The 115,343-nt window shown below is 53.4% G+C and carries 107 protein-coding genes (2 of these 107 cut by a window edge); 65 read left to right on the top strand and 42 right to left on the bottom strand.

The window, feature by feature from the left end; translation table 11 throughout:
• The 4 genes from QCD60_RS25145 to QCD60_RS25130 all read right to left on the bottom strand — a co-directional run.
• Positions 1-119, bottom strand: partial view of a phosphatase PAP2 family protein gene (locus QCD60_RS25145; RefSeq protein WP_279789591.1) — the start only. Its footprint begins 742 nt before the window's first position; 119 of the gene's 861 nt are visible here — the first part of the coding sequence; its start codon is at positions 117-119; the stop codon falls past the left edge of the window.
• Positions 120-133: 14 nt separating this feature from the next.
• Positions 134-1,726 (bottom strand): glycosyltransferase family 39 protein, encoded by a 1,593-nt coding sequence (locus tag QCD60_RS25140; protein ID WP_279789589.1) that lies wholly within the window; start codon positions 1,724-1,726, stop codon positions 134-136.
• 1 nt (position 1,727) lies between these two features.
• Positions 1,728-2,792: a glycosyltransferase family 2 protein gene (locus QCD60_RS25135; protein ID WP_279789586.1), complete on the bottom strand. Its 1,065-nt coding sequence runs from the start codon at positions 2,790-2,792 to the stop codon at positions 1,728-1,730.
• Positions 2,793-2,865: 73 nt separating this feature from the next.
• Positions 2,866-3,795, bottom strand: a complete 930-nt coding sequence (locus tag QCD60_RS25130) for a lysylphosphatidylglycerol synthase transmembrane domain-containing protein (RefSeq protein ID WP_279789584.1) — start codon at positions 3,793-3,795, stop codon at positions 2,866-2,868.
• 548 nt (positions 3,796-4,343) lie between these two features.
• On the opposite strand from QCD60_RS25130, the gene QCD60_RS25125 reads away from it, so the two are divergent.
• The 4 genes from QCD60_RS25125 (at position 4,344) to QCD60_RS25110 (ending at position 8,127) form a co-directional block, all read left to right on the top strand.
• Positions 4,344-4,634, top strand: coding sequence for a hypothetical protein (locus QCD60_RS25125; RefSeq protein WP_279789582.1), 291 nt, complete (start codon positions 4,344-4,346; stop codon positions 4,632-4,634).
• Between the two features lie 636 nt (positions 4,635-5,270).
• Positions 5,271-6,281: a DctP family TRAP transporter solute-binding subunit gene (locus QCD60_RS25120; RefSeq protein WP_279789580.1), complete on the top strand. Its 1,011-nt coding sequence runs from the start codon at positions 5,271-5,273 to the stop codon at positions 6,279-6,281.
• 63 nt (positions 6,282-6,344) lie between these two features.
• Positions 6,345-6,833 carry a TRAP transporter small permease gene (locus QCD60_RS25115; protein ID WP_279789578.1) on the top strand — a complete coding sequence of 163 codons (489 nt, stop codon included), beginning with the start codon at positions 6,345-6,347 and terminating at the stop codon, positions 6,831-6,833.
• Positions 6,823-8,127: a TRAP transporter large permease gene (locus tag QCD60_RS25110; RefSeq protein ID WP_279791066.1), complete on the top strand. Its 1,305-nt coding sequence runs from the start codon at positions 6,823-6,825 to the stop codon at positions 8,125-8,127. Before QCD60_RS25115 ends, QCD60_RS25110 begins: the two co-directional genes overlap by 11 nt.
• Before the next feature lie 79 nt (positions 8,128-8,206).
• On the opposite strand, the gene sstT is transcribed toward QCD60_RS25110, so the two are convergent.
• Positions 8,207-9,421, bottom strand: a complete 1,215-nt coding sequence (sstT, locus tag QCD60_RS25105; protein ID WP_279789575.1) for a serine/threonine transporter SstT — start codon at positions 9,419-9,421, stop codon at positions 8,207-8,209.
• Between the two features lie 352 nt (positions 9,422-9,773).
• Positions 9,774-10,649: a DMT family transporter gene (locus QCD60_RS25100; protein WP_279789573.1), complete on the bottom strand. Its 876-nt coding sequence runs from the start codon at positions 10,647-10,649 to the stop codon at positions 9,774-9,776.
• Positions 10,650-10,782: 133 nt separating this feature from the next.
• Here QCD60_RS25100 and gcvA point away from each other — a divergent pair, with 133 nt between their 5' ends.
• Positions 10,783-11,715: a transcriptional regulator GcvA gene (gene gcvA / locus QCD60_RS25095; protein ID WP_279789571.1), complete on the top strand. Its 933-nt coding sequence runs from the start codon at positions 10,783-10,785 to the stop codon at positions 11,713-11,715.
• Positions 11,716-11,743: 28 nt separating this feature from the next.
• Here gcvA and QCD60_RS25090 read toward each other — a convergent pair whose 3' ends face one another.
• Positions 11,744-12,754, bottom strand: coding sequence for a LacI family DNA-binding transcriptional regulator (locus QCD60_RS25090; protein ID WP_279789568.1), 1,011 nt, complete (start codon positions 12,752-12,754; stop codon positions 11,744-11,746).
• Between the two features lie 560 nt (positions 12,755-13,314).
• Between QCD60_RS25090 and ptsP the strand changes: the two genes are divergently transcribed.
• From ptsP to QCD60_RS25075, 3 genes are read left to right on the top strand one after another with little or no spacing between them, the layout of a single operon-like run.
• A complete protein-coding gene (gene ptsP / locus QCD60_RS25085) occupies positions 13,315-16,230 on the top strand; it encodes a phosphoenolpyruvate--protein phosphotransferase (protein ID WP_279789566.1) in 2,916 nt (971 codons plus the stop codon).
• Positions 16,223-17,173 carry a 1-phosphofructokinase gene (gene pfkB, locus QCD60_RS25080; RefSeq protein ID WP_279789565.1) on the top strand — a complete coding sequence of 317 codons (951 nt, stop codon included), beginning with the start codon at positions 16,223-16,225 and terminating at the stop codon, positions 17,171-17,173. The genes ptsP and pfkB overlap by 8 nt, the downstream gene beginning before the upstream one ends.
• Before the next feature lie 9 nt (positions 17,174-17,182).
• Complete coding sequence (locus tag QCD60_RS25075; protein ID WP_279789563.1) at positions 17,183-18,958, top strand: PTS fructose-like transporter subunit IIB; 1,776 nt, start codon at positions 17,183-17,185, stop codon at positions 18,956-18,958.
• 88 nt (positions 18,959-19,046) lie between these two features.
• On the opposite strand, the gene QCD60_RS25070 is transcribed toward QCD60_RS25075, so the two are convergent.
• Entirely contained in the window at positions 19,047-19,769 is a 723-nt protein-coding gene (locus QCD60_RS25070; RefSeq protein ID WP_279789561.1) for a DUF5610 domain-containing protein, read from the bottom strand.
• 227 nt (positions 19,770-19,996) lie between these two features.
• Here QCD60_RS25070 and QCD60_RS25065 point away from each other — a divergent pair, with 227 nt between their 5' ends.
• Positions 19,997-20,407, top strand: a complete 411-nt coding sequence (locus tag QCD60_RS25065) for a DUF2946 domain-containing protein (protein WP_279789559.1) — start codon at positions 19,997-19,999, stop codon at positions 20,405-20,407.
• Positions 20,408-20,637: 230 nt separating this feature from the next.
• Positions 20,638-22,026 (top strand): PepSY-associated TM helix domain-containing protein, encoded by a 1,389-nt coding sequence (locus tag QCD60_RS25060; RefSeq protein WP_279789557.1) that lies wholly within the window; start codon positions 20,638-20,640, stop codon positions 22,024-22,026.
• 111 nt (positions 22,027-22,137) lie between these two features.
• Here QCD60_RS25060 and dapA read toward each other — a convergent pair whose 3' ends face one another.
• Positions 22,138-23,010: a 4-hydroxy-tetrahydrodipicolinate synthase gene (gene dapA, locus QCD60_RS25055; protein ID WP_104154084.1), complete on the bottom strand. Its 873-nt coding sequence runs from the start codon at positions 23,008-23,010 to the stop codon at positions 22,138-22,140.
• A gap of 320 nt (positions 23,011-23,330) precedes the next feature.
• On the bottom strand, positions 23,331-24,161 hold the full coding sequence (locus QCD60_RS25050) for a class III extradiol ring-cleavage dioxygenase (RefSeq protein WP_279789554.1): 831 nt from the start codon (positions 24,159-24,161) through the stop codon (positions 23,331-23,333).
• A gap of 285 nt (positions 24,162-24,446) precedes the next feature.
• On the opposite strand from QCD60_RS25050, the gene QCD60_RS25045 reads away from it, so the two are divergent.
• The 7 genes from QCD60_RS25045 to QCD60_RS25015 all read left to right on the top strand — a co-directional run bounded on the left by QCD60_RS25045 (position 24,447) and on the right by QCD60_RS25015 (position 32,765).
• Complete coding sequence (locus QCD60_RS25045; protein WP_279789552.1) at positions 24,447-25,406, top strand: 2-hydroxyacid dehydrogenase; 960 nt, start codon at positions 24,447-24,449, stop codon at positions 25,404-25,406.
• Positions 25,407-25,439: 33 nt separating this feature from the next.
• Entirely contained in the window at positions 25,440-26,570 is a 1,131-nt protein-coding gene (locus QCD60_RS25040; protein ID WP_279789549.1) for a diacylglycerol kinase family protein, read from the top strand.
• A 1-nt stretch (position 26,571) separates the two neighbouring features.
• A complete protein-coding gene (locus tag QCD60_RS25035) occupies positions 26,572-27,432 on the top strand; it encodes a metallophosphoesterase (protein WP_279789547.1) in 861 nt (286 codons plus the stop codon).
• Positions 27,433-27,584: 152 nt separating this feature from the next.
• Positions 27,585-28,184 carry a MarC family protein gene (locus QCD60_RS25030; protein WP_279789545.1) on the top strand — a complete coding sequence of 200 codons (600 nt, stop codon included), beginning with the start codon at positions 27,585-27,587 and terminating at the stop codon, positions 28,182-28,184.
• 175 nt (positions 28,185-28,359) lie between these two features.
• Positions 28,360-28,569: a hypothetical protein gene (locus QCD60_RS25025; RefSeq protein ID WP_279789543.1), complete on the top strand. Its 210-nt coding sequence runs from the start codon at positions 28,360-28,362 to the stop codon at positions 28,567-28,569.
• A gap of 304 nt (positions 28,570-28,873) precedes the next feature.
• Positions 28,874-30,046 (top strand): nitric oxide-sensing protein NosP, encoded by a 1,173-nt coding sequence (nosP, locus tag QCD60_RS25020; protein WP_279789541.1) that lies wholly within the window; start codon positions 28,874-28,876, stop codon positions 30,044-30,046.
• Entirely contained in the window at positions 30,036-32,765 is a 2,730-nt protein-coding gene (locus QCD60_RS25015) for a NahK/ErcS family hybrid sensor histidine kinase/response regulator (RefSeq protein WP_347950258.1), read from the top strand. The genes nosP and QCD60_RS25015 overlap by 11 nt, the downstream gene beginning before the upstream one ends.
• Here the strand turns inward: QCD60_RS25015 and QCD60_RS25010 are convergent.
• Entirely contained in the window at positions 32,757-33,077 is a 321-nt protein-coding gene (locus QCD60_RS25010) for a BON domain-containing protein (RefSeq protein WP_279789539.1), read from the bottom strand. The two genes, QCD60_RS25015 and QCD60_RS25010, sit on opposite strands and share 9 nt — an antisense overlap.
• Positions 33,078-33,419: 342 nt before the next feature.
• A complete protein-coding gene (locus tag QCD60_RS25005; protein WP_279789537.1) occupies positions 33,420-34,079 on the bottom strand; it encodes a response regulator transcription factor in 660 nt (219 codons plus the stop codon).
• A 292-nt stretch (positions 34,080-34,371) separates the two neighbouring features.
• On the opposite strand from QCD60_RS25005, the gene QCD60_RS25000 reads away from it, so the two are divergent.
• Positions 34,372-35,892 (top strand): aldehyde dehydrogenase, encoded by a 1,521-nt coding sequence (locus tag QCD60_RS25000; protein WP_279789535.1) that lies wholly within the window; start codon positions 34,372-34,374, stop codon positions 35,890-35,892.
• 289 nt (positions 35,893-36,181) lie between these two features.
• Here the strand turns inward: QCD60_RS25000 and QCD60_RS24995 are convergent, their stop codons facing one another.
• On the bottom strand, positions 36,182-37,342 hold the full coding sequence (locus tag QCD60_RS24995) for a benzoate/H(+) symporter BenE family transporter (RefSeq protein WP_279789533.1): 1,161 nt from the start codon (positions 37,340-37,342) through the stop codon (positions 36,182-36,184).
• A gap of 174 nt (positions 37,343-37,516) precedes the next feature.
• Between QCD60_RS24995 and QCD60_RS24990 the strand changes: the two genes are divergently transcribed.
• The 6 genes from QCD60_RS24990 (at position 37,517) to QCD60_RS24965 (ending at position 42,042) form a co-directional block, all read left to right on the top strand.
• Entirely contained in the window at positions 37,517-38,143 is a 627-nt protein-coding gene (locus QCD60_RS24990; RefSeq protein WP_279789531.1) for an XRE family transcriptional regulator, read from the top strand.
• Positions 38,144-38,347: 204 nt separating this feature from the next.
• Positions 38,348-38,608 carry a hypothetical protein gene (locus tag QCD60_RS24985; RefSeq protein WP_279789529.1) on the top strand — a complete coding sequence of 87 codons (261 nt, stop codon included), beginning with the start codon at positions 38,348-38,350 and terminating at the stop codon, positions 38,606-38,608.
• Positions 38,609-38,796: 188 nt separating this feature from the next.
• On the top strand, positions 38,797-39,207 hold the full coding sequence (locus QCD60_RS24980) for a DoxX-like family protein (protein ID WP_279789527.1): 411 nt from the start codon (positions 38,797-38,799) through the stop codon (positions 39,205-39,207).
• A gap of 20 nt (positions 39,208-39,227) precedes the next feature.
• Complete coding sequence (locus tag QCD60_RS24975) at positions 39,228-39,929, top strand: class I SAM-dependent methyltransferase (protein ID WP_279789525.1); 702 nt, start codon at positions 39,228-39,230, stop codon at positions 39,927-39,929.
• A 195-nt stretch (positions 39,930-40,124) separates the two neighbouring features.
• Entirely contained in the window at positions 40,125-41,330 is a 1,206-nt protein-coding gene (locus tag QCD60_RS24970) for a diguanylate cyclase (RefSeq protein WP_279789522.1), read from the top strand.
• A 58-nt stretch (positions 41,331-41,388) separates the two neighbouring features.
• The gene (locus tag QCD60_RS24965; RefSeq protein ID WP_279789520.1) at positions 41,389-42,042 is read left to right on the top strand and encodes a pyridoxamine 5'-phosphate oxidase family protein; all 654 of its coding nucleotides are present in this window, start codon (positions 41,389-41,391) and stop codon (positions 42,040-42,042) included.
• 38 nt (positions 42,043-42,080) lie between these two features.
• Here QCD60_RS24965 and QCD60_RS24960 read toward each other — a convergent pair whose 3' ends face one another.
• The 5 genes from QCD60_RS24960 to QCD60_RS24940 all read right to left on the bottom strand — a co-directional run bounded on the left by QCD60_RS24960 (position 42,081) and on the right by QCD60_RS24940 (position 45,842).
• Positions 42,081-43,190, bottom strand: a complete 1,110-nt coding sequence (locus QCD60_RS24960; RefSeq protein WP_279789518.1) for an adenosylhomocysteinase — start codon at positions 43,188-43,190, stop codon at positions 42,081-42,083.
• Positions 43,191-43,452: 262 nt separating this feature from the next.
• Positions 43,453-43,947: an acyl-CoA thioesterase gene (locus QCD60_RS24955; protein ID WP_104154069.1), complete on the bottom strand. Its 495-nt coding sequence runs from the start codon at positions 43,945-43,947 to the stop codon at positions 43,453-43,455.
• 63 nt (positions 43,948-44,010) lie between these two features.
• Entirely contained in the window at positions 44,011-44,640 is a 630-nt protein-coding gene (locus QCD60_RS24950; protein ID WP_279789515.1) for a flavin reductase family protein, read from the bottom strand.
• Between the two features lie 52 nt (positions 44,641-44,692).
• Positions 44,693-45,019, bottom strand: a complete 327-nt coding sequence (yciH, locus tag QCD60_RS24945) for a stress response translation initiation inhibitor YciH (RefSeq protein ID WP_104154067.1) — start codon at positions 45,017-45,019, stop codon at positions 44,693-44,695.
• Positions 45,020-45,101: 82 nt separating this feature from the next.
• Positions 45,102-45,842 carry a TIGR01621 family pseudouridine synthase gene (locus QCD60_RS24940; protein WP_279789513.1) on the bottom strand — a complete coding sequence of 247 codons (741 nt, stop codon included), beginning with the start codon at positions 45,840-45,842 and terminating at the stop codon, positions 45,102-45,104.
• A gap of 164 nt (positions 45,843-46,006) precedes the next feature.
• On the opposite strand from QCD60_RS24940, the gene QCD60_RS24935 reads away from it, so the two are divergent.
• The gene (locus tag QCD60_RS24935; protein ID WP_279789511.1) at positions 46,007-47,218 is read left to right on the top strand and encodes an HDOD domain-containing protein; all 1,212 of its coding nucleotides are present in this window, start codon (positions 46,007-46,009) and stop codon (positions 47,216-47,218) included.
• Positions 47,219-47,295: 77 nt separating this feature from the next.
• Here the strand turns inward: QCD60_RS24935 and QCD60_RS24930 are convergent, their stop codons facing one another.
• Together QCD60_RS24930 and QCD60_RS24925 are read right to left on the bottom strand one after the other, a co-directional pair.
• Positions 47,296-47,592 (bottom strand): ribbon-helix-helix domain-containing protein, encoded by a 297-nt coding sequence (locus QCD60_RS24930; RefSeq protein ID WP_279789509.1) that lies wholly within the window; start codon positions 47,590-47,592, stop codon positions 47,296-47,298.
• Between the two features lie 164 nt (positions 47,593-47,756).
• The gene (locus QCD60_RS24925; RefSeq protein ID WP_279789507.1) at positions 47,757-48,329 is read right to left on the bottom strand and encodes a DJ-1/PfpI family protein; all 573 of its coding nucleotides are present in this window, start codon (positions 48,327-48,329) and stop codon (positions 47,757-47,759) included.
• A gap of 258 nt (positions 48,330-48,587) precedes the next feature.
• Here QCD60_RS24925 and QCD60_RS24920 point away from each other — a divergent pair, with 258 nt between their 5' ends.
• From QCD60_RS24920 to mtgA, 3 genes are all read left to right on the top strand, one after another.
• Positions 48,588-48,899 (top strand): MTH1187 family thiamine-binding protein, encoded by a 312-nt coding sequence (locus QCD60_RS24920; protein ID WP_104154063.1) that lies wholly within the window; start codon positions 48,588-48,590, stop codon positions 48,897-48,899.
• Between the two features lie 41 nt (positions 48,900-48,940).
• Positions 48,941-49,534: a DNA endonuclease SmrA gene (gene smrA, locus QCD60_RS24915; protein WP_279789504.1), complete on the top strand. Its 594-nt coding sequence runs from the start codon at positions 48,941-48,943 to the stop codon at positions 49,532-49,534.
• Positions 49,535-49,608: 74 nt separating this feature from the next.
• Positions 49,609-50,319 carry a monofunctional biosynthetic peptidoglycan transglycosylase gene (gene mtgA / locus QCD60_RS24910; RefSeq protein WP_279789502.1) on the top strand — a complete coding sequence of 237 codons (711 nt, stop codon included), beginning with the start codon at positions 49,609-49,611 and terminating at the stop codon, positions 50,317-50,319.
• Between the two features lie 127 nt (positions 50,320-50,446).
• Here mtgA and QCD60_RS24905 read toward each other — a convergent pair whose 3' ends face one another.
• The 3 genes from QCD60_RS24905 to ubiG form a co-directional block, all read right to left on the bottom strand.
• On the bottom strand, positions 50,447-51,208 hold the full coding sequence (locus QCD60_RS24905) for a YciK family oxidoreductase (RefSeq protein ID WP_279789500.1): 762 nt from the start codon (positions 51,206-51,208) through the stop codon (positions 50,447-50,449).
• Positions 51,209-51,341: 133 nt separating this feature from the next.
• The gene (locus tag QCD60_RS24900; protein ID WP_279789498.1) at positions 51,342-52,028 is read right to left on the bottom strand and encodes an HAD-IA family hydrolase; all 687 of its coding nucleotides are present in this window, start codon (positions 52,026-52,028) and stop codon (positions 51,342-51,344) included.
• A gap of 57 nt (positions 52,029-52,085) precedes the next feature.
• Positions 52,086-52,835, bottom strand: coding sequence for a bifunctional 2-polyprenyl-6-hydroxyphenol methylase/3-demethylubiquinol 3-O-methyltransferase UbiG (gene ubiG, locus QCD60_RS24895; protein WP_279789496.1), 750 nt, complete (start codon positions 52,833-52,835; stop codon positions 52,086-52,088).
• A gap of 313 nt (positions 52,836-53,148) precedes the next feature.
• Here ubiG and gyrA point away from each other — a divergent pair, with 313 nt between their 5' ends.
• From gyrA to pyrF, 10 genes are all read left to right on the top strand, one after another.
• A complete protein-coding gene (gene gyrA, locus QCD60_RS24890) occupies positions 53,149-55,755 on the top strand; it encodes a DNA gyrase subunit A (protein WP_279789495.1) in 2,607 nt (868 codons plus the stop codon).
• Positions 55,756-55,933: 178 nt separating this feature from the next.
• Positions 55,934-57,025 carry a 3-phosphoserine/phosphohydroxythreonine transaminase gene (serC, locus tag QCD60_RS24885; protein ID WP_279789493.1) on the top strand — a complete coding sequence of 364 codons (1,092 nt, stop codon included), beginning with the start codon at positions 55,934-55,936 and terminating at the stop codon, positions 57,023-57,025.
• An 81-nt stretch (positions 57,026-57,106) separates the two neighbouring features.
• On the top strand, positions 57,107-58,213 hold the full coding sequence (gene pheA / locus QCD60_RS24880; protein ID WP_104154056.1) for a prephenate dehydratase: 1,107 nt from the start codon (positions 57,107-57,109) through the stop codon (positions 58,211-58,213).
• The gene (locus tag QCD60_RS24875) at positions 58,213-60,444 is read left to right on the top strand and encodes a prephenate dehydrogenase/arogenate dehydrogenase family protein (protein WP_279789491.1); all 2,232 of its coding nucleotides are present in this window, start codon (positions 58,213-58,215) and stop codon (positions 60,442-60,444) included. Before pheA ends, QCD60_RS24875 begins: the two co-directional genes overlap by 1 nt.
• A 3-nt stretch (positions 60,445-60,447) precedes the next feature.
• Complete coding sequence (gene cmk, locus QCD60_RS24870) at positions 60,448-61,137, top strand: (d)CMP kinase (protein WP_279789488.1); 690 nt, start codon at positions 60,448-60,450, stop codon at positions 61,135-61,137.
• A gap of 138 nt (positions 61,138-61,275) precedes the next feature.
• A complete protein-coding gene (rpsA, locus tag QCD60_RS24865; protein ID WP_279789485.1) occupies positions 61,276-62,955 on the top strand; it encodes a 30S ribosomal protein S1 in 1,680 nt (559 codons plus the stop codon).
• A gap of 112 nt (positions 62,956-63,067) precedes the next feature.
• Positions 63,068-63,460, top strand: a complete 393-nt coding sequence (gene ihfB, locus QCD60_RS24860) for an integration host factor subunit beta (protein WP_347950301.1) — start codon at positions 63,068-63,070, stop codon at positions 63,458-63,460.
• Between the two features lie 155 nt (positions 63,461-63,615).
• A complete protein-coding gene (locus QCD60_RS24855; protein ID WP_279789483.1) occupies positions 63,616-63,915 on the top strand; it encodes a LapA family protein in 300 nt (99 codons plus the stop codon).
• Positions 63,916-63,924: 9 nt separating this feature from the next.
• On the top strand, positions 63,925-65,109 hold the full coding sequence (gene lapB, locus QCD60_RS24850; RefSeq protein ID WP_279789481.1) for a lipopolysaccharide assembly protein LapB: 1,185 nt from the start codon (positions 63,925-63,927) through the stop codon (positions 65,107-65,109).
• A 48-nt stretch (positions 65,110-65,157) separates the two neighbouring features.
• On the top strand, positions 65,158-65,868 hold the full coding sequence (gene pyrF, locus QCD60_RS24845) for an orotidine-5'-phosphate decarboxylase (protein WP_279789479.1): 711 nt from the start codon (positions 65,158-65,160) through the stop codon (positions 65,866-65,868).
• An 88-nt stretch (positions 65,869-65,956) separates the two neighbouring features.
• Here pyrF and QCD60_RS24840 read toward each other — a convergent pair whose 3' ends face one another.
• The 3 genes from QCD60_RS24840 to QCD60_RS24830 all read right to left on the bottom strand — a co-directional run bounded on the left by QCD60_RS24840 (position 65,957) and on the right by QCD60_RS24830 (position 68,396).
• Positions 65,957-66,793 (bottom strand): putative RNA methyltransferase, encoded by an 837-nt coding sequence (locus tag QCD60_RS24840; RefSeq protein ID WP_279789477.1) that lies wholly within the window; start codon positions 66,791-66,793, stop codon positions 65,957-65,959.
• Positions 66,794-66,882: 89 nt separating this feature from the next.
• Positions 66,883-67,686: a PA2778 family cysteine peptidase gene (locus QCD60_RS24835; RefSeq protein WP_279789475.1), complete on the bottom strand. Its 804-nt coding sequence runs from the start codon at positions 67,684-67,686 to the stop codon at positions 66,883-66,885.
• Between the two features lie 179 nt (positions 67,687-67,865).
• Positions 67,866-68,396 (bottom strand): PA2779 family protein, encoded by a 531-nt coding sequence (locus QCD60_RS24830; protein WP_279789473.1) that lies wholly within the window; start codon positions 68,394-68,396, stop codon positions 67,866-67,868.
• A 223-nt stretch (positions 68,397-68,619) separates the two neighbouring features.
• Between QCD60_RS24830 and QCD60_RS24825 the strand changes: the two genes are divergently transcribed.
• A complete protein-coding gene (locus tag QCD60_RS24825; protein ID WP_104154046.1) occupies positions 68,620-68,916 on the top strand; it encodes an HlyU family transcriptional regulator in 297 nt (98 codons plus the stop codon).
• 63 nt (positions 68,917-68,979) lie between these two features.
• On the opposite strand, the gene QCD60_RS24820 is transcribed toward QCD60_RS24825, so the two are convergent.
• On the bottom strand, positions 68,980-70,743 hold the full coding sequence (locus QCD60_RS24820) for an ABC transporter ATP-binding protein/permease (protein WP_279789470.1): 1,764 nt from the start codon (positions 70,741-70,743) through the stop codon (positions 68,980-68,982).
• Positions 70,744-70,916: 173 nt separating this feature from the next.
• Between QCD60_RS24820 and QCD60_RS24815 the strand changes: the two genes are divergently transcribed.
• Complete coding sequence (locus QCD60_RS24815; RefSeq protein WP_279789467.1) at positions 70,917-71,741, top strand: YiiX/YebB-like N1pC/P60 family cysteine hydrolase; 825 nt, start codon at positions 70,917-70,919, stop codon at positions 71,739-71,741.
• A 19-nt stretch (positions 71,742-71,760) separates the two neighbouring features.
• Here the strand turns inward: QCD60_RS24815 and QCD60_RS24810 are convergent, their stop codons facing one another.
• Complete coding sequence (locus QCD60_RS24810) at positions 71,761-72,660, bottom strand: EamA family transporter (protein WP_279789465.1); 900 nt, start codon at positions 72,658-72,660, stop codon at positions 71,761-71,763.
• 73 nt (positions 72,661-72,733) lie between these two features.
• On the opposite strand from QCD60_RS24810, the gene QCD60_RS24805 reads away from it, so the two are divergent.
• The 6 genes from QCD60_RS24805 to QCD60_RS24780 all read left to right on the top strand — a co-directional run bounded on the left by QCD60_RS24805 (position 72,734) and on the right by QCD60_RS24780 (position 77,036).
• A complete protein-coding gene (locus QCD60_RS24805; protein ID WP_279789463.1) occupies positions 72,734-73,258 on the top strand; it encodes a MarR family transcriptional regulator in 525 nt (174 codons plus the stop codon).
• A gap of 26 nt (positions 73,259-73,284) precedes the next feature.
• Positions 73,285-73,716, top strand: coding sequence for a GNAT family N-acetyltransferase (locus tag QCD60_RS24800; RefSeq protein ID WP_279789461.1), 432 nt, complete (start codon positions 73,285-73,287; stop codon positions 73,714-73,716).
• A 200-nt stretch (positions 73,717-73,916) separates the two neighbouring features.
• On the top strand, positions 73,917-74,939 hold the full coding sequence (gene ltaE, locus QCD60_RS24795) for a low-specificity L-threonine aldolase (protein ID WP_279789459.1): 1,023 nt from the start codon (positions 73,917-73,919) through the stop codon (positions 74,937-74,939).
• Positions 74,940-74,979: 40 nt separating this feature from the next.
• Entirely contained in the window at positions 74,980-75,252 is a 273-nt protein-coding gene (locus QCD60_RS24790) for a GIY-YIG nuclease family protein (RefSeq protein WP_279789457.1), read from the top strand.
• A gap of 90 nt (positions 75,253-75,342) precedes the next feature.
• On the top strand, positions 75,343-76,557 hold the full coding sequence (locus QCD60_RS24785) for a cysteine desulfurase (RefSeq protein ID WP_279789455.1): 1,215 nt from the start codon (positions 75,343-75,345) through the stop codon (positions 76,555-76,557).
• A gap of 2 nt (positions 76,558-76,559) precedes the next feature.
• Positions 76,560-77,036, top strand: coding sequence for a SufE family protein (locus QCD60_RS24780; RefSeq protein WP_279789453.1), 477 nt, complete (start codon positions 76,560-76,562; stop codon positions 77,034-77,036).
• 7 nt (positions 77,037-77,043) lie between these two features.
• Here the strand turns inward: QCD60_RS24780 and tcdA are convergent, their stop codons facing one another.
• Positions 77,044-77,853 (bottom strand): tRNA cyclic N6-threonylcarbamoyladenosine(37) synthase TcdA, encoded by an 810-nt coding sequence (gene tcdA / locus QCD60_RS24775; protein WP_279789451.1) that lies wholly within the window; start codon positions 77,851-77,853, stop codon positions 77,044-77,046.
• Positions 77,854-78,108: 255 nt separating this feature from the next.
• Here tcdA and QCD60_RS24770 point away from each other — a divergent pair, with 255 nt between their 5' ends.
• The 9 genes from QCD60_RS24770 (at position 78,109) to choV (ending at position 88,945) form a co-directional block, all read left to right on the top strand.
• Positions 78,109-79,020 (top strand): DMT family transporter, encoded by a 912-nt coding sequence (locus QCD60_RS24770; protein ID WP_279789449.1) that lies wholly within the window; start codon positions 78,109-78,111, stop codon positions 79,018-79,020.
• Positions 79,021-79,329: 309 nt separating this feature from the next.
• A complete protein-coding gene (locus QCD60_RS24765; RefSeq protein WP_279789447.1) occupies positions 79,330-80,538 on the top strand; it encodes an ammonium transporter in 1,209 nt (402 codons plus the stop codon).
• Between the two features lie 228 nt (positions 80,539-80,766).
• Complete coding sequence (locus QCD60_RS24760; RefSeq protein WP_279789445.1) at positions 80,767-81,531, top strand: 3-hydroxybutyrate dehydrogenase; 765 nt, start codon at positions 80,767-80,769, stop codon at positions 81,529-81,531.
• Between the two features lie 200 nt (positions 81,532-81,731).
• The gene (gene betI / locus QCD60_RS24755; protein WP_279789443.1) at positions 81,732-82,352 is read left to right on the top strand and encodes a transcriptional regulator BetI; all 621 of its coding nucleotides are present in this window, start codon (positions 81,732-81,734) and stop codon (positions 82,350-82,352) included.
• A gap of 40 nt (positions 82,353-82,392) precedes the next feature.
• Positions 82,393-83,877 carry a betaine-aldehyde dehydrogenase gene (gene betB, locus QCD60_RS24750; protein ID WP_279789442.1) on the top strand — a complete coding sequence of 495 codons (1,485 nt, stop codon included), beginning with the start codon at positions 82,393-82,395 and terminating at the stop codon, positions 83,875-83,877.
• 51 nt (positions 83,878-83,928) lie between these two features.
• Positions 83,929-85,593 (top strand): choline dehydrogenase, encoded by a 1,665-nt coding sequence (gene betA, locus QCD60_RS24745; RefSeq protein ID WP_279789439.1) that lies wholly within the window; start codon positions 83,929-83,931, stop codon positions 85,591-85,593.
• Positions 85,594-85,969: 376 nt separating this feature from the next.
• Positions 85,970-86,908: a choline ABC transporter substrate-binding protein gene (locus QCD60_RS24740; RefSeq protein ID WP_104154029.1), complete on the top strand. Its 939-nt coding sequence runs from the start codon at positions 85,970-85,972 to the stop codon at positions 86,906-86,908.
• 25 nt (positions 86,909-86,933) lie between these two features.
• Entirely contained in the window at positions 86,934-87,776 is an 843-nt protein-coding gene (choW, locus tag QCD60_RS24735; RefSeq protein WP_104154028.1) for a choline ABC transporter permease subunit, read from the top strand.
• 2 nt (positions 87,777-87,778) lie between these two features.
• Positions 87,779-88,945, top strand: a complete 1,167-nt coding sequence (gene choV / locus QCD60_RS24730) for a choline ABC transporter ATP-binding protein (protein ID WP_279789436.1) — start codon at positions 87,779-87,781, stop codon at positions 88,943-88,945.
• Positions 88,946-89,050: 105 nt separating this feature from the next.
• On the opposite strand, the gene QCD60_RS24725 is transcribed toward choV, so the two are convergent.
• Entirely contained in the window at positions 89,051-89,662 is a 612-nt protein-coding gene (locus tag QCD60_RS24725; RefSeq protein WP_279789434.1) for a riboflavin synthase subunit alpha, read from the bottom strand.
• 126 nt (positions 89,663-89,788) lie between these two features.
• On the bottom strand, positions 89,789-90,385 hold the full coding sequence (locus tag QCD60_RS24720; protein WP_279789432.1) for a glutathione S-transferase family protein: 597 nt from the start codon (positions 90,383-90,385) through the stop codon (positions 89,789-89,791).
• 159 nt (positions 90,386-90,544) lie between these two features.
• Here QCD60_RS24720 and QCD60_RS24715 point away from each other — a divergent pair, with 159 nt between their 5' ends.
• On the top strand, positions 90,545-91,546 hold the full coding sequence (locus QCD60_RS24715) for a tRNA-dihydrouridine synthase family protein (RefSeq protein WP_279789430.1): 1,002 nt from the start codon (positions 90,545-90,547) through the stop codon (positions 91,544-91,546).
• Positions 91,547-91,608: 62 nt separating this feature from the next.
• On the opposite strand, the gene QCD60_RS24710 is transcribed toward QCD60_RS24715, so the two are convergent.
• Positions 91,609-93,534, bottom strand: coding sequence for a BatD family protein (locus tag QCD60_RS24710; protein ID WP_279789428.1), 1,926 nt, complete (start codon positions 93,532-93,534; stop codon positions 91,609-91,611).
• Between the two features lie 232 nt (positions 93,535-93,766).
• Between QCD60_RS24710 and QCD60_RS24705 the strand changes: the two genes are divergently transcribed.
• Complete coding sequence (locus QCD60_RS24705) at positions 93,767-94,792, top strand: quinone-dependent dihydroorotate dehydrogenase (protein WP_279789426.1); 1,026 nt, start codon at positions 93,767-93,769, stop codon at positions 94,790-94,792.
• A gap of 103 nt (positions 94,793-94,895) precedes the next feature.
• On the opposite strand, the gene purB is transcribed toward QCD60_RS24705, so the two are convergent.
• The 6 genes from purB to QCD60_RS24675 form a co-directional block, all read right to left on the bottom strand.
• Entirely contained in the window at positions 94,896-96,263 is a 1,368-nt protein-coding gene (gene purB, locus QCD60_RS24700; RefSeq protein WP_279789423.1) for an adenylosuccinate lyase, read from the bottom strand.
• 132 nt (positions 96,264-96,395) lie between these two features.
• A complete protein-coding gene (gene ltrA / locus QCD60_RS24695; protein ID WP_279789421.1) occupies positions 96,396-98,084 on the bottom strand; it encodes a group II intron reverse transcriptase/maturase in 1,689 nt (562 codons plus the stop codon).
• Between the two features lie 1,485 nt (positions 98,085-99,569).
• The gene (gene hflD / locus QCD60_RS24690; RefSeq protein WP_279789419.1) at positions 99,570-100,235 is read right to left on the bottom strand and encodes a high frequency lysogenization protein HflD; all 666 of its coding nucleotides are present in this window, start codon (positions 100,233-100,235) and stop codon (positions 99,570-99,572) included.
• 3 nt (positions 100,236-100,238) lie between these two features.
• Positions 100,239-101,363, bottom strand: coding sequence for a tRNA 2-thiouridine(34) synthase MnmA (mnmA, locus tag QCD60_RS24685; protein ID WP_279791060.1), 1,125 nt, complete (start codon positions 101,361-101,363; stop codon positions 100,239-100,241).
• 61 nt (positions 101,364-101,424) lie between these two features.
• The gene (locus QCD60_RS24680) at positions 101,425-101,913 is read right to left on the bottom strand and encodes an NUDIX hydrolase (protein WP_279789417.1); all 489 of its coding nucleotides are present in this window, start codon (positions 101,911-101,913) and stop codon (positions 101,425-101,427) included.
• Positions 101,864-102,535 (bottom strand): pseudouridine synthase, encoded by a 672-nt coding sequence (locus QCD60_RS24675; protein WP_279789415.1) that lies wholly within the window; start codon positions 102,533-102,535, stop codon positions 101,864-101,866. Before QCD60_RS24675 ends, QCD60_RS24680 begins: the two co-directional genes overlap by 50 nt.
• A 260-nt stretch (positions 102,536-102,795) precedes the next feature.
• On the opposite strand from QCD60_RS24675, the gene icd reads away from it, so the two are divergent.
• A complete protein-coding gene (gene icd, locus QCD60_RS24670; RefSeq protein WP_279789413.1) occupies positions 102,796-104,052 on the top strand; it encodes an NADP-dependent isocitrate dehydrogenase in 1,257 nt (418 codons plus the stop codon).
• 276 nt (positions 104,053-104,328) lie between these two features.
• Here the strand turns inward: icd and QCD60_RS24665 are convergent, their stop codons facing one another.
• Complete coding sequence (locus QCD60_RS24665) at positions 104,329-104,565, bottom strand: cold shock domain-containing protein (protein WP_104154015.1); 237 nt, start codon at positions 104,563-104,565, stop codon at positions 104,329-104,331.
• Positions 104,566-104,811: 246 nt separating this feature from the next.
• On the opposite strand from QCD60_RS24665, the gene clpS reads away from it, so the two are divergent.
• Together clpS and clpA are read left to right on the top strand one after the other, a co-directional pair.
• A complete protein-coding gene (gene clpS / locus QCD60_RS24660) occupies positions 104,812-105,147 on the top strand; it encodes an ATP-dependent Clp protease adapter ClpS (RefSeq protein ID WP_110186355.1) in 336 nt (111 codons plus the stop codon).
• A 20-nt stretch (positions 105,148-105,167) separates the two neighbouring features.
• Positions 105,168-107,423, top strand: a complete 2,256-nt coding sequence (clpA, locus tag QCD60_RS24655) for an ATP-dependent Clp protease ATP-binding subunit ClpA (RefSeq protein ID WP_279789410.1) — start codon at positions 105,168-105,170, stop codon at positions 107,421-107,423.
• 31 nt (positions 107,424-107,454) lie between these two features.
• Here clpA and infA read toward each other — a convergent pair whose 3' ends face one another.
• From infA to aat, 3 genes are all read right to left on the bottom strand, one after another.
• Entirely contained in the window at positions 107,455-107,673 is a 219-nt protein-coding gene (gene infA, locus QCD60_RS24650) for a translation initiation factor IF-1 (RefSeq protein WP_027313218.1), read from the bottom strand.
• A 238-nt stretch (positions 107,674-107,911) separates the two neighbouring features.
• Positions 107,912-108,613: an arginyltransferase gene (locus QCD60_RS24645; RefSeq protein ID WP_279789406.1), complete on the bottom strand. Its 702-nt coding sequence runs from the start codon at positions 108,611-108,613 to the stop codon at positions 107,912-107,914.
• Entirely contained in the window at positions 108,603-109,334 is a 732-nt protein-coding gene (gene aat / locus QCD60_RS24640) for a leucyl/phenylalanyl-tRNA--protein transferase (RefSeq protein WP_279789403.1), read from the bottom strand. The genes QCD60_RS24645 and aat overlap by 11 nt, the downstream gene beginning before the upstream one ends.
• Positions 109,335-109,417: 83 nt before the next feature.
• Here aat and QCD60_RS24635 point away from each other — a divergent pair, with 83 nt between their 5' ends.
• The 5 genes in view from QCD60_RS24635 to serS are tightly spaced (at most 15 nt apart) and all read left to right on the top strand, a layout consistent with a single transcriptional unit that may run on beyond the window.
• Positions 109,418-112,237 (top strand): DNA translocase FtsK, encoded by a 2,820-nt coding sequence (locus QCD60_RS24635; protein ID WP_279791059.1) that lies wholly within the window; start codon positions 109,418-109,420, stop codon positions 112,235-112,237.
• Entirely contained in the window at positions 112,237-112,869 is a 633-nt protein-coding gene (gene lolA, locus QCD60_RS24630; protein WP_104154010.1) for an outer membrane lipoprotein chaperone LolA, read from the top strand. Before QCD60_RS24635 ends, lolA begins: the two co-directional genes overlap by 1 nt.
• Positions 112,869-114,221, top strand: coding sequence for a replication-associated recombination protein A (locus QCD60_RS24625; protein WP_279789399.1), 1,353 nt, complete (start codon positions 112,869-112,871; stop codon positions 114,219-114,221). Before lolA ends, QCD60_RS24625 begins: the two co-directional genes overlap by 1 nt.
• Before the next feature lie 6 nt (positions 114,222-114,227).
• Positions 114,228-114,614, top strand: coding sequence for a fluoride efflux transporter CrcB (crcB, locus tag QCD60_RS24620; protein WP_279789396.1), 387 nt, complete (start codon positions 114,228-114,230; stop codon positions 114,612-114,614).
• 15 nt (positions 114,615-114,629) lie between these two features.
• Positions 114,630-115,343: the 5' portion of a serine--tRNA ligase gene (serS, locus tag QCD60_RS24615; RefSeq protein WP_279789394.1), read on the top strand. The gene runs 561 nt beyond the window's last position; the window shows 714 of its 1,275 coding nt (coding positions 1-714); its start codon is at positions 114,630-114,632; its stop codon lies off the right edge, out of view.

The following is a 115,343-nucleotide window of genomic DNA, read 5'->3' as shown; positions in this document are numbered from 1 at the left end:
AGCAAGGCGACGATGAGCAGTACCGGAGGTATGCGATACAGGTAGCCGTCGGTGTGACGGTTTGCAGGAGACAGGCGTGAAGTATCAACGGGATGTGTGTTCAGCAGGTTCATCAACATGGCGAAGTCTTCCTTCACTGACGCTGAGAGAGAGTGGCAGGGGAGGCGGGCATGCGTGCCAGCACAATGCCACCCTGGTGATAAAGAATGGTTGCCTCTGCCGCTGGAAAACGCTCCAGCAGTTCGGGCAGATGATCCGCTTTGGTCAGTACCACATCACCAGCCTGCGGATCGCCTGACGGTGTGGGAGCACCGCGGTAGAGGCTGAAGCTCGGCATATGGATCTTGTAGGCCACCACGGTTGAGGTTTGTAGCTGCCGGGCTTGCAGAGCGGCTTGCTTGACGGGAGTTTGCTGCAGATGGCCAATCGCTGGCAGAAGCAGCTGGCTGGCGAACAGCGTCTGTAATAAGCCGGCTGTGGTAAGACGCTGCCAGGGGGCAAGTCTCCTCAAGGCGGAAGGTGGCCAGAACAGCAGGGCTGTCAGTCCGGTCAGCAGCGCCGCCATCAGCAGATAACCCTGATTCAGTACTTCAGGAGCCTGAGACAGCATCTGTCGCTGATAGGCATTGTGCTGACTGCTGCCAAGGTGAGGTGCATAGAGCACCAGACCAATCTGCAAGGCAAAGAAGAGGATCGGGAGCAGCAGCTGCCAGCGCCGAATGATGACCTGCCGATACTTGGCCATGAGCACAATCAAAGGAGTCACCCCATAGAGGATGTAGTGGGGCAGCTGTGTTTGTGACAGGGAGAAAAGCACCATGACCACGGCAAACCAGATAATCAGCAGGCGCTCCAGAGGCCGTTTCCACAGTGAGCAGCCATGGCGTAAAAGTGTCAGCAGGGCACCGGTGTAAGGCAGCATAATCAGCGGCAGTACCAGCAGGTAGTAATACCAGTGGCCGCCGTGTCCTTCCATGGTGCTGGTCAGACGGTTGAGGTTGTGCCCGATCAGGAAGCCCCTGAAGAAGCCCATACCCTGTTGCTGCCATACCAGAATCAACCAGGGCACCAGCACTACGGCGAGAATGAGCCAGCCAGTAGGATTGAGCACCGCCTTTGACCAGTCTCGCAGACGACCATAGCTGGTGAACCAGATCAGACTGGCTACAAAGGGGATTGCCGCGGCAACAGGACCTTTGGTCAGCATGCCCAGGCTCAGCCAGAGCCAGGTACGGTAAAGTAGCGTTTTTTTGCCGGATGACTGGTAGCGATAAAGGTCAAAGAAACTCAGGGCGATGAACAGATTCAGCAGTGCATCGGCTGTTGCGGCTCTGCCAATCAGCATGATCCAGAGGGTTGAGCTGAAAATCAGTACAGCCACCATGGCACTGCGCCGGTTGATGAACTCTTTGCTGAAGTAATAGATGCTGGCTGCCCATCCGATGGCGCTGAGGGCAGAGTGCAGGCGCAAAGTGGTCTCATTCAGGCCAAACAGCAGGACGTTCGCTGCCTGAAACCAGTAAGTAAGAATGGGTTTATCATAACGCGGCACCCCATCCAGATAGGTCGCCGACCAGATGCCAGAGTGGATCATTTCGCGTGTCGCTTCGGAAAAGGCGCCTTCATCAACGTCAAACAGAGGTACGTTGCCTAATCCCAGGCTGAATGCAGCGAGGACATAAAGCGTCATTAATGCCAGCGGCCACCATGGGTGTTGTGTTCTCACCTTAACTTTCCTCTTCAGCGCAGCGTGACTGCGCGGCGACAGGGGAAGAGGGAGGGGCAGACGTCGGAACGTTTGGCTGCCATCCCTGTGCGAACTGTGCAGTACTGGTCTGGCGGACAACAAAGTGGCGGCCATCCGCCGCCTGATAGAAGGTCCTGCTGAGCATCTCGGCGAGAATACCTGAGGTCAGGAACTGCAATGACATCAGAATCAGCAGAACCGCGACGATCAGTAGTGGACGATGGCCAATGTCTTCACCCAGGACGAATTTCACCATCAGGAGCCAGGTCATCATCAGACCTCCGAGGGTGCCAACGGCCAGGCCAATGGAGCCGAAGAAGTGCCCGGGTCTGGCACGAAAGCGCAGAAAAAAGAACACGGACAGCAGATCAATGATGACTCTGAAGGTGCGGCTGAGACCGTACTTTGACTGACCGAACTGGCGAGCATGATGGCGTACCACCGTTTCGCCGATGCGATGAGGCGCAGTAACACCTGCCACCCATACCGGGATGAAGCGATGCATTTCACCGTAGAGACGAATCTGTTTGAGAATGTGGGCGCGATACACCTTCAGGCTGCAACCATAGTCATGCAGCTGTACGCCGGTAATGCGGGCAATCAGGGCATTGGCCAGACGGGAAGGGAGTTTGCGCTTGAGGGCGGCATCCTGTCTGTCCTTCCGCCAGCCTTGCAGCAGGTCGAGATCACGTTCCAGTAACTCATCGACCATGCGCGGAATGTCAGCGGCATCGTTCTGTAGATCCCCGTCCATAGTGACAATCAGCTCGCCCCGCGCCTGATCAATACCTGCCTGCATGGCTGCCGTCTGGCCAAAATTGCGTTGCAGCTCAACAATGCAGACATGCTTACCGTATTGCGTCTGAGCTTCGTGCAGAGCGCTGGCAGTGCCATCAGGGCTGCCATCATCCACACATATGACTTCCCATTGTCCGCGGTAGCCTTCCATGGCTGATGACACCATCGCCAGCATGGCGGTGATGTTGAGTGCCTCTTTATAGAGGGGAATGACAATCGACAGAGAAGGGCGTGAAGCGAGCGTCATGGCGACAGGTATCTTCCAACAGCAAATGATGTGCTGACAGATACCAAGCCAACATTAAATGAACATTACGTATTTATGGATGAATCTTGACAGTGCCCCTGGCGGTGGGGGTGATCAGCAGCGCTATAGGCACGGTCAGGAGGATGACACTGAGCATATAGATGTGCACATTGACGGCCGCCAGCAGGGTCGTCGAAGTCGCGACCCCGAAGGGTGCCAGAGCAAATACCATAGCGGCCTCAAAGGTGCCGCTTCCACCCAGCCCGTGAATGGGTAATACGCTGCTGATATCAGCAGAGATAACGGCAAGCAGGCACTGCAGCGGAGCGATCGGCACAAAACTCAGCATCAGCAGGGTCAGCACGGCGAGTTTCAGGCTCCAGAGCCCGGCTGTCATCAGATAGAGTCGGGTAAGCTGAGCATTGGAAGGAACCGGGTAGCTCAGCAGGCGCACAACCAGTCGCCGCAAAGATGAACCCGGCAGATCGCTGCTAATAAGCTGATTACGGTGCAGGTGCAGCAGGTGCAGCGCCAGCACAGGGGTCATCAGTAAGGCCACGGGTAGCAGGGTAAATATCCAGCCAAAACTGATACAAAGCATCAGGGACAACAGCAGCAATAACCAGTGCAGATCCATCAGGCGTAACCACAACAGCCCGACGGCGGACTGACTGTAGGGCATGGCAAACGTACGCTTCATCAGGACCGGAAAGGAGGCCTCGCCCAGACGCATGGGGATCAGAATGTTAAGGGCGTTGTGCAGAAAGTTGATACGGATATAGGAAGGGAAAGGGTGTCCGGCTGTCCGGCCCAGCAAGTAGAAAACACGATAGGCGCGCAGCAGGTAACTGAGTAAGGTGAGGCAGACAAAAACGCCGACCTGCGCCGGTGGTAACAACTGCCATGCAGCCAGCACTCGGTTCCAGCCAAGATCGTATTGAACCCAGAGAATCAGGCCCAGACAAAGGGCAATCGCCAGGCACCACTGCATGATTTGCTTCATTGCGTTGATCTTTACTGCCAGTAAACTGCCTGCGGTTTTCCGCTGTGAGACAGTCGTGGGGTGGGCGGGACAGGTTATATCAGCATCTCATCGTCTTCCTGTTTCTCAACAGCGGCGATCGTTGCAACTTTCTCTGATCGTAAATACCTTGTCAGATCGTTGATACGCTCCTGAGGCTGTTTAGCCTAGGTTGCCATGATGACGGATTGGCGACATAGTGTCAGCTGCTGTCGTGATGTGCATTAATGCAGCTATTGTTTTTGGTTAATTATCATAATGAAAAAATACGTTGACGTTACAGGTTGAAAACGACTTTAATAAGTCGGTCTTCTAAAGACATAAAGAGACAATTCGTATGACCATGACTATCCGATCCCAAGCATCAGTGTATTGCGTCGCCCACCGACGTAATTGCAATACTGATCGCCCGTTCGCCGGATAGTCATCATCCAATCGGCCGCGGGAAATGCACGTGGCCGTCAGAAATACCCCCTTCTTTTTGATCAGGCTAAGTGTATTTCTCGCGCTATTTAAAGCGGAGAGAAGAAATGAATATTGTTGGCCTGATTCTGGTTGCCTACACCAAGCTAAAAAACAAAGCGAATAACGACCTGACATTTCAGCAGGTAAAACATTTGCCACCACACTTGCTCAAAGATATTGGCCTGTACCGCGACGGCGGCGCAGTTCGGCCTCTCTCGGGCGTCAGTGAGCAGCACGAGCAGAAGCTGACTGCAGCCACTGCAACCGAGGCAAAGCGCAGTGCTATTGAGGCGAAAGGTTCTTCTGGCGAGGTGCTGTTGCAGTGTCAGAGTAGATTGAAAAGTGCTGGTGATTAGTCTCGCCGCGGCTGCAGGATGTAGTCGCGGCAATTTCGTTGATCGAATCACTGCAGGATAAGATGGGATTCGGGAAAAGAGCAGGCTGCCTGAGGCACTGCTCTTTTTTATTTGTTCATTATTTAATACAGCTCAACAGGGAAATAGGCTTATCTCCCATTGAGGGTATTAGCCTTACGTCTTATTTGTCCGGATTATTGCTACCCATTTATTGCTGGGCACTATAGTATTTTTCGACTGTGAAATTTGCTCTCGCATCCAGCCAGCAACAGACCCAAAAGGTCCTGTTGAGAGAACGAATTAGTATGCCGGGCAACCCCCGACGTTCTCCTTGAACCGATGAGTGATCTGCAGAGTTCCCCACTTTTGATGGCAGCAATGGATAGCTGACATGACCGTCATATGTGTCATGTCGCGGTACATCATGCCTTCAGATGCTGGTGATGCTGATCTTCAGGTGTTCTCAATCTGGTCAATTTGGCTTATCCAGCCTGCATGATGCATTGCCAGCACTTGTCCCATGATATTCGGTTGAAATCATAGGGAAGATGACGGGCAATCACTGATCCTGAAAAATTGGGTACACAGGCGTAGTCAAGCGCCGACCCTGACAACCATAAAAACGAAGGAAACATCATGTCCATCTCACGTCGTACCCTTCTGGCCATTGCTACCTGTGCTGTACTGTCACCTCTTGCACACGCTGACTATAAAGCTGAATACACCGTATCCACTGTGCTGCCCAGTGCATTTCCCTGGGGACAGGCTGCGGACAAATGGGTTGAGCTGGTAAAAGAGCGCTCCGGCGGCCGTATCAACATGAAGATTTACTCCAATTCCCAACTGGTTTCTGGCGATCAGACCAAAGAGTTTTCAGCGATGCGCTCTGGCCTGATCGACATGGCGGTCGGCTCAACCATCAACTGGTCACCCCAGGTGCCTGAGCTGAACCTGTTCTCGCTGCCATTCCTGATGCCTGACAACAATGCCATTGATGCCATCACTCAGGGCGAGGCGGGAAAAATGGTATTTTCTGCCATCGAAAAGCGCGGTGTGACGCCTCTGGCCTGGGGTGAGAATGGCTTCCGCGAGCTGTCCAACTCCAAGCATGCGATCAGTCAGCCGGAAGATCTGAAAGGGCTGAAAATCCGCGTTGTTGGTTCGCCATTGTTCCAGGACACCTTTACCGCACTGGGTGCCAACCCGACCCAGATGAGCTGGGCTGATGCCAAACCCGCACTGACCACTGGTGCGGTGGACGGACAGGAAAACCCACTGTCGGTATTCGATGTGGCGCGTATTGATCAGGTCGGCCAGAAGTACCTGACACAGTGGCATTACATGGCTGATCCGCTGGTATTTGCCGTCAGCACGCGCGTGTGGCGTGAGTTCAGCCCTGAAGATCAGCAGTTACTGAAGCAGGCCGCTGAGGATGCCGGTAAATGGGAAATTGAAAAGTCTCGCGCAGAAGTCGCAGATACGCTGGCAAAAATTCGTGAGCGTGGTGTTGAAGTGACCGACCTGAATGCCGAACAGCATGATGCCTTTGTTAAAGCGACCGGGTCTGTCTATCAGAAGTGGACACCTCAGGTTGGCGAAGCACTGTTGAAGGCTGCTCAGGACGCCATCGCCAAGCGTCCGCAATAACCCCCTGCTAATGTAGAAGTCGGATCGCCGGGTCACCGGCGGTCCAGTAATTGGAGTTATTCCATGTCAGAGCGACGACCTGGAGCCCGCCTCGAAGCCATTCTGGCTGCCCTGGCTCTATCCATCATCTGTCTTATCAGTCTCGCCAACGTAGTGGTTCGTTACGCTACTGATGCTTCTTTTGCATTTACTGAAGAATTCTCGGTTTTCCTGCTGGTGGTCATGACCTTTGCTGGCGCAGCTGTCGCCGCACGGCAAAACGCTCATATTCGCATTGAGCTGATCGAGCACCTGTTACCACGCAACTGGCTGCCGCTGGTGTACGTGCTGCAATGGCTGGCCGGGGTAACCGTGCTGGCAATCGTGATCTGGTATGGCAGCACCTTTGCGTTAGAAGAGTATCAGTGGGATTCCCTTTCCCCCGGGCTGGGTTTGCCAAACTGGATCTACGTCATCTGGCTGCCTGTCCTGGCGCTGGCCATCCTGTTGCGAATGACCTTGAGTCTGCGTGATCGTTTGAGCGCACATCGGGGAGGTCATGATGAGTCCTGATCTGCTGATGATTCTGGCGTTCATGCTGGCGCTGTTTTTAGGTGTGCCGGTAGCCTTCGCGCTCGGACTGGGCGGTGTCGTTGGCATTCTCAGTGGTCTGAGTACCGACATGCTGGCTACCCTGGGGACAAACACTTACAATAGTGTGGCCAAGTACCCGCTGATAGCCATTCCCCTGTTTATCCTGACCGGAGCGATTTTTGAGCGGGCGGGGGTGGCGGCCAGTCTGGTACGCTTCGCCCAGGCGATTATTGGCCCACGTCACGGTGGTCTTGCCGTTGTTGCCATTCTTGTGTGCCTGATCATGGGTGGCATGAGTGGCTCTGGCCCGGCTGATGCGGCGGCGGTGGCCATGGTCATGCTGCCCAGCATGAAGCGCGCCGGTTATCCGCAAGCCTTCTCGGCCTCACTTATCGCCGCCTCATCATCGACGGCGATACTGATTCCTCCTTCAATCGCCCTGATTCTCTATTCCATCGTGGTCCCCGGTGTTGACCTGCGAGCCCTGTTTGCTGCCGGATTATTCCCGGGCATTCTGGCAGGTCTGTCTTTGCTGTTACCAGCCTGGTGGCTGGCCAAGCGCAATGGCTGGGAGTCACCCGAGGCATCTGAGCGACCACCACTTGGCAAGAGTTTTCGCGAAGCGATCCCCGCCTTGCTGGCGCCAGTCATCATTCTCGGTGGCTTGCGTTCGGGACTGTTTACGCCGACGGAAGCCGCGGTTGTGGCCGTGGCGTATGGTGTCATAGTCGGTGTAGTGATCTATCGTAGCCTGAGCCTGCGCGGTATGTGGGAGCTGCTGGAAGAGTCGGCAGTGACCTCAGGCGTGGTGATGCTGATCATTGCGCTGGCAGGAATCTTTGCCTGGGCAGGCACTACACTGGGCACATTCCAGCATCTGGCGCAGGCACTGTTGTCCCTGTCAGAGAATGGCTGGACCTTACTGGTGCTGGTGATGGTTCTGGTGTTACTGGCGGGGATGCTGCTGGATGCGGTATCCATTTATCTCATCCTGATCCCCATCGTTTTGCCGCTGATGCAGCATTTTGGCTGGAATCCGGTCTGGTTCGGCATTCTGCTGGCGATGAACATCGCTATTGGTCAGTTCACTCCACCGGTAGCGGTAAACCTGATGGTCACGACCCGGATTGCCGGTATTCGCCTGGAGCAGACCGTCGGCTGGACGCTGATCTTTATCCTCGCCATGCTGCTCAGTCTGGTACTGGTGATGCTGGTCCCCGGCATTGCTTTGTGGTTGCCCGACAAGCTTGGCTATGTCGTCGGTAACTGGTAACTCATAAAAGCGTTGTTAATCTGAAACAAACAAACCGCCAGCTGGCGGTTTGTTTGTTTAGTGCAGTGGGAAATGGCTATTAGATATTTTCCACCTTACAAGCAGCAGCGGTGAACAGTACATCAGTAGAGCTGTTCAGAGCGGTTTCGGCTGAGTCTTGTAGCACGCCGATGATAAAGCCGATGGCAACGACCTGCATGGCAACATCGTTGGAGATACCAAACAGGCTGCAGGCCAGCGGGATCAGCAGCAGTGAGCCACCCGCTACGCCGGACGCGCCACAGGCGGCAATCGAGGCGACCACGCTCAGCAGCAGGGCTGTCAGCAGGTCTACCTGAATGCCCAGCGTATGAGCTGCGGCCAGAGACAGTACGGTAATGGTGATGGCTGCGCCTGCCATGTTGATGGTGGCACCCAGTGGAATGGAGACAGAGTAGGTGTCTTCATGCAGATCCAGTCGTTTGCACAGGTCCAGGTTGACCGGGATGTTGGCGGCAGAGCTGCGGGTGAAAAAGGCGGTCACGCCACTTTCACGCAGGCATTTCAGTACCAGCGGATAGGGGTTGCGGCGCAGTTTGAAGAATACGATCAGCGGGTTCACCACCAGCGCAATCAGCAGCATGGAACCGATCAGAACAATCAGAAGATGGCTGTAACCCTGCAGGGCGGCAAAGCCGGTTTCAGCAAAAGTGCTGGTAACCAGACCGAAGATGCCGATGGGAGCAAAGCGAATCACCAGCCTGACGATGGCCGATACGCCGTCCGCAACATCCTTCAACACCTTGCGTGTGCTTTCGCTACCCTGACGCAGGGTAATACCCAGACCGACAGCCCAGGCCAGAATGCCGATAAAATTACCGGTCATCAGGGCATTGATGGGGTTATCAACGACGCGGAACAGCAACGTATGCAGCACTTCGCCAATACCCTGGGGGGCGGTGGCTTCAGCTCCCTTGCTGACCAGTTCCAGGGTGGTAGGGAAGAGGAAACTCATGGCCACGGCTACCAGTGCGGCGCTGAACGTACCGAACAGATAAAGATAGAGAATGGGGCGAATATGGGTTTCGCTGCCCTGACGATGATTGGCAATGGACGAGGCCACCAGTACGAAGACCAGAATGGGAGCGACCGCTTTTAGGGCGCTGACGAACAGGGAGCCAAGCAGGCCAACCGAGGTCGCAGTGGGCGGGGAGATTTGCGCCAGACCTATTCCCAGAATGATCCCGATCAGAATCTGAACGACCAAACCGGGTGCTCGACGAGAAGAGACAGAGGCAGATTGTAAATGGCTCATAGTTTTCCTTCTTGTAATAGATCCTTCTACGCATGTTGACAGCCTAGAGTGCAACGCCGGGTTGCTTCCTCAGGCGGCGCCACTTTATAGCAGAACTTCTGGTGAAGACAGGAATAAACTCGGTCCATTGATGAAAATCACTAATCAAATACCCACAGTGATGAAAATATGTAGTGAAAAGTGACGTTAGTTGATTTTTGTTCGGTTATGGCGTGGCGAAATAAAAAACGCCATGAACAAGGTGGCCATGGCGTGGGGGAGGGGGACGATGCCCCCAAGGAAGAGACGTGTATAAATCTGATCTGTAAGTGCAACCGGTGAGCATGATGCTGAGCGATGATCTCACCTCATATCAGGTAGCCAGTTGCCGCTGACGCCACAGGCGAGTCATCGCAAGACCAATGGAGGCGGCGATAATAAGCCCCCCTCCGAGAAGTGCGTAGCCGCCGAGGGCTTCGCCGAGAAATGACACACCCAGAATGATGGTCACCACCGGCTCAAGGGTCGACAAAATAGCTGCCAGAGTAGGCCCAACCAGTTTAAGGCCGGCGACGAAGGTCATGATGCCGAGAATGGAACCGAACAGAGCAATCAGGCTGACCGATACCCAGCCGCCCATACTGTGGGGCAGATGTATGCCTTTGGTCAGTGCCATCAGCAGATAGATGCTGCCCGCAGACAGTAATACAGTGCTGGTGGCTGCCAGAGGGTGAGTATCGCTGCCCAGACGGCTGCCGAGCAGGATATAGCCGGAATACAGCACCGCAGCCCCCAGCGCCAGGACAACCCCGGGCAGGGTAGCCTGCACCCCGGTTCCCAGCAGCAGTACCATGCCAACAAAGATACCGGTCAGCGCAATCCACTCCGCCGGACCAAAGCGGTCCAGGCCCAAGATCGCTGAGGCAATGGTGACCATGATCGGGAAGGTATAAAGCAGCAGGGCGACGGTGGCCGAGCTGGCATAGTTAAGCGCCTGAAAATAGCCGAAGGATGTTGCTGCATAGATACAGCCCATCACGATATAGCCACGCAATTCTTTACCTGTCGGCATAGGGATGCCCTTGATACGCACCCAGACAGTCAGAACGATGGCTGCCAGTATAAAGCGGATAGCCAGCAGACTGGCGGTATCGACGCCGTCGGCATAGGCGGTATGGGCGAAGATGGCCATACTGCCAAAACCGGCTGCAGAAACGAGAATAAGCGCTGAACCCATTAGGTGTTTCATGATGGCTGCTCACACTTAGCGAAGACTGGTGTATCACTCCCGTGCCAGTCAGGTAATTGATATGGCAAGCAGTTTCGCTGAGTCTATACTTCTCGACAAATCAATAATTTCAGAAGTCAGGCCTAAAATAATTATGTCTTACGGTCAGTCACTGCCGCCGTTGAACGCACTGCGTGCCTTTGATGCCGCAGCTCGTCACGAAAGCTTCCAGCGTGCAGCTGAAGAGTTGTTTATTACTGCTGGTGCTGTGGCCCATCAGATAAAACAGCTGGAAGCTGCAACTGGGTTGCAGCTGTTCCTGCGCCACCCGAGAGGCATCAGCCTCACGCCGCTGGGGCGGCGTTATGCTGAAACCGTGCACTATGTGCTGGATACCCTGAGTGCGGCTACCCAGCAATTACAGAGTGAAAGTGGGCGGGAAAATGTGGTGACCATCAGTTCCATTTCATCCTTTGTGACCCGCTGGCTGATGCCGCGTCTGTCCGGCTTCACCCGCCGTCATCCTGAGTTTGAGGTGCGGTTGCAGGGAGTAATCAAACCAGCCGACCTGTTTCGTGAACCAGTCGATGTCAGCATCCGTCTGGGGACTGGCCCGTATCCTGATCTCAAGGTCGATGAACTGTTTGCCGAGCACTTTGTCGCGGTGGCCAGCCCACGTTTTCTCGAGGAGCATCCGATCAGCGTTCCCGCTGATTTATTGCAGGTGACCTTACTGCATGATGATTTTGAGCCGCTGATCAGCGAGCAGGTGAACTGGAAGAAATGGCTGACAGCCTGTGGCGTGACGACGCCCAGCAAGCTGCCCGGATTGTGGTTTTCTCACACTTATCTGACCCTGGAGGCGGCCATGGCGGGGCAGGGCGTCGCTATCGCCAGCGCGCCGATGCTCAACAATGCGCTGGAAATCGGGGCGCTGGTGACCCTGCTTGAGGACATATCTGTGCAGGGGCCTTACATGTACCGGATGTTGCGGCTGCCGATGGCCGAAAGTCGCCCTGCAGTGAAGGCATTCTGTGAATGGATGCTGGAGAGTTCGGTAACGGCGCCGTCTGCACTGCAGGAGTGAGCCTAGTCACTCCTGTATGCCGCAGGCTTCAGGCACGTCGTTGCAGGATGCGATTGATCACAATCTGCTGTGGCTCACGGCTGCCATCAATGGCTTCACTGGCCAGTTTCCACGCTGCCTCGGCAATCAGCTCATAGCGCTGTGGCAGGGAGTTGACGGGAAGCGGCAGGAAGTCCAGCAGTCGGCTGTTGCCAAAGGTCGCCAGCTGAATAGAGCCATCGGCTTGCAGTACGTTGCCTTCCGCACGCTGCTGCAGATTTTCAACCACGCCTTCCAGCAGGCTGTATGAGGTCGTGACAAGGGCATCGGGCAGTTTGCCCAGCCTGTTCACCGCCTGATCCAGCAGCTGGATGCCGTTGCTGCTGTCAAAATGGGCGCCGTAAAAGCAGTGCACCTGCTGCGCAGGCAGATGCTCAAGGGCCCGGCGGAAGCCCGCCTCGCGCCGTTGACTGACGGTCAGGCTGGGGAGCGCGCCAAACAGCGCAACATGTGCATCTCCAGAGAGCTTAAGACTGCTGGTCAGCTCAAAGGCACCTTGTTCGTCATCACTGATGACATTGCTGAAGCTGTCAGGAAGGGGGCGGTCGAGTGCAATCACGGGTGTCCCCTGACGGACCATATCACCATACAGTTCGGCGTCATCATCAACACAGGACGAGACCAGCAAGGCATCCACACCGCGGGCAACCAGATTGCGCGCGGCCTGTAACTCGGTCGTTCTGTCGTCATCGGAGCTGCTGATAATCAGCTGGAATCCATTGCTGCGGGCAAGGGCTTCCAGCCGCTTGGCAATACGCAGATAACTGCGATTTTCAAAGTCCGGCACGATAAAACCGATGGAATGGCTCCGCCCGCGGCGTAGGGCAGCAGCGGAGTGATTGGGCTGGTAGCCGTGGTGATTGACCACCTCCAGTACACGTGCCTGGGTTTCGGTACTGATGCGGTATTTCTCAGCCTTGCCGTTCAGCACACTGCTGACGGTGGATTTGGAAACGCCGGCGAGTTTGGCGATCTCTTCGAGCTTCAATGTGGTCTCCATCACTGCTATGGCACTCCCTGACGATTTAGAGTTGTAGTCTGCCGGCCGAATATCTGACTAACCCGGTAGGTTTTCAGTGTTTTCTGGCGTAGCAGGCACGGCACTCAAGGCCAGACACAACCACACTCACCAGCAAGGTCAGGGATGTTGCATTGTAGGGACTGCCTCTGTCAGGGGCAACGCAACGACCTGCTCTTCCGCAGGCGACAGTCTGTCCCCAGGTTCAATCCAGGAATTCGTGATACGTGTTTTCGATCTGCTGCACTTTGGCCCCACGCCGCTGAAAAGACTGTCGGAAAGCGGATGGGATGTCATCAGCACATTGATCACCCGTGAAGGGTGGTTCCCCAGTGCTTTTCACCTTGTGGTGCTCCTGCTGGCGAAATCGCGAAAACGATCTTAGCTTGCATTTTTTGCTGAATCCATTCAGCATTTGGCAGAATCGATTTAGCTGATGTCCTGTATACTGGCTAAATTCACCGAATGGAACACCCTTAATAAATAGATTGCCCGCAAGGGACAGCGTAAAACGCAGTACCAACACGTCTAGGGGTATAACAATGTTAAAACTCACTCCTGAAGACATTACCCTGTCAGCCCAGGCAGCCGGTAAAGTCGAAGCCATCAGTCTGATTGCTGATCAGCTGCAGGCAGATGGAATGGTCGAAGCAGGCTATCGCGAAGGCATGCTCGCCAGAGAACAACAAACCTCCACCTATCTTGGCAATGGTATTGCCATCCCCCACGGCACAACAGATACCCGCGAGCTGGTCAGACAGACCGGCCTGAAAGTGGTACGTTTCCCGGCCGGGGTGGAGTGGGGTGCAGGGCAAACGGTCTATACCGCTATCGGTATCGCTGCCAGGTCCGATGAGCATCTGAGTATTCTCCGCCAACTAACACACGTCATCGCTGATGAGCAACTGGCGCAACGACTGCATAGCTGCAGTGGGGCCGAAGAGGTTCGCGCGATTCTCAGTGGTGAGACCGCCAGTGGCGCCTTTCTGCTGGGAGCCGATCAGGTCCGTATGCACTCAGTCGCTACCAGTTACAGTGAACTGGTGGCGCTGGCAGGCGCCATCCTGTGGAATAAACAGGCCATCATCCAGCAGGATCTGATCAGTCTTTATGCCACGCCGCCCCAGTATCTGGGCGAAGGCGTATGGCTGGTGGCCGTCGCCTCTCAGGCCGACAACGGTGCCGCGGCTGTGGTGCAGCCCGCACAGCCGGTCAGCCTCTACGGCAACAGCCTCGACGTGCTGATTGCCATTTCTACTCATAATGACCAGCACCTGCCTCTGCTTGAGCGCCTGACCGAGCTGAAGCTTGAGGGGCGGCTCAAGGTACTGGCGGAATCCCGGCGTGCACTGGACGTTGTCCGTCATCTGCTGGTGCAGAAACTGGACGGTCAGCAGCTGATCTGCCCCTTACCCATGTCTCATGGTCTGCATGCCCGCCCGGCTGCCAATCTGGCGCGTATCGCCAAAGGCTTTGAAGCCGAAATATGGGTTGAAAACCTCGACAGCGACAGCCCGGCAGTCTCCGCGCGCAGTGTGACCAAGCTGATCAGCCTGGGCGCGCAGCTCGGTCACCGTTTGCAGATCACGGCAGAAGGCGCTGATGCGGCTGCGGCACTGGCCACTATCGGCGAAGCCATCAGTGCCGGGCTGGGCGATCCGGTGGTGCGCGGATTTCAGCAACAGGCTGCCAGTGAGGCAGTGGTGGTGGCACTGGAGTCAGAGTCTGTCAGTGCCCCCGTGGTACGGCTGCAGGCAGGTGATGCCATCAGTGGTTTGACCGGCGCGCCCGGTGTGGCCATTGCTCCTGCCTATGTGATGTCTGAGCCCAAGTTCGAGTTTGCCCATCAGGCGGGCCCCGCCAGTGTAGAGCTGGCACGCCTGAAGACGGCTGTAGCAGCGGTGGGGGAGCAGCTCAACAAGCGTCTTGAATCCACCGCCAATACCGAGCTGGCGCAGATTATTGCCATGCATCTGGAGTTGTTACTGGACCCGGAAATGCAGCAGGAAGCGGAGCAGCATGTGCGCCGTGGCGACAGTGCCGAATGGGGCTGGCAGCAGAGTTTTGAAGCACTGGCCAGTGTTCAGGAGCAGAGCAAGGAACTATTGCTGGCCGAGCGTGCCATCGACATTCGTGATGTCGGCAACCGGGTGCTGGCGCAACTGACTGGACAGGGTGGCAGTGATGCCATTCAGACAGAGCATGTGCTGGTCTGTCAGGAAATCGCGCCTTCAGAGATCAGTGATCTGGATCTGAGCAAGGTGCGTGCCGTGGTCACCGCTGCCGGTGGTGTCACCTCCCACGCCGCTATTCTTGCCCGGACGCTGGGCATCCCCCTGCTGGTCGGTTGCGGCCCGCAGGTGCTGACGCTGGAACCCGGTACGCCCGTTATCGTTGACTGTGAAGCGCGTACTCTGAAAGTAGCGCCTGATCAGGCTGCGCTGGATCAGGCCCGCGCCACCATGGCGCGCGAAAAGGCACTGGCTGAACAGGCTTATGCCAGTCGTTTCGAACCCGCGGTGACAACCGATGGCCATCATATCGAAGTCATGGCCAATCTGACTGCCGCGAAAAGTGTCGACAAGGCCATCGATCATGGCTGTGAAGGGGTGGGGCTGTTCCGCTCCGAATTTATCTACATGGATTACCCGCAGGAGCCCACGCTGGAAGAGCAGCGTGCCGAATATGCCCGGGTACTGGATGCGCTGGGCGCTGATCGCCCACTGATCGTGCGTACACTGGATGTGGGTGGTGACAAGCCGCTGCCTTATATGCCTATCGACAAGGAGGAGAACCCCTTCCTTGGCGTGCGCGGTATTCGTCTTTCCCTGCGTTACCCGGAAACGCTCAAGCGTCAGTTGCATGCCCTGCTGACTGCCGCCAATGGCCGCCGGTTACGCATCATGTTCCCCATGGTCACTGATATTCATGAATGGCGTGCCCTGCGTGCCATGTTCGATGAGGTGGTGGTGGACTATCCCGGCAGCAATATTGAGCTGGGCATCATGATTGAAGTGCCTTCGGCTGCCCTGATGGCGGACATATTTGCTAAAGAGGTCGACTTCTTCTCCATCGGTACCAATGACCTGACGCAATACGCGCTGGCCATCGACCGTGGTCATCCGGAGCTGTCACGTCAGGCTGATTCCATCAACCCTGCGGTGCTGCGTCTGATCGACATGACCGTACGCGCGGCAGATCGTCATGGTATCTGGGTGGGGGTATGTGGCGAGCTGGCTTCGGATCCTCATGGTGCCGCCATTCTTACCGGCCTCGGGGTGAAAGAGCTAAGCATGTCGATGCGTGCCATCCCCCGTGTCAAAGCGCATCTGCGTCAGCTGTCGCTGCAGGCGGCCCGCGATCTGGCAGAGCGCGCGCTGGCTGCCGACAGCAGTGAAGCGGTCAGAGCACTGCCTTTGCTGGAGACGGACGAGCTGGCAGGAGTGCGTCATGGTTAAGCGCCCGGTAGTGACCCTGACGCTGAACCCGGCGTTGGATCTGACAGTGCAGCTGGGTGAGCTTGTGCCCGGAGAGGTTAATCTGGCCAGACAGGGTAATCTGCGCCCAGCGGGCAAGGGTATCAATGTCGCCATGGTACTGCGTGATCTGCAGGAGCAGGTGGCGGTCACCGGCATTCTGGGACAGGACAACAGCGATGCGTTTGAGCATCTGTTCGCCCAGTTACAGCTGGATAACCACTTTCTGCTGGAGCAGGGCGCGACCCGTATCAACGTCAAGCTGTCGGAACAACAGGGGCGTGTCACCGATATCAACTTACCCGGCATCACCGTCTCCGAGGCCGTCTGGCAGACCTTGCAGCAACGGCTGCTGGCGCTGTGTGAACAGGCGGACGTCTTTGTGCTGAGTGGCAGTCTGCCTCGCGGGCTGGCTGCTGACAGCTATGGCCAGATTATCGGGCTGCTGCGTCAGCACGGTAAGACCATTCTGGTGGACACCAGTGGTCAGGCTTTGCATGCCGCGGTGGCAGCGGTACCTGATCTGATCAAGCCCAATGTTGAAGAGCTTGAGCAGTGGACCGGTACTGCTTTGCCGGATGCTGAGGCTCAGGAGCAGGCAGTGCGTAAGCTGCTCGCTCTCGGTATTCGTCACGTGGTGTTGTCCGATGGCGAGCGCGGTGTGCGCTGGTACAGTCGCGACGGCGCCTGGCAGGCCCTGCCACCCCGCGTATCTGTCGTCAGTACCGTCGGGGCCGGAGACAGTCTGGTCGCCGGTCTGACCTATGGTTTGCTCAATCAACTTGCCGTTGCCGACACTCTGCAACTGGCGACCGCAGTGGCAGCACTGGCAGTCAGTCAGATTGGTGTTGGTATTCCCGACACAGAACGACTCAATCAATTAAAACAACAAGTGTCTGTCATGCCACTTGCGTTTTCCTGTTAAGGAGAGCCCATGAAAGTCCTGATCGTAACTCAATGCCCCAGTGGCCTGACCACCAGCTTTATGGCAGCAACGGCGCTGAAAAAAGCCGCTGCTGTACTTAACTGGGATGCCACGGCAGAAATTCACTCCAGCGTACAGCCCGCGCAGATGCTCACTGCCGCGCAGATCGCCGCAGCAGATCTGATCGCTATTGCTGCCGAAGGCGTGGTCGATATGGCCCGCTTTGCGGGCAAACGGGCATTCCGTGGTTCGGTAACCGAAACACTGGAAAACCCGGTGGAGTGGCTGGAGCGCGCTAATCTCAATGCCCGAGTAGTCGAAGGCGCGGCTGTCTCTGCCGCTGCCAAGATATCGAGCGCGCCAGTAGCCATCGCTGCCACCCCTGCGGTTGCCAGCGATTGTCTCAATATCATCGCTGTGACCGCCTGTCCGACCGGTGTGGCGCATACCTTCATGGCAGCCGAAGCGCTGCAGGACGCCGGTACCCGTCAGGGTCACAAGGTCAAGGTGGAAACACGTGGTTCGGTGGGCGCCAAGAACACTCTGAGCGACGAAGACATTGCCAGGGCAGATCTGGTCATTCTGGCCGTGGATATCGAAGTGGACACCGCGCCCTTCGCCGGTAAACGTATCTATCGCACCAGTACCGGTAACGCGCTCAAGAAGTCAGCGGAAGTCATCCGGCTGGCGCAGGCAGAGGCGCAGGTTGAATCCGCTGCCGCTGCTCAGGGCGAGGTGAAAAAGACCTTCAAGAAAGAAAAAACAGGTGCCTACAAGCACCTGATGACGGGCGTGTCCTTCATGCTGCCGGTGGTAGTAGCCGGTGGTCTGATCATTGCGCTGTCATTCGTTTTTGGTATCGAGGCATTCAAGCAGGAAGGCACACTGGCCGCTGCGCTGATGAAAATCGGTGGTGGCTCTGCCTTCGCCCTGATGATTCCGGTACTGGCAGGCTACATCGCCTATTCCATTGCTGACCGTCCGGGTCTGGCGCCCGGTCTGGTTGGCGGTATGCTGGCCAGCTCGATTGGTGCGGGCTTCCTCGGCGGCATCGCGGCGGGCTTTATTGCCGGTTACAGCGCCAGATTCCTGGTGGATAAGGTGCAGCTACCGAAAAACCTCGAAGCCCTGAAGCCGATTCTGATTATCCCGCTGTTGTCGACCCTGCTGACCGGGCTAGTGATGATCTATGTGGTGGGCGGCCCTGTGGCTTCCATCATGTCGACCATGACTGAGTTCCTGAAAAGCATGGGCTCTGCCAATGCCGTACTGCTGGGGGTTATTCTGGGCGCGATGATGTGCTTTGACCTGGGTGGCCCGGTCAACAAGGCTGCCTATACCTTCGGTGTCGGGCTGCTGGCCAGTCAGACATATGAGCCGATGGCCGCGGTCATGGCATCCGGGATGGTACCCGCTATTGGCATGGGCATTGCCACCTTCCTGGCGCGCAACAAGTTCACGCTGGCGGAGCAGGAAGCCGGTAAGGCGTCATTCGTGCTGGGCTTGTGCTTTATTTCTGAAGGTGCGATTCCCTTTGCGGCCAAAGACCCACTGCGTGTCATTCCCTGCTGTATGGTCGGTGGTGCAGTGACAGGTGCCCTGTCGATGATCTTCAATGCGCAGCTGATGGCGCCACACGGCGGTATCTTCGTGCTGTTTATTCCCAATGCCATTAGTCATGTGATGCTGTATATCGGCGCTATCGTGATTGGCTCACTGATTACCGGTATCGGTTATATGCTGGTCAAACAGAAAACGGCTGAGGCGGTGGCCGTAGCGGGTTAAGCGTTAATAGTGATGTGAGGTTTGCTCAGCAGTGAGCGAAGGCGGGGCCGTTAAAGCCCCGCCTTTTTTATGTGTCGCTCGTGCAGGATCAGCTGCTGCTGGTCGTCGAGCTACTGGAGTCGGGGCGTGGGTAATTGTCGATGAAGTCTTTCAGACCTTTTTGAACCAGCTCATAGGTGGCATCGATATTGTCTGACACATCACCTTGCAGCACTCCCATGCCATCGAGCAGTTTCTTGGCATCATCGAAGCCTTTGTCGATGCCGCCGCTGATCAGCGCACTGAAGTCAGACAGTGCGGTCTCCAGATCCTTGTCGCTGTGCTGGTCGAGATACTGGCCAAAGAAACCTGTACCGAAGGCAACGATGCGCTTGGCGGTATTTTCTGGTGACCAGTAGTCTTTCTGGCTGTCGCTGTAGGGGTTGGTACTCTGGGGGCCGCTGGTGGAGCCGGCCTGGCTGCTGCTGTCTGTACTGTCGGAGCTGCTGCCGTCTTCGTTGAGGCTTTCACTGACCCGGTCCATGACGGTCTTCATGACCAGGCCCAGGGCGCCATCGCTGTCTTTGAGCGAGCTTTGGAAGGTGGACACCGCCTCCATCAGCTTCTGGTTAATCTGGTTCTGGTTTTCTTCCATGGTGTCGGAGACGCTGAACCCGCTGCCCAGTGCAGTGCTGCTCTGGCTACCTGAGCTATCTTCGGTACTGTCGGTTGCGCTGGATGAGGCGTTGTTGCTGGAAGTGTTTCCGGTAGTTTTTTGGCTATTGGAATAGCTTACCTGGCCACCGGTGTCCTGATAGTTACCGATTTTCATTTCCCTACCTCTCTGGTCTGGATATGGGGATGCCCGCTGTATCGGCTGGCCTGACAAAGTCTTTACTCAATTGTGCTCATTCTTTCCACATTGGTGATGAGCGCGATTTATGCAGACCCGCTGCCTGAGGCACCTGCGCTGTTTTGTCGCACCCCGGAACGGCACTTCACGCTGCCTTTTCACAGAGGCTGTCGCTAGAATGCGCGCCTGCATTTCTGAGAGCACCCATGTATCAGACAACCTTCAATCAGCATCGCCACATGCGCCGGGCTCCCGCCTGGTTAGCGTTGTTGTCGATGTTGATGTTGTATCTGGCACCGGTTGGCGCTCAGCTCAATGCCGCTTCCTATTCTGCGGCCGGGTTTGCAGATACGGCCCTGTGTCACGTCGCTGCAGTGTCTGGTGCAGAGCAGCGGCACACGCATGCAGATACACCGGTGACCGGTGTGCATGATGCATGTGGCTACTGTACGTTGCTGGCACATCTCTCCGGCTTGCTGGATGAGCTGCCGTTTGCCGGTGCTGTGCGCGGTGCAGTCGTCGCGCCAGAGTGTCCGTCATGCTGGCAGCCACCTTCCTGTCGCTGCTATTCCCATGCTAATTCCCGTGCGCCGCCTGCTGCCGGGTTCTCCATCTGAGAACGTGCTTACGATCTGCGGCGTGTCAGTCACACGGCGTTGAACAGCCTTTAGGGATGCTCATTTACCACCAGTAAACGTCGCTTCCTCAGCGCTTTTCGCTCTGACTGGCTATCGCTCGCGAGATCGTTAACAGGTTCTAAACTCGGCGGCAGGCTGTACTGGCAGCCTGTGATCATCGTCCTGTCCTGCTGTTACCGTCGTAACGTGGGTTGATACAGGTAAATCAGATGTCATCTATCAATCGTTCTCAGGTCAGTCAGGCAGCTGCTTTACTGGCATTGATTACCCGTCTGCATTTCTACATTGGATTATTTGTCGGGCCCTTTATTCTGGCCGCAGCGTTGACTGGTACGGCCTATGTACTGACCCCGCAGCTGGAGGACTGGCTGTATAAGGATCAACTGACCACCACCGCAACTGGCCCCGCTCATTCACTGGCAGAGCAAATCGAAGTGGCGCAGGCGGCAATGGCGGGGCAGGGCAAACTGTTTGCCGTGCGGCCTGCACCTGACGCCCATGCCACCACACGGGTCATGTTCAGTGAGCCAGGGTTGGGTGAGTCGGAAAGTCGGGCCATTTTCGTTGACCCGATTACGCTGGCCGTCAAAGGCGATCTGGTGGTTTACGGCACCAGTGGAGTGCTGCCGCTGCGCAGCAAAATTGACTATATGCATCGCCATTTGCTGCTCGGTGATGTCGGTCGTAATTACAGTGAGCTGGCGGCGTCCTGGCTGTGGATCGCGGCGCTGGGAGGGTTCGCGCTGTGGCTGACGGGCGGCAACAAGAACCGCAGCGAAGTGGCCAAACGCAATGGCTACCTGCGTCATCGTCGCCTGCATGGTCTGACCGGGCTGTGGATCGGCTTGGGGCTGCTGTTTTTCTCTGCAACAGGTTTGACCTGGTCCAAATGGGCGGGGGATCGAATCGACGCTCTACGCTCCGAGTTTGGCTGGGTGACTCCTTCCGTATCCTTGCAGCTGGAAGGCGCCGGAGCCATGCCAATGGGTGAGCATGCTGATCATCAGATGCAGGCAGCGGCCCCGATGGTCAGCCTGGCTGATCCTGCGATGTTCGATACCATCCTCAAGGTAGCGCGGGATGGCGGTATAGATGCCGCCAAAATCGAAATTCGCCCTCCCAAGGCCGCCGATCAAGCCTGGATGGTACGTGAAGTCGATCGCTCCTGGCCGACGCAGGTGGATACCATTGCTATTGATGGCAGCAGTCTGGCGATTACCAGCCGGGCAGACTTTGCCACTTTCTCATTGCTTCCCAAACTGATTCGCTGGGGCATCGATGCCCATATGGGCATCCTGTTTGGCCTGCCTAACCAGCTGCTGCTGGCGGCCTTTGGTTTGGCTCTGGCGGTGATGATTGTGCTGGGGTATCGCATGTGGTGGCGTCGACGTCCACAGGCGGGGGTGACCGCGCAAACACTGACTCATGCCTGGCAACGCCTGAATGGCGGCTGGCGGACGGCAGTCGTACTGATTGCTACAGGTTTGGGCTGGTGTCTGCCGGTAATGGGCGTGAGCCTGCTGGCTTTTCTGATCGTCGATGTGATGCGCTGGAGAATGACAGCATCCCGTGTTCAGGCAGAGGTTGATATGGCCTGAGCCCATCTATCCTTAAAAGTTGTGAGTGCAGATAAAACAAGAGCGGGCCATTCAGGCCCGCTCTTGTTTTTCGGCTATTTGCTAAAGGTGCTTAGCAAATGATCGGGCTGATCAGATCAGCTCCAGTGCTTCCATGGCGCTGCGAATGGCAGCCTTGCTGGCGTCGCTCAGGGCAACCACTGGCAGACGGCATTCTTCACTGCACAGACCCAGCAGTGACGCGGCGTATTTGGCGCCTGCAGGGTTGGGCTCCAGGAACAGCGCTTTATGCAGGGGCACCAGACGGTCCTGCAGGGCTTTGGCGGCTGCGTAGTCGCCATTCAGGCACAGCTCGTGCAGCTGGGAAACCAGAGCAGGGGCAACGTTGGAAGTAACGGAAATGCAACCGTGGCCGCCGCCGACGCTGTAGGCTACAGAAGCGATATCGTCACCGGACAGGTAGCTGAAAGGTTTGGTGATGCGCTGACGCTCAGTCAGGATGCGGGTCACGTCACCTGTTGCATCCTTCACACCTACCACGCGGGGCAGTTCGGCCAGACGTGCCATGGTGTCAACATCCAGACCAACGATGGTGCGTGGAGGAATGTTATAGAGAATGATGGGCAGTTCAGTAGCGTCGTGTACCATCTTGAAGTGCTGGTACAGACCTTCCTGATTAGGGCGGTTGTAGTAGCCTGCCACATGCAGAGTGGCATCAGCGCCAGCCTGCTGCGCATGCAGAGAATATTTGATCGCTTCGATGGGGTTGTTGGAACCGGCGCCAGCGATAACCGGGATCTGACCTGCACATTCCTCAACGGTGATTTCAATGACCCGCTTGTGCTCTTCTTCGCTCAGTGTGGGTGATTCACCGGTGGTGCCGACAGGTACCAGTCCATGGCTGCCTTGTTCTATCTGGAAACGAACCATCTTGCGCAGCGCCGCCTCATCCAGCTGGCCATCGCGGAAGGGCGTAACAAGTGCGGTAATCGATCCCCGGAACATAATGTGTCCTCAACAGGTCATGTTTTTAATTTGCGGTAGATTCGCAGACGCTGGAAACCAAAAAGCCCCGGTAGCGCCTGTTTGGCTACCGGGGCTTTTTGTTGCTGGATTTCGTTTAATCCGCTCTTACCCGCAAACAACCAAACAAGTTAGCGTTTGAACGCTACCTTACGTTTGAGCTGTTTGCGTTTAGAGCAGAAAGTCATGGGAATCCAGTCCAAAATCAGTGTCGACATGCCGAACGGTGACGGCTGTGTCAGGTGCCGAGCAGTCTGGCGAAATTGTCAGCTGCCGTCAAGGCCCAGAAGGTCTATATCCGCTCAGCCAAACTGGAAGCCTGATACCGCTTTGCCCATGACGTGATCATTGTAGGGGCGGCTGCCCGGATCGGCATCTGCGGCACCCGCTGCCACCATAAGAGGTAGCAGATGCTCTTCACGTGGATGACAGCTGCGACTACCCGGTGCAGAGCTCCAGTTGATCAGGCGCTGATTCCGCTCTATTGGGTTGGGATGACACACCGTGTCGTTCAGCCAGTTGTCGAACGCCTGCGCGGCTGGATCCATTTGGTAGATATCTGCGAAGAAGTGCCGCAGATTGTGGTAGCTCAGGCCACTACCGACGATCAGCACATCCTCATCACGCAGTGAAGCCAGTGCCTTGCCAATCAGCAGGTGCTGTTTGGGGTCAAGCCCGCGCTGTAATGACAGCTGGACCACCGGGATGTCCGCGTCAGGTAGCATCAGCAGAAAGGGTACGAAGACACCATGGTCAAAGCCGCGCTCATTATCACTGTCAGAGGTAATTCCTGCATCAGCCAGCAGCTGCTGAACTCTGGCCGCCAGTTCAGGTGAGCCGGGGGCCGGGTATTCAAGGCGGTAGGTGTGTTCAGGAAAGCCATAGTAGTCAAACAGCATGGAAGGCGCTGGTGAGGTCATCACTGTCGGACGTGGGCATTCCCAGTGAGCTGACACTGCCAGTACGGCTTTGGGGCGACGGGGCAGGGAAGCGACGATGCTGCGCAGGTAATTCCCCATCTTGTCCCACATGTCTTTGGGGCCAAAGGGAGGCTCCATGAAAAAACAGGGGCCACCACCGTGGGGGATGAAAATAGTCGGCATCGGTGTAGTGCTGGAGTTATCTGTGGCCATGGTCGCATCTCATCTGAACAGTCTGACTCTACCTGCCCCCAACATCTGCACCCGTGCCTTAAGACATCATGCGGTTGTTGATGGTCGCGGGTTTTATCTCCACATCGTGGTCAGATAAAACCGGCTTTCAATACTTTGGTCGGGTAGAGATTTGGATCCCATTGAGTCTAGTGTTGGGGATTAACCTAAAAAAGAGCATTAATGGAAACTCAGTCGTTAATTAATTGCGGGTAATCACCTGATGTTGATGGGTTCTGAGTGGGATAACAGGGAATAAGCAACACCATGAGAATTTTGTTTGCCGCACCGGAAAACGCCTGGGGCGGTATGCTCGCCAAGCTTCGTACTGCGCACCTCGAACTGGAATTTGTCGCCAGCGGAGACTTCCGCATAGCGACATTGCAGGGATTCGATGTGCTGATACCCACCATGAGTGAAGTTTCATCGCAGGTGCTGCAAAGTGCTGATCGACTGCAGTTGATCCAGCAAATGGGCGCCGGACTGGAAGGGGTGGATATGAGCGTCGCCCGCGAACGTGGTATCGCAGTATGTAATGTGCCTACGGATGTGTCAGGTAATGCAGACTCGGTCGCTGAGTTAGGTATTTATCTTATGCTCGGGTTAGCACGCAACGCCCGGGTGATCGGGCAGCATCTGCAGGAAGGCCGCCTTGGGCGCCCTATGGGGCTCAGTCTGAAAGGCAAGACGGTAGGTCTGGTCGGGTTAGGTGGAATCGGCAAGGCGCTGGCGGTCAGGCTCGCAGGGTTTGGCACGCGCCTGATTGGGGTCAAGCGTCAACCTGATACCGGTTTGGCCCAGCAGCTTGGTCTGGACTGGGTGGCGGGGATGGATGATCTGCCGGAACTACTCGCAGAAGCGGACTTCGTTGTTTTCAGTCTGCCTGACAATGATGCTACACATGGCCTGATCAATGAGCGCACTGTCGAGTTATTCAAACCGGGAGCGTTTCTGATCAATCTGGGGCGTGGTGGTCTTGTTGAGCGTGACGTGCTGCATCAGGCGCTGAGCAGCGGGCGACTTGCTGGTGCCGGGCTGGATGTGTTCTGGCAGGAGCCGCCTGATGCCAATGACCCCATCTTTGACTGCAACCTGCTGGCGACCCCGCATATTGGCGGCGTCACCGATATTTCGCTGGAGGGGATCTATCAGGGTGTTTCAGAAAATCTCAGGCGTTTGCAGTCTGGGCAAAGCCTGCTGTATCGACAGGATTTGAACCCCACATAGCAGAGTACCAACCGATGATCAGGAGTGTCGTCCATGTCGTTGTCACAACCGGAAGTGTCCAGACATAACCGTAGTCAGTCCGTCGTTTCTTCTTCCTACAGTGATGAGCAGCTCAGCAAAGCGCCGGTGCATCTGGTCGCTAACGGCAAGTCTGGCCGTGGCGCACGAGATGTGCTGGTCGCGATTGCGCGGCGCCTGTGTGAGCGAGATCAGCGCCCGTTGCGATTACATCTGCCAGAGCATCCACGCTTTCTGCCAGACAAGGCCCGAGAGGCACTGGACGCTGCGCGGGAGGAGGGTGGTGTGATCGTCGCGGCAGGCGGTGACGGCACCATTCGTTCCGTCGTTCAGGAAATATCCGGCGCAGGTATTCCACTGGGTGTCATACCTATCGGTACGTTCAACTTCTTTGCCCGTAACCACGCCATTCCGGAAGATTTTGAACAGGCCTTTGAAACTGTCCTGTCAGGCCGCCTGAAAGCCATCGACATTGGCGATATCAACGGACAGGCATTTGTCATCAACTCCAGCTTTGGACTTTACAGTCGTTTGATTCGGGCGCGTGAACGCCATACTTCCCGGTGGGGCCGCAACCGCTGGGTCGCGACGATTTCCACCTTGCTGACGTTACTGCGCGGTTCTCCCAGTCTGGATCTGGAAATGGGCACTGCCGAACGCAGAAAACGTCTGCGCACCCCGATGGTCTTTGTCGGTATTAATGCGCTGCAGTTGCACGATGTATCGCTCGATGTCGCCCATTGTGCGCTGGATCACAAACTGGCGGTGGTTGTCATGCGTCCCCCTTCAAAATGGGGACTGCTGCGGCTCAGTCTGCATGGTTTGATGCGACGCCTGCGAGATGACGACAATCTTGAAGGATTTTGTGCCGGGCAAATGGTGATCGGCTGTCGGCGTAAACATATGGAAGTGGTGATGGACGGGGAGCGCCTGAAAATGCCCACGCCACTGCGCTACGGCATTCGGCATCGGGCGATTGAGCTTATCGTTCCCCGGCAGCTGCAACCTCAGGAACAGGAAATAGCGCTGGCAGAGCTCGTTAGCATTCCTCCGAGTATTGATGAAGTACTGGCCAGAGAGTTACCGCGGCAGGAGGGGGCGGTCTTGTGGGAAGGAGGCAGTCTGACGGATATGGAGAAGCAATGAGATGGTGCGCATTGTTCATATCTCAGACCCCCATTTTGGTACCGAGCAGCCTGCTGTTGAGGCAGCGCTGGCTCAGCAGATTGCAGCATTGCATGCCGATGGCGTCGTACTGTCGGGGGATATCACCCAGCGAGCGCGCCGGGAGCAGTTCCGCCGGGCTCATGACTTCCTGACTCAGCTGTCACTGCCCGCACTGGTGGTCCCCGGCAATCATGATATTCCCTTGTTTGACCTGCTTGCCCGCTGCTGCTGGCCGTATCGCAACTACCGCATGCAGGGTAACACACTAGCGCCACACCTCTGTCTGGGGCCGGTCAGTGTGGTCGGGATAAACTCTGCCCCGCGATGGCGGCACAAGGACGGTGAGATTCCGTTGGGCGACCTGAAACGCCAGTTGCAACAGCATGTGGAGCAGACGCAGCGGACAGGCAGCGCCCCGACAGTCACCGTTGCGGTATTTCACCATCCGCTGGACTGTCGACGCAGGCAGGATGAGCCAAACCTGATTCACAATGCCGAGGCGATCCTGGCGACGCTGAGCCAGTATGGCGTTGATCTGGTACTGAGTGGCCATATCCATGATCCGCTGATGCGCACCAGCCAGCATCGTTATCCGAGTCATCAGTTGCCACTGGTCATAGCACTGGCCGGGACCTGCATGTCGTCACGCATCCGTATCGGCGCACCGAACTCCTTCAATGTGATTGATTTTCTCGGTCAGCATGAGGCGGCTGAAGTGCGTATCACCCGCATGGACTGGCAGGCAGATCAGCGACATTTCTTTGAAAAGGAAATCGCCAGCTTCTGTCGCGATGTGGGGGGCTGGCAGGAGCTGCTGCCTCATGTGCATTTGCGTGGTTAGTGACCTGTACACGTTTCAGGGCAGAGATGAGTATGGCGAAGGGAAAATATGTCTATCGTGGTAGGCAGTCTCGATGTCAGCTCCTATAATGCGCGCCGCCTTGCCATACTTGCACCTTCCGGTGCGGCGCATCTTTTGCTGTGAAGATTGAAATGGACCTGCCTACTTACCTCAATGCGTTGACTGCTCTGTTCGTCATTATTGACCCCATCGGTGCTGCACTGATCTTTCATTCGCTGATTCCAGCCGATGATATGAAACACCGCGTGCGCATGGCGCTCAAGTCGACCCTGATCAGTACCTTACTGCTGCTGATCTTTGGCCACTATGGCGAGGGGTTGTTGCACCATCTTGGTATCAGTATTCACGCCCTGCGCATCTCAGGCGGGCTGCTGTTGTTCTATACCGCGTTCAATATGATCACCAAGGACATCGAGTACGCGCAGCAGTCCGAACGCAAGGATATCTCGGTCTTTCCTATGTCCATCCCACTACTGGCGGGGCCTGGCTCGCTGACGCTGGCTATCCTGTTGTTCTCCCGTTCGGCGGATAACGCCGTCAATCTGGGCGTGCTGGCTGCGATTCTGACCATCAGTTTCATTACGTTGGCACTGATGTTGCTGTCTCGTTATGTAAAGACAGTCATAGGGCGCACGGGCGATGAAATCCTTCGCCGCTTTCTGGGTGTGATTCTGGCTGCTCTGGCTATTCAGTTTGTCTATGAGGGTGTGAAGAGTATTGCCGGCCAGTAGCCGGTTATGACGGCTTTACCAGCAGGTTTCATCTGTTTTATTTCAACGACAATAGGTTTCAAATGAAGAATGATCCATTGAAACCGTCTGCAGGTAGGGCATAGCATTACGAGCCTCGCCAAAACCGATAAGTTGGCGAGGGCAATGGTTGTAACGATTCAAAAGGAGATGATCGATGAACCTAACAATAGGTGAATCCCTGATTGTGCGTCAGATGGCTCGTATGAACGAAGCCAGACGGGCTGGGAATCTGGCTATGTTTGATGATGCGAAGCACAGCATTCGCGAGACGCTTGAGAACATCAAGTTTCAGGATCCCCAGACATACCAGAATTACTTTCATTTATTGACCCACAAACTTGAGGACTGGGCCGAGCGTCACTGATAACGGATGCCGCTGTCAGCCTCACCCGAGAGGCTGACAGCTAAAGCATAGGTGGACGCTGTGCTGACTCCGTTCCATCTGATCTATCCATCGTCTTTCTACCCATCGGCTTTCTATCCGACGTCTTCTGAATACGCCTTCACTCGTAGTTCTCCACTTCCCCTTACTCCCCGGTTGATTGAACACCTCCTTTAGTCGTACTACTGATGGCGGCTGAATTTCACTCTCTGTCAGCGTAGACTCAGACCTGCTTCGTCAACTTTGCATAGAAGCCTATAACGATAAGCTTAAGCGGGTAGTTGCAATGAACGCTGCGATAGATCTTTACAGTCACGCTGTCCTGACGGCCAGCTCCGACGCCGTCGACCCTCACCTGGCTGCTTTCTCTCTGGCTGATCAACTGATGCATGAGCATCTGGGGTTCGTGCTGTTTTTTTGTTCTGCAGAGTATGACCTGGACCGTCTGGGCACGGCGCTCAGTCTGGCATTTGGTGATACGCCTGTCGCAGGTTGCACGACCGCAGGCGAGATTACGCCTCAGGGATATGGACGTGGCTGCATCGTGGCGGTGGGGTTTGACCGACGGGCGTTTGCGGTGGATCAGGCACTGGTGACCTGTCTGGATGAGTTTGACCTGACCCGTGCCCAGCATGTAGTGGAGGATCTGCTGGATCATTGCCGCGAGTCGGCATTGGCTCCGGTACGCGGCCATACCTTTGCCCTGACGTTACTGGATGGGCTTTCCAGCCGGGAAGAACTGGTGTTGTCCACACTTTGTTCTGCTCTGGGAAGTATTCCTCATTTCGGCGGCTCCGCCGGAGATGACAATCACCTGACCAATACCCACGTCTACAGTGAGGGAGCGTTTCATAGTGCAGCAGCGGTGATTGTAATGATCAATACACCGCTGGATTTTGACGTCTTCACCACTCATCACGTTCGCCCGCGCCACGAGAAGCTGGTTGTGACGGCAGCAGATCGTGATTCGCGCACCGTCTATGAACTTAATGCAGAACCTGCCGCACTGGCGTATGCCCGACTGGTGGGCAAGAACGTCAATGAACTCGACATGCATGTATTTGCCCAGCATCCGCTGGCGGTGCGCTATCACGATCAGTATTACGTGCGTTCTATCCAGCGGATCAATGCAGATTACAGCATGACGTTTTACTGTGCGGTCGAGAACGGCATTGTCATGACTGCCATGCAGCCGGGAGACCTGATGGAAGATTTGCGTCTGGCACTGACAGAACGCTATCAGCAGCTGGGACAACCGCAGGTCATCATCGGTTGCGACTGTTTTTTGCGCCGTCTTGAGCTGGAAGAGTTGGAGCAAACGGAGGCGACATCCACCTTGTTGCGTGACAACCGGGTGATTGGCTTCAACTCCTACGGAGAGCAGTTCAACGGGATGCATATCAACCAGACGTTCACCGGCGTCATTATAGGAAGGTACTGCCGCAGCGATGCCCTCTGAAACCTATTTACCGGCTCATGATTTATCTGACGGGCAGATGGCAGGCGACAGCCCGGGCGATCCGCTACTGCCCCTGCAGTTTTGTCAGCAACAGGATGATAACTTTACTCACATGCAGCAGCTGCAGGAGGAGAATCGCAAGCTGCGGCGTATTTGCGCGGCCCTGATCGAGCGGGTCGAAGCCAACAGCCCTGACCGGCCTGACCCTTACGCCGCATTCCAGCATTCCATCACGCTGGCAGAGCAGGTGAGGGAGCGGACCGATGCGCTCAATCAGGCCATGGCAGAGCTAAAGGCCAGCAATTTCCTGCTGCGCGAGGCGCGGGAAAAGACCGAAACCGCCAATCAGCGTCTGGTGGATGCCATCGAGAGTATTTCTGATGCCTTTGTGCTGTTTGATCAGCAGCAGCGCATTGTGCAATTCAATAGCCATTTCACCGACTTCTGTACCGAAGCGGGTATATCGGTAGGGCTTGGCACCACCTTGCAGCAGTTCCGGCAGAAGGCCAGTCGTTCAGGCATGGTGATGGAGGAGCGCTCAGGGCAGGGCGCAGGGACGACACTGTATCGTCTCCGTTCCGGGCAGTGGGTTCAGGCCAGTGAGCGCCCCACGCGCGAAGGGGGGCAGGTCATGCTCTATACCGACATCACCGAGCTGAAAGCCTCAGAGCAAGCTCTGCGTGAACAGGCGCTGGCGCAGAAAACCCGCTTGCTGCAGAACACGGTCAACAGTCTGTCTCAGGGTGTGGCCGTGGTGAATGCCGATGGTTTTCTGGAGTTATGGAATGGTCGTTTTCTGGCCCTGACCGGGGTTAGCCAGGCACAGCCCCACATGCGTCTGGCAGAGGTGCTGGCCGCCACCGAGCTGGGGCAGGGCAGTGACAGCAAAGATCGTAAGTTGCTGGGTGGCAGTGCTTATGAACAAAGGCTGTTAAATGGCAAGGTGCTGGAGGTTCGCAGCCATGCGATGCCGAGCGGTGGGGTCGTCAATACCTTCACTGATATCACTGAGCGCTATCACTATGCCGAGACACTGAAGGAGAGTGAGCGTTGGGTAAGACAGATCACTGATCAGATTCCGGCACTGATTGCCTATGTGGGTGACGACCTGCGGTACACCTTCACTAACCGTGGCTATGACGACTGGTACGGCTGGCAGCGGGGCAGTGCTATCGGCAATACCCTGGTCAAAATGCACCGGCGTCAGCAGTATTCGCGCCTGCAGCCTTATATCGAGCAGGCATTTGCCGGGCGTACAGTGACGTTCGAATTTCCTGAAACCAATGCCAGTGGGCAGGAGCGCTATCTGCTGCGCACTTATGTGCCCAACTTTGCCAGCCAGCCAGGCACTGATGCTATGGCAGGGTCTTCCGGGCAGAAGGCAAAGGTGATGGGGATTTTCGTGCTTATCAGGGACATCACCGAGCGGCGCAAACATGCTGAAGCATTGCAGCTCGCTTACCAGAGTCTCGAAGCCCGGGTTGAGGAGCGGACACAGGAGCTGTCGACCCTAAATGCCCAATTGCGCGACGAGGTCACCGAGCGTCAGCGCAGCCAGCAACGCATGCTGGAAGCCAAGCAGGAAGCGGAGCGGGCCAATCTTTCCAAAACCAAATTCCTCGCGGCAGTCAGTCACGATTTGCTGCAGCCTCTCAATGCTGCACGCCTGTTCACCGGGGCTTTGCTGGAAGCGCAGGTCAGTGAGCAGCAGGGTAATCTGGCGAAGAGTATCAATCACGCCCTTGAAGATGTGGAGGCGCTGCTGGGGACACTGGTCGATATTTCCAAACTGGATGCAGGGGTCATGCATGCCGAAATTGTCAGCTTCGACTTACGCGATCTGCTGACGGTGCTGGCGACCGAATTTCGTCAGGTAGCGGGAGCCGAGGGGCTGGACTTTCGCTGTCATCCTCTGGCGGTGCAGGTCAGCTCAGATCCGCAGTTGTTATCGCGTATTCTGCGCAATCTGCTCAGCAACGCGGTGCGTTATACACCACACGGCGGCATCCTGCTGGGTTGTCGTATGCGTCGGGGCAAGGTCTGTATTGAGGTGTGGGACACGGGCATGGGGATTCCCGCTGACAAGCAGGAGGAAATTTTCCAGGAGTTCCGTCGCGTCAATCCACCTGCTCATCGTCAGGATCGCGGTTTGGGTCTGGGGTTAGCCATTGTTGACAAGATTGCACGGATGCTGGGCTATGAGGTCAAGGTGACATCGCGTCCCGGTCGCGGCTCAACGTTCTCAGTGTCGATTCCACTGGCGCCGGATCAGGTGCCTGCTGGTGCCAGTACCCGAGACAGCCTGCCACAGCCGGGGAATATTGATCTGGGATGGGCTCCCATCTGGCTGGTGGATAACGATCATGCCATCTGCGAAGCAATGACAACATTACTTGAGAAGTGGGGATGCCAGGTCATCAGTGCGACCTCTCTGGCTGATCTTCATCGCCAGGTCGATATTACTGAGGATCAGGCAGCGCTGCTGATTGCGGATTACCATCTGGATAACGAAACGGCGACAGGGCTGGACGTGGTAGAGCACATCAATGCAGCGCGTACTACCGCGCTACCCGTGCTGATGATTACGGCCAATTACAGTCTGGAGCTGAAACAGCAGATTAAACAACAGGGTTATCTGCTGATGCACAAGCCAGTGAAACCACTGAAGCTCAAAATGGCATTACTGCAGCTGTTTGGCAGTCAGGTCGCCTCACAGTGAGGTGACCTGCAGGTTGTCGATCACCCGGTCAACATCTCTGGCCAGCGTAGCGATACGGATCGCTTTGTCCTGCGCTGTTTTGGAGCTTACTTCACCCGCCAGAGTGACCACGCGCCCATTTGTGGTGACGCTGATGCGGTGGGCCGGAATCTCGTTCGCCATCCACAATCGGGCCTGAATATCCATAGTTGTCAGTGCAGACGCACATTGCTCAAGCAGAGAGCTATGCGGCGACATACCCTGAGAGGCCGCCATGACCAGCGTTGAGGTGGTCAGAATGGCAGCAGTTGCAGCGACTTTTATCTTACGCATCTTGGGAACTCCCTCTCATTCAGATCACGAGTGGGTTCGGTTGTTATAGATAGGGACCTATCAGGCAGTCCTGAGCAACTTTCGCGCCATCTGTCGATAGTGATGATGTCAGGCTGATGGTTGCTTTGCCGAATGGTACAGCCGTGAGCTGGCCGCACCCCAAACCCTGACAGGAGTATGATCCATCACCTGTGTGACGGATTAATCACTGTTTGATGATAAGTATTGTTCAGTGAGAGGTTGTGACTGATCGGGTGGATACCGTCGATCATTGCAATGGAGTGATACAAATAGGGGTTGCACAGCGAAGTTCTGGCTGATCGGGAGTGGCCGTTGCAACTGTTAGCGACGCAGGTAATCGCTGAAGTCGATATCGCTGGTCGAAAGAATTGCCTGTACCCGGTTATGTACCCCGAGTTTGCGCAATATGGCAGAGACATGGGCTTTGACCGTGGTTTCTGCAATATCCAGATTGTAGGCAATCTGCTTATTGGATTCCCCTTTCGCCATGTGTTCGAGCACCTGCAGTTGCTTGCGTGTCAATGCCTGTAGCAGGGTCGGGTCAATCTGTGCGTCTTCGCGCTTATTGGGGGCTGTACGCTGGGTGCGGATAATATCGGCGGGTAAATAGACATTACCGTCCAGTATCTGCCCGATGGCTTCGCGCATCTGAGGACGTGGCAGGGATTTGGTAATAAAGCCAACCGCACCGTAGGTAATCGCCTGCAGGACGATATGCTTGTCTTCTTCGGCGGAGACGATAACAGTAGGAATGTCCGGTAATTCATTTCGCAGGCTGATCAGCCCGCTGAGGCCATTCATGCCGGGCATATTGAGGTCGAGCAATATCAGGTCAAGATCGTCGTGTTGCTGAGCCATCACAACGGTGCTATCCAGATCAGCACTCTCCAGTACGGTACTGCCCGGAAAACCATCGCTGATCACGCTGCAAATGGCTTCGCGGAACAATGGGTGGTCATCTGCTACCAGAATCTTGAACATGGATTGTGACCTTAATTGTTGTTATCGGTGGGTGACTTGGTGATGGCTGCCGGGCATTTAAGCCGGTTAATTAGAACGAGGCAATACGTAACTGCCAATGCGACCAAGGTCCAGCGCCGGGTAAATTCCGCTGATTCCATGCTCAGTACGGCTTGAATCGAAAAAAGCAGTACTAAAGTACTAATTTTTCCCTTCCAATGCAGCATACAAGGGTGCCAGAGCGGCTCCTATGATCAGTCTGTCCAAGCAAATCCGTGTTCAAAACAAGATAAATAAAAGCGAGGCACTGACCATGATCTATGCACAACCAGGACAAGCAGGCTCCGTCATTCAATTCAAAGAGCGCTACGGTAACTTTATCGGCGGCAAGTGGGTTGAACCTGTCAAGGGCCAGTACTTCACCAATACCTCTCCGGTCAATGGCCAGGCCATCTGCGAAATTCCCCGTTCCTCCGCCGAAGATATCGACAAGGCTCTTGATGCTGCTCACGCTGCTGCTCCTGCATGGGGTCGTACTTCCGTGACTGAACGCTCCAACATGCTGCTGAAAATCGCTGATCGTCTGGAGCAGAATCTGGAAAAGCTGGCCGTTGCTGAAACCTGGGACAACGGCAAGGCCGTGCGTGAAACCCTGGCTGCCGATATTCCGCTGGCCGTCGATCATTTCCGTTACTTCGCCGGCTGTATCCGTGCGCAGGAAGGTTCGACCGCTGACATTGACGCCAACACCGCCAGCTATCATTTCCATGAGCCACTGGGTGTTGTCGGGCAGATCATTCCCTGGAACTTCCCCATTCTGATGGCCGCCTGGAAACTGGCGCCTGCGCTGGCGGCAGGTAACTGCGTGGTACTGAAACCCGCCGAGCAGACGCCTGCTTCCATTCTGGTGCTGGCTGAACTGATCCAGGATTTGTTGCCAGCTGGTGTGCTGAATATCGTCAACGGCTTTGGTAAGGAAGCCGGTGAAGCACTGGCAACCAGCAAACGTATTGCCAAGATTGCCTTCACGGGTTCAACCCCGGTGGGCTCTCATATTCTCAAGTGTGCTTCCGAGAACATCATTCCCTCCACGGTAGAGCTGGGCGGCAAGTCACCCAATATCTACTTTGAAGACATCATGCAGGCTGAGCCAGCTTTCATCGAGAAGGCAGCAGAAGGCCTGATTCTGGGCTTCTTCAACCAGGGTGAAGTCTGCACCTGTCCGTCACGTGCATTGATACAGGAATCGATCTACGACGCCTTTATGGAGCGTGTCATCGCGCGCGCCAAAAACATCAAGCGTGGCAATCCACTGGATACCGAAACGCAGGTGGGTGCTCAGGCATCTCAGCAGCAGTTCGACAAAATCATGTCCTACATGGAAATTGCCCGTAACGAAGGGGCTGAGTTCCTGATGGGCGGCGGTGTTGAGCAACTGCAGAGTGATCTGGCTACCGGGTACTACATCCAGCCCACGCTGTTGAAAGGCACCAACGATATGCGGGTGTTCCAGGAAGAGATCTTCGGGCCTGTGATCGGGGTAACAACCTTCAAGACTGAGGAAGAGGCACTGGCCATTGCCAATGACACCCAGTTTGGCCTGGGCGCCGGGGTGTGGACGCGTGACATCAACCGCGCGTATCGCATGGGACGTGGTATTCAGGCCGGTCGGGTATGGACCAACTGCTATCACATGTATCCCGCGCATGCTGCATTCGGTGGCTACAAGAAATCCGGTATCGGTCGTGAAACCCATAAGATGATGCTTGATCACTATCAGCAGACCAAAAACCTGCTGATCAGTTATGACATCAATCCACTGGGCTTCTTCTGAGTTCATCACAGTGCTCTGATTCAGAGCACCTCAGCTAATATCTGCTCAGCTCTCTGCCTGAGCAGATGAAAGGATTCACCGTCGACGCGCACCAGGCTCACAAACTGCACGTCGGCAGTGAGTTTTCAACGTAGGCGTTGTCGGCAAAGGGATTGCCGAAGGTGTACAGCAACAATCTTGCCTGGCATTTGTGCCATTGCGCGGTCTTTTGACCGCGCATTTTTTATTCACTTCCTTCCTGAAGAACGTCACCTGTTTCTCTTCGTGCTCAATAGCACCACCCAACCTGTCAGCGCTTTCCCCAGTTCAGTACCAGCATGGCCAGCACCCCGCCAATCAGGCCCCAGAACGCAGAACCAATACCAAACAGGGTGAGTCCTGATGCCGTAATCAGGAAGGTGATCAGTGCCGGTTCGCGCTGACGATCATCGTGCATAGCCATGGCCATGCTGTTACTGATGGTGGTGAACAGTGCCAGACCGGCTATGGTCAGTACCAGTTCTTTGGGGAAGGCCGCAAACAGCCCGGCGATAGTGGCGGCAAATACACCGGTAATCAGATAGAAGAAGCCTGCCCAGATCGAAGCCATATAGCGTTTTTCCGGCTGCTCATGTGCCTCTTTTCCCATGCAGATGGCCGCAGTGATGGCAGCCAGGTTGAGGGCATAACCACCAAAGGGGGCCAATACCAGTGATGCGATACCTGTCCAGGTGATCAGCGGCGAAATGGGCATGTTGTAACCTGAAGCACGGATAACAGCGACGCCGGGGACGTTCTGTGACGCCATGGTTACAACAAAGAGTGGAATACCCACACCTATCAGTGTAGTGAGGTCAAAAGTAGGGGTTGTCCATACTGGCTGAGCCACGGCCAGCGTGACGTTATCGAAGTGCAGCAGGCCTTTGGCACCCGCAATGATCACTCCAATCGCCAGCACCAGAATAATGGCATAGCGTGGTGTCACGCGTTTGGCGATCAGGTAGGTCACAAACATCGCTAATGCCAGCAGCAGCTGGGTCTGCATGGCACTGAAAACATTCAAACCGAAATGTACCAGGACGCCGGCCAGCATGGCGGCAGCCAGCCCTTTGGGAATACGGTCCATCATCTTTTCAAACAGGCCGGTTACGCCGCAGAGCGTGATCAGTATGGCAGAAAATACAAAGGCACCAATGGCTGCACTCATCGGCACGCCGGCCAGACTGGTAACCAGCAGGGCTGCGCCGGGTGTGGACCAGGCGGTCAGTACCGGCATGCGATAACGAAGGGACAGGCCAATGGAGGTGACGCCCATGCCAATGCCCAGTGCGGCCAGCCAGGAGCTGACTTCTGCCGGGGAGGCGCCAGCGGCACTGGCTGCCTGAAAAATAATGACGGCTGAACTGGTAAAGCCTACCAGGACAGCAATAAAGCCTGCGACCACTGTGGTCAGGGAGAGTGACTTGAACATGGGGGCATCCATCGACGAGGTCTTCTTCAGGTACAGGTTGACTCAAACCATACCTTGTTATTGTATGTGCTCTGTGCGCAATAACGCACGAAGGGAATGCTATCATTTGTGCGTTATAGCGTACAAGCGGCTTTTGAGAGATGACAGGTGTGGTGGCACAGACAGGTAGGGCAAGTGACGAATAATCAAACAGCGGATCCAGCACTGTCGGTCAATATCAATATTGGTCAGTATCTGAAGACGTTGCGCCAGCAACTGGGCTGGAGTCTGGACCGTTGCAGCAGTGAGACCGGTGTCAGTAAGGCCATGCTGGGACAGATCGAACGGGGAGAATCAAGCCCGACCATGGTCACTCTGTGGAAGATTGCAGCAGGCTGTGGAGTCTCGTTATCCAGCTTTTTAGATGTCGCTCAGCAAGTGAGTGGTAATGAGACCCTGATACGAACAGGCAACGAAGCGGAGTTCAGCGAGGTGGAGATTGGCATGTATGCGCATGCTGTATTTCCCTTTGATCCACGTATGGGATTTGAGCTGTTTCATATATTGCTGGCCCCGGGATGTGATCATCACTCGATTGCTCATGCGTCAGGGGTGGTCGAGCATGTCATTGTGCTTGAAGGCCAGATGGATGTGCTGGTGGGGGAGCAGTGGCATCCACTGAGTAAGGGGGAGGCCATCCGCTTTGCCGCAGACCAGCCTCATGCCTATCGCAATCTTCATGATGAGGCTGCGGCCATTCATAATCTGATTCACTATCCACCGAGCGCACAGCAAGCCACTACGTTGGTCTGGCCGGGCTAGTCCGTCTGAAAGCCTGCAGGTTGTGCGAGTGAAGCGAAAAACCGGAACCGATCGGTAAAAAGTTTGTCTCTTCCCTCACCGGCGCTGTATAAATCTCCTTTCGTATTTCTCTGAAGCCGGGCTGGCACTCTCCCATGGCATGTGGCCCTGTCAAGGCGGTTGCTGAATGGGACTGTTCGCTACGCCATGACAGGAACTGAGTACATGAGTGAGGCTGATAAAGCTCGCCAGGCATTGTATGCCACGGTCACGCGACAGATAGAAAGCAACACACCGCCTGCGGCTGCCAAAGCAATGAAGCGTCTGCGGGAGAAAGGCTATAGCGATGAGCAGGCTATGGGACTGATTGCTGCGGCGTTATCCCATGAGATGACCACCGTGATGAAATCCGGCACCACGTATAATGCCGCGCGTTATGCCAAGTCATTGGATCGACTACCGAAGTTGCCCTGGAGTAAGGCGTAACACCCCTGTCTTACGCAGTACCCGTCTCATCTTTCCATGTGAAACCTGAGGCGATGCATTCACACAAATAACAAAAGCAGCGCGCAGAATAACAGCGATTTTTATGCAGTAGGCCTGCCATATGAGCAGGTCTGCGTCTGTCATTTTCCTGCCGTGCCTCTTGGAGCAGTAGCAAAGGGTTATCGGGTATGAATAGAAGTCTTGCCGCTATCAACTTCTGGTCGAGATTGACACTGGGGATCATCTTCATCTACCAGGGGTTGATTCCCAAGCTGATGTACAACAATGCAACTGAGCGTATGCTGATCGATGCTCATCGATTGACCGATCTGCAGCTGGGTGGAATGGGGATCGTGCAGTTGGCAGGTGCTGCTGAAATTGTACTGGGGTTCTGCATTCTGCTGTTTCATCGCAGTGCCTGGCCTTTACTGATTACCTGTCTGTTGATGCTGGGACTACTGATTGACGTCATGATGGTGGCGCCCGCGTTGATGAGTGAGGCCTTCAACCCGTTAGTGACCAATCTGGCCATTTTCATCCTGGCGGTCATCGGTATGATTTCTAACCAGCGCCGTCCTGCGCCGGGCTGGATCAACTGATGTTATGGATGTAAGAGCGAATGTTCGCGGATGACCCGGAACAGCAGATCCTTGCCGCATGGCAGGACAATGCCCAACCCTGGATTGAAGCTATCGCTGCAGGCGACATTCGCTCCAGGGTAGAGGTGACCAATCAGGCTATTCTGGATGTGATTGCAAGCTGTCACCCTCACCATGTTCTTGATCTGGGGTGTGGTGAGGGATGGCTCAGTGAAAAGCTCCTTGATCTCGGGATGGATGTTCTGGCATCTGATGCTGTCACCGAACTGGTTCAGTGTGCACGGCAGCGATGCGGCGGGCGAGGGTGGTTTATCGAGGCAAGCTATGCCGAGCTTGTTCAGATGGTGCAGAGCGGGGCTGGCTCGCCGTCATTGGACATGGCTGTGGCCAACTTTTCATTGTTGGGCGAACACAGTACGGTGCAGGCCATTCAGGCTTGTTATCAGCTATTGGCACCGCAGGGAGTGCTGGTTATACAAACGCTCCATCCCGTTGTCGCCTGTCCAGACGGGCGATATATCGATGGCTGGCGACCCGGTAGTTGGCTTGGGCTTAGCAACCGTTTTGCCCGTGCGGCACCCTGGTACTTCAGAACGCTGGCTTCCTGGATAAAGACGCTGGCAGACTGCGGATTTTACTGCTGTGAAATGCGAGAGCCGCTGGATCGTCAGGGAGTGTTGCCGTGCTCGCTAATATTGGTATGCAAAAAAACGTCCGAATGAGTCTGATCTGAACGTGGTTGAGTTTGCTGTGCCTTCAGTCACTGAATGATCGCTGCGAATAAATCGGCTAAGTCAGGCTAGTTACTACGTTGAAGACTGCAGCGAACCAGAGTGAATGCCAGCCCGGGTTCTCTCTGGTTCGACGTGCCACATCCCCATTTCTGGCAGGTGCCAACAACGATCAGGAGGAGCTGTATGGACTACCGAACGTATATCTTCGTCTTGATGCAACTCTGCCTGCTGCTCACCATCATCATCGCCTCATTGCGTCTGACGCTGCCGCGCACAGTCAAAGGCACCGGAACCTGGGCATTGGCCTGTCTGGCCTTTATCTTTACCGCCGTGACGTTACTGTCACTACCTGACGTCTCTCCCGTCCTGCTGTTGCTGTTCGCCAATACAGCCTATCTGGCCACCGTCATTCTGCAGGTGCATGCCATTCGGCGCCACCTGTTGCACCGTTTTCCATCTTGGCAGCAGTGCGTTAGCCAGATCATGACCAGCTTTATTCCTGTCGCTGCCCTGACGCTGGTGTTCCCTAATCAACCTGCTCGTGTGGCCATGCTGATGATACTGACCATAGGTTATTACGCGGTGGCTGTACGCTGTCTGCTGGCGGATGGACGAGCTCGCAAGGCACTCGGAGGGCGCATTATTCTGGCGGCATTCATCGGTGCGATCGGGATTGCTACGGTCAGAATGTGGGCTGAACTCATCAGCTTGCTGACGCCTGCAGGTAATGTGGCAGATACAAGCTGGTTTCGTGAGCCATACATTATGGCTTTCAGCGGCTCCGTGGTGTGCAGCAGCCTCGGTTTTGTCCTGCTGGCGACGGATAAACTGCGGATCATGTATGAGCGTCTGTCAGTTCACGACCCCCTGACCGGCCTGCTTAGTCGTCGGGGGTTGGTGGAAATGTCTGAATATGAACTATTACGGCAGCAGCAACATGGGCAGGTCATTGCTGCAGTGATCTGCCGCATTGAGCATTTTGATGAGCTGGGTTTTCGTTACGGCAATGGTGCTGCAGAGGCGGCGCTAGTGGCTCTGGCTCAGACCATCCGACAACATACTCATGAGACAGACCTGGCCGGTCGATACGGGCACTGCGAGCTCATCATGTTATTTCCGGCAGGGCTGGACGATGCGCAGTACAAGATCCAGCAGATTCAGACAGATATTCAGAACATATGGATTGAGACCAGAGCGTTACGCTTTCAGTTCGCTATCAGCATTGCCATGGAAGCCTTGCAGCCCGGTGTGCAGGTGTTTGAGCATGTACATCAGCGATTATTAGCCCGCCTTCATCCCGAGCCTGTGCATGAACATGCGGTACTGGTAAGTATCAAGGCGAATGGTGAAGCGGACACAGTGAGGGTGGAGCAGGTGCTTCGAGACTAAGCCTGCAAGATGTCTTCACGCATGCTTTGCACTGGCCTGTGTACATAGGTAAGAGCGCATGGATAAGAGTGAGAATAAATCTATGGAAGAAGGTTGGATCGACAGTATCGAGGCATTGCGGAGCCACTATGCAATGCCTTCTGAGATGGTAAAGAAAAAGCAGCTGGATAAGCTGGACATCTATGCCAGTCAGTTTATTGCATTGTGTCCTTTTGCCCTGCTGGCGACGACGGATAGCAGTGGTGGGGTAGACTGCTCACCCAGGGGTGACAGCCCCGGGTTTATGCAGATTTTAAATGAGCGGCAGTTACTGCTGCCGGATCGTCCTGGCAACAACCGCCTCGATAGTCTGGAGAATGTCATCCGCTGCCCAGACGTCGGCTTGCTGTTACTGATTCCGGGTTTTGCCGAGTGTTTGCGGATTAACGGTCATGCTCGTCTCTCGGTGGCACCAGCGTTACTGGAAAGATGTGCCCATGAGGGTAAGTTGCCGCGCTCGGTGATCGTTATCGATGTGGTGGAAGTGTACTTCCACTGCTCGAAAGCCATTACTCGCTCGGCTTTGTGGTCAGTGGAGTCGCAAGTGCCCAGAGAGGTCATGCCTTCATTGGGTCGAATATTGATGGCACAAACTGCACCCGGCACCGCCGAGTCTGAGATACAACAGATCGAGTCACAGATTGCGGAGCGAGTGCGGACGCAGCTTTATTGAACGGGACGGACTGAGGATACGCAGCCCGTCCATCAATACTACAGCGCGGGTTGCCACACTTTCTGTGGCAAGAGATAGACGCCAGCGGAGGCCCGACTGCCTTCGCCCACGATATGCCCGATGCCTGTTGTCATGACGGCCAGAGTCACGTCGAAGGCATTGAGGCTATCTCCTTCGCCTGCAGTCAGGTTGGCCATGGCGCCATTGGCGATCAGGTAGACCCGATGGCCAGAGGGCAGGGTATACCCCTCAACCAATGGCAATGCAGTCTCATGTGGGCAGGCATCAAGGGCCTCATGCTCAATTTCATCCTGCCGGTGGCCTGAGTTGAGCAAGAAGCAGCCGTCTTTCAGTTGCTGTAAAACAGACCAGGGCACAACGTGATGTGCACCGGTCGCCGTGCAGATGACATCGGCCAGCGGGGCGAGCTCTTCTACGCTACCCGTTAACCAGCCGTCATAGGCAGCCTGTACGCGACGCGCCGGATCGGCTTCAGCCACCATGATCTGACCGCCATAAGCTCGGGCACTGTCAGCCAGGCCCTGACCAACGGTGCCGTAACCGACAATCAATACTTTCTTTTCGTGCAGACTCAGTCGTGTGGTATTAAAAAATGCATGCCAGGTGGTCAGTCCGACCATGTGGCGGTTGTGCAATCCTTCTTTAACCGGCAGATCGTCCCAGTTAAAAATCGGGTAAGTGGGCAGTATGCCTTGCAGGCGGTTCACACCGGATCCTGTAGCCTCAAGACTGGCAATAATGTTAGGCACCTGCCGTTGTTGCTGCTGAATCTCATAAGTGAAGTCGGCTCCCATTTCACACAGATGGGTCGGCTCCCAGGCCAGCGCCTGCTGAATGGCGGCCTGATAGGCACTCATCGGCATATCTTTCCAGGCGTTCACTTCTGTGCCGCAGTCGCGCATTGCATCCACGACTTCATTACGAACCGTCGTCGGATTGCAGGTGGTGATGTAAAGTTCAGCGCCTTTTTCTCGCAGCCCCTCTACCAGTGGCAACATCTTGATATCCAGATGCATGCTCATGGCCATCCGTACACCATGAAGATCAGGAAGCTGCTGCAGGGCGCGTTGTGTACGTGGCATCTGTAAGCGCGACCAGGCTGCCAAGCGTGAAAATGAGTCTGACATGTTCAAATGTCCTGAAACAAATTGACTGAGCGGTCAGATTAGCGGTTGGCAGTTCTGTGAACAAGGTAAGAAATGGAGCAGTTAATCATTTTATACCGTTATCTTCCGGTGGTTTTGAAAATGCTACGAGTGAGGTTAATCACGCGTCAGAGGGGCGTGGTGAAATAGTGTCTGATATGACGGATGGGGGGATGGAGTTCTGCCGGTGCCAGAACAGAGCCGCTATGCTGCGAATCTGTACAGCATAGCGTGTTTGGTGGGGTCAGGCCTGAGTCTGAGATTCCTGCTTGATACTTGCGTAACGTTCATCCAGTTCGCGGCGCAATTGCTTGCGCAGTTTGGCCGCCTCAAAGCGTTGTTTCTCTTCCTCAGTGGTGGGGACGAACGGCGGGACAGCGACTGGCTTACGTTCGTCATCTACCGCAACCATGGTGAAGTAGCAGCTGTTGGTATGGCGTACCAGTTTCTCACGAATATTCTCGGTGACGACTTTGATACCGATCTCCATCGAGGTATTACCGGTAAAGTTCACCGCAGCCAGAAAGGTTACCAGCTCACCTACATGAATAGGCTGGCGAAACATCACCTGATCTACAGACAGTGTGACCACGTAACGTCCGGCATAGCGGCTGGCGCAGGCGTAAGCGACTTCATCGAGGTATTTGAGAATGGTGCCCCCGTGAACATTGCCGGAAAAATTGGCCATATCCGGAGTCATCAGTACGGTCATGGTGAGCTGATGATTACTAAAATCCATGGAGGTCCTCTCTCTTTGCGGATGCTCTCAGGCAGGTGCACTGAAGTTAAACACGGTGATAAGTCAGTCTATACCGGTGCCATCTGGTGTGGCTTTGGGACGAGGCATGCTGAAGCAATGTTCTAGCACACCGTAATCCAGATAACCCAGACGGGTCAAAGGCTTCAGCTTGGCGATATCCACTTTGCCATCAGTGAGAATGGCATCGTCCAGATAAACTGCGACAACTCTGCCCAGTACCATAAAGTGCTGTGGCTCACTGCCATCCAGAGTGGGTACAGGGATTGTCTGCAGGTACTGGCATTCCAGTGCAGCCGGGGACTCGGCCACGCGTGGCGCCTTTACATGCAGAGAGGGCGCCGCGGTCAGACCTGCCAGCTGCATTTCATCCACCCCGGGGTTGACAGGTACTGATGTCTTTACCACCGCCTCGCGCAGATCGTAGGTCGCAAGGTTACAGACGAATTCGCCGGTGGCTTCGATGTTAATCAGGCTGTCCTTACGCCCGGCGCTGGCAAACATCACTATGTTGGGGTCGTAGCCCACCATGTTGAAGGCGCTGTAGGGGGCAAGATTGACCAGCCCCTCCCGACTTAACGATGAAATCCAGCCTATGGGGCGAGGAACCACTAATGCTTTGAAGGGATCATGACGCAGTGGGCCACGTCCGTTGACGAGGGTTTCGAAATGCACAATGACGTCCTTATTGCTGTTAGGGGGCGGCTAATCGGTTAATAGCGGTGCTTCAGCCTCCGGCAAGTTTAACCTTGAACCCCTTGCTCTCCAGTACCTGCTGAATGACCGTGCGTTGATCACCCTGAATTTCAATTACGCCATCTTTCAATGTGCCGCCTGTTCCACAGCGTTTCTTCAGCTCGGCAGCCAGTAGTTTCAGGGCTGCATCATCAAGGTCAAATCCGTCGACAGTGGTGACGCCTTTACCGTTGCGTCCCTTGGTTTCTCGCCGAATGCGGATGATACCGTCGCCCTTGGGGCGGGCAGCAGGTGCTTTGTCCTCTTTGATTCGGCCATGTTCGGTAGAGTAAACCAGCGTAGTATCGCGGCGAGACATGATGTCCTCTTGGATGCCTGGGATGTTTTCCAGGCATGGTAACCCTGATTGTGCGGAGGAGAAACCTTTGGGTGTGCGGGAGTTAACTTGCAGCGGACAGTATGGGCTGATCATGATTTCCCAGCTCAATGGCATCCAGGACCCATGTCATCCAAGGCTGGCTATGGCTGATCAACGCCTGGTGCCAGTTGATGTTCAGAAACAGATCACCCTGACGTGGCCAGAGGACGTAGGTGTGTACACGTTCCTGCCATTGAAATGACAACGCCGCCGCGTGCAGATAGGTGCGCTCAACAGGCGTCTGCACCGTCGCAGGGGTATTTTGAGGGTAGTACAGAGTATCTCCGAGAATCGGTGAGCCGAGACTCTTCATGGCTACGCGCAGCTGATGGGTTTTACCAGTGTGAGGGTAAAGGAAAAAGGCACGTAATCCGGCACGAATACTGGCACTGGTAAATTGGGTAATGGCAGGGTTGGTCATGGACGAAGTAAGTTTCCAGCTACCACGACGGCCTTTTTCCATGTCGCCCTTGATCCAGCCTTGCTTCTTGCTTGGGCGCTTATCTGCCAGTGCGACATAGAGCTTACGAACCTGATGGTTCTCAAACTGCGCTCCGATCTGGCGTGTAAAGGCGAGGGTTTTACCGAAGATGATCAGCCCGGACGTCACTTTGTCGAGGCGGTGTACCGGGTATAACTCTGGGAGCTGTAGATCGGCCTTCAACTGAGCAGCCAAACCTGTCTCACTTTCACTGTGGAAACTGACACCAGGAAATTTGTTGATCAATAAAAAATCGTTAGTATCTATGAGTACTTCGTACATAGGGATCTCCAGCAAGCGCTAAAGATTAGCAGACTGATTTGGTGCTCCCAAAGCGTCTGTGTTCTGGATGGCGCTGAAAGTGGGTAATCCTTCGTGAGGGGATGGGTGTCGTCTCTGGTAGACGATGTTATGGTTAGGGTCTTTCACGGAAGTTGGAATAAAACATGGGCGGGGCCTATAACGTATTGATTGCGCGCCAACCTATTTTCGACGCGAAGTTGAGAATCTGTGGCTATGAACTGTTGTTCAGAAGTCAGCAGGATCAGCATCAGGCACTGTTTGATGATCCTGACGGTGCTACCCGTGACGTAATCATTAATAACTTCATGGCCATTTGGGATACCGGCTCGAAGAACAGGGTATTTCTTCCTGCCTATATCAATCTTGGTCGCCAGTTTATTCTTTCCCACCAGATTCCTGATTTACCGCGTGATCAGGTGGTCCTGGAAGTTCTCGAGAATGCCGGTTTTGATCAGCTGTTGTTTGACGCACTGGTGCTGCTAAAAAAAGACGGCTATACCCTGGCGCTGGACGATTTTGTTTACACCCCTGCCAAAAAGCCTTTTGTCCAGCTGGCGGACATTATCAAACTGGATGTACTTGCCTTGGGTGTTGAAGAAGTCGCGCGGCAGATCGAACTACTGAAGCCGTTTGGGAAGCGCATTCTCGCGGAAAAAGTGGAAACAGCGGATGAGCTGGAGCAGTGCAAGGCACTGGGATGTCATTTATTTCAGGGTTATTTTCTCAGCCGCCCAACATTAACCAAAGGTAAGCGAATTCCTGCCAGTGCATCAGTCCTGCTGCGGACTCTGGATGCCATTTCAAAAGGAGCCGGATCGGCAGAGGTTGAGCAGATCATTCGTATGGACCCGGGGTTAACCTACAAGTTGCTGCGGCTGATCAATTCTGCTCAGTTTGCCTTTGTCCGCGAAATCACCTCAGTACGTGAAACCGTCAACCTGTTAGGGCGGATAGCCATGAAAAAATGGCTGACGATGTTATTGACGGTCTGTAATGAACAGTGCATTTCAGAGCAGATTGTCCTGGCCCTAACGCGTGCGCGAATGTGTGAGCTGTTGGCAGAGCAAAAAGGAGAAGACACCGCAGATGCTTTTATTCTGGGCATTCTGAGCAGTCTTGAAATGCTCTACGGGGTGTCGATAAGCCAGATTCTGCAAGATCTGCCGCTGGATGATCGCCTGTCAAAAGGGATGAAAGGCGTGGGTGCCCTGGGTGAGCTGCTTTTGATTACCCGAGCCTATGAACGGGAACAATGGAACATGGTTGAACGGCTGGCTAAGGCGCCTTACGATCCGGGTGCGGCGTACATGGAAAGTGTTGGTTGGGCTGGCAAAATGGCTGCTGGCCTTATTTAGTTGCATGCGATAGCACAGTATTTTTGTGCAGCTGAACTATCTCGTATGCATTGATCCTCTGGCTGTAACTGCATCACTCAGTGCAGTTCAGCCACCTCTTGTTGCACTTTACTGGTTTGCCTACTCGCATATTCGGTACAGATGACCCGCAATAGTGACGCGAAGTTCTGTATCTCTCCACGGCGCTGCAATACCTCCAGATAGAGGGTGCTTATGAACTGGGGTGTAGATAGTTGCTCCTCCCGCGCTAACTGATCCAACAGAGTCCAGAACCGGCGCTCAAGTCGAAGACTTGTAACCTGCCCGTTCAGTCGAATCGATCTGCTTACCGCTTCATAGAGTGCTGGTTCCGTGCTCGCATAGATATCACACATGCTGGGGTGCTCCCTCAAAGCTCAGTGTGAGTAGCTTAGCAGAACAACCGGGTAGGATCAGCGCTTGGCCAATACTGTCTGGCCGTACTCTGTGGGAGAGTGAAAATGCCCTGTATATAGACAGGGCATTGAGATAGCTCAGAGTGTGAGTTTGCTCCCAGACCCTAGGCAGAGAGCACCGCGTGAAACTGTGCCAGCCATGCAGGGTGTGCAGGCCACGCGGGAGCAGTAACCAATTTGCCGTCGGTGATGGCATCAGTGACGGCAATATCTGCATATTTACCCCCGGCGAGAGTCACTTCAGCTGCGCACGCTGGATAGGCAGACACATGTTTGCCTTCGAGTACTCCGGTCGGAGCCAGCAGTTGAGCACCATGGCAAATGGCCGCAATAGGTTTATCACTGCTTACGAAGTGACTCACCATTTCGAGAACCTGGCTATTCATGCGTAAGTATTCGGGCGCGCGACCACCTGGTACCAGCAGTGCATCATAACTGGCTGGATCGGTATCGGCGAACGAGGCGTTGAGTGTGAAGTTGTGACCAGGCTTCTCGGAGTAAGTCTGATCACCTTCGAAGTCGTGAATAGCGGTTTTTATCTGATCACCGGCCTTTTTATCCGGGCAAATGGCATCCACCGTATAGCCCATGGCTTGAAGCGCCTGGAAAGGCACCATCAGTTCATAGTCTTCGACGAAGTCTCCGCAGATGATGAGGATTTTCTTGTTGTGTGACATAGCGATACCTCTTACAGATGGGTGGAAAGAGATCAGATGGCGCGCTTGTTCTGCGCGGCCTCTGAGAACTGTAGTGGTGAATCTTCGTGAAAGGGTAGTAGCTCCATACTACCTGCAGCGCTTTCCTTGCAGCCAAAGACAGTAGTGCGGCGGCACGACTCACACACCGCTGATGTGCTCGAATGCCTGATGCGAGTGCTTGTATAGAAGGCTGGATTGCCTTACAAAGCATTTCTACCGTCAGTTGAGGGTGAAAAGGTGCAAGTCATTGTTGATCTGTGTGTCATTCCACTCGGGGTGGGTGTGTCGGTGTCTGAACACGTTGCTGCGTGCCAGCAGGTGCTGGAACAGGCGGGGCTTGCGCATCAGATGCATGCGTATGGCACCAACATAGAAGGTGAATGGGATGAGGTGATGGCGGCTGTTAAACGTTGCCATGAGGTTGTTCATCGTATGGGCGCGCCGCGCATATCCTCGACCTTGAGGGTTGGCACACGTACAGATCGTCAGCAATCTATGGCTGACAAAATTGAGAGCGTAGTACAAAAACTGGCAGAAAAGCCCGAGTAGGCGTTCTGAACAGTTGTTTGTCGTGGTAGTGGAGAAGGTGCGTGATTAAACAGGGTGCCAGAGATGACACTGCCTTTCTGAAGGCAATGCAGGACGTGACTCCCCTGACGCAGAAAGCGGCCAAGGTGGACACTCAGACAGGCAGCAAGGATACGCCCGGATTGCGGCATCGGCGTGAAATGCTTTCCTCAGCAGAAGATACTTTAGGGCGGGATGATGAGTATGTGGAGCTACTGGAGCCTCTCGATGAACTGAGTTTCAAGCGATCAGGTATTCAGGCCGGCGTATTCAGGAATCTTCGTCTCGGCAAATATCCATATGAGGCACGGCTGGAGATATTCGGCATGCGTGTCGCTGAGGCCCGTAAAGAGGTATCCCGCTTTATCAAAGAGTGCCTGAAACTGGAAATTCGTACAGTGGCCATTTCTTTCGGGCGAGCCAAAGAGCGAGGCAGTCATGCCGCATGGCTGAAAAGCTACGTGGCCAAGTGGCTGAAAGAAAATGAGAGCGTACAGGGCTATCACTCTGCACTGAAACACCACGGTGGGCTTGGGGCGGTGTATGTGATCCTGCAGAAAAGTGAACGCAAACGCATGGAGACACTGGAGCGTCATCAGCGACGTATGAGTCAATAATTTGCGTTAATAAAGACGGGCGCGAATAGAAACGGGTGCATCACGCGACCATTTTCGACTGAACAAGGAATTCTGTGGGTAAACTCAACGTGTTTTCAGGTAAGTTTCGGCGCATTGCGGCTGTTGTTGTACTTACTGTTGTCGTATCTCCGTTAGCACTCATTGTTCTCGGACGGTGGTTAGACCCATCCGTGACCGCCTTCATGGTTGAGCGCTATGTGCATGCCTGGATAGAAGGAGATTGGCGTTACACGCAGGATCATGACTGGGTGGACTGGCGTAATATCAGCCGTAACATGCCATTAGCTGTTATGGCGTCAGAGGACCAGCGCTTCCCTGATCATCATGGTTTTGACTGGGTGCAAATGCAGAAAGCGGTAGAAGACTGGCAGGATGGAGACCGCTTGCGTGGTGCAAGTACGATCAGTCAGCAACTGGCCAAAAATCTGTTCCTCTGGTCGGGGCAGAACTGGCTGCGAAAAGGTCTGGAAGTCCCTTTGACGTTTGCTCTGGAAACGTTCTGGTCTAAGCAGCGTATTCTCGAAGTTTATCTGAACGTTGTTGAGTTTGGAGATGGGGTGTATGGCGTAGAGGCGGCGTCCTTAAGCTATTTCCGCAAGCATGCTGCACAGCTATCCATGTCAGAAGCTGCGAGACTGGCTGCAGTGCTGCCTAATCCCAAGCGGTTTATTGCAGACCGTCCATCCAGTTACGTCAGAGAGCGACAACGATGGATCGAGGGGCAGATGAACAACCTTGGTTACGACTATTTGAAACGGCTTTGAATTTGATTAAAGCGTCTATGAAATTGAAAGCGGCTACGAAATTGATAGTGGGCTTTTTTGCCCGATACGAGACTGACTGAACAGCCAGTCTCGTATCTCAGAGCTGCTTGGGGCTGGTGATTATGAGCTAGACCTTGGGTGGTTGGGCATCAAACGCCTGTCCGGTGGTGCCCGTGCTGTCTGCACCCATGAGATACAGATACGTAGGCATGATCTCTTCTGGCGTTCTTACTTCAGCCGGGTTCTCTGCAGGGTAGGCATAGGCTCGCATGCTGGTGCGGGTAGCCCCCGGGTTAATGCTGTTTACTCTGATGCTGGAGGTATTTTCCAGCTCATCTGCCAGAGCCTGCATCAGGCCTTCCGTCGCAAATTTGGACACAGCGTACGCTCCCCAATACGCACGGCCTTTGCGTCCGACCGAGGAAGAGGTATAGACGATGGAGGCATCCGCCGACTTTTCCAGCAGCGGAAGCAGGGCCCGTGTCATATAGAACTGGCTGTTCAGGTTGACCTGAATGACCTGAGCCCAGATGTCAGTGTCATACTGGCTGATGGGCGTTCGTAAACCCAGAATAGAGGCGTTGAACAAGACCCCGTCCAGTCTGCCAAACTCTTCCTCCAGCTTGCCTGCGATCATCTCGTAATCGTGAGGGGTAGCACCTTCAAAATGAATAGGGATGATCGCTGGTTGTGGATGGCCTGCCTGTTCGATGTCGTCGTACACTTTTTCCAGCTTTGAGGTTGTTCTTCCCATCAGAACAACTGTTGCTCCGTGCGAGGCGAAGCTGAGTGCCGCACTGCGGCCAATACCATCACCCGCGCCGGTTACCACTATTACACGGCCTTTCAACAGGTCCTTTGGGGCTGAGTAGTCAAAGTAACAGTTCATATGATCTTCCTGTATCCGTCCTATGATCTGATGGCTATTCCTCAGGGGCGTATTAACGATCAGCAGAGGAAGAGTTGATGAGTATCGCTTCTTTCTACACGAGTCATGCTTGCAGGCAATGAGGTGTGGTCAATCAAGTCCAGGGCTGATCCCTACACCAGCGCGCCAGCTCGGTTCCTGTGGCAACCACCAGATCAGCCCCCCAGCTAGTGGCAGGGCTAGTCTCCTCCAGATAGCCATATTCCACACCTATGGTAAACATGCCGGCAGCTTTGCCAGATTCAATATCCCGCAGGTGGTCTCCCACATAGATTGCGGTGGCGGGATCAATGGCCAGCGCTTCACAGGCCTTGTACAAGGGTTCGGGATGAGGTTTGCGGCGACTCACGTCGTCAGGGCAAACCAGTACCGCACAATCCTGAAGATCTGGCTGACGAGCAAGTAAAGCTTCGCTGTAAAGCCGTGGTTTGTTGGTCACTATTCCCCAGGGAATACTGGCTGCACGTGCAAGGTCAAGTACGTCCTCCAGTCCATCAAACAGGCACGTGTAGACACTGACGTGTTGCAGATAAAGATCCAGCAGACGTGCACGCAGTCGACTGAAGTCTGCTGCATCGGGAGTGATGTCGAACGCACTGCATACCAATGCCTGTGATCCATTGGAGACCTGCGCTCTGACAAAGGCGTAGTCACGTTCAGCGCGGCCTTCTTCAGCCAGCAACCGGTTGACCACAACATGGAAGTCAGGAGCCGTATCCAGCAGCGTGCCGTCCAGATCAAACAGCAAGGCAGAAGGTTTGGCAATGGCGTCAGCAAGCATGATAAGTCCCGATTCAGGCGGTGTTGAGGAAGTGCTTCAGCTTTTAAATTTCAGTTTTTAAATAAGGGGCTTTTGGCAGTGCATGATGTAATTGACGTCTACATCCCCGTCGACCAGACGATAGGCTTTGGTTACCGGGTTGTAGGTCATACCTGTCATGTGTTTTGACTCCAGACCTGCCTGACGGACCCAACGGCTTAACTCTGCTGGCTGGATAAACTTCCTGAAGTCATGTGTGCCTCTGGGTACCAGGTTGAGCAGGTACTCCGCTCCGGCAATAGCGAACAGCCAGGATTTGGGATTGCGATTGAGGGTCGAAAATACGACATGGCCACCTGGTTTGACCATCGTTGCACATGCTCTGATGACCGAACCTGGATCGGGAACGTGCTCCAGCATCTCCAGACAGGTCACTACGTCAAAATGTGCCGGGTATCTGGTTGCGAAATCTTCTGCAGTCGTTTGATGGTAGGTGACCTGCACCCCTGACTCCAAAGCATGTAAACGAGCCGTGTTAAGGGGAGCTTCGCCCATGTCGATGCCTGTCACCTGTGCACCACGGACGGCCATGGATTCGCTTAGAATGCCACCGCCACAGCCGACATCCAGCACGACCTTGCCTGCGAGGCCAACGCGCTCGTCGATGTAATTGACTCGCAGAGGGTTAATGTCATGCAGGGGTTTGAACTCACTTTCCTTGTCCCACCAGCGGGAGGCGAGGGCTTCGAACTTGGCCACTTCTTCCTGGTCAACATTGCTGTGGTTGCTGCTGTTTGGCTGACCGGTGTGCGCGGAGTCGTGTCGCATTGTCGTACCTGTAAGTGATTTAACTACTGCGCAGGTGACGTGGAAGTCGTTCTGCGACTGACCATGCCTGCAGCAAGATAAGAGGGCTAAGGATGTTGCAGTCATGATACTGGCTGTGACTTCACTGTCAAAGACGCTCAGCCGCTAAGTGAAGACGAATCAATGGCTTGAGTGACTTTTGTGGTATACTCGCGCAATTTGCCGACGCCACCATTTCCGGTCTGATATTGACCGAGCTACTGTTGTTCTCTTAGTCGAGATACAGGGCGGAAATGGTGATAGCAATCTTGTTTAAAAAGGAAAGCAGAAAACCATGGGTGAGCTGGCCAAAGAGATTGTGCACGTCAATATCGAAGACGAGCTGAAGCAGTCCTATCTGGACTATGCGATGAGCGTCATCGTTGGCCGTGCACTGCCAGATGTGAGGGACGGGCTCAAGCCTGTGCATCGGCGTGTACTGTTTGCCATGCACGAGTTGGGTAACGACTGGAACAAAGCCTACAAGAAATCGGCCCGTGTGGTCGGTGACGTCATCGGTAAATATCACCCTCATGGCGACAGCGCGGTCTATGACACCATCGTCCGGATGGCGCAGGACTTCTCACTACGCTACATGCTGGTGGACGGTCAGGGTAACTTCGGCTCCATCGATGGCGACTCTGCGGCGGCGATGCGTTATACCGAAATCCGCATGGCTCGCATTGCCCATGAGCTGTTGGCGGACCTCGAAAAAGAAACTGTCGACTACATCCCCAACTACGATGGCACCGAGCAGATTCCGGTTGTGTTGCCCACCAAGGTGCCAAACCTGCTGGTCAATGGTTCATCGGGTATCGCTGTGGGCATGGCGACCAACATTCCGCCGCATAACCTGGGTGAAGTAGTCGATGGCTGCTTGGCGCTGATCGATGACAGCCAGATGGGTGTCGATCAGCTGATGGAGTATATTCCCGGTCCAGACTTCCCTACCGCGGGTATCATCAATGGTCGTGCCGGCATCATCGAAGCGTACCGCACTGGTCGTGGCCGTATTTATATGCGTGCCCGCTACCATGTTGAAGACATGGATCGTGGCGGTAAGCAGGCCATCGTCGTTACTGAAATTCCCTACCAGGTCAACAAGGCCCGCCTGATTGAAAAAATCGCCGATCTGGTGAAGGAGAAGAAAGTCGAAGGCATCACCGAGCTGCGTGATGAGTCGAACAAAGAAGGTATGCGCATTGTTATCGAGCTGCGTCGTGGCGAAATGCCTGAAGTAGTGATGAACAATCTGTATGCCAATACCCAGATGCAAAGCGTCTTTGGTATCAATATCGTTGCCCTGGTGGATGGTCAGCCTCGTACCCTGAACCTGAAAGAACTGCTCGAAGCCTTTATCCGGCATCGTCGTGAAGTAGTGACCCGCAGGACATTGTATGAACTGCGTAAGGCGCGTGAGCGTGGTCATATTCTGGAAGGTCTGGCCGTTGCCCTGGCCAATATTGATCCTGTCATTGAGCTGATCCGCACGTCAGCCAACGCCAGTGAAGCGAAAGAGCGCCTGTTGGCCCGTTCCTGGGAACCGGGCAATGTTCTGTCGATGCTGGAGCGTGCTGGTGAGGATGCGTGCCGTCCTGATGATCTGCCCGCTGAGATGGGGTTGCGCGATGGTCATTACTATCTGTCGCCTGTACAGGCGCAGGCAATTCTGGACTTGCGTTTGCACCGTTTGACGGGTCTTGAGCATGAGAAACTGCTCAACGAATACGAAGAGCTGATCGTCAATATCGCCGAACTGCTTAAAATTCTGGGCAGTGCTGAGCGCTTGATGGAAGTGATCCGGGAAGAGCTGGTTGCTGTTCGTGAGCAGTATGCCGACGCTCGTCGAACTGAAATTCAGTCAAGCCAGCAAGATCTGACCATTGCAGACCTGATCACCGAAGAAGATCTGGTTGTCACCATTTCTCATACAGGTTATGCCAAGACCCAGCCTGTCTCTGACTATCAGGCGCAGCGTCGTGGTGGGCGCGGTAAGGCTGCGACAGCGGTGAAAGATGAAGACTTCATCGAACACTTGCTGGTAGCTAACAGTCACTCGACCATCATGCTGTTCTCCGATAAGGGTAAGGTCTACTGGTTACGTGTGTTCGAGATTCCACAGGCAAGCCGTGGTGCACGTGGCCGCCCCATCGTTAATCTGCTGTCGCTGGATGCTGATGAGCGTATTACCACCATTCTGCCTGTTTCTGAGTACCTGGAAGACCACTATGTCTTTATGGCTACTCGCAATGGAACGGTGAAGAAGACTCCTCTGGATCAGTTCGCGCGTCAGCGCTCCACTGGCCTGATAGCACTGAGCCTTGATGAAGGTGACACCCTGATAGGTGCATCTATCACCAACGGTAAACAGGACGTGATGCTGTTCAACTCGCATGGCAAGGCAATTCGCTTCAGCGAAGAAGATGTACGCGCCATGGGACGAACTGCCACAGGTGTTCGCGGTATGCGTCTGCAGGATGATGCCGTAGTGATAAGTCTCGTGATCCCGGATGATCAGGCGTCTATTCTCACAGCCAGTGCGCGCGGCTATGGCAAACGCACAGAGGTGACTGAGTTCCCTGTATACGGTCGCGGTGGTCAGGGTGTTATTGCCATCCAGACTTCTGAGCGTAATGGTGAGTTGGTTGCTGCTATCCAGGTGCTGCCAGGGGAAGAGGTCATGCTGATCAGTGATCGTGGTACGTTGGTCCGCACCCGAGTTGATGAAATCTCCTGCCTGGGGCGCAATACTCAGGGGGTGACCTTGATTCGACTGGCTGAAGACGAAAAGCTGGTTGGGCTAGCACCAATCAACGAGCCGGAAGCTATTGAAGACGCTGTGGAAGGTGATACGGCTACAGATGCTGCTGATACCACAGACGGAGCTGGCGAAGAAGAGTAATACCACCAACAATGCGGCTAAGGCCGCATTGTTGCTTATTAGGTGTTTGTGATTTCTGGTTGACCTGGCAGAACATCGTAAACATCACAGGATACTAACCTGGGGTAGGTACTGTGCATTCTCCTGCCCCTGGCCTTAAGTGAAGACGAAGCAAGTAGATCTCGGGGATATCCATATCATGACGCGCGCGTATAACTTTTGCGCTGGACCGGCTGCATTGCCGGAAGAAGTATTGTTGCAGGCTCGTGAGGAAATGCTGGACTGGCATGGAAAGGGCCTGTCTGTCATGGAGATGAGTCATCGTAGTGACGAGTTTGTGGGTATCGCTCAGGAAGCAGAGTCGCTGCTTCGTGAACTGCTGTCGGTACCTCATGGCTATAAAGTGCTGTTTCTGCAAGGTGGGGCGAATTTACAGTTCAGTTCAGTGCCACTGAACCTGCTGGGCTCTCACTCTTCTGCTGACTATATTGATACCGGTATCTGGTCCAACAAGGCTGTAAAAGAAGCTGCCCGCTATGCCAAGATTGATGTGATTGCCAACACGGCTGATCAGCACTACCACCGCGTTCCTCAGCAGCAGGAGTTGAAATTCAATAAAGATGCGGCCTATGTGCACTATTGCAGCAATGAAACTATCGGTGGATTGGAGTTTGACTACGTACCTGTGACGGAAAATGGCGTGCCGCTGGTTTGCGACATGTCCTCGACTATTCTGTCTCGTCCCATTGATGTTGCTCAGTACGACATGATTTATGCCGGTGCCCAGAAAAATATTGGCCCTGCCGGTCTGTGCCTGGTAATCATCAAGGAATCGCTGCTGGATCGCGAGGTATCCAGTATTCCGACCATGATGAGTTATCGCGTCGCAGCGGAAAATGACTCCATGTATAACACACCTCCGACTTTTGCCTGGTATCTGTCTGGACTGGTGTTCCAATGGCTGAAGCGTCAGGGAGGCGTTACGGCCATAGGCGAAGTCAACGCGCGTAAAGCAAGCAAGTTGTACGCGGCTATCGACGAAAGCCGACTGTATGCAAATCCTATTGCCGTCGCTAACCGGTCCTGGATGAATGTGCCTTTCACTCTGGCTGATGCTGGTCTGGAGAAGGCGTTTCTCAAAGAAGCCGATGCAGCAGGTCTGCTCAATCTCAAAGGTCACCGCTCAGTGGGCGGCATGCGTGCAAGCATCTATAACGCCGTGCCCGAAGCTGCTGTCGATGCGCTGATCGACTTTATGCATGCCTTCGAGAAAAAGTATTACCCAGTCTGATGCTGTATAGGGAGGCGAGTGCCTCCCTCCTTTCGGGATAATGTCTCGATAATTCCACGTATTCTGTAACGGGAGAGAACCATGGCCACTGAGCAAGAGCAGCTGGCAAAGTTGCGTGATGAGATTGATGAGATCGATCGCCATATTCACGAGCTGATCAACCAGCGTGCCCAGTGTGCTCAGCGAGTAGCTGAGGTAAAAATGGCCCATCGTACTGATGTGACCGAAGAGCCTGTGTTTTATCGTCCTGAGCGTGAGGCCCAGGTTTTGCGCAAAGTCATGGAGCGCAACAAGGGGCCACTTGATAGTGAAGAAGTTGCCCGTCTGTTCAGGGAGATCATGTCTGCCTGCCTGGCGCTGGAAAAGCCTACGCGGGTCGCTTTCCTCGGCCCTGAAGGGACATTTACCCAGCAGGCTGCATTGAAGCATTTTGGGCACTCAGCAGTGTGTGTACCGATGCCTACCATTGATGATGTTTTCCGTGAAGTGGAAGCCAAGGCCGTCAAGTACGGTGTAGTGCCGATCGAAAACTCCACAGAAGGCGTCGTGCATCATACTCTGGATAATTTCCGCAGCTCCGAGCTAAAGATCAGCGGAGAAGTGGAGCTGCGTATTCATCAGCATTTGCTGGTGAAGCCAGATACCGAGCCGTCACGCATTACGCGGATCTACTCACACCAACAATCGTTGGCCCAGTGCCGTCTGTGGCTGGATTCACGTTTTCCCAATGTTGAGCGTATTGCGGTCAGTTCCAATGCAGAAGCGGCACGCAGAGCGGCTGCCGAAGGCGAGCATGTTGCTGCCATCGCAGGTGAAATGGCGGCCAAGCTTTATGGTCTGGAGCATGCCTTCAACAATATCGAAGATCATCCAGATAACAGTACGCGCTTCCTGATCATCGGCCATGAATCTGTTGGCAGTAGCCAGCGTGACAAGACCTCTATTCTGGTGAATGCACGCAACCAGCCGGGTGCGTTGTATCACATTCTTGAGCCGTTCCATCGTGCTGGTGTGGACTTAACTCGTATCGAAACTCGTCCTGCCAATGCGGGTGCCTGGGGTTATGTATTCTATATCGACCTTGCAGGTCATCAGGATGAAGAGCCTGTAAATCAGGCTCTGAGTGAAGTATCGAGTAAGGTTGTTGAACTTAAGGTGCTTGGCTCTTATCCGCAGGCAGTACTGTGATGATAGATGGTTTTAAATCAGATCGAATTCTGATTGTCGGTCTCGGACTGATCGGCGGCTCGCTGGCATTGGCACTGCGTAAGGCAGACTTTGCCCGTGAGCTGATCGGATTTGATCTGAAAAGTGAGAACTGCGAGCTGGCTTTGGCGTTGGATGCTGTTGATCGAATTGAGACCGATCTCGGGCGGGCCGTTGCCGAAGCTGATATTGTGGTTTTATCTGTGCCAGTTAAAGCAATGGAGGGGGTGCTTGAGCGAATTGCTCCATACTTGCGCTCCAATACCCTACTGACGGATGTGGGTTCGACAAAAGGCAATGTCGTGACGGCTTCTCGTCGAATATTTGATCCCATGCTGTCTGGCTGGGTGCCTGGGCATCCTATTGCAGGTGCTGAAAACAGTGGTATGGCTGCTGCCAGGCAGGAATTGTTTGCGAGACACAAAATAATCCTGACCCCATTGCCTGAGTCCTCTGCAGCAGCCGTCGATATTATTTCTTCTATGTGGCGCGCTACAGGTGCTGAGGTATTGACAATGGATGTCGATCATCATGATGAGGTGCTGGCAGCGACCAGTCATCTCCCTCATTTGTTGGCGTTTTCTTTAGTCGATACCCTGGCGCAGGATCATGAGAACCGGGATATTTTTCGATATGCTGCAGGTGGTTTTCGCGACTTCACTCGCATCGCAGCCAGTGATCCGACAATGTGGCATGACGTCTTTCTGGCCAACCGGGATGCTGTGCTGGATGTCCTGGATCGATTTACTGACGGGCTCAGCCAGTTGCGCGCAGCGGTAGAGCAGGGTGATGGTGTAACGATGATGGGTGTGTTTACGCGGGCTAAGGCGGCGCGAGAACATTTCTCCCGTATTCTGGCTGGCACCGCCTATGCGAGCCCTGCGCACAAACTGTCAAAAAAGGCGTTCAAAATTGGCGCTAAATCCCGTTGCATCGGTCATATCAGTATGCCGGGAGATAAGTCGATATCACATCGTGCATTGATCCTGGGTGCATTGTCTGAAGGTCAGACGGTGGTATCGGGTATGCACGAAGATGAGGATACCCTGGCGACTCTCCAGGCATTTCGTGACATGGGTGTGGTCATTGAGGGGCCGGCAGAAGGACTGGTGACCATTCATGGCGTTGGTTTATACGGGTTGCGTCAGGCGCCTGGCGCGTTATATCTCGGACGATCCTCAACTTCTCTGCGCTTGCTGACGGGTCTGCTTGCTGCGCAGTCGTTCCCTTCAGAGCTGACAGGTAATGAGATGCTTGAGGAGTGTGATCTGAGCGCCATCATTCAGCCTTTGCAGCAGATGGGGGCGAAGATCGATGCGGAAAGAGAGGCCTTTCTTCCTATCAATATTTCTGGGATAGATGCAGATACGCTGCAGGCTGCTGCGCATCAGATTGAAACTCCCAGTGCGCAGGTTAAGTCAGCACTGCTGTTAGCATCGATGTATGCCGACGGTGAGACAAGGCTGACTGAACGTGTGAAAACACGTGATCATACAGAAAGAATGATGGCAGCTTTCGGGTGGCCGATTCAAACAGATGGCAACGTGGTTTGTTCCTCTGGTAAGGGGCAATTGCTGCCTGGCCATGTGGCCATCCCCGGTGATATATCGCTTGCAGCCTATTTTATGGTGGCAGCGTTGATTACACGAGATAGTGATCTTCGACTGGAGGGTGTGGGGGTTAACCCTTCTCGTACAAGTCTCCTCGACCTGTTGATCGGTATGGGTGGATTGATTGAGCAGCATGCTAAACACGAGTCGAATGACGAGCCTAGTGCGTGCCTGTATGTTCGCCACTCAAGGCTCAAACCATGTCGTGTTGAGTTATCGAAGATGCACTGTTCCATTGAAGAGCTGGCGGCAGTATTGATTGCACTGAGCTTTGCAGAGGGTGAGTCTGTTCTTCTGGACTGGAGCCGGGTTGCTCAAGTAGATGCCTTGAATATCACTGTCAATGGTTTGCAAAAACTAGGTATTCAAATTGAGTCGAAAGATGACTGTTTGCTGATTAAGGGCGTTGGCTCTGAGGTTTTACTGGCGGGACATGAGCTTGATGGCAAAGGTAATTCTGTTGCATCTATGGCGCTTGCAATTGCTGCATTGCGAACAGGTAATTCGGTAATTATCGAGGATTGCTTGGGAGATACTCCTTACTTCCCTGAGTTTGTTAGCATTGCCCAGTCATTGGGTTTTGAACTTCAATCAATTGGATAAGTCATGGCATTGAAATCCGTACCCGTTGTTACCGTTGATGGTCCAAGCGGTTCAGGGAAGGGAACCATTTGCAAGTTGCTTGCAACAAGGCTGGGATGGCACTTGTTGGATAGCGGTGCACTGTATCGTTTAGTCGCTTTGGCCAGTATGCGCCACCAGATTGCTGTTGATGATGAGGAGTCCTTGACTGTACTGAGTGCTCATCTTGATGTGCAGTTTAAGACTGAAGCTGAGTCTGACGGTGTTCATGTCGTGCTTGAGGGCGAAGATGTAACCAGTACTATTCGTCAGGAAGAAGTAGGCAAACTAGCATCCAGAGTCGCGACTTACCCTGGTGTTCGTCAGGCTCTGCTGGAAAGGCAGCGTATCTTTGCAGCTCTGCCTGGATTGATTGCGGATGGGCGTGACATGGGTACCGTCGTATTTCCCGATGCGCCGCTTAAAATATACTTGATCGCCAGTGCTGAAGAGCGTGCCCGCCGCCGGTTCCTCCAGTTGCAAAAGCGTGGGGCCGATGCTAGTTTTGCTAAGATTTTGCAAGATATTCAGGCGCGTGACGCCCAGGATATGAATCGCAGTGTGGCACCACTCAAGCCAGCCGCTGATGCAGTAACGATCGATTCAAGTGAGCTGGATATAGACGCCGTAATGTATGAGGTAGAGCAACTCTTACGCGAGCGTGAGTTGGTGTGAGGTTTATGTTCAATCCCATGGTGGGGTGTGCAGCATGACCCAGTTAGTCATGTTGTGCAGAAAGACTCAACTGACCCGTATGGACTGGTATACGGCAAACTGATATGCAATGCATATCCCCAGGTCACAGGAAAGAAGATGAGCGAGAGTTTTGCTGAGCTGTTTGAAGAAAGCCTGAAGGAAATGGACCTTCAGGTTGGTGCCATTATTGAGGGAACAGTTGTTGCCATTGATAAAGAATGGGTGACTGTTAACGCAGGGCTGAAATCGGAAGGGGTTATCCCGCTCAATCAGTTTCTGAATGAGAACGGCGAACACTCCCTGCAGGTCGGCGCGGTGGTTAAAGTCGCTGTCGAAGCTCTTGAAGATGGTTATGGTGCTACTCGTCTGTCGCGCGAAAAAGCGAAGCGCGCTGAGGCCTGGGTTGAGCTAGAGAAAGCTTTTGCAGATAACGCTGTTATTAAAGGCATTATTTCTGGCCGTGTGAAAGGCGGTTTTACTGTTGAAATCGACACTGTTCGTGCGTTTCTTCCGGGTTCACTGATTGATGTTCGCCCTTTGCGGGATACGACCCATCTTGAAGGGAAAGAGCTTGAGTTCAAACTGATCAAGCTGGACCAGAAGCGGAACAACGTCGTTGTTAGTCGTCGTGCAGTTCTGGAAGCTGAGAATAGTGCTGAGCGTGAAACTCTTCTTGCAAACCTCCAGGAAGGGCAGGAGCTGAAAGGTATTGTTAAAAACCTTACTGACTACGGTGCATTCGTTGACCTGGGCGGCGTAGATGGCTTGCTGCACATTACCGACATGGCGTGGAAGCGCATTCGTCATCCTAGTGAAATGCTGAATGTCGGCGACGAAATCAGAGTGGTTGTATTGAAGTTCGATCGCGATCGTCAGCGTGTTTCTCTGGGCATCAAGCAACTGGGTGAAGATCCTTGGGTTAACATCAAAACACGTTTCCCTGAAAACAGTATCACTAAGGCGCGTGTCACCAATCTGACAGATTATGGCTGCTTTGCAGAGATTGAAGATGGCATTGAAGGCCTGGTTCACGTTTCTGAAATGGACTGGACCAACAAGAACATTCATCCGTCCAAGGTCGTTCAGGTGGGCGATGAAGTCGATGTAATGATCCTGGATATTGATGAAGAGCGTCGTCGTATTTCCTTGGGTATGAAGCAATGTGTTGCGAATCCATGGGAGGCATTCTCCTCTAAATTCAATAAGGGCGATCGCATCAGCGGCAAGATCAAGTCAATCACTGACTTTGGTATCTTCGTTGGCCTGGATGGTGGCATCGACGGTTTGGTTCATCTCTCTGATATTTCCTGGAATGAGCCCAGTGAAGAGGCTGTTAAGCAGTTCAAGAAAGGTGATGAGATTGAAACTGTCGTACTGGCAGTTGATCCTGAACGTGAACGCATCTCTCTGGGCGTTAAGCAACTGGATGAAGATCCTTTCCAGAGCTTCGTGGCTACCAATGATAAAGGTGCCGTCGTTAGTGCCAAAGTAACTGCACTGGACGCCAAGGGAGCTACAGTGGAGTTGATCGAAGGCGTCGAAGGGCAGATCAAAGCCAGTGAGCTTAGCCGTGACAGCGTTGATGACCCCCGTCAGGTTCTGAATGTTGGAGATGTGGTTGAGGCTCGCATTCAGAATATTGATCGCAAAAATCGCGTCATCATGCTGTCCGTAAAAGCTAAAGATGTTGCTGAGGAAAAGGCTGCGATGCAGCAGATGCGTCAGACGCAATCTGAAGCATCAGGTCCAACCACTATCGGTGATCTGATCAAAGAACAGCTCAAAGGCAAGCAATAGATCCAGCATCTAACTTGTTGATAAAAAAGAGTGAGTGATTGATTTTACTCACTCTTTTTTTTTTCACAAAAACAGTGTAGTTTGTTTTTTGATCAATGCTGATGCTGGCGCCATGCTAGATAGCGGACCTTCAGTAATGGCAGACCTTGGCAGCTTCCCATCCCGAAGTGGGAAAAGGTCTGAAACAGCTAAGCGGTTACACGCTTTGCAAAAGGAGAGTGTCATGACTAAGTCTGAATTGATTGAGCGTCTGGTAGCCAGGCATCCTGATATGCCTATAAAAGATGTCGAGGCAGCAGTAAAAACTATTCTAGACCATATGTCAGAAGCACTGGCCCGTGGTGACCGAATTGAAATCCGTGGTTTTGGTAGTTTTTCTCTTCACTTCCGTGCCCCACGTGTTGGGCGTAATCCCAAAACTGGCGAGTCTGTACCCTTGGGGCCCAAGTTTGTTCCCCATTTCAAGCCTGGCAAAGAGCTTAGAGATCAGGTCAACGTTGACTGACTAGTATCCAATCCGGTTTTTTGTAATTGATCTAAGCGAGTGCTCTCCAGCTTCCCTAGAAGGGATGAATGTCACTTGAGCATAATGTCTATTGGCCCTGTGGTTTAAAGACTCTACAATGTCCAACCGCATAGAATTATTGACAGGGGGACGTTGTGAGATTGCTAAAAGGGTTGTTGCTCGGAGTTTTGACTCTTGTGTTGCTGCTTATCGGCATCATGTTTGCTATCCATAATACGCAACCAGTGGCTTTGAACTTTGTATTTTTTTCCCTTCCTGAATTCAGTGTGTCTTTCTGGCTTATTCTCAGTTTCTTCTTCGGTGGTGTGATTGGCGTAGTGCTAAGTGTAGTCATGCTGTTGCAGATGAAAGCACGTGCATTGCAGCTCAAGCGCAAGCTCAACCAATTAGATTCAGAGTTAACCAAATTACGCCAGGCAAGCACTAGTGCCTAACACCTACAAATGTCTGACTTGTTCTTGTTATTGCTATTAGTAGTTGCAGTAGGTATTGGCTGGCTACTGGGGTTTCAGGCAAGGCGAGATAGACGTCTGTCTCATCTCGCTGCAAGATTACGTCGGGAATATTTCCTCGGTCTCAATCATCTGTTAAGCGAGCATTCTGACGAGGCTGTTGAAACCTTTCTACGGGCGTTAGAGATTGACAGTGATGCCGTAGATACGCATTTGGCTCTTGCTGAACTTTTTCGACGCAAGGGAGATGTGGGACGAGCGGTCAAAGTCCATCAAGGCCTTCTAGATAGAAATGATCTTAGCGCTGCCCATGTGCATCTGGTACAGACAGGGTTAGCTAAAGACTATCTCTCCAGTGGGCTATTAGATCGCGCGGAAACCTTGTTAAGGGACATCCTATCCAAGGGTAGTGCTCAACAGCGCATAGATGCCTTGGTATTACTGATGGAGGTCTATCAGCAGGAGCGTGACTGGCAAAATGCGCTGTATGTCGGACAGCAGCGGCTCTATTTACAGCCAGATAATCCCAGATTACGTAGTCATTTATCCCATTATGCCTGTGAGCTGGCAGAGCAAGCGGTTAGCGGCGGGCAGCGTCAAATGGCTTATGACTATCTGAAGCAGTCATTGAGTTATGATACAGGCTGTGGGCGTGCCCTGTTGAAATTAACCACATTTTCCATTGAAGACGGTCAATGGCGCCCTGCGTTGAGATATCTGAAGCGCTTTCGGAAGAGTAATCCAGATATGCTCAGTGAGGGCTTGGCATCTATCGTTGAAGTATACCGGGCGCTCCAGCGACCGAAAGCGCTGGTAAAAGTGTTAGTACACTGGCATTCGACAAATCCATCTGCAACTCTATTAATTGCTATTGCACGATATATAAAAGCAGAAGAAGGGTATGAGCAAGCACATGCTTTCATGATCGAGCAACTGAATCAAAGAATGACCCTCAGAGGGATGCGTTACCTGACGGAGCTTGAACTTGAGCAGCAAAGTGGGTTGCAACCCCAAAGTACAAGGTTGGTTGATAATGCTTTGAAGATGGTACTGGAGACCAAGGCATTCTATCAGTGTGGTCATTGTGGGTTTCATGGCCGCCAGATGTATTGGCAATGCCCTCGTTGTAAGGAGTGGGGAGCGATTAAACCCATTCGAGGAATTGAAGGTGACTAGATCAGTGTTAAGTTCACTGTGTCTGCCCCTGGAGAGTTGTGTTAGTAGATGAGTATTAGCTATATGAATTCAAAACCTATCATTGTTGCACTCGATTATGCCGATCAATCTTTGGCACTGGATATGGCCAAACGTCTGGATCCTCAACAATGTAGGGTAAAGGTAGGCAAGGAGCTATTTACTCTTGCCGGGCCTGCGATTCTGGAAAAGTTGCATGAGCTGGGGTTTGAGGTGTTTCTGGATCTCAAGTTTCACGATATTCCAAATACCACTGCGATGGCTGTCAAAGCTGCTGCACAAGAAGGGGTCTGGATGGTCAACGTTCATGCCAGTGGTGGTCGTAGGATGATGGAAACAACCCGAGAGGTGCTGGAAACTGTTACAGGCCCTAAACCGTTATTGATTGCGGTGACTGTACTGACCAGTATGGAGTCTGCAGACTTGAGAGAGATCGGCATTGATCTTGATCCGCAGCAACAGGTATTGCGATTGGCATCACTGGCAGCAGCCAGTGGCATGGACGGGGTTGTGTGTTCTGCTCAGGAAGTATCTGTTCTCAGAGCTCAGATTAATCGCGAGTTTAAGCTTGTGACTCCTGGTATCCGCCCCGCTGGTAGCGATCAAGGAGATCAGCGTCGAATCATGACTCCAGCTGAGGCTATATCAGCTGGTAGTGACTATCTTGTGATAGGGCGCCCTATTACAAAGGCAGCTGACCCGATTTCTGTCCTGAAAGACATTAATCTCAGTCTTGGTTGATTCTACCCTCGCTTTATAGTGTCGAGCCTCCTGAGAGCGGGATAAACGAGTCCGGCTCTCAGGAAAGTGCTCAATAGATCTTGCAGGCTTAGTGCATTTTGCTCAGCAATTTGAACTGCACGTCAATCTGAACATTCAAACTTTCAAGTTTTGCTGCCTTTTCTTTGCCTTCATGGCTCGCACGATAGAGGTGCGGTGTCATCAGGAGCAAGTCGCTAAGCTGCTGCTTGTTCAGTGGCAGATCCTTTATCTGTAATCTGTGTTCAAGCAGAGTAAAGCCACTATGCTCAAGGGGGCTAAGCTCACTTTTCCTTACCTCGGGGTAAATCACTTCCCTTAGTTCTAAAAGATGCTCTGGACCCGCTTCAACCAGCAAAATATGACCATGTGGTTTCAGTAGGTGATTAAACCATTCCAGCTTGTGATAGCCAAAAGCGCAGATAATCAAATCGAATGTATGAGGTTGGCAGGGGATTGCTGCATTGCTGGCTACCAGCCAGCTGATTTTTTTATTTCTCCGGCATGCCGCTTGTACTGCCCATTTGGAAATATCCAGACCATATGCCTTGAGAGACACCTGTCCATTATTGAGTGTTTTTACAAGGCGATCCAGATAGAAACCCTCCCCACAGCCAGCATCCAGCACCGTCAGACTGTTGTAGGCGCCACAAACAGATTGCACCAGGGTGTTTAACTGGTCACTAATTCCGTTGTAGATGCCGCTAGCAAGAAAGCGCTGTCTGGCTTCCACCATATTCTTGCTGTCACCAGGATCTCTGGAGTGTTTCTTGTGCACGGGAAGCAAGTTCGCATAACCCTGCCGGGCAATATCAAAACTGTGGTTGGAGGGGCAGCATAAGCGCTGCCCATCGAGACGCAGTGACTGGCCATCAATTGGGCAGATCAAAGGTGAGGCATCAAGCATTATAACTAATTCCGGGACTGGCCATTTTTTGGTGCTATCGAAGGCCGTGCCAGTGTAGCAGACCTGGGGGAGTGTCGCAGGATGTATGCCTATGACACCTCAGATAAGGTTGCTGCGAAGTTTTGATTATTCGGCTCAAGGCTAATCGCTTTCTTGGCTGCTTGCTTTGCTTCTGTTTTGCGATTCAGGGCTTTGAGCACAACAGCAAGATTGTTATAGAGCACTCCAGAGGCAGGGTGATGCTTGAGCGCATTGCGCAGTACACGCTCTGAAGCGACATATCTTTTCTGTAAATAGAGTGCAACGCTCAATCCTATAGAGGATTGCAGATTGCCAGGCCATTGTTTCAACACGCTTGAATAGGCCTTTTGCAACTGATGTGCGGAGAAACTTTGTTCGCTTTGCGCAATGGAGTCTGCTAGCTGATCCGGGTTTTGATTGGCAGGTAGTAATCCTGGTTTAAGCGGAACAAATCCCCAGTAGCCGGTGCGAGCCCAGGTTCTTTCAAAAGTACCTATGTTAGTTCGATGCCACTCATCTTCTGCAGAGTGCAGAATCAGCTCCTTGGAAGCCGCGTCATAACCGACGACGACAGCATAGTGCCACTGCGGATACCAGGGTAGTGCCAGGTTCTGAAATACCAGTACCGAGTGATGTGCTTGCAGCTCTTTGATCAGCCCTTCAATTGTCCCTTCTACCTTGAAGGGTATAAAGCCCTGTCGTCGGCTAGCTCCGAGCATTTCCACCTGAATACTTCCTTTACGGTCAGGTAGATATACCTCGTTTACCAGTTGGTCAGGGCTGGTCGAAGCCCCGGCGGCATTCAGTGCCATGGCTAGGGCAGCAGGGCCACATTGATATTCTTTCTGTGCGTAGAAAGGAACATCTTTCAACAGGATGCTCTTATGGGATGCGGGTTGTGCAAGGAAACTGGCTGTCTGTGGGGGGGTGATAGCGCAGGCTGAGAGCAGCGCTGCGCACAAGCACACCAGCATCAATCGCACCGGTACGATGATATTGTACTGGCACTGTGAGCTGTCTAGTTGGGATGACATTACTGTCAAGCTCCAATCTATTTTTTCACGAAGGTGAATACGTCGGTCAGACCGAGAATATCGGTGGCAAGCAGTATCAGGAAAATAAATACTGCAGCGGCTACGATCCCTTGCCCAGCGGGCTGTTGGTCCATTCTATCCGCCACCAACCTTGCTTCTTCATCGCTCAGGCTAGCGACACGCTGTTCGACATCGGCTGGATTGGCCCCTTGCTTGATCAGTTGCTGACGTACATCCTGGCGCGCGAGCAGTGACTCCAGGCGAGCTTTAGGATTCGCTTGCTGTTCAGAATACATCTGACCGGGGCTTACCATCCCGGCATGCGCTAATGTTGGCGCAATGACGCCACCACTGACAAAACTGGCAAGAACCAATGCGGTAATCTGCTTTTTCATTCCAGTGTTCATGTTGTCTCCCTCTACTGCTTGGATTATCACACTTTTACCGACCGCAGCGCGTATTATGCCGTACCTCTCGATGAGGGCAACATAGGTAAACCACCGGCTTAACTCGAAGAACTGTTTTTCAGAGGGTGCGAGAGCAATCATGCATGCTGTTCGAAGTGAAAAGTCATCTATGCGAACAAAGATCATTAGCGATTGGTTGCGGTGGGAGCTTGTGCCGGGAAAAATCCTCCAGGCTGACATATTCTTGGTGATCAAGTGGCTGATTTACATAAGTCATTGCTGAAAATGGGCGTTTTGCTTGATCAGACAGTAATTGTGCTAGAGTGCACGCTGATGTGTTTTTGTCGCTAGGTGGAGAGCTGTAATGGGATTGTTTTCGCTAATTGGTAAATTATTTCAAGGCGGTGGCAGTGCAGAAGCGGAGCAGGAAAGCACAGCTGATGCAGTAGAATACAAAGGGTTTCAAATTATCCCTCAGCCTCGCAAAATCGGTGGCCAATATGGTGTGGGCGCTCTGATTTGTAAGGAAGTCGATGGTGAATCCAGACAATATCAGTTGTTGCGTTCAGATCAGATGAGCAGTCGCGATGACTGCATCGAATTGAGCATAAGCAAAGCAAAACGGACCATCGACGAGCAGGGCGAGCGCGTATTTAGCTGATGATCGATGATTGTTGCCCGCTGCTGGGGCGCTACCAGCAGCAGTGCTTCATCTGGAGTTGTCTTAATTGATAGTCTCAACCTGCGGTGCACTTTCTCTGTTGTTCTCCTTCTGAGCCTGCCACAACCCCGCATAGCGTCCTTTGCGGGAAAGCAGCTCGTTATGTGTGCCCTGTTCAACTAGGCTGCCATTTTCCATCACTACAATCAGATCGGCGTCGGCGATGGTTGAAAGTCTATGAGCGATGGCCAGGCTGGTGATGCCAGCAGATATTTCACGCAGTGCCTGCATGATGCTTTGCTCTGAATGGCTATCGAGGGATGAGGTGGCTTCATCAAAAACCAGAATGGATGGCCGCTTGAGAATTGCGCGAGCAATAGCAATGCGCTGTTTTTCACCACCACTCAGCTTAAGCCCCCGTTCACCCACCAATGTGTCCAAACCCAGAGGAAGTTGCTGAATGAAGTGCTGTAGATGGGCTAAACGCACCGCTTCCATTATTTCAGCATCACTGGCCTCTGTGTTGCCATAGCGAATATTGTCTTTGATGCTGGCATTAAATAGCACTGTATCCTGTGGCACGATGCCAATGGCGCCTCGCAGACTGTGTTGTGTCACTTCTCTAATGTCCTGACCATCTATCAAGATGGCCCCGGCGGTGACGTCATAAAAGCGAAACAGCAGTCGCACAAGGGTTGATTTGCCGGAGCCGCTGCTACCAACGACAGCTAACTTTTTACCCGCCTGAAGAGTAAAGCTTATGTTCTGCAGAATGCTTCGCTCTGCGGTATAGGCAAACTCAACATTTCTGAACTCCACGGTGCCGGCCTGTACAGCGAGAGGCTTGGCCATCGGTTTGTCCATAATGGCGGGGCGTTGATCGAGCAGGTCAAACATACGTTCTATGTTGACCATCGCGCCACGCATTTCCCTGTAGACAAATCCCAGCAGATTGAGGGGAAGAAACAGCTGCATCATAAATGCATTGATCAGGACAAAATCGCCGATGGTCATCGCACCCTGTCGTACATAGTTGGCGGCGAGCAACAACATTGATGTCATTGCAATGGCAACGATGAGCGCCTGACCACCATTCAGAACAAACAGTGACAGGCGGTTCTGCCGTCGGGCTGTTTCCCAGCGCTGCAGATCGAGGTCATAGTGACGTGTTTCGTACTCTTCATTGGTAAAGTACTTCACCGTCTCATAGTTCAGCAGGCTGTCAACGGCCCGGGCATTGGACTCTGAGTCTGCTTTGTTGGCTGCACGAAGATACTGTGTACGCCAGTGTGTAGCCATGACCGAGAAGCTGATATAGGCAACTACGGCAGCCAGTGTGATCAGGGCGAAACTGGTTTGATAATGCAACAGCAGTACGCCTGTCACCATGGCGATCTCGAACAGGGTCGGCAAAATATTGAAGACCATAAAGCGCATGACAAAGCTAATACCCGATGTGCCTCGCTCAATATCACGCGAAAGTGCCCCTGTGCTGCGACTGAGATGAAAGCCAAGATCAAGGTTATGGAGATGTTTGAATACATCCAGACCTATCTGGTGCATCGCTTGTTCAGTCACACGGCCGAAAAGCACATCCCTTACTTCACCAAACAAGGTGTTGGCCAGTCGTACCAGGCCGTAAGCAAGCAAAAGGCCCAGTGGAAAATAGGCCAGGTCAGGCTGGGAAGTGTTCTCGGCAAGGGCGTCAACGACATGCTTGAGCACGAAAGGCATGTACACACTGGCCAGCTTGGCGGCAATAAGGCAGGTCAGCGCCAAAGCAATACGGCCCTTGAAGCGCATAAGGTAGGGCCAGAGCTTTTTCATTGCCCGAAGGCTGAAAGCTACATCTTCATTATCAGAAAAGTTGTGTCGTGAACGCATGGGAAAGTGTCGTGAATAGCTGAGGAGTGATGCACCCATCAGGCATAGTTGATTGATTGAATAGCGCCTATGCTATGAATGGTACTCATAATAAAGATAGCAAGCAGAGTAGACCTATGTTTATTTCCGAGCGAATCGGCTATTGGCTGGCGAGGTACTTGTCCAAACCCCGTGATGAAACAGTCAATATTGCCACTAGTCGTCCTGAGTTACTGCGTAAGACATTGCGTAAGGGTGATGTGCTACTGGTAGAAGGTACCAGCAGAATCAGCACCACCATCAAGTATCTGACGCAGTCTACGTGGTCGCATGCCGCGCTTTATATTGGCAAGGAGGAAGCCGCCACCATCCACAGTGCCTCCACATCCGCTGATTACTCCGGCGAGTTGCCTGTGTTGATCGAGGCTGATGTACTGGAGGGGGTCAGGGTAGTGCCGCTGAGCATGTACTCGCATCTGCACACACGAATATGTCGGCCAGTGGGGTTGAGCGCTGAAGAGGTCGATGAAGTGGTGCGTTTTGCCCGCAGCAGAATAGGCCAGCACTACGATCTGAAGAATATTTTCGATCTGGCACGTTATCTGGTCACCGTCCCTCCTATCCCGACTTACTGGCGGCGATATTTTCTGCAGCTGGGCAGTGGCGACCCCACCAAGGCCATTTGCTCGTCCCTGATTGCTCAGGCATTCCAGAGCATGAATTATCCCATCCTGCCACGTGTCTCCAAGATTACCTGGCAGGACAAACGCGGCAGGGTAAGAACCGAGGAGGTGCTTCACCGACGGGATCCCAGTCTTTATGTGCCGCGGGATTTTGACGTTTCGCCTTACTTCAGAGTAGTGAAGCCCGCCATAGAGCAAGGGTTTGATCCGCACAACCTGACCTGGGCGCGTTCGGAGCAGGGTGATCGTCCTCTGCCTGAGTTTGATCTGGAAAACTGATTTTGCTCGGAGGGTTTCGTCAGTCTTTTATTAATTCTGCTGAAACATTGGCTGTAGACTGGTGGGGCTGAGGCTTGATCCGAAGTGTCAGAAACTGATGTCCAAGCAGGCTCAAAAGGACCAGTGTCATGCCACACCATTGAACAGGGCTGAATACTTCGCCCGCTAGTATCTGGCCCAGCGTGACGGCAGTTACTGGGCTCATCAAGCCAAGAAACGCCAGTTGAGTGGTCGTTAGCCTGGTTATCTGACTGAACCAGATGAAATAGGCGAGCCCCGTGTTCATCACTGCAAGCCACAGTGCACCAAGAGTGACCGATGAGGTAAAGGTCGGAGGCTGGCCCTCAAATACCAATGCCATGATCAGCAGGACCACACCCCCTCCCGTCAATTGCAGACCTGTGTAGGTGTGTACGCCCATATCACTGGGTTTTCCCCACTCTTTACTCAGGAATGTGCCCAGCGCCAGTGAAGAACAGGACAGCAGGGCAGCAACAAGGCCGACAGGGTCAAGGTGTGTGGTCGGTGCAAGCACCAGCAAACCGATACCAGGGATGGCCAGCAGCGCAATAATCAACTGGACAGGGCGAGGCTGCTGCCCTTTGGCGATCCACATCAGCATGATGGCTTGTACGGGCATGGTTGCGCCCAGTGTGGCAGCAATGCCCCCGGGCAGGCGGTAGGTTGCAATAAAAAGCAGGGCAAAAAACAGCCCGACGTTGAGCACGCCAGCAGCCATAATTCGCAGCAGCCATTTCGCTGAAGGAATGCGTGCTGTCAGTAGCATCAGTAAACCGATGGGTAGTGCCCTGAGAGTAGCTGTCCACAAGGGCATATCGGCGGGCATCAGATGTTGAGCAACGAGGTAGGTCGTTCCCCATAGAACAGGGGCCATGGCTGCGAGTAGAATAGCGTTCATTGTCTGCAGGTTAATAATCTTAGCGTTGAGGCGAATGCTAACGGCAGATATTCTTTTTATCAAGAATCTTAATGTGAAGATAAATATGCAGGAAGATCATATTGACGCCATTCTGGCGCAGTGGGCTGAAGAGCGTCCTGACGTCAATGTTGCATCAATGGGCATTCTCGGGCGTATCTCACGTATATCGGCCTTGTCAGACAGGACAGTCAAAGATAACCATGGCCGCTATCAACTGCACCCCGGTGAGTTTGATGTGCTCGCGACACTCCGTCGCAGTGGTGTGCCATATCAGCTCACACCAACAGCACTCTTTAAAAGCGCACTGCTGACCTCCGGAGCCATGACTAATCGTCTGGATAAGCTGGAGAGAGCCGGGTTGGTCGAGCGTACGATGGATCCTTCTGACCGGCGTAGCTTGCTGGTCAGGCTGACCGGCTCAGGTATCGAGCTGATTGATGAGGTGCTGCTGAGTCATGTAAGTACACAGCGAACCCTACTATCAGGCTTGTCTGACGAAGAGCAGTCACAGCTGGCTGCATTGCTGCGTAAATGGTTAATAGCGCTTGAAGGCAGTGATCCGCACTGCAGTAAGTAATAAGTAAGTTGTTTGAGGTACGTTCTATGTTTATCCATGTGGAGTCCACTCCTACGGAAGAAGACCGCGAGTGGGTCCATCAGCGCCTGATTGATTTTAATCGTGCGCGTTTTGAAGTCAGTCAGAGTTTTCCGGTGGCGGTTTTTGTTGATGACGATGACGGCGTACGCCAGGGTGGGTTAACGGGCAGGACATTTGGCAACTGGCTGATGATCGAATATTTCTGGCTGGCCGAAGATACACGTGGTCAGGGATATGGCAGCAAGTTGCTGGCAGCATTGGAGCAAGAGGCTATCCAGCGGGGATGCCGCTTTGCCATGCTTGATACACTCGACTTCCAGGCCAAGCCATTCTATGAGAAACAAGGGTATCGTGTGGTGTACACCATGGATGCCTATCCTCAGCTGGGCAAGCGTCATTACATGGTTAAAGAGTTTGCTGTAGAGAGTGCTCGCTAGTTACGCGAGTGATGACGTCGCTCCTTAGCATGCGCTTACGATCAGAGTGGAATAAGGACGCACCTGCTCCAAATCTTCCATAGCCCGCCTGAAGCGTGGGAGCAGCAATAGCTTGTCATATTTTAAGGCTTTGCATTTTAATATTTAAACGGTATCGTTTAGATATTGTGATTTAAATGACTGTATAACGGAGCGGTGTAATGCCCAGGATGATTGATTTACGCAGCGATACCGTAACGCGTCCTACCGAGGTGGTACGTCAGGTAATGGCCAAAGCGGATGTCGGCGATGATGTGTACGGCGAAGATCCCAGCATCATTCGTCTGGAAGCCAGGGTGGCGGCCATGCTTGGCAAGGAGCAGGGGTTGTATGTTGCTTCTGGTGTGCAGAGCAACCTGCTTGCGTTGTTGTGTCACTGTCAGCGTGGAGACGAATACATCGTCGGGCAGGATTATCACACCTATAAATACGAAGGGGGCGGTGCGGCCGTGTTAGGCAGCATCCAGCCTCAGCCAGTTCAGGTGGAGGTAGACGGCTCACTTGATCTGCACCGAGTCGAGTCCGTCATCAAGCCCAAGGATCTGCACTTTGCCCGCTCCAGGCTGCTGTCACTGGAAAACACCCACGGCGGCAAAGTGATTGGGCTCGACTATCTCAGTCAGGCGCGTGCGCTGTGTGATCGCCGTCAACTAGGGCTGCATCTTGATGGCGCGCGGATGATGAATGCGGCTGTTGCGCTCCAGTGTGAAGCGATCGATATCGCTAAATACTTTGACTCTGTCTCCCTTTGTCTGTCGAAGGGCCTGGGGGCGCCTGTCGGGTCCGTGCTATCTGGTAGCAAAGACTTCATCGAGGAAGCCAGACACTGGCGAAAAATGCTCGGTGGCGGGATGCGTCAGGCCGGTATTCTGGCTGCTGCAGGGGAATATGTGCTGGATCATCATGTTACTCGACTGGCTGATGACCATGCTCATGCGCAGCAACTTGCAGAAGGGTTGGGTGAGCTGGAGGGCGTTAGTTTGCACGGTGTGGCAACCAACATTCTCTACATCGGCTTTGACCGTCATGATCCTCAAGTCGTGGCTGCTGCGCTGAAAGAGAAGCATATTCTGATCAGCCCGGCTGCTAAAACACGACTGGTGACTCATTTAGACGTGCATGCTGAGGACGTTCCCTATGTGGTGCAATGCTTCGCTGAAGTGATGGCAAGTCTGGCTGCATGAGCCGTTCGCACCTGACACGAGGCAATATGCGGTGGAAGTAGTGTCTACAGAAGCCGCGGTGCTGTGGTGGGTCTACATCATAGAGGCTGTTGACGGAAGCCTCTATACCGGCATCACTAATCACTTATTACGGCGCTGGTTAGCTCACTGTCAGGGGAAGGGTGCCAAGTATCTTCGTTCGCACCCTCCCAAATGTCTTGTCTATGTGGAGCTTCAACCCGACCGCTCCATGGCCAGCAAGAGGGAGGCAGCTATCAAGCGCCTGACCCGGCGGCAGAAACTGGCGCTTATCCAGAGTGATCTCACACGATAAACAACCTTGCTGTTTAGATGCCGTTGCCCTGCGCATTGCTGGTGGTCTGGGCTATACTTGGCGCCATCCTTTCTCAAATACCCTGTGCTCATGCCCATCTTTGATATTGAATCCGTACGCCGCGACTTTCCGTTGATCGTTAACGAAACTCTGGAAGGTCGGGTGTATCTGGATAATGCCGCGACCAGCCAGAAGCCCAAGTGTGTTCTGGATACCATCAACCACTATTACGCGCAGCAGAATGCTAATGTGCATCGTGCTTCCCATCACTTGTCCACGCAGGCAACGCTGGCTTATGAAGAGGCGAGGGAGGCTGTCAGGCACTTTCTCAACGCACGCAGTCGTGAAGAAATTGTCTGGACCAGTGGCGCGACGGCGGCCATCAATCTTGTAGCGAATAGTTACGGGCGCCGTTTCCTTCAGCCGGGTGACGAAATTCTGCTCAGTGAGTGTGAGCATCACAGCAATATTGTCCCCTGGCAGTTACTGGCTGAAGAGCGCGGGCTTACCCTGCGTTATATCCCTGTCTTGCCTACTGGCGAACTGGATCTGTCCGAGCTTTCCATATTGCTTAATGAGCGAACCAAGCTGGTTGCTCTGGCTCATGTATCAAACTCACTGGGTATGCCAATGCCTGTCGAGCGGGTGATTGAAGCTGCCAAGCGCTATCGGGCGCGGGTGCTGATTGACGGTTCTCAGGCAGTGGCGCATGACAATGTGGATGTACAGGCGCTGGATTGCGATTTTTATGTGTTTTCGGGGCACAAGGTGTTCGGGCCGAGTGGTATCGGCGTTCTTTATGGTAAGTACGAGTTACTGGAAATCATGCCTCCCTGGCAGGGCGGTGGAGAAATGATCGAGCAGGTTTCTAAACGTGGCGCGACCTTCACCTTGCCTCCTCTGCGTTTTGAAGCGGGTACTCCCCATATTGCTGGTGCGATCGGTCTGGCCAGTGCACTGCGTTATCTGTCGACGCTGGATCGTCAGGCGGCCGCGGAATATGAGCGTTATCTGCTGAACAGCATGGAGAGTCTCTGTGCCGATATTCCCGGCTTTCAACTGGTCGGTGGTCAGGGGAGAACCAGTATCATGTCCTTTCTGGTGAAGGGAATGCACCCGCAGGACATAGGCACTCTGATGGATATGCAGGGTATTGCCGTCCGGGTCGGTCATCATTGTGCGATGCCTATGATGGAGGCGCTGGGCCTGTCAGGTACGATTCGTGCTTCTTTGGCTTTCTACAATAACCTTGATGATGTTGAGCGCTTTGTCGATGCCTTGCGCAAGGCCGTAACGGAGTTCTGAAGATGCAGCAGGTCATTACTTTCCCCGAGCTGGTCACCATCATGGAGCAGCATCCCATCAGCATTTCCAGTCGTGATGACGTGCTGGGCGGTGTCTATGCTGCTCAGGGGTGGGAAGGGCGCTACCGGGAATTGATGAGGCTCGGGCGCGACTTGCCTGCGTTGCCGGAAGAGCTGTATGAGTATTCTTGCTCTGTCAAAGGCTGTGAAAGTGAAGTGCGGTTGCTATTGGGGATTACGCCAGAAGGCGGTTTTTGGTGCTGGGCGCACAGCGAGGCGCGCATTATCAGTGGTCTGATTGCATTGCTGCTCGGACAGGTTAACGGCCTCAGCGCCGCACAGGTCTGCGGGCTGCATCTCGAAGCGGAAATGGAAGAGCTGGGGCTGATGCGTCATCTTAGTCCATCCCGAGGGAACGGTCTGAAAGCCATCATCAACGCTATTCAAAGCCATGCCTGCTGTTTGAGCCAGCAGGCATGAGGCAGTGTTACTGAGCCGTCTTGCTCGCCAGTTTGTTCAGGATGCGGGACGCGGCGACCATACCAAAGGTCGATGTCACTACAGTGGCGGCGCCGAAACCGCTGGCACAATCCAGTTTTACCGGCCCCTCTTCCGTTGAAGGTTTCTGCAGGCAGACGCTGCCGTCTGCCTGCGGGTATTTCAGTTGTTCGGTGGAATAGACGCAGTCGATACCGAATTTAGCTTTCGGGCCTTTCGGAAAACCATATTGCTTGCGCAGCTGATTGCGTACACGTGCTGCCAGCGGGTCATGCGTCGTTTTAGTCAGGTCGGTAATACTGATTTGCGTGGGGTCGATCTGGCCTCCGGCACCGCCAGTGGTAATTACAGCGATCTTGTTACGTTTGCAGTAGTTCAGCAGTGCAGCCTTGGCGCGTACGCTGTCGATGGCATCCAGCACATAGTCCAGTGACGTCGGCAGACACTCTGTCAGGTTGTCTTCACCGATAAAGTCTTCAATCACATTAACCTGGCATTCCGGATTGATTGCCTTTACCCGCTCCGCCATGGCATTCACCTTGATCTTGCCGATCTGGCCGTCCAGGGCATGAATCTGGCGGTTGACATTGCTGATGCAGATATCGTCCAGATCAATCAGCGTAAGCTGGCCGATACCGCTTCTGGCCAGTGCCTCCACTGCCCACGACCCGACACCGCCAATGCCAATCACGCAAACGTGACTGTTATGGAAGTACTCCAGCGCCGCACGGCCATAGAGGCGGGCGATTCCGCCGAAGCGTAACAGGTAGTTTTCACTGAGGGGGGAAGCGTCTGACATGGTTCGAGGTCTTGCGTGGATTCAGATTGAGACAGGCGCGTGAGCTTAACGAAAATCGCCTGCTGATTAAAGCTGAAACGGCTCCAGAAAACGCTTCTGACATCAGTTTGGCTCACTGATCTGATATTAATAAATCTTATGAAGTGCCTCGTTGTATCAGGGTATAGTGTCGCTCGTAGTCCATATTGAAGATTGCATGCAATCAAGCCTGCATGTGAGTACTCGAGTGCAATATCAGAGAGTCAACGGCCCATCATGAGAACCAGTACACTTCGTGCAGACATTCTGCTGCTTATTACCGCCGCTATCTGGGGTACGGCATTCGTTGCCCAGCGTGTGGGGATGGAGCATCTGCAGCCTTTTACCTTTAACTTTGCCCGCTTTCTGTTAGGGGGGCTGTCTCTGTTGCCTCTGGTTTACTGGTTTAGCCGCAAGCGCGCAAAGACTGAGCAGGAGCCTGCCAACCCGCGTTTTCTGTTGCTGGGTGGGATTGCTGCTGGTCTGATTCTGTTTGCTGGCTCTTCTCTACAACAGGTGGGCTTGCTTTATACCACCGCGGGCAAGGCAGGATTTATTACCGGGTTATACCTGATCTTCGTACCCATTCTTGGGTTGTTCCTCAGCCATAAAACCGGTGCAAATACCTGGTTAGGCGCGGCGCTCGCGCTGGTTGGCTTGTACTTCCTAAGTGTGACCGAGGATTTTACGCTGGCTTACGGTGATGCACTGGAGTTGATCGGCGCAGTATTCTGGGCGGGGCATGTACTGATTATCGGCTGGCTGAGTCGTCGTACCGATCCGCTGGCATTGAGTGTGGTGCAGTTGTTTACCTGTATGCTACTTAGCCTGGCGACCGCACTGGTGACCGAGGATATCCAGCTGTCTGCCATCAAAGAGGCCTGGTTCCCCATCGTCTATGCGGGTCTGTTTTCAGTGGGTGTTGCCTACACGTTGCAGATTATTGGTCAGAAAGAAGCGCCACCCGCACATGCGGCGATTATCCTCAGTGGTGAAGCCGTATTCGCCGTTCTGGGTGGGTGGCTGTTGCTGGACGAGACGCTGGGCATGCGGGAGCTGGCAGGTTGTGCGCTGATGCTGGCGGGCATGTTGCTGTCACAGTTTACCTTTCGCTGGCTGCGTCGGCGTCAGCAGGGTGCCGCTGCCTAGCTCATATCTCTTGTAACCTGATTCCAGGGCCAGCTGAATGCTGGCCTTTTTGTTTTACCATCCCCTTGCTGTTTTTCTGTTTGCTTTTTTCCTGTGAGTCTTCCACACATATCCTGATTTTGCCTCCTTGTGGGGCAAAATTTTCTCATGGCATAAAACGTGCTTACTCATGGTGCGAAATATCAAATAAGCGAGCCCGCACGTATGGGCTTGCGCATTTTGCCCTAGTCATGATCTTAACTGGTGCGTCTTTGGTGGGTGCAATGCTTTTATGCCCGTTATTGGTGCTCCATTGGGAGAGGAAGAGCTGTGGAAGCCATTAATAGTGCTGTAGCCACTCTGGTTACCAGTACCAATACCTTGTTCATCTTATTAGGCGCCATCATGGTGCTGGCCATGCATGCAGGTTTTGCCTTCCTGGAGGTTGGAACTGTAAGGCACAAAAATCAGGTCAATGCGCTGGTCAAAATTATGACTGACTTTGGCTTTTCAACATTGGCCTACTTTTTCGTAGGTTACTGGATTGCCTACGGTGTGAATTTTTTCGACAGCGCCACCGTGCTGGCTGAGCACAATGGGTATGCTCTGGTTAAGTTTTTCTTTTTGTTGACCTTTGCTGCTGCCATTCCCGCTATCGTGTCTGGTGGTGTGGCTGAACGGGCCAGGTTCTGGCCGATGCTGATCTCTGCCATGTGTTGTGTAGGGCTGGTCTACCCGCTGTTTGAAGGCATCATCTGGAATGGTAACTGGGGGGTGCAACACTGGTTCGCGACCCAGTTTGGCGCATCTTTTCATGACTTCGCCGGTTCCGTTGTGGTGCATGCGGTGGGAGGCTGGATTGCGCTAGCGGCAGTCATGTTGCTGGGTAATCGCAAAGGACGTTATCGCGGTGACAGGCTGATAGCCTTCGCTCCCTCCAATATTCCTTTTCTGGCGCTGGGGGCGTGGATTCTGACCATTGGCTGGTTTGGCTTCAATGTTATGTCGGCACAAACCCTGGATGGTATCAGTGGTCTGGTAGCAGTAAATACACTGATGGCCATGGTGGGTGGGATCATCACCTCTTCGCTTGCAGGTAAGAATGACCCCGGTTTTATTCATAACGGGCCGCTGGCAGGGCTGGTTGCTGTCTGTGCGGGTTCTGACTTGATGCATCCCATTGGTGCACTGGTGGTGGGCGGTATTGCTGGCTGGTTGTTCGTATGGGTTTTTACGCTGGTGCAAAACCGCTGGCAGATTGATGACGTGCTGGGTGTGTGGCCTTTGCATGGCTTGTGTGGTGCCTGGGGTGGTGTTGCGGCGGGCATTTTTGGCCAGCAGGCTCTGGGCGGGCTAGGAGGTGTATCCCTGCTCGCTCAGGTGCTGGGCACATTGCTGGGGCTAGCAATCGGGCTGGGTGGCGGCTTTATCGTCTATGGCCTGATGAAGAAGCTGGCCGGTATCAGATTGAGTGAAGAGGAAGAGTTTAACGGTGCCGATCTGTCCATTCACAAGATCAGTGCCAACAGTATTGAGTAACTCAGCTTCGTAAGCACAATACAACGCAGGCTCTGAGCCTGCGTTTTTGTTTCTGTTTGACTGAGTCTGCAGGGCGAGGTTGTGCACGGTCGCTGGCGCTTTGTGCAATTGCGTAACCTTTGCTTGGAAAAGCGCCATTCTTTACCTATGTTTCCCCATGTCTTTCCAAAAAATGTGCGCGGCACGGCGCACGGTTATCGATTATGTCAACGCCAAGAGGATTGCAAAATGAGTAAACCATGGGTGCTGGTAACAGGCGCGGGTAGTGGCATTGGTCAGGGTATTTCTGAGGTGCTGGCCAGCAAGGGGTTTCCTGTTCTGGTGACGGATCTCAACGGCGAAGCCGCTGCGGCAGTCGCCGAAGGTATTGTTGCAAAGGGTGGCAAGGCAGAGAGCGGTACGCTGAACGTGGGTGATGCCGCAGCGATTGATGCCTTTGTCAGTCAGCTCAATCTGCCAGTCGGTGCCGTGGTTAACAATGCGGGTCTGCAACATGTGGCTAAGCTTGAAGAGTTTCCACCAGAGCGCTGGGCGCTGCTGATTCAGGTCATGCTGACTGGGGCAGCCATGCTGACCCGGGCGCTGTTGCCCGGCATGCGTGAGCGTGGCTATGGCAGAGTCATTAATATTGGCTCGATTCACTCTCTCGTGGGCTCACCATACAAAAGCGCTTATGTCGCTGCTAAGCATGGATTGCTCGGTTTCAGCAAAGTGATGGCGCTGGAGACCGCTGATACTGATATTACTGTGAATACCATCTGCCCTTCTTATGTGAAGACGCCGTTGGTGGATAAGCAGATCGAAGCCCAGGCCAAAGAGAATGGTATCTCCGCGGAGGAAGTGGTTTCGGAAATCATGTTGAAGCCGATGCCCAAGGGGGTATTTATCAGTCTGGAAGAGTTGGCCGGTATTACCGAGTTTCTTATGAGTGATAGTGCTCGAAACATTACCGGCCAGACAATCACGGTTGATGGTGGCTGGACTGTTCGATAACTAATTAATTATAAGATGTCTGCATAGCTCTTTCTTCTCTATTAACCCCCTTAAAATCAATAAAATGGCCGCTAAATGCGGCCATTTTTGTTTTCTGACTTATTAAAATAATTTCGATCATTAAATATTAGTTGACATCTGTAAGGTGGCGACGGTAAGTTTTATTTAAATGGACGTTCAATCAAAAAAGAGGTGCGGTCATGCCAAAGCTCGGTATGCCGGAGATTCGTAAGCCTCAGCTTATCGATGCGACTCTGGAAGTGATTGGTGAGGTAGGGCTGGGTAAGACCACTGTCGCCATGATCAGTAAAAGAGCGGGGGTGTCCGCCGGCATCATTAATCACTATTTCGGTGGTAAAGACGGGCTGTTGAATCAGTCGATGCGAACCATCCTGCGTGAGTTGAATGATGGTGTGCGCGAGCGACGTGAGGCTTTGCCTGCTGACTGGCCTATCGAGCGGGTTCGGGCCATTGTCGGTGGCAACTTTGATTCACGTCAGCTGGATCCGCGCGTCATGAAGACCTGGCTGGCCTTCTGGGCGCAAGCCATGCACGACGAGGAGCTGGCAAGACTGCAACGGGTTAACGAAAAGCGTCTGCTTTCCCATTTGCGCTACGAGTTGCGTAAATGCCTGTCACGAGAACAGGCGCGGGAAGTAGCAACCGGCATTGCGGCGCTGATTGATGGCATCTGGTTGCGCGGTGCGCTGAGCGGTGGCGTAGAGCAGGCTGAAGCAGTGAAGTTGATTGATTCATTTATCCGGGGACAGTTGGGCTTGTTACACAGCACCAGCAGGGTCCAGATAGCGTCCAACTATTAATTTACGATTTTAGTAACCCAAGATTATTGAGCTGATGACCATGTCTGATAAACAACCTCTGTTTCCACTTTCTGCAGGACAGCTGTTCATCAACGGTGAGCGTTGCATGGCAACGTCTGGCGAAACCTTTGAGTCCGTCAATCCCGCCAATGGTGAGTTGCTGGCGCTGGTACAGCAGGCTGCCGCTGAAGACGTGGAGCGTGCTGTTGCTGCGGCAGAGGCTGGCTTCAAGGTCTGGTCGGCCATGTCTGGTATGGCACGCGGACGGATCCTGCTGCGTGCAGCGGCCATCATGCGTGAGCGTGCTGAAGAAATTGCCCGTCTGGAAGTCACCGATAACGGCAAGCCATATCAGGAAGCGATTGCTGTCGACGTGCCTACCGGTGCAGATGTGATTGAGTATTACGCTGGTCTGGCAGGTGCCGTGCAGGGCGAGCATCAGCAGCTCAGCCCCAATCAGTTTTTCTATACCCGTCGTGAGCCACTGGGAGTATGCGCTGGCATTGGCGCCTGGAATTATCCATTCCAGATCGCCTGCTGGAAGTCGGCTCCGGCACTGGCGTGTGGCAATGCCATGATCTTCAAGCCGTCAGAGGAAACCCCTCTGTCAGTATTGCTGCTGGCCGACATCTATAAAGAAGCAGGACTGCCTGATGGCGTGTTCAACGTTATTCAGGGCGATTATCGCGCGGGACAGTATCTGTCACGCCATCCTCGCATCGCCAAAGTGTCCTTCACCGGTGAAAGTGGCACCGGCCGCAAAGTCATGGCAGATGCTGCTGCGTCACTGAAAGAAGTGACCATGGAGCTGGGTGGTAAGTCACCGCTGATTATTTTTGAAGACGCCAAACTGGCCAATGCCGTGACCGCAGCGCTGATGGCTAACTTCTACACCCAGGGCGAAGTGTGCACCCACGGTACCCGTGTTTTTGTTCATCGCAGTCTGTATGCCGAGTTTGTAAGCGAAGTGGTCGAGCGCACTAAGGCGTTGAAGATTGGTGACCCGCAGGATCCTGAAACGCAGATTGGCGCACTGGTTTCGGCCAAGCACATGGAAAAAGTGGTCAGCTACCTGGAGAAGGGCAAGGCATCAGGCGCCACGCTGGCCGTGGGCGGCAATCGCGTTACCCGTGACGGGCTGGATAAAGGCTGTTTTGTCGAGCCAACGGTATTTACCGATTGCACTGATGACATGCCACAGGTGACGGATGAGATCTTTGGTCCGGTGATGTCCGTGCTGGTCTTCGATGATGAAGAGGAAGTCATCTGTCGTGCCAATGGCACGCCTTATGGTCTGGCCGCAGGCATCTTCACTCAGGACCTGTCACGCGCTCATCGGGTGATTGCGCAGATCGAAGCCGGGATTTGCTGGATCAATACTTATGGTGGCTCGCCAGCGGAAATGCCTGTCGGTGGTTACAAGCAGTCCGGTATCGGCAGAGAAAACGGATTGCAGACCATTCATCACTACACCCAACTGAAAAGTGTGCTGGTTGAGCTGGGTGATGTCGAAGGTCCTTACTAATTCTGGTTGTCCAGGCTGGCTAACCAAACACGATTGCAACGAGGCAAGACCATGACCAAGGCGAGCGCCTACGACTACATCATCATCGGCACCGGCTCTGCGGGCTGTGTGCTGGCTAACCGGCTCAGCGAAGACAGCGATTCCAAGGTGCTGGTACTGGAAGCCGGGCGTAGGGATGACACCTGGAAAATCCATATGCCAGCTGCCCTGACGTACAACCTGATGGATAAGAAGTACAACTGGTACTACAGCACTGAGGAACAGAAGCATCTTAATAACCGCAAGATGTACTGGCCACGCGGCAAGGTATGGGGCGGTGGTTCTGCGCTGAACGCCATGGTTTATATTCGTGGCCATGCGTTTGACTATGATCGCTGGGTCCAGGAAGGCGCTGAAGGCTGGAGCTATGCCGAGATTTTGCCGTATTTCCGTAAAGCAGAAACCCGGCAGGTAGGTGGTAATCCCTATCACGGTGACAGCGGCCCGTTGCATGTGCATACCGGTGATTTCCCCAACCCCCTGTTCAGCGCCTTTATTGAAGCAGGCAAGCAGGCGGGCTACCCCTACACCGAAGATATGAACGGTTATCAGCAGGAAGGCTTCGGTGTGATGGACATGACCATCCGTGATGGCAAGCGCTGGAGTACAGCACAGGCCTACCTGCGCCCGGCGCTGGAACGCCCCAATCTGACGGCGGAAGTGGGGGCGCATGTCACCCGCATTCTGTTCGAGGGGCAGCGTGCTGTGGGGGTCGAATACATTCAGGATGGCCAGACGGTGCAGGTGCGCGCCGAACGGGAAGTCATCCTCAGTGGCGGTGCCATCAATTCGCCCCAGACCCTGCTGTTGTCGGGTGTTGGCCCGGCTGACGAGCTGCAGGCGCTGGGGATCAAGGTAGTCGCAGATCGCCCGGGAGTGGGGCAGAACCTGCAGGATCACCTGGAGATCTATATTCAGCAGGCCTGTAAAAAGCCGATCACCCTGTTTGATTCCACCAAGATGCACAAGCAGGTGGCGTGGGGCGTCGAGTGGTTCCTGACCAAGAAAGGCTGGTGCTCAACCACTCATCTCGAAGCCGGTGGTTTTATTCGTACCGAAGCCGGTGTTCAGCATCCTGACATCCAGTATCACTTCCTGCCCGGTCTGGTAAATGATCACGGTCGGGATCAGGGAGACTGTCATGCGTTTCAGGCACACGTGGGGCCGATGCGTCCTACCAGCCGCGGCTATATCAAGCTGCGCTCGGCCGATCCGTTTGAATACCCTGAAATTCAGCCAAACTATCTGGAAACGGAACGGGATCTCTGGGAAATGCGCCAGAGCATCAAGCTAACCCGTGAGATTTTTGCCCAGTCGGCGCTGGATAACTTCCGCGGACATGAAATTCAGCCCGGTGAGAAGGTGCAGACGGACGCGGAAATCGACGACTTTATCCGTCGCCGTGCTGACAGTGCTTACCATCCTTCATGCTCCTGCAAGATGGGCAGCGCTAATGATCCGATGGCCGTCGTTGATAGCAATGGCAAGGTGTTTGGTGTTGAAGGGCTGCGCGTGGCGGATGCCTCCATCATGCCCAGTATTGTCAGCGGTAACCTCAATGCGCCCACCATCATGATGGCGGAAAAGCTGTCTGATGCTATTCGCGGACGTAAGCCGCTGGCACCCAGTGATGCACCGGTATGGATTCACCCGCACTGGCAAACCGAGCAGCGCTGAGGGCGGGAAACGCCAACTTTGAAGAATGTCGTGAGCATGTCCGCCAGCGGAGGTGCTCCGGCCTGTGCAACAGCACAGAGCAGGACGGGGAGCAGCGCAACGTATGGCTGCTATCCGGGTAGTAATCCGGTTGCGCAGGTTGCTGCGCCACTGGCGATAACAACGAATAACAAATAATCAGCTACTAACTGACAACCCCCTGATCAAGATAGAGAAAATGAGCTTGCCCTCTCAGTCGCCGCGATAGCGGCGCACCGAAAGGGACTGAGTCACTTCATACTTGGACCCGCCTGATGCGGATGTCCAGGGCTTACCCAGAGCTGTCTGCTGGCGTGTGGCGCCACAGACAGGAGCAACCAAGTAGAAGGACATCGATATGGCAAAAGCACTCGTCAATCTCACTCTGGCTGTCGGCCTTTCGGCAGTTGCAAGCGTTAGTCTCGCTGCAGGTTCCTGCGAAAAGGTCCGTTTTTCAGATGTTGGATGGACTGACATCACCTCAACCACAGCACTGGCCAGCGAAGTGCTGACCGGCATGGGCTACTCGCCCACCACGCAGCTGCTGTCGGTTCCCGTGACCTATACCTCACTGGCTAATAAGGATATCGATGTATTCCTGGGCAACTGGATGCCAACCATGGAAGGGGATATCAAGAAGTATCTGGATGCCGGTACCGTGGTCAGTCTCAAGGCCAACCTGCATGGTGCTAAATACACCCTGGCGGTGCCCAAGTACGTCTATGACGCAGGGGTGACCAGCTTTGCGGATATCGCCAAGAATGCCGACAAGTTCCAGGGCAAGATTTACGGTATCGAGCCAGGCAACGACGGTAACCGCCTGATTCAGGACATGATCAAGAAAGATGCCTTTGGCATGAAGGACATGGAGCTGGTTGAGTCCAGTGAAGCGGGCATGATGTCGCAGGTGGCTCGTGCGGTGCAGCGCAAGCAGTGGATCGTATTCCTTGGCTGGGAGCCGCATCCCATGAACAGCAAGTTTGAAATGGCTTACCTGTCGGGTGGTGATGACTACTTCGGTCCCGACTTCGGTGGTGCGACGGTATACACCAACGTGCGTAAGGACTATGCCGCTGACTGCCCCAACCTCGGCAAGTTCTTCAACAACCTGGACTTCAGCCTGAAGATGGAAAACGAAGTCATGGGCTCCATCCTTGATGACAACATGCAGCCCAATAATGCGGCGCAGTTGTGGCTGCAGAATAACCCGGATGTGCTGAACAAGTGGCTGGAAGGTGTAACGACCCTGGATGGCAAACCTGCTCTGCCTGCTGTTAAAGCCTATCTTGGCCTGTAATTTAGATTGGAATTGAGGTGTCCGCATGGACTGGCTAACTGGTCATAAACTCCCGTTGGGTCACTGGATTGAAAACGTCGTCAATTGGCTGATTGCCAACGGATCGAGCTTTTTTGATGCAGTTTCCTGGTTACTTGAGGGCGTGATCATGGGCCTGGTGGGAGTGCTTAATGCATTCCCACCACTCGCCCTGGTCGCAATCGTTGGTGTCTTTGCCTGGTGGCTGCAGCGCCGTGTTGTTCTGACAATTTTTGTAGTGGCATCCTTGTTGCTTATCCTCAATCTGGGGTACTGGCGCGAGATGCTCGATACGCTGGTGATGGTGCTGATGGCAACCTTCCTGTCGGTGTTGATTGGTATACCTATCGGTATTGCCGCTGCTCACCGGCCATGGATGTATCAGTTCCTGCGTCCGATTCTGGACCTGATGCAGACCATTCCCACGTTCGTTTACCTGATTCCTACTCTGATCCTGTTTGGTCTGGGGGTGGTGCCAGGTCTGATCTCGACCATTATCTTCGCGATACCCGCGCCGATTCGCCTGACCTATCTGGGTATCAGTAAGGTGCCTGGCGAGCTGCTGGAAGCGGGTAAGGCATTTGGTGCCACACCAATGAAGCTGCTGTTCCGTGTTGAACTGCCTGCGGCGATGCCCAGCATCACTGCCGGAGTCACACAATGCATCATGCTGTCATTATCGATGGTGGTGGTTGCGGCGCTGGTAGGAGCCGATGGTCTCGGCAAGCCAGTGGTGCGTGCACTGAATACGGTCAACGTTTCGCAAGGCTTTGAAGCTGGTCTGGCAATTGTATTGCTGGCCATCATTCTGGATCGTCTATGCCGTCGACCCGGAGCATCGGAGGAGTAAGCATGGCTACAGTGGAAATTCGTGATCTGGATGTCATTTTTGGCAAGAACAAGGCTGAAACCCTGAAGCTGATGGATCAGGGGCTTAGCCGCTCTGAGATTCGCAAGCGTAATGGTGATGTGGTCGGGGTAAAAGGAGCCACCATCAGTGTCGAGTCAGGCGAGATATGCGTGCTGATGGGCTTGTCTGGCTCAGGCAAGTCCAGTCTGCTGCGCACGGTCAATGGGCTGAACGACATCGCGCGTGGGGAGTTATGGGTTGAGGATGGCGATCGTCGTGTCAACGTCGCCAGCTGTGATGAGGCCACCTTGCGTCACCTGCGTACTCACCGTGTTTCCATGGTGTTCCAGAAGTTCGCTCTGATGCCCTGGCTGACGGTGGCGGAGAACGTCGCCTTTGGTCTGGAAATGCAGGGCATGAGCCGCAAGGAATGGACCAAGCAGGTGGAGGAGAAACTGGAGCTGGTCGGGCTGTTTGAGTGGCGAAACCTCAAGCCCAATGAGCTGTCAGGTGGTATGCAGCAGCGCGTTGGCCTTGCCCGTGCGTTCACTATGGATACCGACATCCTGCTGATGGATGAGCCTTTCTCGGCGCTGGATCCGCTGATTCGCAGTCAGTTGCAGGATGAGCTGATCACCCTGCAGAAGCGCCTGAACAAGACCATTCTGTTCGTCAGCCATGATCTGGATGAGGCGCTGAAAATTGGTACTCACATTGCCATTATGGAATCTGCACAGATCGTCCAGGCGGGTGCGCCTGAGGACATCGTCCTGCATCCCAGCAATGACTATGTGAAGAACTTCGTTGCTCATACCAATCCGCTGAAGGTGCTCAAGGGTAAGAGCCTGATGACACCGCTGGATCGTCTGGCCGAAGATCCGGTCAGTCATCAGATCGACATCGGCTCTGCTATGTGTCTGGTCAAGAACGAGCAGGGCAAGATTGTCGCCCTGAAGAGTCATACTGCCACGGTGCCTTTTACCGACTGGCAGTGTAACGGCAGTATGGACGGCATCCAGAAAGGGATGGCGGTGATGGCGCCTGCTGAAATAGGCATGCGCGAAGCCATGGAAATTCGCTATCGCACAGGTCTGCCGGTCTGCCTCGAGCAAGAGGGTAACTGTGTTGGTGTGCTGACGGATGAGGATTATTACGAAGCGCTGATTTGATCCGGGTCAGGCAAAGGCCGTGTCACCTTTGCCTGCAGGATGCTCATGGGTGGTGCTGCAAAGGCTAGTGGGAAGATGGCGTCCACTGGCCTTTGTTTTATCTGTTTATGCGTTACGGGTCGCGAGATAGCGCTCGATAGTATCGACGATGGTTTGTGTGGAGGGGTCAATCTCGAGATTGATCTTGTCACCAGCCTTGGCTGAGCCAAAGGTCGTGACGCCCAGCGTCTCAGGAATCAGGAATACAAAAAAGCCCTTCTCGGTAAGCCCGGCGATAGTCAGGCTGCAACCATTCAGTGCAATGTAACCTTTGTCCATCAGATACTTGCGATAGGCATCAGGTACCTCAAAAGTGAGCTTGCAGTTGTCGGGGAAGTCTTCACGGGCACTGATGACCGCCAGATCGTGAATATGCCCTGACGTCTGATGGCCACCTATTTCATCGCCAATGCGCGCAGCACGCTCAAAGTTGGCGACGCTGCCGACATCCAGCTCACCCAGATTGGTTATGCGCAGGGTAGAGGCAATCACGTCAAAGTGTGCGTCATTGCCGTGAATTTCAGTTGCCGTCAGGCAGGTGCCGTTGATCGCCACGCTGGCGCCGGGTACCAGTCCAGCTGTTTTGCCTTCAGGAAAACTCAGTACCAGCGTACAGAACTCTTCTTTGCGAATCAGGCTTTTAACTTTGATCAGGCCTTGCACTATACCGGTGAACATGGAGGCAGCTCCGTCAGACATTGAGTGCCGACATGATAGGGCAAACGGCGAAGTGAATGTAGTCCGGAGCAGGCAGCGACCGACATCGTCGTCGGGCTGCCTGAGTCGATAATGGAAGGGGGTGAGTTACATGGCAACGAAGCCGGGTGTCTGGGTCACGCGCTCAATCCAGGCATGGATGGCTGGATAGCGACTCATATCAAAACCGCCTTCATGGGCGATATGGGTGTAAGCAAACAGCGCATTGTCGGCAATGCTGTAGTGGGAATTGACCAGATACAGGCTCTTTTCCAGCTGGCGCTCCATGATGTCGAGGGCTTTGTAGCCCTTTTCCAGCAGCGTTGGCAGTTCTGCGCGGCGAGCGTCGTCTGTCCCTAGAAATTTGTTGATAAAGCGAGCGGGTGCCAGATAGGGCATATGGCTGCTCTGCTCGAAGAACATCCACTCCATTACCTTGGCGTGAGGGAAAGCCGGATCAGGCCAGTAATGTGTGCCGCGGGCAAGAAAGGTCAGGATGGCGTTGGACTCATACAAATATTCCCCCGGTGCTATCTCCAGTACAGGCACCTTGCCACAGGGGTTCTTGGCGAGAAATTCAGGAGTACGGCTGTCGCCGTTGCGGATATCGACTTCCACCCAGCGGTAGGCAATGCCTTCCTGTTCCAGCATCAGTTTGACCTTGTAGCTGTGGCCGGAGGCAGACATACCATAGAGAGTCATCATAGTTGCAATCCTTCGTTATTGTTCTTGCTGGTTGATCGGAGCGACCCCGTTGTATTTGCTCCGATGCGTTCTAACTGTGGGCTATAGATTGATTCTTTTCCAGTTCAGCCTATGCTTGTCCGCTTTCTTTAGCGGTCGGCCAAGAGGCAAGAGTAAAAAGTGAATCAAGTGACCATGCCGTCTCATTCAGCAGGTCGTATTCTCCTGGCTCCCATGGAGGGGCTGGTTGACCACATCATGCGCGATATGCTGACGCAGATTGGCGGTATTGATGAGTGCGTGACTGAGTTTTTGCGCATTACTGATCAGTTACTGCCTGTAAAGGTGTTCAAGCGTATTTGTCCCGAAATTGATAATGCGTGGCGTACGCCGGCCGGTACACCGGTGGTGTTGCAGTTACTGGGAAGTGATGCCGACTGGATGGCAGAAAATGCCCAGCGGGCCGCCCGTTTGGGTACGCCAGCGCTGGATATCAATTTTGGTTGCCCTGCTAAAACAGTTAACCGGCATCGTGGTGGTGCGGTGCTGCTTGAAGAGCCTGAGACACTTTTTGCCATTGTTCGGGCAGTGCGCCAGGCAGTGCCAGATAACATTCCTGTGACAGCAAAAATGCGTTTGGGTTACAAGGATCGCTCGCTATTAATGGAGAATGCCAAAGCCATTGAAGAGGCTGGGGCAAGTCAGCTGGTGATTCATGCGCGCACCAAGGTTGAAGGGTACAAGCCACCTGCACACTGGCAGGAGATTGAGCCTGTCCGGCAGCAGCTGGCTATCCCTGTGGTAGCGAATGGCGATGTCTGTACGGTGGAGGATTATCATGCCTGCCGTCAGGCAAGTGGTTGTCAGGATGTCATGATTGGTCGTGGACTGGTGGCACAACCCTGGCTGGCGCTACAGATTCGTGCGTCCTTGAGTGGACAGGAGAGGGCGGCACCGGTGCTGGCAGAGATAGCACCCTGGCTGGAGTGGTTTCTGCAGCGAAATCAGCAATTAATGCTCAGCAAGTTTGCTCCCGGTCGGGTTAAACAATGGCTGAAAATGCTGGCTGGAGCAATGCCTGATTTACGTCAGTGGGTGGAGTTGCTTCAGTCTGAGCGTGACCCTGAGCGTTTTGCCGAGCGTGTGCACGCCGTAGTGCAGGAGTTGTCGGCAGCAAGCTAGGCAGATGGCGATGACTGCTTACAGAAGCAGCCATCGCGAATCTTCATGCTGTCTGGAGAGCTTTAGGTTAGCGCATTGAACTGCAGCATAGCGTCGGTTTTGGCGCGAATAATCCGATGCCGAATTTCGTTCAGCATTTGCAGTAGCAGGTCGCTGTGCCACTCATAAGGCGTCCGCTCTTCTGCCGCAATGAGCGCCGACTCCAGATCTTCAAGAACGTAATTGAGTGTGGGGTGCCTGGCATGCTCACGGATGTCTTGCAGGGTAGCGACTCCCTCGCCGGGCCAGACGCACTGCCCCCATTCAATCAGCTTTAGTTTGGCCAGCTTGGGTTGGTTCGCATGGCATAGCAGCGCCAGTTCTTCGTAAATTTCGCTTTCGTTGGCAATCTGCTTCTTTTCTTCCTGTTGCTGCTGCAGCTGATCCAGATAGCCTTCCAGACGATGTACCTTCCGACTTAACCACCAGGCGCGACCTGCCACCAGCAGGGCAAGCATTAACGCCAGTGCTGCCAGTGCTGGCCACAACAGGCTGGAGGGCGTTGCTGTTGGCTGATTACTCTGCAGTGGGATATCGGTGGTCTGTCCGTCAACGCCCGGTGGAGCAAGACGGGTTGTGATAGCACCTGAGGTGGTGTCAGCGTTCTGATCACTTGCTGTGGCAGCTCCCGGCGCCTGAACGTCTGCTGTCTGCGCTGGCAGGGGCAGATTATCCATGGCAGAGGTGTTGATATTCCACCAGTTCAGTTGCCAGTCGGGCAAGGTGAAACGTCCCGGTTTGTTAAAGGTAAACCGTTGCACGACACTCAGGGTCGATTCAATGCCATCAGTGCTGGTGATGTCGTTGTGGCTGGCAATGCCCTGGTCAATGGTGATCCCATCAATTTGCGGCAGGGGCGGCAATTGCAAGCTGGCGGAAGGTAAACCGCTTATCTTGATATTGAGTGTTCGTTCGCGACGATCACCAGGTTTCAGATTGGTGAGAGGTTGATTCCAGCTGGCATCCATCTGCAGGTCATAAGCTGGGTTAAGCGGGCTGGCTGCCGCTTCCTGCAAATTGAAGTTATGCGGTGCGGTTGAGAGTGATGCTGTTTGGGCGTTGCCATCTTCGGTCTGAACGTTACCCACAAAGTTGAAGGCAGGCAGGGTGTAAGTGCCCGCAGTATCGATATAAAGCAGGTAATTGCGCTGTACATGGCGAATTTTGCGTCCATCCAGCGTCTCGTCCACAAAGGGAGCAGGATTGTTCAGCTCCACCAGTCTTGCATCGCCAAGATCAGGCGGGATGATGCGAGCTGCAGGCAGCAGAGAGCCCTGATGGTTCAAATGCAGCATGACTTTTATCGGCATGCCGGGCATCAGATGAGGAGGCTCTTTGAATTCGATATCGAAGGAAACCAGAGGTACAGCTGGAGCTGCGGCGGTTTTCCTGGTCTCCTTGTTTTCGCTGAGCGCGGCCTGCTGTTCTTCGGTCAGTGCCGCATCTTCAGGCTTATTGGCATCGGAGCTACCGTCGCTGCTGTCGCCATTCCCATTGCTGTCGGCGTAATAGCCACCGGTCTGTTGTACCGAGTCACCGTTATCAGAGTTGATCGTGCCAGTGACTTCATTGCCAAAGGTCACGGATGCAGAGGCATTAACATTCAGCTGCAGCGACTCGCTGCTTTCATTGCCAACTTTAATGGGAGGGATATTGAGCGAACCGGTCTGGCGCGGTTTGAGTTGCACCTGCCAGCGTGTCGTCTTCTGCATGCTGTTATTGGCATAACGAAAGACGCTGTTAGCCCGGCTACCGAGCACATCGAAATCACGGTTCAGCGAAGCGAGTTGTGGTGGCTGATCAACGACGGCACCACTGACCATCAACGTCAAAGTAACGGTTTCACCCAGGCGGACATTGGACTGCGCCAGCTCTGCTGTCACTTCCGCGAATGCTGAGGCTGAAAACATCCAGATGCCAGAGGCGAACAGCAAAGCCTTACGAGACATCGACTTCGTCCTTCCCAAACACATGTACCGGCATCTTACTGAATGCGGCCGCCGCTGGGTAGCATCGCAACTCATTCGATTCAGCCGATAACCTGGGTGCGCAATAAAGGTAGATATTGAAGGTCGGGCAGGGCAGTAGAGCGCTATGGCCTATCGATTGGTATGGTGGAATCGAAGAGGGGTAATTTTGAGGCAGCTGGGTATAATAGCCGCGCCTTAGAGAGGAGGGGTTATGGTGTATTCGTTGGTGCGTCCGTTACTGTTCAAACTGTCTGCTGAAACAGCGCATGAATTGACACTGGAGTGGCTGGCTGCTGCGGCTCGCCTGGGTTTGACTCGGCTGTGCGCGGACACGGATGCCAGCAAACCTGTACAAGTAATGGGTCTGCGTTTCCCTAATCGCGTCGGTTTGGCTGCCGGGCTTGATAAAAATGGTGCGTGCATTGATGGGCTGGCTGCCCTGGGTTTTGGCTTTCTGGAGATTGGCACTGTCACTCCTCGTCCTCAGGCAGGCAACCCCAAGCCCAGACTGTTCAGGCTGCCAGAGCGACAAGCCATCATCAACCGCATGGGCTTCAATAATCACGGTGTTGAACAGCTGATCCGTAATGTGAAGTCGTCCTCATTTGACGGAATTCTGGGTATCAATATTGGTAAGAACGCCGTTACCCCAGTGGAGAGTGCGCTGGATGACTACCTGCTGTGTCTGAATGCGGTCTATGCCCACGCCAGCTATATCACGGTTAATATTTCTTCTCCCAATACGCCCGGGCTACGTACGTTGCAATATGGCGAGTCTTTGAAAGCGCTGCTCGGTCCCTTGCATGAGCGGCGTCTGCAGCTTGCGGCGGAAGGCGGGCGCAATGTGCCGATTGCTGTGAAAATAGCGCCCGATATGACGGCCGATGAATTCCGGATGGTGGCTGATACGTTGGTCGAGTCAGGAATGGATGCTGTGATTGCCACTAATACAACCCTATCGCGCGATGCTGTGGCGGGTGTTCGTCATGGTACCGAAGCAGGTGGACTGAGTGGACTGCCGGTTCGTGAGGCATCGACCCAAGCCATTCATGTCCTGAGTGAGCACCTGAAAGGGGCGATACCTATCATCGGTGTGGGCGGCATCCTCGAGGGCAATGATGCACTGGAAAAGATTCAGGCAGGTGCAAGCCTGGTGCAGCTGTATTCAGGTTTGATTTACCGTGGACCCGCACTGGTGCGTGAGTGTGTTGATACATTGAACGCGGTGGCGGTCTGATAACGAAAGCGCAGCCGCAAGCGTAATTTTCGCCAATCTGTAGATACAAAAACGCCAGCTAAACAGCTGGCGTTTTTGTATCACTAGTATCTGCTGTTACAGATCAGAGCGCATTGGCCTGTGCATCAGCATTGCCGATGTAGCTGGCCGGAGTCATGGCTTTCAGATCGGTCTTGACCTGCTCTGGCAGCTCCAGTCCATCGATAAAGGCTTGCATGGCAGCCTGATCGATCACTTTGCCGCGAGTCAGAGCCTTGAGTTTTTCATAGGGCTCAGGGATGCCATAGCGACGCATTACGGTCTGTACGGCTTCACCCAGCACTTCCCAGCTGTTGTTCAGGTCATCGTTCAGTCGCTGAGCATTCATTTCCAGCTTGCTGACGCCTTTCAGACTGGCTTCATAAGCGATCAAACTGTGGCCCATGCCTACGCCGAGATTGCGCAATACGGTGGAGTCAGTCAGGTCACGCTGCCAGCGAGAGATGGGTAGTTTGCTGGCGAGATGCTGAAATACGGCGTTAGCGATGCCCAGATTGCCTTCGGAGTTTTCGAAGTCGATAGGGTTAACCTTGTGCGGCATGGTGGAAGAACCCACCTCACCGGCAATGGTGCGTTGCTTGAAGTAACCGAGGGAGATATAGCCCCAGACGTCACGATCAAAATCAATCAGGATGGTATTGAAACGCGCGATTGCATCGAACAGTTCGGCAATGTAGTCATGCGGTTCAATCTGGGTGGTATAAGGGTTGAAGGTAATGCCAAGGCTTTCGACAAAAGTCTGTGCGTTGGCTTGCCAGTCAACCTCAGGATAGGCGGCCAGATGAGCGTTATAGTTGCCTACCGCTCCGTTGATTTTGCCCAAGAATTCGATTTTACCGATCTGCTCAACCTGGCGACGCAGGCGATAAGCCACGTTAGCCATTTCCTTGCCGAGGGTAGTCGGCGAGGCTGTTTGGCCATGAGTGCGAGACAGCATTGGCTGGGTGGCGTACTGTTGAGCCAGTTTGCTTACCGCATCAACAATCTGCTGCATTGAAGGCAGCAGCACTTTGTCGCGACCTTCCTGCAACATCAACGCATGTGACAGGTTGTTGATATCTTCGGACGTGCAGGCGAAGTGAACGAACTCGCTGATCGCGTTCAGTTCTGGCACGTCTTGCAGTTTTTCCTTGATGAAATATTCGACGGCTTTGACATCGTGGTTAGTGGTGCGTTCGATGTCTTTGATACGCTGAGCGTCTTCCAGACCAAAGCTGTCAACCAGGCGATCCAGAAACGCATTAGCTTCTGTGCTCAGTGGTTTGACTTCGTTGATCTGTGGATGGCTGGCAAGGCGCTGCAGCCAGCGAATTTCTACAGTAACCCGAAAACGGATCAGGCCGTATTCACTGAAAATGGCGCGGAATGGTGCTGTTTTGCTACCGTAGCGGCCATCAATGGGCGATACAGCGGTGAGGGCGGATAATTCCATCAGAGCGTCTCGCAGCTTCCTGATTGATGATTTAGGTAGGGTAGGGACAGCACATTACTGTGCCATCCCCCCCGTAGAACCGTGCGTGCGACTTTCACCGCACACGGCTCGAGCAGATTAAACTAAGCCCACTTAGTGGACCGGCTTGTTTACTGTTAAACCACAGCTATGAACCTGAGCATGACACACAGGATGCAAAAGTACCCGATTCCTCAGTGTGTCGTCACCCCCTTGTGAGCGGTAAACGATATGATGGTCGTGCCATCCTGTTTCTTTGGTAACCGGTTCCTTGCATAACGCACAGCGACCTTTCTGCTGGGTGTACAGACTGGCAATCTGCTTACGATACTTCAGCTTATTCAGCATCCGACTCATTCGCAGCGCCTCACCTGTGGCTTCCATGTCGGGATCGAAGGGGTTGTAGTCCCCCGCGATCTTTCTGTGTCGTTCTATCGGTGTACTGGCCAGCGCGTACAGCGCTACCACCGACTTGTCGCCCCACTCATTCTTTACCGTGGCGGCAAACACCTTTGAGCGTTCACCAATGGGGCGGAAATATTTATCCATTACCCATGGTAGCTCCTTGTTTGGGTGTCGACGCTTAGCCCATTTTCGTACCGCCTGAGCAATCAGGTCGTCCAAACGGCTGAACGTTGCCTTGGCCACCACCGGCTGATGGTACAAAGCCCATCCTTTCAGCACCGGGTTCAGCAGGCGAATCAGATTCTCCTGCTTAGCGGTTTTATTGGCGTCGATGATTTCCTTGACCTTGCGATAGAACGCTTGCACGTTTTTCTTGCTTGGTTTGATCAGGAGCTTGCCGCCGTATTTGCGGAAATTCCATCCCAGAAAATCAAAGCCATGGTCAATGTGGACGACATGCGTCTTTTCCCCGGACAGTTGCAATCCCCGCGTGTGCAGGAATGTTTCTACCCAAGGCCGGATGTCATTTTCCAGTACCTCTTTCGAGGCGCCTGTGATGACAAAATCATCCGCATACCGCACAACATTAACCTTGTCCTGTTTGGAACGCTTTCTCCCCAGATACTGCTGAAGCTCACGTTCCAAACCGTCCAACGCCATATTAGCCAAGGTCGGAGAAATAATTCCCCCTTGTGGCGTTCCTGCCTCTGTCGACTGGAGCTGGCCCTTGTGGACCACCCCCGCTTTCAACCACTTGGTCAGTACCTGCCTGTCCGTAGGGACATGCTGGACCAGCCAGTCGTGATTGATATGGTCAAAACAGCCTTTAATGTCTGCCTCTAACACCCATTGGGCTGACGCCTTTTTGGCGAGGCACACAAAGAGCTGACCCATGGCGTCCGCAGTTGACCGTTCGATCCTGAAGCCGTAGCTGTTGGGATCGCCCCGTGTTTCCGCGACAGGAGCCAATGCCAGCAGGTATAACGCCTGCATGGCCCGGTCATACATGGTGGGGATGCCCAGAGGACGTTCCTTCCCATTACTCTTGGGGATATACACCCTGCGCAGAGGCAGAGGGCGATACCCCCGGCGTTTCAATGTTTCCGCCGCCAGTTGTTTACTTTCGGGCGTATCCCAGAGTACGCGGTCGACTCCCGCCGTGCGCTTACCCTGGTTCTCAGTCACTCGCCGCACCGCCAGTAATCTGGCTGAACGTGAGCGGGTCAGCAGCCGTTGCAGGGCTTTCACCCTCCGCCATTTGCCTTCCTTACAAGCCTTCGCAATACGAATCTGCATTCCTCTGACGTTCCGTTGCACACGTTGCCAATCGACCTCGTGCCACACCAACGGTCCGCCGGTAGGCGCAGACATCACGCTTTCGCGCGTCAGTTCTTTCATGCTGCCTTCCTTATTCAAGACCATGATCCTGAACGAAGACAGCATTCTCCCTGACGGGAAAAACTGTCCCGTCAGGGGTAGAGCAACAGGCAGACTCAGGGTCTGCCGAGTGTGTAGTAGGGTGAACTCAGGGTTCACCGAAGTGTTTAATGGTCTCAAAGGTAAGAGGGTAACAGCCGCCTTACGACGATCTGCCAAGTGGAAGTCTGCCCGGTTTCCCGTGGGGTGACATTAAAACCCCTATCCATCCTATTACCGGATGGCCTTCGCTTTCTCCACCCTCCCATAACCGCACAGCCAACAGATTGCCTCACGGCGCTCCTGCCCCGAAGGGCAGCTATACGGTCTTACCACGTTCCCTGCTTACCACACGACTGGGTTAGGGACTGCCTCTTCGCCGATGGCTCTCATGACGACGTATCCTCACCTCCTACGAGGATAACCGGCCACACACCTTTTGGTTCAAGCCTGTCAGCAGTTTAGGCTTGTCAATGCTTACGACGTTTATCAGCAGTTCACTTACGTTTCCCCTACCAGCCAACCTAGCCCCTCATCCCGGTACTGCTCCGAGAATCCGTTGCCACTTCTCACAAAGTGCCAGCGCCCCTTGCGGGAGGGTTACATTCCGGGGGAGCTTCACACAAGGCAGTTACCCGCCCTGCATGTCCCCGTGGGTTACTGTTGGTCGTACAACAGGTCGACTTGTCCGCCGAAACGGACCCCGACAATGGTAAACAGAGCTTTAGCTCTGAACCTCTTGATTAAGTGAAAACGGAAGACGGGCTTCCGCTATGGCACCTACAGCTCTTCCTGAGCGACGTCCAATTTTTCATTGTGCTGATTGGATTTGGGCTCCGATCCTTGCAGTGTCCCTTTACTGTTTCCTGATCATCCCGTTACCGGAATACGCCGTACAACCCTGTACGACGACAACAATGGACCGAGGTCCATTAATCAGGTATCTCTGAACATACCGGCTAAGATATGCACTCCTGTGGCGAACCGCAGGACTGACGTGCCGAGACAGGCGTCAGGGTGGGTACATCCGTACCAAAAGGCTCTTCTCGTCCTTGCGGACAACCATCCTGCATTAGGATGGCCCCGGCAGCCGAAGCGTCTGCCCGTCCTCTGCCATATAGACCTCCAGCCGAGACTGGATTGACGTATCGAGGAGACCGTCGGGTGGGCACATCCGTGCCAAAAGGACCTTCGTATCCTTGCGGACAGCACTGCCCACTGGCAGCGCCCTGATAGCCGAAGTAACTACCAGTGCTCCTGTCTCTTCAGACAACAGCTCAACGAGCTGCCCCCACCTGCCGGAGCTGGTTGTGGGTATCAAGAGGACACGCTACACGTGTCGCACAGGAGGCGGCATTATAGCGGAACTTTGTCTGCGTGGCTCAACTAAATAGGGGTTGGGTATGCTGTCTGGGGTGGTGTGAAGGTGGCCAGCACTGAGGCTGGCTACCGATATTTACAGGATGACTAGTAATGGCTGCCTTGCAGTTTTTTACAGGCATCAAGCAGTTTGCTGCGAGAGAAGATGAGTTGCCAGCGGCGGCCACCCAGCTGGCGCCACTGGCGTGCCGCTCTGATACCTGCCAGAAGCAAGGCACGAATGCGGTTAACGTTCTGACTGTCACGCAGGTTAGCCGGATTACCTGCCACCTGAATACGGAATGTAAAGGTACTGAGTGTATCCTGATAAAGCCCCGCAAGAGCAGCTAGCACATTGGCATGGCAGTACTTCTCCCTAGCGCTCTGTGCTTCATCGTCAGCAAAGAAGCTGGCTTGACGTTCAATGTCTGGCATTTTAGATGCAATAGCACCGAGCATGTCCCCGCGTTTATCCAGCTTGCGCTCAAGGTGTAGCAGGCTGATGGCATAGCGGATAATGTCCCGGTTCTGATCAGTATCCTTTTCGAGCATGGCACGCAGTTCTCGTAAGCCGGGGGCCAGCGAAAAATGCAGCTCATCGTAATCACCGTAAACATCGCTTGCCTGGTCTGGATTCATCACAAACAGACTGCCGATTGAGGTCTCAAAGGGGCCAGGAGAAAACGAGTTACGCTTGGCAATATCATCAACCAGTCTTGCAACCTGAAAGACAGCAGCCAGGGCCATCGCCTGGGACTCATAGGGCGTTGCCATGGATTATTTACCCTGATCGCTGAAGGTGAACTCGATGACTCCCCCGCCCAGACAGCGGTCATCACTATAGAACACAACAGACTGGCCGGGAGTAACTGCACGCTGAGGCTGATCAAAAGAGACTCTGTAGCCTACACCGTCTGGATGGCGCTCTATTACACACTCCTGGTCAGGCTGACGATAACGGGTCTTGGCTTTGCAGCGGTAGGGAAGCTCTGGGCCCTGACCATCAATCCAATAGATCCTGCTGGCATCCAGGCCCTGGCTAAACAGCAGTGGATGATCTGACCCTTGAGTCACTACGAGCACATTTCGCTCCAGATCTTTTTGAGCAACATACCAGGGGGCGTCACCAAAATCTTTCAGGCCGCCAATCCCCAGGCCCTGTCGCTGGCCAAGAGTGTGGTACATCAAGCCCTGATGCTGGCCAAGTACCTGACCCTCGGGCGTTTCAATGTTGCCAGGTTGTGCTGGTAAATATTGTTTAAGGAAGTCGCTGAAGCGGCGCTCCCCAATAAAGCATATTCCGGTACTGTCTTTTTTATTGTGTGTGATCAGCTCGTGCTGCTCGGCCAGTTTGCGTACTTCAGGTTTTGGCAATTCGCCTACCGGGAACAGGCATTGCGACAGTTCTTTCTCGCCCACTGCATGCAGGAAGTAGCTTTGATCCTTGTTAGGGTCAAGGCCTTTTAGGAGTTGTGTATGGCCACTGCTGTCATCTCGGCGTACGTAGTGGCCGGTGGCAATCAGGTCAGCGCCCAGCATGTGTGCATAGTCGAGGAAGGCTTTAAATTTGATTTCGCGGTTGCAGAGTATGTCTGGGTTAGGGGTGCGACCTGCTTTGTACTCTTCGAGGAAGTGCTCAAACACGTTGTCCCAGTATTCGGCGGCAAAGTTGGCCTTGTGCAGCTTTATACCAAGCTTGTCGCAGACAGCCTGTGCGTCGGCCAGGTCATCCATGGCAGTGCAGTATTCAGTGCCGTCATCCTCTTCCCAGTTCTTCATGAACAGGCCTTCAACCTGATAGCCCTGTTGTAACAGCAGAAGTGCAGATACAGAGGAGTCTACGCCTCCAGACATGCCTACGATGACTTTGGTTTGAGCTGGGTTCATTCGTTTTCTTTCAATATAAGAGCGGACTTGCCGTATCGGATCTGTTTGCTGATGCAGATCGGCCAGGGAGGTCTAGTCAGACTGAATAGTTGAAGGGTGACAACATAGGGTCTTCCTGCACTATTTCCAAGGGGTAGCGCTTGCCGTCCAGATAGTCTTTGATTGCCCGACCCACCAGATGTGAGCGCCAGCAATCTGGTTGCTGGAGAATGCCCCGAGGATCAAGCCAGTCGGCGCGCAGTATATCAGGATCAAGCCGGGAGCTCAGCTGTTGTATGGGCGTGGCGGCAAAGCAAACTCTGCAATAACTGTCTCCATTGGGGGCAGCGAAGGTATAAATACCGAGAAGATACGTTATTTTTACCTGCCAGCCGGTTTCTTCAAGTGTTTCTCGTTGTGCCGCTGCTATCAGGGATTCTCCAGACTCCCAGTGTCCAGCAGGCTGATTCCAGACGGTAGTGCTGGCGTTAGGCTCTGTGGCTCGCTCTTCAACCATCAATACTTTGCCATCGTGCTCAACGACGGTGGCTACGGTGGTATGTACTGCTGCGTTTGCTGGACTCATGTGATCGCTTTCCAGAATTGCCAGTTATTGTTCTGTTTTTGGGTGACTGTCGTTGATTTTTTGTCGTACTTCCAGTGGGCACACTAACTTCCAGGCATTTAAACTGTCCCGGTAACAGGTCTTCAAGTTTCCATTCACCGATGGCTGCACGAACCAGCCGTAAAGTTGGGTAGCCGACGGCAGCCGTCATACGGCGAACCTGACGGTTTCTCCCTTCCTTTATGGTGATTTCAAGCCATGACGTGGGGATGTTTGCCCGAAAGCGTACAGGAGGGATTCGTTCCCAGAGATGAGGTTGTTCAATGCGACTCACCTGGGCAGGGAGAGTCGGGCCGTCCTTGAGTGTTACTCCCTGCCGCAGCGCATTTATCGCCTCGGCAGGAATATTTCCTTCAACCTGAACCCAATAGGTCTTCGCCATTTTGTTATGAGGATTGGCAATGGCGTGTTGTAAAGGTCCGCAGTCTGTCAGGGCCAATAGTCCTTCCGAGTCATAGTCCAGTCTGCCCGCAGGGTAGATATCAGGCACATCTATGTAGTGCGCCAGCGTTTGGCGCTCTCCTTCGTCTGTGAACTGACACATGACTTGGAATGGTTTGTTAAACAGATAAAGGGTGGCCATCAGCTGGTTTTGTACCGGATCGTCGAGGTGAATGTAGCTATGGTAAGAGAAAGGTCAGTCCATGCAAAAACATTATGTTCATCTTCGGCGACTACATGACGCCAGTCAGCGCCGTTGCTGATTATTTGTTCAGCAGGCGGGCAGGATTTTCGACTAAAGCGGTAGTATTACTACAAAAATAAGCCTACTGCGATCTGGTTAACAGGCGTATACTTCCGTCTCCCTCTTGTTCTACTAAAATCATCATCACGGAGCTGAGAATGGGATACCAGAAGATTCAGGTGCCTGAGAACGGTCAAAAAATTACCGTAAATGCGGACATGTCATTGAATGTCCCCAACAACCCCATTATCCCCTTCATCGAAGGTGACGGTATCGGTGTTGACGTTAGCCCTGTAATGATCAAGGTTGTCGATGCTGCCGTTGAGAAAGCCTACGGTGGTGAGCGCAAGATCGCTTGGATGGAAGTATACGCGGGTGAGAAAGCTACCCAGGTTTATGATGAAAATACCTGGCTGCCAGCTGAAACTCTCGAAGTCGTTAGAGACTACGTTGTAAGTATCAAAGGCCCTCTGACTACTCCAGTAGGCGGTGGTATTCGTTCTCTGAACGTAGCTCTGCGTCAGGAGCTGGATCTGTACGTTTGCCAGCGCCCAGTGCGTTGGTTTACTGGTGTACCCAGCCCTGTAAAAAATCCTGCTGATGTAGAAATGGTGATCTTCCGTGAGAACTCGGAAGACATCTATGCTGGCGTTGAGTGGAAAGCCGGCTCGCCAGAAGCTGAAAAAGTGATCAAGTTCCTGACCGAAGAAATGGGCGTCAAGAAGATCCGCTTCACTGAAGGTTGTGGTATCGGTATCAAGCCTGTATCTGAACAGGGTACCAAGCGACTGGTGCGTAAAGCGCTTCAGTACACTATCGACAACGACCGTTCCTCACTGACCTTGGTTCACAAGGGTAACATCATGAAGTTCACCGAAGGTGCCTTCAAAGAGTGGGGCTATGAAGTTGCTCGTGATGAGTTCGGTGCTGAGCTGTTGGATGGCGGTCCATGGATGACCATGAAAAACCCCAGAACTGGCAAGCAGATTGTTATCAAGGACGTAATTGCTGATGCTATGCTGCAACAGATTCTGCTGCGCCCAGCTGAGTATGATGTAATTGCAACTCTGAACCTGAACGGTGACTACCTGTCTGACGCACTGGCTGCGGAAGTGGGCGGTATCGGTATTGCTCCAGGTGCCAACCTGTCTGATGATGTAGCTATGTTTGAAGCTACTCACGGTACTGCTCCAAAGTATGCGGGTCAGGACAAGGTGAACCCTGGTTCTGTCATCCTTTCTGCTGAAATGATGCTGCGTCACATGGGTTGGACTGAAGCTGCAGATCTGATCATCAAGGGTACAGAAGGCGCAATTGCTGCCAAAACTGTTACCTATGATTTTGAGCGTCTGATGGAAGGTGCCAAGCTGCTGAAGTGCTCAGAGTTTGGTGACGCTATCGTCGCTAATATGTAATTGGTTTTTCCACTCAGTGTGACTGAGTGGAGATAACTGAGCTTGAACGCCCGCGCTATTCATATAGCGCGGGCGTTTTTGTTTTAGTAGATTGCAGATGTATAAAGTTGTCTGAAGTAACTGGTCGGTGTTGGGTAAGGTTACAAGGCTGCCTCTAAGTTGACATAAAAGGCGTGAACGAACACTAAATAAAGTGTGGGTGGGAGGTTCTCCCACCTTGTCATCTCAATACTGAAGCCCCACAACATACTCAAATGGAGTGGGTAGGTTATAGGTCTATGAGACTGAGTCTAACGAAGATGGATCGTGAAGGGGGCGGATGTTGATGGCATGCGTGCCTTTAGGTCCCGGTGCTGTCTCAAACTGGACTCTCTGTCCCGCTTTTAAGGTCTTGTATCCCTCCACTTGGATAGCGGAGTAGTGAACAAACAGATCTTCGTTGCCACCGTCCTCGGCCAGAATGAATCCGTAACCTTTGGCATTGTTGAACCACTTTACTTTCCCTGTGTGCATGACAACGTCTCCTACATGACTGACAGTTATTCGTTATGCGGCCACATCATAGCAGATGGCATTGCATCCTGTAACAAGATGCAAGCTCGATAAAGTTTTGTAAGTTGTGTTAAGGCAGTCTGGCACAAATTCCCATGGTCTGCCAGCGTTGAAGTTGAGAGTTTTTGTACTCACTAATTAGGGTGGAGTCACACCAGAACCAGAAGTATGATTCCAGAGGGAAAACTTAAGGAGAAGCGAGAAAACATGAGTATTTGGCTCTCGGGAGATCATGATCCAGACTCGGGTCATGGACTCGTTGTTCAGCCTGCCAAGCCTCAGCTTAAAGCGCCGCCTATGTATCAGGTGGTCATGCTGAACGACGATTACACCCCGATGGATTTTGTGGTCCATGTATTGCAATACTTTTTCAACATGGATGAGGAAAGTGCGACTCAGGTTATGTTGGCTGTGCATCATCAAGGAAAAGGAATCTGCGGCGTGTTTCCCAAAGATGTTGCTGAAACTAAAGCGCAGCAAGTCAATCAGTATTCGCGCCAGAGTCAGCATCCACTGATGTGTGAAGTGGAGCGGGTTGGTTAAACCTGAAGAAGGGCAAAGCTATGTTAAACAGAGATCTTGAGTTCTCCTTGGGGTTGGCGTACCGCGTTGCACGTGAGAAGCGGCACGAGTTCATGACCGTTGAGCATCTGCTCCTCGCATTATTGGACAACAAAGATGCAGTGCAGGTTTTGAAGGCATGCGGAGCTAACTTTGAGAATTTGCGCAAAGGTTTAGCTGAATTTGTTGACGCTACTACACCGTTGATTCCAGATTCAGATCCGGAAAGAGAAACGCAGCCTACCTTGGGCTTTCAGCGGGTGATTCAGCGTGCCGTTTTTCATGTTCAGTCTTCGGGTAAAAAAGAAGTTACCGGGGCGAATGTTCTTGTTGCCATCTTCAGTGAACAGGAAAGTCAGGCAGTTTATATCCTTCATCAACAAGGAATAGAGCGGCTTGATATTGTTAATTTCATTTCTCATGGTATTTCGAAAGTGACGGAAGATCATGATTTTGAGGCTGAGTCCGAGCAGGAGGAGCGCTCTGAGCAGGCTGAGGCTCAGCAAGGCAATCCGTTATCGAACTTTGCTACCAACTTAAATGAACTTGCTCTTAAGGGGCGGATTGATCCCTTGGTTGGACGTGCGTCCGAAGTTGAAAGGGTTGTACAGATTCTTTGCCGCAGACGTAAAAATAACCCGTTGCTTGTCGGGGAAGCCGGAGTTGGTAAAACGGCTATCGCGGAAGGGTTGGCAAAGCTGATCGTGGAAGGGCAGGTGCCTGAGATTATCAAGCAGAGCGTTATCTATTCTCTGGATTTGGGCGCATTGCTAGCTGGTACTAAGTATCGCGGAGACTTTGAGAAGCGCCTCAAAGGCTTGCTTGCACAGCTGAAAAAGCAAAAGCATGCAGTGCTCTTTATCGATGAAATTCATACCATCATCGGAGCGGGAGCCGCATCAGGTGGGGCAATGGATGCATCCAATTTGCTGAAGCCTTTGTTGAGCTCAGGCGAGTTGCGATGTATCGGCTCTACTACCTTTCAGGAGTTTCGCGGTATTTTCGAGAAAGACCGGGCTCTCGCACGCCGTTTTCAGAAGGTGGATGTGCTCGAGCCGAGTGCCGATGATACCTACCAGATACTGCTTGGCCTGAAATCACGCTTCGAGGAGCATCACGACGTGTCCTATACCGACCCAGCACTTCGTGCTGCGGCAGATATGGCTGCGCGTTACATCACTGACAAGCACTTGCCTGACAAGGCGATTGATGTGGTGGATGAGGCCGGTGCATTTCAACGTCTGCAGAAGGATGATGTGCGTAAATCCGTTATCGACGTGACCGAAATAGAAGAGGTTGTGGCGAAGATCGCTCGTATTCCTCCAAAAAGTGTGTCTGCTTCAGACAAGGAGTTGCTGCGCAAACTCGACAATAATCTCAAGATGGTGGTCTTTGGTCAGGATGAAGCTATTGATACCCTGAGTGCGGCCATAAAGCTGTCTCGCGCTGGTTTGAAATCTCCCAATAAGCCAGTAGGCTGCTTCCTGTTTGCTGGTCCTACCGGTGTAGGTAAGACGGAAGTAACTAATCAGCTCGCTACGATGCTCGGTATAGAACTTGTGCGCTTCGATATGTCTGAATACATGGAGCAGCACACGGTTTCTCGTCTGATCGGTGCGCCTCCCGGATATGTAGGTTTTGATCAGGGCGGCTTATTGACTGAGGCCATCACTAAGAGTCCTCATTGCGTGCTGTTACTGGACGAAATAGAGAAGGCTCACCCAGATGTCTATAACTTGCTATTGCAGGTGATGGATAACGGTACTTTGACCGACAATAACGGGCGGACAGCTGATTTTCGGCATGTGATTCTGGTAATGACGACCAATGCTGGAGCTGAGCAGTTAAGTAAACGCTCTATTGGTTTTTCCAGTCAGGACAACAGTACAGATGGAATGGAAGTGTTGAGACGTACCTTTACGCCCGAGTTCCGTAACCGTTTGGATGCTATCGTGCAGTTCAAACCACTGAATCCAGATGTGATCAAACACGTCGTTGATAAATTTCTGGTCGAGTTGCAGGCGCAACTGGATGATAAGAAAGTTGTCATTGATGTGGATGAAGATGCCCGCGAATGGCTGGCCAGGCATGGCTATGATGAGAAGATGGGAGCGCGTCCAATGTCCCGTCTGATTCAGGACAAGATGAAGCGTCCTCTGGCAGAAGACATACTATTCGGAGCCCTAAGTGAAAAGGGTGGGCGTGTAAATGTATCTGTAGAAGAGGACGATCTGAAGCTGGAGGTGGAAGCAGCCTAAGGGCTGCTCCCCTGAGTCCTCGCTGCCGGAATCAGCGGGAGCGGTATACGATACGGCCTTTGGTCAGGTCGTAAGGAGTCATTTCCACCTTGACTTTGTCGCCAGTCAAAATGCGGATGTAGTTTTTGCGCATTTTTCCAGAAATATGAGCGGTCACAACGTGGCCGTTTTCAAGTTCTACGCGAAACATGGTGTTAGGCAGGGTGTCAACCACTGTCCCTTCCATTTCAATACAATCTTCTTTGGCCATTCAGCCTTCCTCGTTGATGAGTAAACGGGTTTGATTTTGCGGGCGCTATTGTGCCTCAAGCGAGAGCAACAGGCAAAGGATCAATCTGTCCCTCGCAGATAATCCTGTGATTTCGTTTAGATTTTGTGGCTTTTGGAGGTGCCATTAAGAAGTGACGATGTTTGCAGAGCCTGAATCTTTTGATTTGTCGTGTAAAAACCAATCTTGAACATAGAGGCTGCTTGCTCAGGTTTGGGCATCAATTGCACTGCAGCCACTGACCATCCAGCAGAAGCTGCAAGGGGCGGTATTCAAGCTTGTAGCTCATTTTTCGACAAGATTTGATCCAGTATCCCAGGTAAACATAGGGCATGTTCAGTTCCTTGGCTCTTTCTATCTGCCACAGGATGGAGTAAACACCTAAGCTAGCTTTGCTTTCAGGATCATAGAAGGTGTAAATCGCCGACAAGCCGTGATCAAGCTTGTCCACTACTGAAACCATGATGAGCTGTTCGCCCTGCCGGAATTCAACGAACTGAGTTTCAGGACGCCCATCAACAAGGAAAGATTTATACTGCTCCACTGATGGGGGGTACATGTCACCATCTGCATGCTTGCCATTGATATAGTTTTGGTACAGTAAATAATGTTCTTCGCTGTATTGAGCATTTAAGACTTTGGCAGTTAAACCTGAATTCTTGCGATAGGCGCGCTGCTGGCGTTTGGTTGGATTGAATTCATTGACCGGGACTCTGACGGAGATACAGGCACTGCAATGGTCGCAATGAGGCCTGTACAAATGTTTGCCACTACGCCGAAATCCCAGATCTGACAGAGAACTATAAGTATCTTTAGTGATAATCAAATCAGGATCAACAAAGAGCGTTTTAGAGTGCTGACCTGGTAGATAGCTGCACTCGTGCTCAGGCGTGGCGTAGAATCGCATTCGTTCAAGTTGCATTGCTGAGGTCCTGCGCCAAGAGGGTGATGCCATTCAAAGGCGATAGCCTTTGTTTTAAGTAACTAGGCTCTTTCTTCGCTGAAATCAATAGCGCTTCAAAAGCTTTTCTGGTAATTGCTTGCCCTCCAAGTTTCTGCATATGTTCTGTTTTCATCTGACAGTCAATCAGTTCACAACCCAGTTCAAATAAAAGTTGCGCCCAGAGAGCAAAAGCTACTTTTGAGGCATTGCTCTGTAGCGAGAACATGGACTCGCCATAGAATACTCTGCCTATTGCCATGCCATAGAGGCCTCCAACCAGCTGACTTCCGCTCCATGCTTCTACTGAATGTGACCAACCCTGCTGGTGCAGGGTACAATACGCGTCGACCATTTCTGGGTGGATCCAGGTGCCATTCTGGCCTTCACGTTTTGTTTCGGCACAAAGTCTTATCACCGACGGAAAGGCACGATTTATGCTGATTGTAAATGGCTGGTTGCGGATGACTTTATTCAGGGTTCTGTTAATGTACAGTTGCCCGGGCTGAAGCACGAAGCGTGGCGCCGGACTCCACCATAGAATGGGCGAGTCGTCGTTATACCAAGGAAATATCCCGCGTTGATAAGCATAGATCAATCTTTCAGGGCGGAGGTCACCTCCCGCTGCCAGTAATCCATCGGGATCTCTCATTGCTTGTGTGGTTGGAGGGAACCAAAGTCTTTCATCCAGCCAGTGCAGCATAGATAATCATCCAGTTTCATTTGGTTATAATACAAGTCTCCTGACATGTCACAGATAAAGGACTGATTTTGCAAGCGAAAAAAATGCACACCCTCAGTCGGGAAAGGTTTGTTGATACAATTGTTCAGCTTTTCAAAGAAGGCCTGATCTTACTTGCTGTAGGTTTCAGTGCTTTTATTTTGCTCATATTGCTTACTTTTGATCCGGGTGATCCGGGTTGGAGTCACTTGGGCTGGAACCCTGAAATCAAGAACAGTGGTGGTATATGGGGCGCTTGGTTAGCTGATTTGATGTTTTCCGTCGTCGGCGTCGGTGCATTCATGCTGCCAGTGCTGTTTTCCATGAAAGCTTACTGGGTCGTGAAATTCTGGTACCGCCCCAGTTGGTATAGCTTGGGTATCCTGTTAATTCGTTTGTTAGGGCTGATTTGTCTCGTCATCAGTGCGTCTGTGCTGGCCAGTTTTCATCTTGATCCCACTACTCTGCATTATCCCTATACCGCCGGTGGCCTGGTGGGTCAAAACCTGGCGCCGTATGTACTGAAAGCGTTAAAGCTGGAGGGAGGGAGTCTGGTAATGACGTTTGTATTCTTTATCGGCATTTCGCTCTTTACCAATTTGTCGTTACTTCAGGTCGCTGAATGGATTGGTCGTCAGCTTTGCTGGATATGGGACAAGACAGCGGCGGTACGAGCTGAGCGAGCTGAAAAAAACAGAAGAAAAGACGACTTTGCTCCCTTGCCTCTGGTTGGTGAGTCAGTGTCTGCTCGTGGGGCTAAAGAAGACAGCCGCACTGCCACAAAGTCCCCAGCACGAGCAGGCCAACAGCGGATAGAGCCTGACTTTGCTGAGTTCCTGGCCAATGCCCGGGCACAACATAAAAATACCACTGCTGACACTAGTAAGAAGCCGGCTGCACCAGTAGATAGCATGCTGTCTGACGCCTCTCGCATGACTGATCGCACTGTTACCGGACAGGAGAACATCGACCGCTTCTCCAGCCAGGAGCAGTTCAAACCAGGCAACGCCAATGCTGACCGTGGTTCTACCGATGATGACCTGCCCATTCTTGATCATGTCATTGAGCCGCACTCCTCCCCATCCGTGCACTTTCAGAATGACTCAGCAGGGGAGGGGAGAGCAGAAGAGCATTGGACAGGAGCTCATCAGCTTGAAATTGACGATGATGATTTGCCATGGGATGAGCCATCCCCTGTCAATCCTCAAGGTCAGCCCTACGGTGTGCAGTTGAATTCAGCTGATGATGAACAGCATTACCATCGTGACAGCCAGCCTGCACCAGTGATGAAAACCGGTATTGAAGTTCAGCCATTGGGTAAACAGATGCTACCCGATGAGGAGGATCTGGACGCGCCTAGCCGCAGTGTCATCCCCCGCCGACCTGCATTGTCTGCTCTGCCTTCATTGGATGTGCTAGACCCTGCAGACGAAAATAAAGGGCCTGGATATAGCCCTGAGCGGCTGCAGGAACTGTCGGGCTTGCTTGAAAGCAAACTACTTGATTTTGGTGTAAAGGCGCAGGTCGTTGCGGTTAACCCTGGCCCAGTAATCACCCGGTTTGAAGTTCAGCCTGCCCCGGGCGTCAAAGCCAGCAAGATTACCAACCTGTCCAGAGATTTGGCGCGTTCACTGGCTGTGATGAGCGTTCGTGTCGTGGAGGTGATTCCGGGTAAATCCGTCATAGGATTGGAAATCCCTAATGAACGGCGCGCTACGGTTCGTCTCAGTGAGGTACTGAAAGCCGACACCTATCAACAGACCAAATCACCGTTGCCCCTTGCATTAGGACATGACATTGGTGGTTTCCCAGTAGTAGCTAACCTGGCAAAAATGCCTCACCTGCTGGTTGCTGGTACTACGGGGTCGGGTAAGTCTGTAGGTGTTAACGCCATGATTCTCAGCCTCCTGTTCAAGTGCACACCAGAGCAGGTGCGCTTGATCATGGTAGACCCCAAGATGCTGGAGTTGTCCATCTATGATGGTATTCCGCATTTGCTTTGTCCGGTCATCACCGACATGAAGGAGGCAGCAGGTGCACTGCGTTGGTGTGTCGGGGAGATGGAGCGCCGCTACCAGCTGATGGCATCGGTTGGCGTGCGTAACCTGGAAGGTTTCAATCGTAAGTTGGAAGAGTCTGCAGAGCGCGGGGAATATTTCCCTGACCCGTTGTGGAAAGCAGAGCAGTCCTTCGAGCCTGTTGCCCCCAATCTGGAGCCTTTGCCTTACATCGTAGTGATCATCGATGAGTTTGCCGACATGATGATGATGGTCGGTAAGAAGGTAGAGGAGCTGATCGCTCGCATTGCACAGAAAGCGCGTGCGGCAGGTATACACCTTATTCTGGCGACACAGCGCCCTTCAGTGGACGTAATTACTGGCTTGATCAAGGCGAACGTGCCTTCTCGAATCGCATTCCAGGTATCCTCCAAGATTGACTCCCGGACGATTCTTGATCAGGGCGGTGCAGAGTCCCTGTTGGGTAACGGCGATATGTTGTATATGCCTGTTGGCACAAACCTGCCTACACGTGTACATGGTGCCTTTGTGGATGATGACGAGGTGCATCGTCTGGTTGAAGAATGGAAGCAACGCGGAACTCCAGATTATATCGAAGATATACTCAACACACCGGAGGAAGGCAGCGGTCCCGTTGATACAGGCGGAAACTACGAGGAAGAACAGGACCCGTTATATGATGAGGCGGTTGCATTCGTACTGGAAACAGGCCGTGTATCCATCTCTTCGGTACAACGAAAGCTGAAGATCGGCTATAACCGGGCTGCACGTATGGTAGAAGCCATGGAGTCTGCCGGCCTGATCAGTGCCCCGAATCACAACGGCACACGTGACATTCTTGCTCCTAACTCAACGAGAGATTATTGATGAAGTCCCTGTTTCAGCGCCTGTTCGGCGTTGCCTTGCTGACAATGAGCCTTGCAGCTCAGGCGGCAGAGAGCCCTGTTGAAGCATTTCATCGCCTTCTGAGCATGCATCAGACGTTGTCTGCTGATTTTGTCCAGGTGGTGGTCGATGCCAACGGTCGGCCGCTACAGCAGACTACTGGCAAGATTGATCTTAAGAAGCCAGATCTGTTCCGCTGGGAGACTGATGAGCCATTCGCCCAGTTGTTGGTGTCAGATGGCAAGCATCTCTGGTTATATGACAAAGACCTGGATCAGGTCACTCGTCAGCCACTGGATCGCCGGGCTACCGCAACGCCTGTCTTGCTCTTGAGTAACGATGTGCAGGCTATCGAGAAGTCCTTCGATGTGCAGGGACGTACTGATGGCTCTGGGCTATGGTTTTTCCTGTTGAAGCCAAAAGACAAAGAGAGCCTTTTCACTGAGCTGCGTATCAGTTTCAAGGACAGCCATCTGATGGAAATGATGTTTGCTGACACGCTGGCTCAGCAAACTCGCATCACCTTCCGTAATCTGGAGGAAGATGTACTGCAACCTGCTGACCTTTTTACCTTTACCGTACCTAAAGGTGCTGATCTCATAGAGCAAAACTGATGTCGGGAGACTTATTCAGTCAGGACGAGCCTCAAGGCTGGCAACCTCTTGCCAGCCGCATGCGGCCCAACCGGCTGGCCGACTATGTTGGCCAGCAGCATCTTCTTGGTGAAGGCAAGCCCTTACGTATGGCGCTTGATCAGGGCCGTCTGCATTCAATGATTTTGTGGGGGCCGCCGGGCGTGGGTAAAACCACCCTGGCAAAGCTGGTAGCGGAAAATGCCAGCGCCCACTTTGTTACATTGTCTGCAGTGCTGGCAGGCGTAAAGGATATACGCGATGTCGTAGAGATGGCTCGGCAGCGACAGATGCAAAGCGGCAAGAAAACCCTGCTGTTTGTTGATGAAGTACATCGTTTTAACAAATCCCAGCAGGATGCCTTTCTGCCTCACGTGGAAGAGGGCCTGCTGATCTTCGTGGGCGCTACTACCGAAAATCCCTCCTTTGCACTCAACAACGCTTTATTGTCCAGAGCACGCGTTTATCTGCTCAAGTCTCTGACGGAAGATGATCTGGTCCTGATGCTGCATCAGGCTTTAACGCAAGCGAAGGGACTGGCGGATCTTCAGCTACAGCTTTCTGATCAGCAACTGTGCAAGATTGCTAAAGCAGCTGATGGTGATGGGCGAACAGTGCTGAACCTGCTTGAACTGGTATCGGACATCGCCGAGCTGCGAGCAGATGGCAGTAGAGTTGTGAATGAAACAGCACTTGCTGAAGTGCTGATGCAGGGTGGCAGGCGTTTTGATCGACAGGGAGATATGTTCTACGACCAGATATCGGCTTTCCACAAGTCAGTTCGTGGGTCATCACCTGATGGCGCATTGTACTGGTTCGCACGGATGTTGGATGGTGGTTGTGACCCACTCTATGTTGCCCGTCGTTTATTGGCTATTGCTTCTGAAGACATCGGCAATGCCGACCCGCGGGCGCTACAGATTACTCTGAATGCCTGGGATATTTTCGAGCGAGTAGGCCCGGCTGAAGGCGAACGAGCTATCGCCCAGGCAGCGGTTTATTGTGCCTGTGCACCAAAAAGCAATGCGGTCTATTCCGCCTGGAAAGCAGCACAGCAAATCGTCAGGGAAACTGGCTCGCTGGAAGTTCCCCATCACTTGCGTAACGCTCCCACGGGGCTGATGCAATCGCTCGGCTATGGTGCTGAATATCGTTACGCCCACGATGAGCCGGACGCTTATGCTGCGGGCGAACATTACCTGCCTGAGGAAATATTTAATCAGCGCTTCTATCAACCTACCGAGCGCGGTTTGGAACGGAAGATTGGTGAAAAGCTCAGCTATCTTCGCCAGCTGGACGAACTGAGCGATTTAAAACGCTACGAGGAGAACTGACACGGCATGCAGATGCTTCTATTCGTTGCCTGTGGTGGTGCAGTGGGGGCCTTGTCCCGTTTTGCACTGACCAGTTGGCTGGCTCCCTTCTTCAAGCCAGGAATGCCATGGGCCACCTTCGTGATCAATGTCTGCGGCTCTTTTCTGATTGGTGTCAGCTATATTCTCATTACTGAAAAGGGCATACTCCCGGAAACTTGGCGGCCGCTGATCATTACCGGATTTTTGGGAGCGCTTACGACGTATTCTTCTTTTGCCCTGGAAACGGTGGCGTTATTTGAGCGTGAGTTGCCGCTTCATGCTCTGCTTTACATGTTATCCAGTGTATGCTGTACCGTCATCGCAGCTGCCCTTGGTATTGGGCTTATGCGCCTAGTCTTCAATTCACTCTGATAGAACAGTCTAATCATGCTTGATCCTAAACTCCTTCGTACCCAGATCGAAGAAGTCGCCAAGCTGCTTCGTAAGAAGGGCTTTGAACTCGATATTGATGCGTACAATGCGTTGGAAGCTGCTCGCAAAGAAGTACAGATCAAAACTGAGCATCTGCAGAATGAGCGTAATGCCCGTTCAAAGGCTATTGGTAAAGCTAAGGCCTCGGGTGAGGACATTGCTCCGTTGATGGCCGATGTAGGCCGCCTTGGTGAAGAACTCGACCAGGCTAAAACTGCGTTGCAGGAGATTCAGGACAAGCTGGATACTTTCCTGCTGGCTTTACCCAATCTGCCAGACAGCAGTGTTCCTGAAGGTTTGAGTGAAGACGATAACGTGGTAGTCCGCGTCTGGGGAGAGCCTACCCAGTTTGACTATGAGCCACGTGATCATGTTGATGTTGGCCAGCCATTAGGGCTCGATTTCGCCATGGCAGCGAAGCTGACCGGTGCACGTTTTGCCACCCTTAAAGGTCCGCTGGCCCGGATGCACCGTGCTTTGATTCAGTTCATGCTTGATACCCACACAGGCGAGCACGGGTACTCTGAGACCTATGTGCCCTACATGGTGAACTCCGATTCATTGTACGGAACAGGCCAACTGCCCAAGTTTGCCGAAGACCTGTTCAAACTGCAGGGCGAGCAGGAGTATTACCTGATTCCCACCGCAGAAGTACCGCTGACCAACTTT

Source organism: Pokkaliibacter sp. MBI-7 (assembly GCF_029846635.1).
GTDB lineage: Bacteria > Pseudomonadota > Gammaproteobacteria > Pseudomonadales > Balneatricaceae > Pokkaliibacter.
Note: the sequence above shows the minus strand (reverse complement) of the source record. Positions and strands in the feature narration are given on the sequence as shown.

What these genes read in the sequence shown, in the direction of transcription:
- QCD60_RS25135 (WP_279789586.1), bottom strand. Translation starts at nt 2,792, where the DNA reads ATGACGCTCGCTTCACGCCCTTCTCTGTCGATTGTCATTCCCCTCTAT.
- QCD60_RS25130 (WP_279789584.1), bottom strand. Translation starts at nt 3,795, where the DNA reads ATGAAGCAAATCATGCAGTGGTGCCTGGCGATTGCCCTTTGTCTGGGC.
- QCD60_RS25125 (WP_279789582.1), top strand. Translation starts at nt 4,344, where the DNA reads ATGAATATTGTTGGCCTGATTCTGGTTGCCTACACCAAGCTAAAAAAC.
- QCD60_RS25120 (WP_279789580.1), top strand. Translation starts at nt 5,271, where the DNA reads ATGTCCATCTCACGTCGTACCCTTCTGGCCATTGCTACCTGTGCTGTA.
- QCD60_RS25115 (WP_279789578.1), top strand. Translation starts at nt 6,345, where the DNA reads ATGTCAGAGCGACGACCTGGAGCCCGCCTCGAAGCCATTCTGGCTGCC.
- QCD60_RS25110 (WP_279791066.1), top strand. Translation starts at nt 6,823, where the DNA reads ATGAGTCCTGATCTGCTGATGATTCTGGCGTTCATGCTGGCGCTGTTT.
- sstT (WP_279789575.1), bottom strand. Translation starts at nt 9,421, where the DNA reads ATGAGCCATTTACAATCTGCCTCTGTCTCTTCTCGTCGAGCACCCGGT.
- QCD60_RS25100 (WP_279789573.1), bottom strand. Translation starts at nt 10,649, where the DNA reads ATGAAACACCTAATGGGTTCAGCGCTTATTCTCGTTTCTGCAGCCGGT.
- gcvA (WP_279789571.1), top strand. Translation starts at nt 10,783, where the DNA reads ATGTCTTACGGTCAGTCACTGCCGCCGTTGAACGCACTGCGTGCCTTT.
- QCD60_RS25090 (WP_279789568.1), bottom strand. Translation starts at nt 12,754, where the DNA reads ATGGAGACCACATTGAAGCTCGAAGAGATCGCCAAACTCGCCGGCGTT.
- ptsP (WP_279789566.1), top strand. Translation starts at nt 13,315, where the DNA reads ATGTTAAAACTCACTCCTGAAGACATTACCCTGTCAGCCCAGGCAGCC.
- pfkB (WP_279789565.1), top strand. Translation starts at nt 16,223, where the DNA reads ATGGTTAAGCGCCCGGTAGTGACCCTGACGCTGAACCCGGCGTTGGAT.
- QCD60_RS25075 (WP_279789563.1), top strand. Translation starts at nt 17,183, where the DNA reads ATGAAAGTCCTGATCGTAACTCAATGCCCCAGTGGCCTGACCACCAGC.
- QCD60_RS25070 (WP_279789561.1), bottom strand. Translation starts at nt 19,769, where the DNA reads ATGAAAATCGGTAACTATCAGGACACCGGTGGCCAGGTAAGCTATTCC.
- QCD60_RS25065 (WP_279789559.1), top strand. Translation starts at nt 19,997, where the DNA reads ATGTATCAGACAACCTTCAATCAGCATCGCCACATGCGCCGGGCTCCC.
- QCD60_RS25060 (WP_279789557.1), top strand. Translation starts at nt 20,638, where the DNA reads ATGTCATCTATCAATCGTTCTCAGGTCAGTCAGGCAGCTGCTTTACTG.
- dapA (WP_104154084.1), bottom strand. Translation starts at nt 23,010, where the DNA reads ATGTTCCGGGGATCGATTACCGCACTTGTTACGCCCTTCCGCGATGGC.
- QCD60_RS25050 (WP_279789554.1), bottom strand. Translation starts at nt 24,161, where the DNA reads ATGGCCACAGATAACTCCAGCACTACACCGATGCCGACTATTTTCATC.
- QCD60_RS25045 (WP_279789552.1), top strand. Translation starts at nt 24,447, where the DNA reads ATGAGAATTTTGTTTGCCGCACCGGAAAACGCCTGGGGCGGTATGCTC.
- QCD60_RS25040 (WP_279789549.1), top strand. Translation starts at nt 25,440, where the DNA reads ATGTCGTTGTCACAACCGGAAGTGTCCAGACATAACCGTAGTCAGTCC.
- QCD60_RS25035 (WP_279789547.1), top strand. Translation starts at nt 26,572, where the DNA reads ATGGTGCGCATTGTTCATATCTCAGACCCCCATTTTGGTACCGAGCAG.
- QCD60_RS25030 (WP_279789545.1), top strand. Translation starts at nt 27,585, where the DNA reads ATGGACCTGCCTACTTACCTCAATGCGTTGACTGCTCTGTTCGTCATT.
- QCD60_RS25025 (WP_279789543.1), top strand. Translation starts at nt 28,360, where the DNA reads ATGAACCTAACAATAGGTGAATCCCTGATTGTGCGTCAGATGGCTCGT.
- nosP (WP_279789541.1), top strand. Translation starts at nt 28,874, where the DNA reads ATGAACGCTGCGATAGATCTTTACAGTCACGCTGTCCTGACGGCCAGC.
- QCD60_RS25015 (WP_347950258.1), top strand. Translation starts at nt 30,036, where the DNA reads ATGCCCTCTGAAACCTATTTACCGGCTCATGATTTATCTGACGGGCAG.
- QCD60_RS25010 (WP_279789539.1), bottom strand. Translation starts at nt 33,077, where the DNA reads ATGCGTAAGATAAAAGTCGCTGCAACTGCTGCCATTCTGACCACCTCA.
- QCD60_RS25005 (WP_279789537.1), bottom strand. Translation starts at nt 34,079, where the DNA reads ATGTTCAAGATTCTGGTAGCAGATGACCACCCATTGTTCCGCGAAGCC.
- QCD60_RS25000 (WP_279789535.1), top strand. Translation starts at nt 34,372, where the DNA reads ATGATCTATGCACAACCAGGACAAGCAGGCTCCGTCATTCAATTCAAA.
- QCD60_RS24995 (WP_279789533.1), bottom strand. Translation starts at nt 37,342, where the DNA reads ATGTTCAAGTCACTCTCCCTGACCACAGTGGTCGCAGGCTTTATTGCT.
- QCD60_RS24985 (WP_279789529.1), top strand. Translation starts at nt 38,348, where the DNA reads ATGAGTGAGGCTGATAAAGCTCGCCAGGCATTGTATGCCACGGTCACG.
- QCD60_RS24980 (WP_279789527.1), top strand. Translation starts at nt 38,797, where the DNA reads ATGAATAGAAGTCTTGCCGCTATCAACTTCTGGTCGAGATTGACACTG.
- QCD60_RS24975 (WP_279789525.1), top strand. Translation starts at nt 39,228, where the DNA reads ATGTTCGCGGATGACCCGGAACAGCAGATCCTTGCCGCATGGCAGGAC.
- QCD60_RS24970 (WP_279789522.1), top strand. Translation starts at nt 40,125, where the DNA reads ATGGACTACCGAACGTATATCTTCGTCTTGATGCAACTCTGCCTGCTG.
- QCD60_RS24965 (WP_279789520.1), top strand. Translation starts at nt 41,389, where the DNA reads ATGGATAAGAGTGAGAATAAATCTATGGAAGAAGGTTGGATCGACAGT.
- QCD60_RS24960 (WP_279789518.1), bottom strand. Translation starts at nt 43,190, where the DNA reads ATGTCAGACTCATTTTCACGCTTGGCAGCCTGGTCGCGCTTACAGATG.
- QCD60_RS24955 (WP_104154069.1), bottom strand. Translation starts at nt 43,947, where the DNA reads ATGGATTTTAGTAATCATCAGCTCACCATGACCGTACTGATGACTCCG.
- yciH (WP_104154067.1), bottom strand. Translation starts at nt 45,019, where the DNA reads ATGTCTCGCCGCGATACTACGCTGGTTTACTCTACCGAACATGGCCGA.
- QCD60_RS24940 (WP_279789513.1), bottom strand. Translation starts at nt 45,842, where the DNA reads ATGTACGAAGTACTCATAGATACTAACGATTTTTTATTGATCAACAAA.
- QCD60_RS24935 (WP_279789511.1), top strand. Translation starts at nt 46,007, where the DNA reads ATGGGCGGGGCCTATAACGTATTGATTGCGCGCCAACCTATTTTCGAC.
- QCD60_RS24930 (WP_279789509.1), bottom strand. Translation starts at nt 47,592, where the DNA reads ATGTGTGATATCTATGCGAGCACGGAACCAGCACTCTATGAAGCGGTA.
- QCD60_RS24925 (WP_279789507.1), bottom strand. Translation starts at nt 48,329, where the DNA reads ATGTCACACAACAAGAAAATCCTCATCATCTGCGGAGACTTCGTCGAA.
- QCD60_RS24905 (WP_279789500.1), bottom strand. Translation starts at nt 51,208, where the DNA reads ATGAACTGTTACTTTGACTACTCAGCCCCAAAGGACCTGTTGAAAGGC.
- QCD60_RS24900 (WP_279789498.1), bottom strand. Translation starts at nt 52,028, where the DNA reads ATGCTTGCTGACGCCATTGCCAAACCTTCTGCCTTGCTGTTTGATCTG.
- ubiG (WP_279789496.1), bottom strand. Translation starts at nt 52,835, where the DNA reads ATGCGACACGACTCCGCGCACACCGGTCAGCCAAACAGCAGCAACCAC.
- gyrA (WP_279789495.1), top strand. Translation starts at nt 53,149, where the DNA reads ATGGGTGAGCTGGCCAAAGAGATTGTGCACGTCAATATCGAAGACGAG.
- serC (WP_279789493.1), top strand. Translation starts at nt 55,934, where the DNA reads ATGACGCGCGCGTATAACTTTTGCGCTGGACCGGCTGCATTGCCGGAA.
- pheA (WP_104154056.1), top strand. Translation starts at nt 57,107, where the DNA reads ATGGCCACTGAGCAAGAGCAGCTGGCAAAGTTGCGTGATGAGATTGAT.
- QCD60_RS24875 (WP_279789491.1), top strand. Translation starts at nt 58,213, where the DNA reads ATGATAGATGGTTTTAAATCAGATCGAATTCTGATTGTCGGTCTCGGA.
- cmk (WP_279789488.1), top strand. Translation starts at nt 60,448, where the DNA reads ATGGCATTGAAATCCGTACCCGTTGTTACCGTTGATGGTCCAAGCGGT.
- rpsA (WP_279789485.1), top strand. Translation starts at nt 61,276, where the DNA reads ATGAGCGAGAGTTTTGCTGAGCTGTTTGAAGAAAGCCTGAAGGAAATG.
- ihfB (WP_347950301.1), top strand. Translation starts at nt 63,068, where the DNA reads ATGCTAGATAGCGGACCTTCAGTAATGGCAGACCTTGGCAGCTTCCCA.
- lapB (WP_279789481.1), top strand. Translation starts at nt 63,925, where the DNA reads ATGTCTGACTTGTTCTTGTTATTGCTATTAGTAGTTGCAGTAGGTATT.
- pyrF (WP_279789479.1), top strand. Translation starts at nt 65,158, where the DNA reads ATGAGTATTAGCTATATGAATTCAAAACCTATCATTGTTGCACTCGAT.
- QCD60_RS24840 (WP_279789477.1), bottom strand. Translation starts at nt 66,793, where the DNA reads ATGCTTGATGCCTCACCTTTGATCTGCCCAATTGATGGCCAGTCACTG.
- QCD60_RS24830 (WP_279789473.1), bottom strand. Translation starts at nt 68,396, where the DNA reads ATGATTGCTCTCGCACCCTCTGAAAAACAGTTCTTCGAGTTAAGCCGG.
- QCD60_RS24825 (WP_104154046.1), top strand. Translation starts at nt 68,620, where the DNA reads ATGGGATTGTTTTCGCTAATTGGTAAATTATTTCAAGGCGGTGGCAGT.
- QCD60_RS24820 (WP_279789470.1), bottom strand. Translation starts at nt 70,743, where the DNA reads ATGAAAAAGCTCTGGCCCTACCTTATGCGCTTCAAGGGCCGTATTGCT.
- QCD60_RS24815 (WP_279789467.1), top strand. Translation starts at nt 70,917, where the DNA reads ATGTTTATTTCCGAGCGAATCGGCTATTGGCTGGCGAGGTACTTGTCC.
- QCD60_RS24810 (WP_279789465.1), bottom strand. Translation starts at nt 72,660, where the DNA reads ATGAACGCTATTCTACTCGCAGCCATGGCCCCTGTTCTATGGGGAACG.
- QCD60_RS24800 (WP_279789461.1), top strand. Translation starts at nt 73,285, where the DNA reads ATGTTTATCCATGTGGAGTCCACTCCTACGGAAGAAGACCGCGAGTGG.
- ltaE (WP_279789459.1), top strand. Translation starts at nt 73,917, where the DNA reads ATGCCCAGGATGATTGATTTACGCAGCGATACCGTAACGCGTCCTACC.
- QCD60_RS24785 (WP_279789455.1), top strand. Translation starts at nt 75,343, where the DNA reads ATGCCCATCTTTGATATTGAATCCGTACGCCGCGACTTTCCGTTGATC.
- QCD60_RS24780 (WP_279789453.1), top strand. Translation starts at nt 76,560, where the DNA reads ATGCAGCAGGTCATTACTTTCCCCGAGCTGGTCACCATCATGGAGCAG.
- tcdA (WP_279789451.1), bottom strand. Translation starts at nt 77,853, where the DNA reads ATGTCAGACGCTTCCCCCCTCAGTGAAAACTACCTGTTACGCTTCGGC.
- QCD60_RS24770 (WP_279789449.1), top strand. Translation starts at nt 78,109, where the DNA reads ATGAGAACCAGTACACTTCGTGCAGACATTCTGCTGCTTATTACCGCC.
- QCD60_RS24760 (WP_279789445.1), top strand. Translation starts at nt 80,767, where the DNA reads ATGAGTAAACCATGGGTGCTGGTAACAGGCGCGGGTAGTGGCATTGGT.
- betI (WP_279789443.1), top strand. Translation starts at nt 81,732, where the DNA reads ATGCCAAAGCTCGGTATGCCGGAGATTCGTAAGCCTCAGCTTATCGAT.
- betB (WP_279789442.1), top strand. Translation starts at nt 82,393, where the DNA reads ATGTCTGATAAACAACCTCTGTTTCCACTTTCTGCAGGACAGCTGTTC.
- betA (WP_279789439.1), top strand. Translation starts at nt 83,929, where the DNA reads ATGACCAAGGCGAGCGCCTACGACTACATCATCATCGGCACCGGCTCT.
- QCD60_RS24740 (WP_104154029.1), top strand. Translation starts at nt 85,970, where the DNA reads ATGGCAAAAGCACTCGTCAATCTCACTCTGGCTGTCGGCCTTTCGGCA.
- choW (WP_104154028.1), top strand. Translation starts at nt 86,934, where the DNA reads ATGGACTGGCTAACTGGTCATAAACTCCCGTTGGGTCACTGGATTGAA.
- choV (WP_279789436.1), top strand. Translation starts at nt 87,779, where the DNA reads ATGGCTACAGTGGAAATTCGTGATCTGGATGTCATTTTTGGCAAGAAC.
- QCD60_RS24725 (WP_279789434.1), bottom strand. Translation starts at nt 89,662, where the DNA reads ATGTTCACCGGTATAGTGCAAGGCCTGATCAAAGTTAAAAGCCTGATT.
- QCD60_RS24720 (WP_279789432.1), bottom strand. Translation starts at nt 90,385, where the DNA reads ATGATGACTCTCTATGGTATGTCTGCCTCCGGCCACAGCTACAAGGTC.
- QCD60_RS24710 (WP_279789428.1), bottom strand. Translation starts at nt 93,534, where the DNA reads ATGTCTCGTAAGGCTTTGCTGTTCGCCTCTGGCATCTGGATGTTTTCA.
- QCD60_RS24705 (WP_279789426.1), top strand. Translation starts at nt 93,767, where the DNA reads ATGGTGTATTCGTTGGTGCGTCCGTTACTGTTCAAACTGTCTGCTGAA.
- purB (WP_279789423.1), bottom strand. Translation starts at nt 96,263, where the DNA reads ATGGAATTATCCGCCCTCACCGCTGTATCGCCCATTGATGGCCGCTAC.
- ltrA (WP_279789421.1), bottom strand. Translation starts at nt 98,084, where the DNA reads ATGAAAGAACTGACGCGCGAAAGCGTGATGTCTGCGCCTACCGGCGGA.
- hflD (WP_279789419.1), bottom strand. Translation starts at nt 100,235, where the DNA reads ATGGCAACGCCCTATGAGTCCCAGGCGATGGCCCTGGCTGCTGTCTTT.
- QCD60_RS24680 (WP_279789417.1), bottom strand. Translation starts at nt 101,913, where the DNA reads ATGAGTCCAGCAAACGCAGCAGTACATACCACCGTAGCCACCGTCGTT.
- QCD60_RS24675 (WP_279789415.1), bottom strand. Translation starts at nt 102,535, where the DNA reads ATGGCCACCCTTTATCTGTTTAACAAACCATTCCAAGTCATGTGTCAG.
- icd (WP_279789413.1), top strand. Translation starts at nt 102,796, where the DNA reads ATGGGATACCAGAAGATTCAGGTGCCTGAGAACGGTCAAAAAATTACC.
- QCD60_RS24665 (WP_104154015.1), bottom strand. Translation starts at nt 104,565, where the DNA reads ATGCACACAGGGAAAGTAAAGTGGTTCAACAATGCCAAAGGTTACGGA.
- clpS (WP_110186355.1), top strand. Translation starts at nt 104,812, where the DNA reads ATGAGTATTTGGCTCTCGGGAGATCATGATCCAGACTCGGGTCATGGA.
- clpA (WP_279789410.1), top strand. Translation starts at nt 105,168, where the DNA reads ATGTTAAACAGAGATCTTGAGTTCTCCTTGGGGTTGGCGTACCGCGTT.
- infA (WP_027313218.1), bottom strand. Translation starts at nt 107,673, where the DNA reads ATGGCCAAAGAAGATTGTATTGAAATGGAAGGGACAGTGGTTGACACC.
- QCD60_RS24645 (WP_279789406.1), bottom strand. Translation starts at nt 108,613, where the DNA reads ATGCAACTTGAACGAATGCGATTCTACGCCACGCCTGAGCACGAGTGC.
- aat (WP_279789403.1), bottom strand. Translation starts at nt 109,334, where the DNA reads ATGCTGCACTGGCTGGATGAAAGACTTTGGTTCCCTCCAACCACACAA.
- QCD60_RS24635 (WP_279791059.1), top strand. Translation starts at nt 109,418, where the DNA reads ATGCACACCCTCAGTCGGGAAAGGTTTGTTGATACAATTGTTCAGCTT.
- lolA (WP_104154010.1), top strand. Translation starts at nt 112,237, where the DNA reads ATGAAGTCCCTGTTTCAGCGCCTGTTCGGCGTTGCCTTGCTGACAATG.
- QCD60_RS24625 (WP_279789399.1), top strand. Translation starts at nt 112,869, where the DNA reads ATGTCGGGAGACTTATTCAGTCAGGACGAGCCTCAAGGCTGGCAACCT.
- crcB (WP_279789396.1), top strand. Translation starts at nt 114,228, where the DNA reads ATGCAGATGCTTCTATTCGTTGCCTGTGGTGGTGCAGTGGGGGCCTTG.